Origin of the sequence: Stenotrophomonas sp. SAM-B (assembly GCF_013387485.1) — a bacterium.
Taxonomy (GTDB): domain Bacteria; phylum Pseudomonadota; class Gammaproteobacteria; order Xanthomonadales; family Xanthomonadaceae; genus Stenotrophomonas; species Stenotrophomonas maltophilia_AA.
Genome location: NZ_JABBXB010000002.1, coordinates 613,091 through 727,468, shown reverse-complemented (window position 1 = coordinate 727,468; position 114,378 = coordinate 613,091). Strand labels below are relative to the sequence as shown.

Annotated in this window: 107 protein-coding genes and 2 pseudogenes (2 of these 109 only partly in view); 25 read left to right on the top strand and 84 right to left on the bottom strand. The window is 67.3% G+C overall.

From position 1 onward, the window contains the following. Positions 1-1,365, top strand: partial view of a bifunctional aconitate hydratase 2/2-methylisocitrate dehydratase gene (gene acnB, locus HH110_RS07455; protein ID WP_176989066.1) — the 3' portion only. 1,221 nt of this gene lie to the left of the window's left edge; the window shows 1,365 of its 2,586 coding nt (coding positions 1,222-2,586); its start codon lies beyond the left edge, outside the window; its stop codon occupies positions 1,363-1,365. A gap of 163 nt (positions 1,366-1,528) precedes the next feature. On the opposite strand, the gene HH110_RS07450 is transcribed toward acnB, so the two are convergent. Further along, a complete protein-coding gene (locus HH110_RS07450) occupies positions 1,529-2,785 on the bottom strand; it encodes a LysR substrate-binding domain-containing protein (protein ID WP_176989065.1) in 1,257 nt (418 codons plus the stop codon). 101 nt (positions 2,786-2,886) lie between these two features. On the opposite strand from HH110_RS07450, the gene HH110_RS07445 reads away from it, so the two are divergent. The 6 genes from HH110_RS07445 (at position 2,887) to HH110_RS07420 (ending at position 9,273) form a co-directional block, all read left to right on the top strand. Next, positions 2,887-3,558, top strand: coding sequence for a 4-carboxy-4-hydroxy-2-oxoadipate aldolase/oxaloacetate decarboxylase (locus HH110_RS07445; protein ID WP_176989064.1), 672 nt, complete (start codon positions 2,887-2,889; stop codon positions 3,556-3,558). Then, positions 3,551-4,606 carry a 4-oxalomesaconate tautomerase gene (locus tag HH110_RS07440; RefSeq protein WP_176989063.1) on the top strand — a complete coding sequence of 352 codons (1,056 nt, stop codon included), beginning with the start codon at positions 3,551-3,553 and terminating at the stop codon, positions 4,604-4,606. Before HH110_RS07445 ends, HH110_RS07440 begins: the two co-directional genes overlap by 8 nt. A gap of 42 nt (positions 4,607-4,648) precedes the next feature. Continuing rightward, the gene (gene dctA, locus HH110_RS07435) at positions 4,649-5,962 is read left to right on the top strand and encodes a C4-dicarboxylate transporter DctA (protein WP_176989062.1); all 1,314 of its coding nucleotides are present in this window, start codon (positions 4,649-4,651) and stop codon (positions 5,960-5,962) included. A 77-nt stretch (positions 5,963-6,039) separates the two neighbouring features. Continuing rightward, positions 6,040-7,335 carry a carbohydrate porin gene (locus HH110_RS07430; RefSeq protein ID WP_176989061.1) on the top strand — a complete coding sequence of 432 codons (1,296 nt, stop codon included), beginning with the start codon at positions 6,040-6,042 and terminating at the stop codon, positions 7,333-7,335. 23 nt (positions 7,336-7,358) lie between these two features. Beyond that, positions 7,359-8,381 (top strand): amidohydrolase family protein, encoded by a 1,023-nt coding sequence (locus HH110_RS07425; RefSeq protein WP_176989060.1) that lies wholly within the window; start codon positions 7,359-7,361, stop codon positions 8,379-8,381. Between the two features lies 1 nt (position 8,382). Beyond that, positions 8,383-9,273, top strand: a complete 891-nt coding sequence (locus tag HH110_RS07420) for an amidohydrolase family protein (protein WP_176989059.1) — start codon at positions 8,383-8,385, stop codon at positions 9,271-9,273. Positions 9,274-9,324: 51 nt separating this feature from the next. On the opposite strand, the gene HH110_RS07415 is transcribed toward HH110_RS07420, so the two are convergent. The 63 genes and pseudogenes from HH110_RS07415 to HH110_RS07105 all read right to left on the bottom strand — a co-directional run bounded on the left by HH110_RS07415 (position 9,325) and on the right by HH110_RS07105 (position 76,077). Continuing rightward, on the bottom strand, positions 9,325-10,395 hold the full coding sequence (locus tag HH110_RS07415; protein WP_176989058.1) for a chemotaxis response regulator protein-glutamate methylesterase: 1,071 nt from the start codon (positions 10,393-10,395) through the stop codon (positions 9,325-9,327). Further along, positions 10,392-10,988 (bottom strand): chemoreceptor glutamine deamidase CheD, encoded by a 597-nt coding sequence (cheD, locus tag HH110_RS07410; protein WP_121036713.1) that lies wholly within the window; start codon positions 10,986-10,988, stop codon positions 10,392-10,394. The genes HH110_RS07415 and cheD overlap by 4 nt, the downstream gene beginning before the upstream one ends. Beyond that, positions 10,985-11,845 (bottom strand): CheR family methyltransferase, encoded by an 861-nt coding sequence (locus HH110_RS07405; protein WP_176989057.1) that lies wholly within the window; start codon positions 11,843-11,845, stop codon positions 10,985-10,987. Before HH110_RS07405 ends, cheD begins: the two co-directional genes overlap by 4 nt. 52 nt (positions 11,846-11,897) lie before the next feature. Beyond that, complete coding sequence (locus HH110_RS07400) at positions 11,898-14,180, bottom strand: methyl-accepting chemotaxis protein (protein WP_176989056.1); 2,283 nt, start codon at positions 14,178-14,180, stop codon at positions 11,898-11,900. A 156-nt stretch (positions 14,181-14,336) separates the two neighbouring features. Next, positions 14,337-16,697, bottom strand: a complete 2,361-nt coding sequence (locus tag HH110_RS07395; RefSeq protein WP_176989055.1) for a methyl-accepting chemotaxis protein — start codon at positions 16,695-16,697, stop codon at positions 14,337-14,339. A 95-nt stretch (positions 16,698-16,792) separates the two neighbouring features. Then, positions 16,793-17,176: a hypothetical protein gene (locus tag HH110_RS07390; RefSeq protein WP_176989054.1), complete on the bottom strand. Its 384-nt coding sequence runs from the start codon at positions 17,174-17,176 to the stop codon at positions 16,793-16,795. A 173-nt stretch (positions 17,177-17,349) separates the two neighbouring features. Then, entirely contained in the window at positions 17,350-17,841 is a 492-nt protein-coding gene (locus tag HH110_RS07385) for a chemotaxis protein CheW (protein WP_176989053.1), read from the bottom strand. Positions 17,842-18,229: 388 nt separating this feature from the next. After that, positions 18,230-19,009 (bottom strand): flagellar brake protein, encoded by a 780-nt coding sequence (locus tag HH110_RS07380; protein WP_176989052.1) that lies wholly within the window; start codon positions 19,007-19,009, stop codon positions 18,230-18,232. Positions 19,010-19,226: 217 nt separating this feature from the next. Then, positions 19,227-21,482 (bottom strand): methyl-accepting chemotaxis protein, encoded by a 2,256-nt coding sequence (locus tag HH110_RS07375; RefSeq protein ID WP_176989051.1) that lies wholly within the window; start codon positions 21,480-21,482, stop codon positions 19,227-19,229. Between the two features lie 388 nt (positions 21,483-21,870). Next, a complete protein-coding gene (locus HH110_RS07370) occupies positions 21,871-23,844 on the bottom strand; it encodes a chemotaxis protein CheA (RefSeq protein ID WP_176989050.1) in 1,974 nt (657 codons plus the stop codon). A gap of 45 nt (positions 23,845-23,889) precedes the next feature. Next, the gene (locus HH110_RS07365; protein ID WP_088435039.1) at positions 23,890-24,255 is read right to left on the bottom strand and encodes a response regulator; all 366 of its coding nucleotides are present in this window, start codon (positions 24,253-24,255) and stop codon (positions 23,890-23,892) included. Further along, on the bottom strand, positions 24,252-24,560 hold the full coding sequence (locus HH110_RS07360; protein ID WP_019182915.1) for an STAS domain-containing protein: 309 nt from the start codon (positions 24,558-24,560) through the stop codon (positions 24,252-24,254). Before HH110_RS07360 ends, HH110_RS07365 begins: the two co-directional genes overlap by 4 nt. A gap of 186 nt (positions 24,561-24,746) precedes the next feature. Next, positions 24,747-25,880, bottom strand: coding sequence for a chemotaxis protein CheW (locus tag HH110_RS07355; protein ID WP_176989049.1), 1,134 nt, complete (start codon positions 25,878-25,880; stop codon positions 24,747-24,749). Next, the gene (locus HH110_RS07350; protein ID WP_176989048.1) at positions 25,877-26,659 is read right to left on the bottom strand and encodes a ParA family protein; all 783 of its coding nucleotides are present in this window, start codon (positions 26,657-26,659) and stop codon (positions 25,877-25,879) included. The genes HH110_RS07355 and HH110_RS07350 overlap by 4 nt, the downstream gene beginning before the upstream one ends. A 176-nt stretch (positions 26,660-26,835) precedes the next feature. Beyond that, positions 26,836-27,666 (bottom strand): annotated as a pseudogene (motD, locus tag HH110_RS07345) (flagellar motor protein MotD); the annotation flags it as partial. 1 nt (position 27,667) lies between these two features. After that, on the bottom strand, positions 27,668-28,408 hold the full coding sequence (locus HH110_RS07340) for a flagellar motor protein (RefSeq protein ID WP_176989046.1): 741 nt from the start codon (positions 28,406-28,408) through the stop codon (positions 27,668-27,670). Between the two features lie 79 nt (positions 28,409-28,487). Then, positions 28,488-30,317: a chemotaxis protein CheA gene (locus tag HH110_RS07335; RefSeq protein ID WP_176989045.1), complete on the bottom strand. Its 1,830-nt coding sequence runs from the start codon at positions 30,315-30,317 to the stop codon at positions 28,488-28,490. A 5-nt stretch (positions 30,318-30,322) separates the two neighbouring features. Beyond that, on the bottom strand, positions 30,323-30,937 hold the full coding sequence (locus HH110_RS07330; RefSeq protein WP_176989044.1) for a protein phosphatase CheZ: 615 nt from the start codon (positions 30,935-30,937) through the stop codon (positions 30,323-30,325). Next, complete coding sequence (gene cheY, locus HH110_RS07325) at positions 30,937-31,329, bottom strand: chemotaxis response regulator CheY (RefSeq protein ID WP_019182908.1); 393 nt, start codon at positions 31,327-31,329, stop codon at positions 30,937-30,939. The genes HH110_RS07330 and cheY overlap by 1 nt, the downstream gene beginning before the upstream one ends. A 16-nt stretch (positions 31,330-31,345) precedes the next feature. Continuing rightward, complete coding sequence (locus HH110_RS07320) at positions 31,346-32,092, bottom strand: RNA polymerase sigma factor FliA (RefSeq protein ID WP_019182907.1); 747 nt, start codon at positions 32,090-32,092, stop codon at positions 31,346-31,348. After that, positions 32,089-32,976, bottom strand: a complete 888-nt coding sequence (locus HH110_RS07315) for a P-loop NTPase (protein WP_176989043.1) — start codon at positions 32,974-32,976, stop codon at positions 32,089-32,091. The genes HH110_RS07320 and HH110_RS07315 overlap by 4 nt, the downstream gene beginning before the upstream one ends. Further along, positions 32,963-34,606, bottom strand: coding sequence for an AAA family ATPase (locus tag HH110_RS07310; RefSeq protein WP_176989042.1), 1,644 nt, complete (start codon positions 34,604-34,606; stop codon positions 32,963-32,965). Before HH110_RS07310 ends, HH110_RS07315 begins: the two co-directional genes overlap by 14 nt. 149 nt (positions 34,607-34,755) lie before the next feature. Continuing rightward, positions 34,756-36,837 carry a flagellar biosynthesis protein FlhA gene (gene flhA / locus HH110_RS07305; RefSeq protein ID WP_176989154.1) on the bottom strand — a complete coding sequence of 694 codons (2,082 nt, stop codon included), beginning with the start codon at positions 36,835-36,837 and terminating at the stop codon, positions 34,756-34,758. 17 nt (positions 36,838-36,854) lie between these two features. Further along, positions 36,855-37,985, bottom strand: coding sequence for a flagellar biosynthesis protein FlhB (flhB, locus tag HH110_RS07300; RefSeq protein WP_176989041.1), 1,131 nt, complete (start codon positions 37,983-37,985; stop codon positions 36,855-36,857). Between the two features lie 63 nt (positions 37,986-38,048). Then, positions 38,049-40,193, bottom strand: a complete 2,145-nt coding sequence (locus tag HH110_RS07295) for a bifunctional diguanylate cyclase/phosphodiesterase (protein ID WP_176989040.1) — start codon at positions 40,191-40,193, stop codon at positions 38,049-38,051. Positions 40,194-40,371: 178 nt separating this feature from the next. Beyond that, positions 40,372-41,163, bottom strand: coding sequence for a flagellar biosynthetic protein FliR (gene fliR / locus HH110_RS07290; protein ID WP_176989039.1), 792 nt, complete (start codon positions 41,161-41,163; stop codon positions 40,372-40,374). 11 nt (positions 41,164-41,174) lie between these two features. Further along, the gene (locus tag HH110_RS07285; protein ID WP_019184809.1) at positions 41,175-41,444 is read right to left on the bottom strand and encodes a flagellar biosynthetic protein FliQ; all 270 of its coding nucleotides are present in this window, start codon (positions 41,442-41,444) and stop codon (positions 41,175-41,177) included. Between the two features lie 39 nt (positions 41,445-41,483). Beyond that, positions 41,484-42,266: a flagellar type III secretion system pore protein FliP gene (gene fliP / locus HH110_RS07280; RefSeq protein WP_019184808.1), complete on the bottom strand. Its 783-nt coding sequence runs from the start codon at positions 42,264-42,266 to the stop codon at positions 41,484-41,486. Between the two features lie 2 nt (positions 42,267-42,268). Beyond that, on the bottom strand, positions 42,269-42,670 hold the full coding sequence (gene fliO / locus HH110_RS07275; protein ID WP_176989038.1) for a flagellar biosynthetic protein FliO: 402 nt from the start codon (positions 42,668-42,670) through the stop codon (positions 42,269-42,271). Next, complete coding sequence (fliN, locus tag HH110_RS07270) at positions 42,667-43,020, bottom strand: flagellar motor switch protein FliN (protein WP_176989037.1); 354 nt, start codon at positions 43,018-43,020, stop codon at positions 42,667-42,669. The genes fliO and fliN overlap by 4 nt, the downstream gene beginning before the upstream one ends. Further along, the gene (fliM, locus tag HH110_RS07265; protein WP_176989036.1) at positions 43,017-44,024 is read right to left on the bottom strand and encodes a flagellar motor switch protein FliM; all 1,008 of its coding nucleotides are present in this window, start codon (positions 44,022-44,024) and stop codon (positions 43,017-43,019) included. Before fliM ends, fliN begins: the two co-directional genes overlap by 4 nt. A gap of 8 nt (positions 44,025-44,032) precedes the next feature. Next, positions 44,033-44,551 (bottom strand): flagellar basal body-associated FliL family protein, encoded by a 519-nt coding sequence (fliL, locus tag HH110_RS07260; RefSeq protein WP_176989035.1) that lies wholly within the window; start codon positions 44,549-44,551, stop codon positions 44,033-44,035. Positions 44,552-44,721: 170 nt separating this feature from the next. After that, positions 44,722-45,882, bottom strand: coding sequence for a flagellar hook-length control protein FliK (locus HH110_RS07255; RefSeq protein ID WP_176989153.1), 1,161 nt, complete (start codon positions 45,880-45,882; stop codon positions 44,722-44,724). Further along, positions 45,882-46,340 carry a flagellar export protein FliJ gene (fliJ, locus tag HH110_RS07250; protein WP_176989034.1) on the bottom strand — a complete coding sequence of 153 codons (459 nt, stop codon included), beginning with the start codon at positions 46,338-46,340 and terminating at the stop codon, positions 45,882-45,884. The genes HH110_RS07255 and fliJ overlap by 1 nt, the downstream gene beginning before the upstream one ends. A gap of 3 nt (positions 46,341-46,343) precedes the next feature. Then, positions 46,344-47,729: a FliI/YscN family ATPase gene (locus HH110_RS07245; protein ID WP_176989033.1), complete on the bottom strand. Its 1,386-nt coding sequence runs from the start codon at positions 47,727-47,729 to the stop codon at positions 46,344-46,346. Further along, the gene (locus tag HH110_RS07240) at positions 47,726-48,361 is read right to left on the bottom strand and encodes a FliH/SctL family protein (protein ID WP_176989032.1); all 636 of its coding nucleotides are present in this window, start codon (positions 48,359-48,361) and stop codon (positions 47,726-47,728) included. Before HH110_RS07240 ends, HH110_RS07245 begins: the two co-directional genes overlap by 4 nt. Then, the gene (gene fliG / locus HH110_RS07235) at positions 48,358-49,344 is read right to left on the bottom strand and encodes a flagellar motor switch protein FliG (protein WP_176989152.1); all 987 of its coding nucleotides are present in this window, start codon (positions 49,342-49,344) and stop codon (positions 48,358-48,360) included. The genes HH110_RS07240 and fliG overlap by 4 nt, the downstream gene beginning before the upstream one ends. A 13-nt stretch (positions 49,345-49,357) precedes the next feature. Further along, positions 49,358-50,998, bottom strand: coding sequence for a flagellar basal-body MS-ring/collar protein FliF (gene fliF / locus HH110_RS07230; RefSeq protein ID WP_176989031.1), 1,641 nt, complete (start codon positions 50,996-50,998; stop codon positions 49,358-49,360). Between the two features lie 12 nt (positions 50,999-51,010). Beyond that, positions 51,011-51,373: a flagellar hook-basal body complex protein FliE gene (gene fliE, locus HH110_RS07225; RefSeq protein ID WP_176989030.1), complete on the bottom strand. Its 363-nt coding sequence runs from the start codon at positions 51,371-51,373 to the stop codon at positions 51,011-51,013. A gap of 271 nt (positions 51,374-51,644) precedes the next feature. Then, complete coding sequence (locus tag HH110_RS07220) at positions 51,645-53,141, bottom strand: sigma-54 dependent transcriptional regulator (RefSeq protein WP_176989029.1); 1,497 nt, start codon at positions 53,139-53,141, stop codon at positions 51,645-51,647. Then, the gene (locus HH110_RS07215) at positions 53,138-53,515 is read right to left on the bottom strand and encodes a response regulator transcription factor (protein ID WP_026070040.1); all 378 of its coding nucleotides are present in this window, start codon (positions 53,513-53,515) and stop codon (positions 53,138-53,140) included. Before HH110_RS07215 ends, HH110_RS07220 begins: the two co-directional genes overlap by 4 nt. Positions 53,516-53,529: 14 nt before the next feature. After that, positions 53,530-54,942 (bottom strand): RNA polymerase factor sigma-54, encoded by a 1,413-nt coding sequence (rpoN, locus tag HH110_RS07210; protein WP_176989028.1) that lies wholly within the window; start codon positions 54,940-54,942, stop codon positions 53,530-53,532. A gap of 263 nt (positions 54,943-55,205) precedes the next feature. Then, positions 55,206-55,838 (bottom strand): response regulator transcription factor, encoded by a 633-nt coding sequence (locus HH110_RS07205; RefSeq protein WP_121036749.1) that lies wholly within the window; start codon positions 55,836-55,838, stop codon positions 55,206-55,208. A gap of 87 nt (positions 55,839-55,925) precedes the next feature. After that, positions 55,926-56,507 (bottom strand): PilZ domain-containing protein, encoded by a 582-nt coding sequence (locus tag HH110_RS07200; RefSeq protein ID WP_176989027.1) that lies wholly within the window; start codon positions 56,505-56,507, stop codon positions 55,926-55,928. Next, a complete protein-coding gene (locus tag HH110_RS07195; RefSeq protein WP_176989026.1) occupies positions 56,504-56,800 on the bottom strand; it encodes a hypothetical protein in 297 nt (98 codons plus the stop codon). The genes HH110_RS07200 and HH110_RS07195 overlap by 4 nt, the downstream gene beginning before the upstream one ends. After that, positions 56,797-57,213 carry a flagellar export chaperone FliS gene (gene fliS / locus HH110_RS07190; RefSeq protein WP_176989025.1) on the bottom strand — a complete coding sequence of 139 codons (417 nt, stop codon included), beginning with the start codon at positions 57,211-57,213 and terminating at the stop codon, positions 56,797-56,799. Before fliS ends, HH110_RS07195 begins: the two co-directional genes overlap by 4 nt. Positions 57,214-57,341: 128 nt before the next feature. Further along, on the bottom strand, positions 57,342-58,724 hold the full coding sequence (gene fliD / locus HH110_RS07185) for a flagellar filament capping protein FliD (RefSeq protein ID WP_176989024.1): 1,383 nt from the start codon (positions 58,722-58,724) through the stop codon (positions 57,342-57,344). Between the two features lie 454 nt (positions 58,725-59,178). After that, on the bottom strand, positions 59,179-60,336 hold the full coding sequence (locus tag HH110_RS07180; protein WP_176989023.1) for a flagellin: 1,158 nt from the start codon (positions 60,334-60,336) through the stop codon (positions 59,179-59,181). 79 nt (positions 60,337-60,415) lie between these two features. Beyond that, positions 60,416-61,594: a flagellin gene (locus HH110_RS07175; protein ID WP_176989022.1), complete on the bottom strand. Its 1,179-nt coding sequence runs from the start codon at positions 61,592-61,594 to the stop codon at positions 60,416-60,418. 81 nt (positions 61,595-61,675) lie between these two features. Then, a complete protein-coding gene (locus HH110_RS07170) occupies positions 61,676-62,869 on the bottom strand; it encodes a flagellin (protein ID WP_176989021.1) in 1,194 nt (397 codons plus the stop codon). A gap of 72 nt (positions 62,870-62,941) precedes the next feature. After that, a complete protein-coding gene (locus HH110_RS07165; RefSeq protein ID WP_176989020.1) occupies positions 62,942-64,108 on the bottom strand; it encodes a flagellin in 1,167 nt (388 codons plus the stop codon). Between the two features lie 242 nt (positions 64,109-64,350). Further along, entirely contained in the window at positions 64,351-65,553 is a 1,203-nt protein-coding gene (gene flgL / locus HH110_RS07160) for a flagellar hook-associated protein FlgL (RefSeq protein WP_176989019.1), read from the bottom strand. After that, positions 65,550-67,430 carry a flagellar hook-associated protein FlgK gene (flgK, locus tag HH110_RS07155; RefSeq protein WP_176989018.1) on the bottom strand — a complete coding sequence of 627 codons (1,881 nt, stop codon included), beginning with the start codon at positions 67,428-67,430 and terminating at the stop codon, positions 65,550-65,552. The genes flgL and flgK overlap by 4 nt, the downstream gene beginning before the upstream one ends. An 8-nt stretch (positions 67,431-67,438) precedes the next feature. Continuing rightward, the gene (flgJ, locus tag HH110_RS07150) at positions 67,439-68,653 is read right to left on the bottom strand and encodes a flagellar assembly peptidoglycan hydrolase FlgJ (protein ID WP_176989017.1); all 1,215 of its coding nucleotides are present in this window, start codon (positions 68,651-68,653) and stop codon (positions 67,439-67,441) included. A gap of 1 nt (position 68,654) precedes the next feature. Continuing rightward, positions 68,655-69,773 carry a flagellar basal body P-ring protein FlgI gene (locus tag HH110_RS07145; protein ID WP_176989151.1) on the bottom strand — a complete coding sequence of 373 codons (1,119 nt, stop codon included), beginning with the start codon at positions 69,771-69,773 and terminating at the stop codon, positions 68,655-68,657. A 43-nt stretch (positions 69,774-69,816) separates the two neighbouring features. Then, positions 69,817-70,509 carry a flagellar basal body L-ring protein FlgH gene (gene flgH, locus HH110_RS07140; RefSeq protein WP_176989016.1) on the bottom strand — a complete coding sequence of 231 codons (693 nt, stop codon included), beginning with the start codon at positions 70,507-70,509 and terminating at the stop codon, positions 69,817-69,819. Between the two features lie 22 nt (positions 70,510-70,531). Beyond that, entirely contained in the window at positions 70,532-71,317 is a 786-nt protein-coding gene (gene flgG, locus HH110_RS07135) for a flagellar basal-body rod protein FlgG (RefSeq protein ID WP_102788470.1), read from the bottom strand. 104 nt (positions 71,318-71,421) lie between these two features. Then, positions 71,422-72,177, bottom strand: coding sequence for a flagellar basal body rod protein FlgF (locus HH110_RS07130; protein WP_176989015.1), 756 nt, complete (start codon positions 72,175-72,177; stop codon positions 71,422-71,424). A 33-nt stretch (positions 72,178-72,210) separates the two neighbouring features. After that, the gene (gene flgE / locus HH110_RS07125) at positions 72,211-73,434 is read right to left on the bottom strand and encodes a flagellar hook protein FlgE (RefSeq protein WP_176989014.1); all 1,224 of its coding nucleotides are present in this window, start codon (positions 73,432-73,434) and stop codon (positions 72,211-72,213) included. A gap of 31 nt (positions 73,435-73,465) precedes the next feature. Continuing rightward, entirely contained in the window at positions 73,466-74,152 is a 687-nt protein-coding gene (locus HH110_RS07120) for a flagellar hook capping FlgD N-terminal domain-containing protein (protein ID WP_176989013.1), read from the bottom strand. A 26-nt stretch (positions 74,153-74,178) separates the two neighbouring features. Next, on the bottom strand, positions 74,179-74,586 hold the full coding sequence (flgC, locus tag HH110_RS07115; protein WP_176989012.1) for a flagellar basal body rod protein FlgC: 408 nt from the start codon (positions 74,584-74,586) through the stop codon (positions 74,179-74,181). 3 nt (positions 74,587-74,589) lie between these two features. Next, positions 74,590-74,985, bottom strand: coding sequence for a flagellar basal body rod protein FlgB (gene flgB, locus HH110_RS07110; protein ID WP_176989011.1), 396 nt, complete (start codon positions 74,983-74,985; stop codon positions 74,590-74,592). Between the two features lie 147 nt (positions 74,986-75,132). Beyond that, positions 75,133-76,077 (bottom strand): chemotaxis protein, encoded by a 945-nt coding sequence (locus HH110_RS07105; protein ID WP_176989010.1) that lies wholly within the window; start codon positions 76,075-76,077, stop codon positions 75,133-75,135. A gap of 105 nt (positions 76,078-76,182) precedes the next feature. On the opposite strand from HH110_RS07105, the gene flgA reads away from it, so the two are divergent. The 4 genes from flgA (at position 76,183) to HH110_RS07085 (ending at position 78,886) form a co-directional block, all read left to right on the top strand. Continuing rightward, complete coding sequence (gene flgA, locus HH110_RS07100; protein ID WP_176989009.1) at positions 76,183-76,830, top strand: flagellar basal body P-ring formation chaperone FlgA; 648 nt, start codon at positions 76,183-76,185, stop codon at positions 76,828-76,830. A 109-nt stretch (positions 76,831-76,939) separates the two neighbouring features. Beyond that, entirely contained in the window at positions 76,940-77,242 is a 303-nt protein-coding gene (gene flgM, locus HH110_RS07095) for a flagellar biosynthesis anti-sigma factor FlgM (protein ID WP_088435084.1), read from the top strand. A 2-nt stretch (positions 77,243-77,244) separates the two neighbouring features. Beyond that, on the top strand, positions 77,245-77,577 hold the full coding sequence (locus tag HH110_RS07090) for a flagellar protein FlgN (RefSeq protein WP_172407607.1): 333 nt from the start codon (positions 77,245-77,247) through the stop codon (positions 77,575-77,577). 85 nt (positions 77,578-77,662) lie between these two features. Continuing rightward, complete coding sequence (locus HH110_RS07085) at positions 77,663-78,886, top strand: ATP-binding protein (protein WP_176989008.1); 1,224 nt, start codon at positions 77,663-77,665, stop codon at positions 78,884-78,886. A 141-nt stretch (positions 78,887-79,027) separates the two neighbouring features. Here the strand turns inward: HH110_RS07085 and HH110_RS07080 are convergent, their stop codons facing one another. Beyond that, complete coding sequence (locus tag HH110_RS07080; RefSeq protein ID WP_176989007.1) at positions 79,028-80,779, bottom strand: EAL domain-containing protein; 1,752 nt, start codon at positions 80,777-80,779, stop codon at positions 79,028-79,030. A gap of 4 nt (positions 80,780-80,783) precedes the next feature. After that, positions 80,784-82,889, bottom strand: a complete 2,106-nt coding sequence (locus tag HH110_RS07075; RefSeq protein ID WP_176989006.1) for a PAS domain S-box protein — start codon at positions 82,887-82,889, stop codon at positions 80,784-80,786. Positions 82,890-83,039: 150 nt separating this feature from the next. On the opposite strand from HH110_RS07075, the gene HH110_RS07070 reads away from it, so the two are divergent. Together HH110_RS07070 and HH110_RS07065 are read left to right on the top strand one after the other, a co-directional pair. Continuing rightward, complete coding sequence (locus HH110_RS07070) at positions 83,040-85,823, top strand: EAL domain-containing protein (RefSeq protein WP_176989005.1); 2,784 nt, start codon at positions 83,040-83,042, stop codon at positions 85,821-85,823. Then, positions 85,820-86,347 (top strand): hypothetical protein, encoded by a 528-nt coding sequence (locus tag HH110_RS07065; protein WP_176989004.1) that lies wholly within the window; start codon positions 85,820-85,822, stop codon positions 86,345-86,347. The genes HH110_RS07070 and HH110_RS07065 overlap by 4 nt, the downstream gene beginning before the upstream one ends. A gap of 27 nt (positions 86,348-86,374) precedes the next feature. On the opposite strand, the gene HH110_RS07060 is transcribed toward HH110_RS07065, so the two are convergent. From HH110_RS07060 to HH110_RS07030, 7 genes are all read right to left on the bottom strand, one after another. Continuing rightward, positions 86,375-87,748 (bottom strand): hypothetical protein, encoded by a 1,374-nt coding sequence (locus HH110_RS07060; protein ID WP_176989003.1) that lies wholly within the window; start codon positions 87,746-87,748, stop codon positions 86,375-86,377. Positions 87,749-87,971: 223 nt separating this feature from the next. Then, a complete protein-coding gene (locus HH110_RS07055) occupies positions 87,972-88,286 on the bottom strand; it encodes a hypothetical protein (RefSeq protein ID WP_176989002.1) in 315 nt (104 codons plus the stop codon). A 98-nt stretch (positions 88,287-88,384) separates the two neighbouring features. Continuing rightward, positions 88,385-89,575 carry a methyl-accepting chemotaxis protein gene (locus HH110_RS07050; RefSeq protein WP_176989001.1) on the bottom strand — a complete coding sequence of 397 codons (1,191 nt, stop codon included), beginning with the start codon at positions 89,573-89,575 and terminating at the stop codon, positions 88,385-88,387. A gap of 133 nt (positions 89,576-89,708) precedes the next feature. Next, the gene (gene hflD / locus HH110_RS07045) at positions 89,709-90,323 is read right to left on the bottom strand and encodes a high frequency lysogenization protein HflD (RefSeq protein WP_176989000.1); all 615 of its coding nucleotides are present in this window, start codon (positions 90,321-90,323) and stop codon (positions 89,709-89,711) included. Continuing rightward, positions 90,320-91,459, bottom strand: coding sequence for a tRNA 2-thiouridine(34) synthase MnmA (gene mnmA, locus HH110_RS07040; RefSeq protein WP_176988999.1), 1,140 nt, complete (start codon positions 91,457-91,459; stop codon positions 90,320-90,322). Before mnmA ends, hflD begins: the two co-directional genes overlap by 4 nt. Further along, positions 91,456-91,917 (bottom strand): NUDIX domain-containing protein, encoded by a 462-nt coding sequence (locus HH110_RS07035; protein ID WP_176988998.1) that lies wholly within the window; start codon positions 91,915-91,917, stop codon positions 91,456-91,458. The genes mnmA and HH110_RS07035 overlap by 4 nt, the downstream gene beginning before the upstream one ends. Position 91,918: 1 nt before the next feature. Beyond that, on the bottom strand, positions 91,919-92,383 hold the full coding sequence (locus HH110_RS07030; protein ID WP_176988997.1) for a hypothetical protein: 465 nt from the start codon (positions 92,381-92,383) through the stop codon (positions 91,919-91,921). 94 nt (positions 92,384-92,477) lie between these two features. Here HH110_RS07030 and clpS point away from each other — a divergent pair, with 94 nt between their 5' ends. Beyond that, positions 92,478-92,810 carry an ATP-dependent Clp protease adapter ClpS gene (gene clpS, locus HH110_RS07025; protein ID WP_176988996.1) on the top strand — a complete coding sequence of 111 codons (333 nt, stop codon included), beginning with the start codon at positions 92,478-92,480 and terminating at the stop codon, positions 92,808-92,810. Between the two features lie 122 nt (positions 92,811-92,932). Here the strand turns inward: clpS and HH110_RS07020 are convergent, their stop codons facing one another. Beyond that, positions 92,933-93,196 (bottom strand): aminoglycoside phosphotransferase family protein, encoded by a 264-nt coding sequence (locus tag HH110_RS07020; RefSeq protein ID WP_194243625.1) that lies wholly within the window; start codon positions 93,194-93,196, stop codon positions 92,933-92,935. Positions 93,197-93,327: 131 nt separating this feature from the next. On the opposite strand from HH110_RS07020, the gene clpA reads away from it, so the two are divergent. Then, entirely contained in the window at positions 93,328-95,607 is a 2,280-nt protein-coding gene (gene clpA, locus HH110_RS07015) for an ATP-dependent Clp protease ATP-binding subunit ClpA (RefSeq protein ID WP_176988995.1), read from the top strand. Positions 95,608-95,684: 77 nt separating this feature from the next. On the opposite strand, the gene HH110_RS07010 is transcribed toward clpA, so the two are convergent. From HH110_RS07010 to HH110_RS06985, 6 genes and pseudogenes are all read right to left on the bottom strand, one after another. Then, a complete protein-coding gene (locus HH110_RS07010; RefSeq protein WP_176988994.1) occupies positions 95,685-96,065 on the bottom strand; it encodes a hypothetical protein in 381 nt (126 codons plus the stop codon). Between the two features lie 201 nt (positions 96,066-96,266). Then, on the bottom strand, positions 96,267-96,485 hold the full coding sequence (infA, locus tag HH110_RS07005; RefSeq protein ID WP_005409596.1) for a translation initiation factor IF-1: 219 nt from the start codon (positions 96,483-96,485) through the stop codon (positions 96,267-96,269). Between the two features lie 86 nt (positions 96,486-96,571). Beyond that, entirely contained in the window at positions 96,572-97,321 is a 750-nt protein-coding gene (gene aat, locus HH110_RS07000; protein ID WP_176988993.1) for a leucyl/phenylalanyl-tRNA--protein transferase, read from the bottom strand. Next, positions 97,318-98,454, bottom strand: a complete 1,137-nt coding sequence (locus HH110_RS06995; RefSeq protein WP_176988992.1) for a GNAT family N-acetyltransferase — start codon at positions 98,452-98,454, stop codon at positions 97,318-97,320. The genes aat and HH110_RS06995 overlap by 4 nt, the downstream gene beginning before the upstream one ends. 215 nt (positions 98,455-98,669) lie before the next feature. After that, on the bottom strand, positions 98,670-98,993 hold the full coding sequence (locus HH110_RS06990) for a hypothetical protein (protein ID WP_176988991.1): 324 nt from the start codon (positions 98,991-98,993) through the stop codon (positions 98,670-98,672). A gap of 119 nt (positions 98,994-99,112) precedes the next feature. Beyond that, a pseudogene (locus tag HH110_RS06985) lies at positions 99,113-99,462 on the bottom strand (peptidogalycan biosysnthesis protein); the annotation flags it as partial. Positions 99,463-99,651: 189 nt separating this feature from the next. Between HH110_RS06985 and HH110_RS19415 the strand changes: the two are divergent. Together HH110_RS19415 and HH110_RS19410 are read left to right on the top strand one after the other, a co-directional pair. Then, positions 99,652-100,290, top strand: a complete 639-nt coding sequence (locus tag HH110_RS19415; RefSeq protein ID WP_241696440.1) for a GerMN domain-containing protein — start codon at positions 99,652-99,654, stop codon at positions 100,288-100,290. A gap of 43 nt (positions 100,291-100,333) precedes the next feature. Continuing rightward, positions 100,334-101,194 (top strand): N-acetylmuramoyl-L-alanine amidase, encoded by an 861-nt coding sequence (locus HH110_RS19410; protein WP_241696439.1) that lies wholly within the window; start codon positions 100,334-100,336, stop codon positions 101,192-101,194. 112 nt (positions 101,195-101,306) lie between these two features. Here the strand turns inward: HH110_RS19410 and trxB are convergent, their stop codons facing one another. Beyond that, the gene (gene trxB / locus HH110_RS06975; RefSeq protein ID WP_176988990.1) at positions 101,307-102,269 is read right to left on the bottom strand and encodes a thioredoxin-disulfide reductase; all 963 of its coding nucleotides are present in this window, start codon (positions 102,267-102,269) and stop codon (positions 101,307-101,309) included. A 255-nt stretch (positions 102,270-102,524) separates the two neighbouring features. Here trxB and HH110_RS06970 point away from each other — a divergent pair, with 255 nt between their 5' ends. The 6 genes from HH110_RS06970 (at position 102,525) to HH110_RS06945 (ending at position 109,992) form a co-directional block, all read left to right on the top strand. Continuing rightward, on the top strand, positions 102,525-104,882 hold the full coding sequence (locus HH110_RS06970) for a DNA translocase FtsK (RefSeq protein ID WP_176988989.1): 2,358 nt from the start codon (positions 102,525-102,527) through the stop codon (positions 104,880-104,882). A gap of 69 nt (positions 104,883-104,951) precedes the next feature. Then, a complete protein-coding gene (locus HH110_RS06965; protein ID WP_176988988.1) occupies positions 104,952-106,925 on the top strand; it encodes a DUF3857 domain-containing protein in 1,974 nt (657 codons plus the stop codon). A gap of 108 nt (positions 106,926-107,033) precedes the next feature. Then, positions 107,034-107,672, top strand: coding sequence for an outer membrane lipoprotein chaperone LolA (gene lolA / locus HH110_RS06960; protein WP_176988987.1), 639 nt, complete (start codon positions 107,034-107,036; stop codon positions 107,670-107,672). Between the two features lie 251 nt (positions 107,673-107,923). After that, complete coding sequence (locus HH110_RS06955; protein ID WP_241696438.1) at positions 107,924-109,225, top strand: replication-associated recombination protein A; 1,302 nt, start codon at positions 107,924-107,926, stop codon at positions 109,223-109,225. Further along, on the top strand, positions 109,225-109,623 hold the full coding sequence (gene crcB, locus HH110_RS06950; protein WP_176988985.1) for a fluoride efflux transporter CrcB: 399 nt from the start codon (positions 109,225-109,227) through the stop codon (positions 109,621-109,623). The genes HH110_RS06955 and crcB overlap by 1 nt, the downstream gene beginning before the upstream one ends. Before the next feature lie 96 nt (positions 109,624-109,719). Next, entirely contained in the window at positions 109,720-109,992 is a 273-nt protein-coding gene (locus HH110_RS06945; RefSeq protein WP_019184750.1) for a hypothetical protein, read from the top strand. On the opposite strand, the gene HH110_RS06940 is transcribed toward HH110_RS06945, so the two are convergent. Both HH110_RS06940 and HH110_RS06935 read right to left on the bottom strand, forming a co-directional pair. Then, complete coding sequence (locus HH110_RS06940) at positions 109,985-110,878, bottom strand: LysR family transcriptional regulator (RefSeq protein ID WP_176988984.1); 894 nt, start codon at positions 110,876-110,878, stop codon at positions 109,985-109,987. The two genes, HH110_RS06945 and HH110_RS06940, sit on opposite strands and share 8 nt — an antisense overlap. Positions 110,879-110,972: 94 nt before the next feature. Continuing rightward, a complete protein-coding gene (locus HH110_RS06935) occupies positions 110,973-111,959 on the bottom strand; it encodes a YafY family protein (protein WP_176988983.1) in 987 nt (328 codons plus the stop codon). Between the two features lie 114 nt (positions 111,960-112,073). Here HH110_RS06935 and HH110_RS06930 point away from each other — a divergent pair, with 114 nt between their 5' ends. Beyond that, complete coding sequence (locus HH110_RS06930) at positions 112,074-112,679, top strand: glutathione S-transferase family protein (protein WP_176988982.1); 606 nt, start codon at positions 112,074-112,076, stop codon at positions 112,677-112,679. A gap of 112 nt (positions 112,680-112,791) precedes the next feature. After that, the gene (locus tag HH110_RS06925) at positions 112,792-114,243 is read left to right on the top strand and encodes an amidohydrolase family protein (RefSeq protein ID WP_176988981.1); all 1,452 of its coding nucleotides are present in this window, start codon (positions 112,792-112,794) and stop codon (positions 114,241-114,243) included. 22 nt (positions 114,244-114,265) lie between these two features. Here the strand turns inward: HH110_RS06925 and HH110_RS06920 are convergent, their stop codons facing one another. Next, positions 114,266-114,378: the 3' portion of an NAD(P)H-dependent oxidoreductase gene (locus tag HH110_RS06920; RefSeq protein WP_176988980.1), read on the bottom strand. Its footprint extends 493 nt past the window's final position; only the last 113 of its 606 coding nucleotides appear in the window; the start codon falls outside the window, past its right edge; it ends in the stop codon at positions 114,266-114,268.

Genomic DNA, 114,378 nt, shown 5'->3' with positions numbered 1-114,378 from the left:
AAGATGACCTCGGTGGGCTCGCAGGACACCACCGGTCCGATGACCCGTGACGAGTTGAAGGATCTGGCCTGCCTGGGCTTCTCGGCCGACCTGGTGATGCAGTCGTTCTGCCACACCGCGGCGTACCCGAAGCCGGTGGACGTCAAGACCCACCACACCCTGCCGGAGTTCATCTCCACCCGTGGCGGCATCTCGCTGCGCCCGGGCGACGGCGTGATCCACAGCTGGCTCAACCGCATGCTGCTGCCCGACACCGTCGGCACCGGCGGCGACTCGCACACCCGTTTCCCGGTGGGCATTTCGTTCCCGGCCGGCTCGGGCCTGGTGGCCTTCGCCGCTGCCACCGGCGTGATGCCGCTGGACATGCCGGAGTCGGTGCTGGTCCGCTTCAAGGGCAAGATGCAGCCGGGCGTGACCCTGCGTGACCTGGTCAACGCGATCCCGCTGTACGCGATCAAGTCCGGTCTGCTGACCGTGGCCAAGGCCGGCAAGAAGAACATCTTCTCCGGCCGCATCCTGGAAATCGAAGGTCTGCCGGAGCTGAAGGTCGAGCAGGCGTTCGAACTGTCCGACGCCTCGGCCGAACGTTCGGCCGCCGGTTGCTCGGTGCACCTGAACAAGGAGCCGATCATCGAGTACCTCACCAGCAACATCACGCTGCTGAAGTGGATGATCGCCGAGGGTTACCAGGACGCCCGTTCGCTGGCACGCCGCATCGAGAAGATGGAAGCCTGGCTGGCCAACCCGGAGCTGCTGGCCCCGGATGCCGACGCCGAGTACGCCGCCGTCATCGAGATCGACCTGGCCGACATCCACGAGCCGATCGTGGCGTGCCCGAACGACCCGGACGACGTCAAGACGCTGTCCGACGTGGCCGGTGCGGCCATCGACGAAGTGTTCATCGGTTCGTGCATGACCAACATCGGTCACTTCCGTGCGGCGGCCAAGCTGCTGGAAGGCAAGCGCGACATCCCGACCAAGCTGTGGGTGGCCCCGCCGACCAAGATGGATGCCTCGGAGCTGACCAAGGAAGGCCATTACGGCACCTTCGGCACCGCCGGCGCCCGCATGGAAATGCCGGGCTGCTCGCTGTGCATGGGCAACCAGGCGCAGGTGCGTGAGGGCGCGACGGTCTTCTCGACCTCGACCCGCAACTTCCCGAACCGTCTGGGCCGCAATTCCAACGTGTATCTGGGTTCGGCCGAACTGGCCGCGATCTGCTCGCGTCTGGGTCGCATTCCGACCAAGGAAGAGTACATGGCCGACATCGGCGTGCTGGATGCCAGCAGCAAGGACATCTACCGCTACATGAACTTCGACCAGATCGAGGACTACCAGGAAGTGGCCGGTACGGTTGCTGCCTGATCCGGGGCCGGGCGCTGCCCGGCGACCGGTAGCCGCCGACCGTTGGTCGGTGGGCTGAAAACAGAAACCCCCGGTGAAAGCCGGGGGTTTTTTGTTTGTGCGGTAGCGGGTGCGGTTCGCCAGGTGGCATGAAAGCACACCTACCCGGTGTTGCTGCGCGGGCTCAGCGGGCGGCCGGGTACCGGAACGGCCAATCGTCCTGCGCATCGCCACTGCGTTCGGCGCATACCTGCCGGAACGTGGCCACGAACGCCTGCTGCAGGCGGGTGGGGTGCCAGTCGGCGCGGGTGGTCAGGCCGATGCGGCGGCGCAGGTCGTCGCCGGCGCTGCCGATCTCGATAAGCAGTCCGGCGCGGCGCTCGATCACGAACTGGTCGCGCGACATCAGGGTGAGCCAGTCGTCTTCCAGCAGCAGGCCGCGGGTGATCAGCACCGAGCCGCATTCGATGCGCAGGCGGGGCGGCTCGTGCCCGTGCTGGCGGAACATGTGCTCCCAGCGTGCGCGTACGGGTGCACCGGTGGCGGCGATCACCCACGGGTAGTGGAGCAGCTGCGGGAAGGCGAAGCCGCCGGCACGCGCCAACGGATGCCCGCTGCGCGCGACGATGACCGGGTTGTCGTCGAAGAGGCCTTCCTGCGCGATATCGCGTACCGGCAGTCTGTCGCGCATGGCGCCGATCAGCAGGTCCAGGCTGCCTTCGCGCAGATCCCCCAGCAGCTCCGCGTACGGGCCCTCGATGACGTTCACCGACGCGCCCGGGTGTGCGCGTGCGAAGCGCGCCAGGACCTGCGGCAGCAGGATGGCCCGCGCCAGCGGCATCACCCCCAGCGTGACCCGACCGCCTTGTTCGGTGCGCAGCGAAGCCAGGTCATCCACGCCTGCGGCCAGCTCGGAGAGCGCCAGCCGCACCGGCCGCAGCATGCGTGTGGCCGCCGGGGTCGGTTGCACGGTCTTGCCGCGACGCACGGTGAGCGGGATTTCGATCGCGGCGGCCAGGTCGTGCACGGCGCGGTAGATCGCCGGCTGCGAGACCCCGGCGCGGCTGGCAGCCAGGGTGAAGCTGCCGGCGCTGTCCACCGCGGCCAACGCGCGCAGCTGCGGCAGGGTGACATAGCGCTCCACCGCGGGCATTGCCGGCAGTCGCTGGGTGCGCCGGGCCCCGCGCACGCCGTGGGCAATGTAGGCCAGTGCGCGCTCGATGCGGGGCACCAGCAGGCGGGCTGCTTCGGTAGGGGCCATGCCGCCGGGCTGGCGGTCGAACAGCGGTGCATCCAGCTGCGTCTCCAGTCGCGCGATCGCCTGGGTCAGCGCGGGCTGGGACAGATTCACGTGCGGCACGGCGGCGCTGATGCCGCCGTGGTGATGCACGGCCACCAGCGCATGCAGGTGTTTGAGGTTCAGGGCCAGGGTCACGCTCATGCACCAACTATAACTAAACCCAATGGCTGTTCCGAAAAACCATCTTGAGGTGTCCGGTTGCGGCGACACAGACTGCGCCATCGTCAACGAAGGATGGATGGATGTCCCGCGTAGTCACCCGTGTCGAACGTGCCGCTCCGGCGGTGATCCAGAGCCTGGCCCAGGCCGGGGTCGCCACCGCCCATGAAGCGCAGGGCCGCAGCGGCCTGCTGCATCCGCGGTTGCGCCCGATCTACCGCGGCGCACGCATCGCCGGCAGCGCGATCACCGTGTCGGTGCCGCCGGGCGACAACTGGATGATGCACGTGGCCATCGAGCAGTTGCGCGAGGGCGACATCCTGGTCGTCGCGCCGACCAGCGCGTGCACGGATGGCTATTTCGGCGACCTGCTGGCGACGTCGGCGCAGGTGCGCGGCTGCCGCGGGCTGGTGATCGATGCCGGGGTGCGCGATGTGCGCGACCTCACCGCGATGGGCTTCCCGGTCTGGAGCCGGGCCATCCATGCACAGGGCACGGTCAAGGAAACGCTGGGCTCGGTCAACGTGCCGGTAGTCTGCGGCGGCGCCCTGGTGCAGCCCGGTGACGTGGTGATCGCCGACGACGACGGCGTGTGCATCGTGGCGCGCGCCGATGCGGCGCGCGTGGCCAGCGAGGCGCAGGCGCGCGAGGCCCGCGAGACGGACAAGCGGGCACGGCTGGCCAACGGTGAGCTGGGCCTGGACATCTACGCCATGCGCGAGCGCCTGGCGGCCAAGGGGCTGCGTTATGAGTAAGGGCGTGCGCGCGATGTGGATGCGCGGTGGCACCTCCAAAGGCGGGTTTTTCCTTGCCGCGGAGCTGCCCGCCGACGTGGCCGAGCGCGATGCCTTCCTGCTGCGCGCCTACGGTTCGCCCGATGCACGCCAGATCGACGGCATGGGCGGGGCCGATCCACTGACCTCCAAGGTGGCCGTGGTATCGGCGTCCACACGTGAGGATGCCGACGTGGACTACCTGTTCCTGCAGGTGTTCGTGGACCAGGCGCTGGTCAGCGATGCGCAGAACTGCGGCAACATGCTGGCCGGCGTCGGGCCGTTCGCGATCGAGCGCGGCCTGGTCGCGGCGGGGCCGGAACAGACCGGCGTGCGGATCTTCATGGTCAACACCGGCCAGCTGGCGCAGGCGACGCTGCAGACCCCTGGCGGGCGTGTGCGCTATGACGGCGATGCGCGCATCGACGGCGTGCCGGGCACCGCCGCGCCGATTCCACTGGCCTTCGAAGACACCGCCGGGTCCAGCTGCGGCGCGTTGTTGCCGACCGGGCGCGCGCGGGACGTGATCGATGGCGTCGAGGCGACCCTGATCGACAACGGTATGCCGTGCGTGGTGCTGCGCGCGGGCGACCTGGGCATCAGCGGCTACGAAGACCGCCAGACACTGGACGCCGATGACGCGCTGAAGGCACGGCTGGAAGCGATCCGTCTGCAGGCGGGTCCCTTGATGAACCTCGGCGATGTCAGCGCGCAGTCGGTGCCGAAGATGATGCTGGTGGCCGCGCCCCGCAACGGCGGTGCGATCAGCGTGCGCTCGTTCATTCCGCACCGGTGCCATGCCTCGATCGGTGTGCTGGGCGCGGTGAGCGTGGCCACTGCGTGCCTGCTGCCGGGATCACCGGCACACGCGTTGGCGGTGCTGCCGGGCGGCAGCCAGCAGACCCTGGCGGTGGAACACCCCAGTGGCAGCACCGGCTGCGTGCTCGACCTGGATGAGGCGGGGCAGGTGACCCGCGCGGCGGTACTGCGGACCGCCAGAAAGCTGTTCGACGGCGTGCTGTTCGACTGAATACGCGCGACGTCCCTATTCTTGCAACCTGGGAGGGTTGATATGACTGTTGTGGAGAAGCGGCCGGGCCGCTTCGGCATTCTTGGCCAACTGTGGTTCCAGGTACTGGCCGGTACCGTGATCGGTGTGGTGCTGGGGTGGTTGCAGCCGGATATCGGCTCGGCCATGAAGCCGTTCGGCGATGCCTTCATCAAGCTGATCCGGATGATGATCGGGCCGATCATCTTCGTGACCGTGGTGCACGGCATCGCTGGCATGCGTGACATGCGCAGTGTCGGCCGGCTGGCGCTGAAGTCGCTGATCTACTTCGAGGTCATCACCATCCTGGCGCTGATCATCGGCCTGGTGGCGGTGGACCTGTGGAAGCCCGGCGCAGGCATGAACATTGACCCGGCCACCATCGATATGGCGAGCATCCAGGGCTACGTCCACAGCGCGCATGACCAGTCGATCGTGTCCTACATCATGGCCATCATCCCCAATACGCTGGTCAGTGCGTTCACCGAAGCGCATGTGCTGCAGGTGCTGTTCGTGGCGGTGCTGTTCGGCGTGGCGCTGGCCTCGGTGGGCGAGCGTGGCGAGCCGGTGATGAAGGTGATCGAGTCCACCTCCACCGCGCTGTTCAAGATCATCGGCTACATCATGTACTTCGCCCCGATCGGCGCGTTCGGCGCGATCGCCTTCACCGTGGGCCAGTTCGGCGCCGGGTCGCTGTTGTCGCTGGGTGAGCTGATCATCGAGTTCTTCGTGGTCTGCGGCGTGTTCACGGTGCTGGTGCTGGGCAGCGTGTGTTGGTGGACCGGCGCCAGCCTGTGGCGGTTGCTGGGCTACCTGCGCGATGAAATCGTGATCGTGGCCGCGACCACGTCCACTGAAACGGTGTTGCCGCGGCTGATCGAGAAGATGAAGAAGCTGGGCTGCGAGGAGGGTGTGGTCGGTTTCGTGATCCCGGCCGGCTACTCGTTCAACCTTGACGGCACCTGCCTGTACCTGACCACCGTGGCGTTGTTCCTGGCCCAGGCCACCAACACCGAGCTGACCGTGTGGCATCAGCTGGGGCTGATCGCGGTGCTGTTGCTGACCTCCAAGGGGGCCGCGGGCGTGGCCGGTGCGGCGTTCGTGGTGCTGGCGGCAACGCTGGGCACCACCGGCACGATCCCGGTGGCGAGCATCGCGCTGATCCTGGGCATCCACCGCATCCTCGCCGAAGGCCTGACCTTCGTGAACCTGATCGGCAACGCGATCGCGGTGCTGGTGATCGCCAAGTGGGAAGGCAAGCTCGACGAGAAGGTGATGGCCGAACAGATCGGCACGCGCCGACTGCGACGCCGCGTACTGGGCGTGCAGCCAGTCTGACCTGCGGCCGCAGCGTCGCTGCGGCCTTTCCCGATTCCACTTCGTCCCGGTGCCCCGGCCCCGGACAGGAGGCGCTTGTGTCGTTGATTTCCCGCCGCACGCTGTGCGTGCTTGTTGCCGCCAGCCTGGCCACCCCCGCGCTTGCTGCGGCTCCCGCGTCCCAGGGCAGCCTGCCCGAGGGCAGCGATCTCACCCTGGACCTGGTCGGCAACGTGGCCTCCAATCCGGTGGGCGGTGTCGAGCAGGGGACGGAAGGCTCGTACTGGGTCATGGCGCAGTCGAAGTTCGACCTCGATACCCTGTGGGGCGTGCACAACACCGATGTGGACGCGCAGTGGGCGTGGTTTGCCGGCCGCAACCTGGCACGCGAGAAGATCGGCAATTCGATCAGCGCCCAGCAGACCTGGCGGCCGGTGGCCGGCGGGCGCCTGACCCGGCTGACCGTGCGCCATCGCTTCGACAACGGCCTGAGCATCACCGTCGGACGCGCGCCGGTGAACAGCTACTTCAACAACTCCGCGCTCAACTGCGTGTTCATGAGCAACGCGATGTGCCTGACGCCGTACGGCGCGATCACCGACCTGGGCATCACCGCGTATCCGAATTCGTCCTGGGCGGGCATCGTGCGCTACGACGTGAACGACCGCTGGTACGCGCAGGCGGGTGCGTTCGACTACAACAACGACTTGAACAAGGCTGGCAAGAACGGCGTGGATTTTTCGGTGGGCGAGGGCAGCGGCACCCTCACCGCCTATGAAGTGGGCTACCAGACCAGCTTCGCCAACGACCCTTTGCCACGCACCTACCGACTGGGCATGTACCGCAACAGCGACGGCGGCAGGAGTTCTTACTTCGATGCCGACGGCACCTCGGCCGCGCTGAGCGGCAAGCCCACCGCCGTGCAGGACGGCGCGCGCGTCGGCTGGTATGCCATGGCCGACCAGACCGTGTGGCGTGGCGAAGGCCGGCGCAACCTGGCGCTGTTCGCGCGGGCCTATGTGAACACCGGCAACGAGGCGCCGGTCGACAGCTTCGCGTCGGCCGGCTTCGTCAAGACCGGCACCTTCGTGGGCCGCGACCAGGACACGCTGGCGATGTTTGTCTCCAACACGCATTTCAGCGATGAGCAGATCGGTTTCCTGCGTGATCGCCGCACCCGCAACGGCGGCAGCGGCGCACCGAACGCCGACGAGATCATCGCCGAGCTCAGTTATGGCTGGGCGGTGCACAAGGGCATCCGGCTGATGCCCAACCTGCAGTACGTCATCAACCCTGATCCCATCTACGCACCCACCCGCACCACCGACATCCCCGATGCACTGATTGTCGGGCTGCGCGTGGATGTGCACTTCGCCCAGCTGTTCGGCTGGTGATTCCTCCCCCACGAGGCCATGCCATGATCATCGACTGCCACGGTCACTACACGACCGCCCCCGCCAGCCACGACGCGTTCCGCACGCAGCAGATCGCGCACTTCAACGACCCGACGCTGCCGGCGCCGGTGTACCCGGTCATCAGCGACGAGGAGTTGCGCCAGAGCGTGGAGGCCAACCAGCTGCGCCTGCTGCGCGAGCGCGGTGCGGACATGACCATCTTCTCGCCGCGCGCCAGCACCATGGCCCACCACGTCGGCGATGAGCAGGTCAGCGCGGAATGGACGCGCCGCTGCAATGACCTGATTGCGCGCGTGGTCGGCCTGTACCCGGAGACCTTCATCGGCGTATGCCAACTGCCGCAGTCACCCGGCGTGCCGATCGCCCACTCCATCGCCGAGCTGGAGCGCTGCGTGAACGAGCTGGGCTTCGTCGGCTGCAACCTCAACCCGGATCCGTCCGGTGGGCACTGGAGCGGCCTGCCGCTCACCGACAAGGCCTGGTACCCGTTCTTCGAGAAGATGGTGGAGCTGGACGTGCCGGCAATGGTGCATGTGTCGGGCAGTTGCAATCCCAATTTCCATGCCACCGGCGCGCACTACCTCAATGCCGACACCACGGCGTTCATGCAGTTCCTGCAGGGCGACCTGTTCCATGATTTCCCGGACCTGCGCTTCATCATCCCGCATGGCGGTGGCGCGGTGCCGTATCACTGGGGCCGCTTCCGCGGGCTGGCGGACATGCTGGGCAAGCCGCCCCTGAACGAGCACGTGATGAAGAACGTGTACTTCGACACCTGCGTCTATCATCAGCCGGGCATCGATCTTCTGTTCAAGGTCATCGACATCGACAACATCCTGTTCGGCTCGGAGATGGTGGGCGCGGTGCGTGGCATCGACCCGGAGACCGGGCAGTACTTCGACGATACCCTGCGTTACGTGGAGGCCCTTGGGTTGTCGGAGGCCGACCGGCGCAAGGTGGTCGAAGGAAACGCGCGCAGGGTGTATCCGCGTCTGGATGCACAGTTGAAGGCGAGGGGGTTGTGAGATGACGACATTCGTGAAAGATGCGGACTGGCTGGACTTCTGCCCGGATCCGAGCGTGCCTGCGTTCGTGCCGCCGCCCGGGGCGGTGGATGCGCATTGCCATGTGTTCGGGCCCGGCGACCAGTTTCCGTATGCGCCCGAGCGCAAGTACACCCCGTGCGATGCGGGCAAGGACCAGCTCTTCGCGCTGCGTGACCGGCTGGGCTTCACCCGCAACGTGATCGTGCAGGCGACCTGCCATGGCGCTGACAACCGTGCCTTGGTTGATGCCCTGCAGGCGTCCGGTGGGATGGCGCGCGGCGTGGCCACGGTGCGCGACAGCGTCAGCGATGAGGAGCTGCAGGTGCTGCATGCCGCCGGGGTGCGTGGCGTGCGCTTCAACTTCGTCAAGCGGCTGGTGGACCCCAAGCCGGACGCCTACTACCGCGCCATCATCGAGCGTATTGCGCCGCTGGGCTGGCACGTGGTGGTGTATTTCGAGGCGGCGGACCTGGCCGAGCGTTGGGCGTTTTTTACGTCGTTGCCAACCACCGTGGTGGTGGATCACATGGGGCGGCCGGATGTGACCCAGCCGGTGGACGGTCCCGGTTTCCAGCGGTTCGTGCGGTTGATGGACAAGCACGCGAACGTGTGGAGCAAGGTCAGCTGCCCGGAGCGTCTGTCGGTGAGCGGTCCGCCCACCTATGACGATGTGGTGCCGTTCGCCCGCCATCTGGTGGAGCGGTTCCCGGTTCGTGTGCTGTGGGGAACGGATTGGCCGCACCCGAACCTGACATCGCACATGCCCGATGACGGAAAGCTGGTGGAGTTCATTCCACGAATCGCGCTGACCGCCGAGCTGCAGCGGAAGCTGCTCGTGGACAACCCGATGCGGTTGTACTGGGGCGGGTGAGGGACGTGGTGATCCGCGTGCTGCGGCCACACCATGCGTGGCTGGCGCGGCTTAACCCCGCGCCAACGCCATCAACCGCTCGGCAATCCGCTCCAGCGGCACCATTTCCTCCGCCGCGCCGAGCTTGAACGCTGCACCGGGCATGCCCCAGACCACGCTGGTCGCTTCGTCCTGCACCAGGGTCGGGGCGCCGGCGTTGCGCAGATCGAGCAGGCCGCGGGCACCGTCGTCGCCCATGCCGGTCAGGATCGCGCCGATCGCGTTCGCCCCGGCGCTTTCGGCCACCGAACGGAACAGCACGTCCACTGCCGGCTTGTGCCGGTTGACCGCCGGGCCGTCGTCGACCCGACAGCGCCAGCGGGCGCCGTCGCGGATGATCCGCAGGTGCTTGCCGCCCGGCGGCAGGTACGCGTGGCCGGGCAACACCGCTTCACCATCGCTGGCCTCGCGCACCGACATCGCCGAATGGCGGTCCAGGCGCTCGGCGAACGGGGTGCTGAAGGTGGCGGGCAGGTGCTGGGTCAACACGACGGCCGGGGCGTCGGCCGGCATGCCTTCGAGCACCACGCGCAGGGCCTCCGTGCCGCCCGCGGAGGCGCCGATGGCGATCAGGCGGTCGGTGGTGCGGAACTGGATGCTGCGCGGGGGCGCCTTCGGTGCTACCGCATCCAGGGTGATGCGCGGCGTGGGGGGACGGGCGAGCGTACGGACCCTCGAGCGGGCCGCCATCTTGACCTTCCCGATGATCTCTTCGGCGTAGACCTGCAGGCCACGGGCGACGTCGAACTTCGGCTTGGAGACGAAGTCCACAGCGCCCAGCGCCAGCGCCTGCAGGGTGGTATCGGCGCCGCGCTCGGTCAGTGAGGAGATCATCACCACCGGCAGCGGATGCAGGCGCATCAGGTTTTCCAGGAAGGCCAGCCCGTCCATGCGCGGCATTTCCACGTCCAGCGTGATCACGTCCGGGGCAAGGCGCTTGATCTTCTCGCGCGCCAGCAGCGGATCGGCGGCGGTGCCGACCACTTCGATGCCGGGATCGCTGGCGAGGATCTCGCTGAGCATCTGGCGCACGACCGCGGAGTCGTCGACGATCAGGACTTTGCAGGGGACACCGTGGGTCATTCGAACAGCTCCACGCCACCGGTGACCGGGGCCTTGGACAGGCGGGCACGCACGGCCGATTCGGTCGCGGCCACTTCGGCTTCATGGGCATGCGGCAGGCGCTGCACGACCACGCGGCCGGTATCGGCGAAGAACCACACCTTGCGCGGATGGATGCCGCAGAGGTCCTCGGCGATGATCGGGATGTGCTCGGCCTGCAGGTACTGGCGCACGAACTCGGCATTGCGGGTGCCGACCGGGTTGCTGGTGAAGCCCTTGAGTACGTTGGCACCGCCGAACACCTTGGCTTCCAGGCGCTTGCGGTGGGCGCCGCGCTTGAGCAGGTCGTTGATCAGCAGTTCCATCGCGTAGCTGCCGTAGCGCGCGGGCGCGCCATCGCCGACGTTGCCTTCGGGCAGCAGGAAGTGGTTCATGCCGCCGATCTTGAGCACCGGATCGCGCAGGCAGGCGGCCACGCAGGAGCCCAGCGTGGTGGTCAGCGCGGTGTTGTCGTCCACCGCCAGGTACTGGGTCGGCAGCAGCTTGGCGGCGGTGACCTGGAAGCGGCTGTCGAAATAGCGCATCACTTCGTCGTTGCGGATCGGCAGACTCATACCGGCGCTCCGGGCGCACGTTTGTACAGGGTCCGGCCGCAGGGCTGGATCAGGTCGGCGGCGTGCAGGTAGTTCTCCGAATGGCCGGTATAGAGCAGGCCGTCATCGCCCATGTGCTGGATCAGCCGCGACAGGATGCCGCGCTGGGTCGGTTTGTCGAAATAGATCATCACGTTGCGGCAGAACAGGGCATCGAACGGGCCGCCGACGTCGTAACGGTTGGCAAGCAGGTTGAGCGGGCGGTAGTCGATGAGGTCGCGCAGTGCGGGATTGACCCGGCAGTGGCCTTCATTCGGGCCGGTGCCGCGCTGGAAGTAGCGCTTCCGGATGGCGGGATCCAGCCCGGCGACGCGGTCGATCGCATAGACCCCACGACTGGCGGTGGCCAGCACCTGGGTGTCGACATCGGTGGCCAGGATGCGCACCGGCGGTTTGAGCGTGCCGAAGGTCTCGCAGGCGGTGATCGCCATCGAGTAGGGTTCCTCGCCGGTCGAGGCCGCGCACGACCACAGCTGCAGGGTGCCGTGGCCAGCGCGCAGGCGCAGTTCGTCGGCCAGCTTCTCGAAGTGGTGCGGCTCGCGGAAGAACGCGGTGAGGTTGGTGGTCAGGGCGTTGGTGAACGCCTGCCATTCGTCGCCGCCATGGGACTCGAGCTGGTCCAGGTAGTCGCTGAAGCTGCGCATGCCAAGCGCACGCAGCCGGCGCGACAGTCGGCCGTAGACCATGTCGCGCTTGGCCGGCGCCAGCGAGATGCCGACGCGCTGGTAGATCAGCTCGCAGACGCGGCGGAAATCACGATCGGCGAACTCGAATTCGCGAGCATTCGGTGAAGCGGCGTTGGCTGGGGGCGTGGACACGGGCGGACTCGCAGGGAAAGGGGGTGCGGCGATCAGGGATCGCCGCGGGGACTCAGAACTCTTGCCAGTTGCCGTCATCGGCCGGCGTGCTGCGCGGTGTGCGCACCTGGGCGGCGGCACGCAGGGCAGGGGATGCTGGCGGCACCGGGCGGCTGGCCGGGCGTACCGGCCCCATCGCGGCGACCGCGCGCGCGGTGACCGCGCTGACAGCCTGGGCGACCTGGTTGTCGAGGCGGAAGATCGCCACGGCGTCGGCCAGCTGGGTGGCCTGTTCCTCCATCGCGCGCGCGGCGGCGGTGGCTTCTTCCACCAGCGCAGCGTTCTGCTGGGTCGTCTCGTCCATCTGCACCACGGTCTGGTTGACCTGGTCGATGCCGGCGGACTGCTCCTGCGAGGCCGCGGAAATCTCGGCCATGATGTCGGTCACGCGCTGCACCGAGGCGACGATCTCGCCCATGGTGGCGCCGGCCTGGTTGACCAGCTGCGAGCCCTCGGCGACCTTGCCGACCGAGTCATCGATCAGCCCCTTGATCTCCTTGGCTGCACCGGCCGAGCGTTGGGCCAGCGTGCGCACTTCGGAGGCCACGACCGCGAAGCCGCGACCCTGCTCACCGGCGCGTGCGGCTTCCACCGCAGCGTTCAATGCCAGGATGTTGGTCTGGAACGCGATGCCGTCGATGACCGAGATGATCTCGGCGATCTTCTTCGAGGAGGTCTGGATCGCTGCCATGGTGGTGACCACTTCGCCGACCACGTTGCCGCCCTGCGAGGCGACGGAGTGCGCGCCGATCGCGAGCTGGTTGGCCTGGCGTGCGTGCTCGGCGTTCTGGCGCACGGTGGAGGTCAGTTCCTCCATCGAGGCGGCGGTTTCTTCCAGGTTGGCGGCCTGCTGCTCGGTACGGCGCGACAGGTCGCTGTTGCCGGTGGCGATTTCGCCGGCGACCAGGTTGATGCTGCCGGCGGCTTCCTGGATCTGGCCGACGATCTGGGTCAGCTGGGCCACGGTGGCATTGGCATCGTCACGCATGGTGGCGAACACGCCCTGGAAGTCGCCCTGCATGCGCGCGGTCAGATCGCCCTCGGCGATGGCCGACAGCAACTGCGAGAGCTTGCCCAGGTTCTCGTCGCTGATCTGCATCATCGCGTTGAGGTGGCCGATCATCCGGCGGAAATCGTGGTCGAAGCGGGTCGTGTCGCCGCGCTGGCTGAAATCGCCGGCGGCGGCGGCCGCGGCCAGGCGCTGGATTTCGCCGTTGATGCTGCCCAGGTTCTGCTTGACCGCATCGACCGTGCGGGTGATCTCGGCCTTCTCGCCCGGGTAGCGCGCGATGTCCGCGCCGAGGTCGCCCTGGGCATAGCGCTGCACCACGGCCAGCACATCGTCCATGGTCTGCACGTGCGCGCCGACCAGGGCATTGGTTTCATGCACCATCAGGCCGTACTCGCCGGGGAAGGCGGTCTCGTCCATTCGGTAGCCGGTATTGCCTGCGTCATGGCGGCTGGCCATCTCGCGCTGGCCACTGATCACGGCGTGCAGCTGTTCCTGCATGCGGGCCATGCTTTCCAGCAGGCGCCCGGGCTCATCGTGGGCCTGCTCGCCGATGCGGCTGTCCAGCTTGCCGCGGGCGATGCTCTCGGCCACGTGGGTGGCTTGGCGCAGCGGGAGGGTGATGCGGTTGCCGATCAGCCAGCTCAGCGCCAGCACGATGAGGACCACGCCGCCGCCGGTGGCTGCCATGATCGCCGTGAACACCAGCGCCTGCTGCTGCACATCGTCCATGTAGACGCCGCTGCTGATCACCCAGTTCCACGGCGCATACATCCCGGCATAGGCGACTTTCTCGACCACCTTGTCGGTACCCGGCTTGGCCCACTGGTAGGAGACGAAGCCGCCGCCGAGGCGGGCCATGCCGATCTGGTCGTAGTACACGCGCACCCCGTCATCGGTGCGGAATTCCTTCATGTCCTGCCCGATCAACTCCTTGCGGAACGGATGCATGAGCATGCGGTAGTTCGTGTCGTACACGTTGAAGTAGTAGGTGTCGCCGTCGGCACGCATGCTCTCCAGCGCCATCAGCGCAGCCTGCTTGGCCGCGTCCTCGGTCAGTTCACCGCTGTCCGCCAGCCGGTGGTAGTGCTCCAGGATGCCGTAGGTGAGTTCGACCTGGGTCTTCAGGCTGTCCTTGCGGGTGTCGGTCAAATCCAAGTATTGCATGCGCGCGGCGACCACCGACAGGGCGATGACGCCCAAGGCGATCAGCAGGGTCAGCAGGTTGAGCTTGCGCCTGACGGACAGGTTGGAGAAGGACTGGTTCCAGCGGCTGAGTAGATTCATGGGCAGGGGTCTTTGATCGACAAACATGTCGCGGCAATGCTGTTATCGGCCGCAGGTCGCCACGATTGAGCCCGGGCGGCTGAGTTTTGGTGGGCACAAACAAAAAGGCCCCGATGCAGGCGCATCGGGGCCTTTGAGCGAAACGCCCGGCAGGGCTTAGAACTCCTGCCAGTCGCCGTCGGCCAGTTCGGTGGCCACCGGGCGCGAAGCCGGGCGACGCACGGCAGCCTGCGCCAGCGGCGCGCGCGCGGCGCGCGGCGGGGCGGCCACGATCGGAGCCGGTGCGAGCTCATGCTCGTCCAGCTTGAAGATCGACACGGCATCGGTCAGCTGGCCGGCCTGTTCTTCCATCGCACGGGCGGCGGCGGTGGCTTCTTCCACCAGCGCAGCGTTCTGCTGCGTGGTTTCATCCATCTGCACGACGGTCTGGTTGACCTGCTCGATGCCGGCCGACTGTTCCTGCGAGGCCGCGGAAATCTCGGCCATGATGTCGGTCACGCGCTGCACCGAGGCGACGATCTCGCCCATGGTGGCGCCGGCCTTCTGCACCAGTGCCGAGCCGTCGTTGACCTTGCCGACGGAGTCGTCGATCAGGCCCTTGATCTCCTTGGCTGCACCGGCCGACCGCTGGGCCAGGGTACGCACTTCGGAGGCGACGACCGCGAAGCCGCGACCCTGCTCGCCGGCACGTGCCGCTTCGACCGCGGCATTCAGCGCCAGGATGTTGGTCTGGAACGCGATGCCGTCGATCACCGAGATGATCTCGGCGATCTTTTTCGACGAGGTCTGGATCGCGCTCATGGTCGTGACCACCTGGCCGACCACGTCACCGCCCTGCGAGGCGACGGTGTGTGCGCCGATCGCGAGCTGGTTGGCCTGGCGGGCATGCTCGGCGTTCTGGCGCACGGTGGAGGTCAGTTCCTCCATCGACGCGGCGGTTTCTTCCAGGTTGGCAGCCTGCTGCTCGGTACGGCGCGACAGGTCGCTGTTGCCGGTGGCGATCTCGCTGGCGGCCGAGTTGATCTGCTGGCTGGAGTGCTTGATCCGGGTGACGATGCCGCTGAGCTGCTCGGCGGTGGCGTTGGCGTCGTCGCGCATCCGGGCGAACACGCCCTGGAAGTCGCCGTGCATGCGCACCGTCAGGTCGCCCTGCGACAGTGCGGCAAGCAGGTTGGAGACCTGTTCGATGCTGGCCGAGTTGGCGTCCAGCAGGCCGTTGAGCTGCTGGGCCAGCTGCAGGAAGAAGCCGTCCTTCCCTTCGCTGTCGATGCGGCCGGACAGATCGCCAGCGGCGGCCTGGGCGATCACGCGGGCTACTTCGGCTTCCACCAGCGCTTCGGGGGTGCGGTCGCGCCATTCGATGACGTGGCCGACGGTCTCACCCTGCTCGTTGGCGATCGAGGAGACGACCTGTGCGAACTGCGCTTCGCCGAACTGCATCGGACGACGGCTGACGCCGTGCTGCTGCAGCTGGGCGAGGGTCTTGGCATCCATCTCGCTGCCGTGTTCGAGCGTGGCGGCCGACTTGCCGATCAGCGAGGCGGCGGCATCGAAGTCCGGCAGGTCCTTGCGGATGTCGGCTTCGTACTGGCTCAGGGTCTGCTGCAGCGCGCGGTTGCTGTAGACGATCGTGTGCTGGGCATCGGTCAGGTAGACGCCGGTCGAACTGTAGTCCAGTGCGGTCCGGATGCGCAGGTTCTCGCGGGCGATGGCCTGGTCGGTTTCGGTGCGTTCGCGCAGGTCGCGCTGCATGCGCTGCATGGCCTGCAGCAGGTCGCCGACTTCATCCTTGCGGCTGACGTCGATGTGGCCATCCAGCTTGCCGCTGGCGACATCATTGGCGACCGATACGGCGCCGCGCATGCTGCCCACCAGCGAGCGGGCGAACAGGTACACCAGCACCAGGCCCAGGGCGGCGCCGCCGAGCAGGGTAATGACGGTCAGCGTGGCCGAGGCGGCATAGGTGGATTCGGCTTCTTCGCGCGAGGCGCGCGAGAGGCGGTTGTCTTCGGCGATCAGCGCCTCGAGGGCGGAGGATGCCTTGAGATGCTTGGCACGGGTTTCACCGACGAAGGTATCCACGGCGTCGTCGGGCAGGTCCAGCTCGAGCATTTCGGTGACGGCGTCGTAGGACGCCAGCGAGTCGGTCCAATCCTTGGCGAAGGTGTCGAACAGCTTCTTCTGCTGGGGATTGTCGATCAGCGCGGGGTACTTCTTGATCGAGGCGTCGATCTGGGTGCGCAGCTGCGCGGCGCGGGACTTGGCTTCGGCCTTCACGTCATCGCTGGCGCGGATGAGGCTCTGGTAGGCGGAGTTGCGGTACTCGCCGACCATGCCACGCAGTTCGCCGGCCAGGCGGATGCTGTCCATCCGGGGCCCGGACAGTTCGGTGGTGACGTTGTTGAGTGAGTGCAGGCCACGATAGGCCACGATGCCCTGCAGCAGCATTACCAGCAGGAGGACGCCGAAAGTCAGCATCAACTTGGGCATCAGTTTGAGGTTGTTGATCCACGGCATGGCAGGTGCGGTCTCCAGTGGCAAACGCGTCCGGCCGTCGGGGCCGGTTGCAGCGACCACGCCGGCCAACGCCGGCGTGGCAGGGCGTACGGGGATTACTTGATGTTGGCGAGCTTGAGGCCGGCCGGCGAGCTGACTTCGATTTCAGCGCGCGAGGCATCGCGGGCGATCTTGCCGATCACGCAGACGGTCTTGCCTTCCAGCGACTCCAGCGGGAAGCTGAACTTGTCGCGGTTGGCGCCGGCGATCCGGGCCGAGAAGGTGTGGCGCGGGAACGCGCCACCCATGTACAGGAAGGTCGGCTGACCTTCGGAGCCTTCGGCGTAGCGGGCCTTCTCGACCTTGCCGCAGACCATGCCGTCCTTGCCGACCGAGCGCGGGGCCATTTCCGGCGGAATCATTTCACCGGACTGGGCGAATGCGGTGGAAGCGGAGGCGGCGATCACGGCGACCGAGAACAGGGCAAGCAGGGACTTCATCGGGAACATTCTCCGGGGATAAGGGCAGTTGGCCCGGCCATGGGCGATCCAGTGCAGCCGGGTTCTGAAACCAGCTATCGGCCGGACCGGGCGGAACTGAAGCGTGTTTTTTCTTCAGTGGCTGTCACGGTATGTACCGGGCGCAGTCCGCTGTTTGTTCTGTGACGGATGTCTCAGGCTGCGACGTCGTCGATGACCGGGGCCTGGCCCATGTCGGCGCTGTCGAGGAGGGTTTCGATATCGAGCAGGATGAGCATGCGATCGTCCTGGGTGCCGATGCCGGAGATGAAGCGGGTATCGACGGCGGCGCCGAATTCAGGCGTCGGGCGGATCTGGTCGGCGGCCAGCGGGATGACGTCGGAGACGCTGTCGACGACGATGCCGACGACGCGGTCTTCGACGTTGAGGACGATCATGACGGTGAAGGCGTCATAGGTGGCATTTTCCAGGCGCAGTTTGAGGCGCAGGTCGATGACGGGGACGATGGTGCCGCGCAGGTTGATGACGCCCTTGATGTAGTCGGGGGCATCGGGGACGCGGGTGACGGAGTCGTAGCCGCGGATTTCCTGGACTTTGAGGATGTCCACGCCGTAGTGCTCGGCGCCGAGGGTGAAGCTGAGGTATTCGCCGCCGTCGCTGGTGGCGTTGCTGTTCTTGTCGTTCATCGAGGGGTCCTGGATCGGGCGTGGCGGTCGAATAACCGGGGGTCACGCTGGATATCGGCCTGGCCGGGGGCGACTTTAGGGGTGCTGGACTCTGGAGACTCGGCGTTGCGTTCAACTGCAGCTGCAAAAGCAACGGCGTGGGGGGTGTGGCATTCGGCGGCTGGGCTGGGCTGGTGTGGGTGGGTAGGCGGGACACGCCGTGAATCCGTCCATGGAGGCTCATGTCGCGCCATCCATGGCGCTCATGGTCCCGCCAACCCACCCACACCAGCCCTTCGACAGTGCGTCGGTGTGTCAGTAACAGCAATGGCAACATCGACAGCGGCAGCAAGGCCAACAGCCGCTGCCCCGATCACGCATCACCAGCGCCACGCAGTTGAAGCAGCCATCAGCTTTCCCCATTCTTCCTCGCACTCCGCTGCCGGTCGATGCGGAAGATGTAGCGCTGGATCGCGCTGTCGCCACCGCGCGGGAGGTCGTCGAAGCGCATGCCGATGCGTTTCATTTCGACCCCGTTGGGCAGCTTGACCGCCAACTGGTTGCAGACGACCAGCGAGACATGCAGCGGGCTGCCATCGGGCAGGTCCAGCTGGGCCGCGTAGCGTTTCTGCAGCGAGAACACGTTGCAGTCCACCGGCACCGTGACGGCCAGGCCGCCGCCGCTGATGTCCACCACGCGCAGCTGCAGGATCTCGCTGCGGTCTTCGTTGACCGGGAACTGCAGGTGCGGTGAATCGGTGATCGGCGTTTCCAGCCGATACAGCTCGCGGCGCTGCAGGTGCACCAGCTCCTCGGGGAAGGGCGCGCGGAAGGCGACGTGGCCTTCATTGCGCACGCGCTCCAGGCCGTCCAGGCGGAAGCGCACCATCACCCGGTCCAGCTGCGCGAAGCAGAGCAGATGGCCGGCCTCTTCGGCAGCGCGGTTGGAGGTCTCGGAGGGGCTGCCGTCCAGCAGCAGCGAATCCTCGTCGTCGTCCAGTTCCAGCACCGCGGTGGGGAAGGACTGGTCGCGGCCGCCCAGGTGGGCGTTGATCAACGAACGCTGGTCGATCAGCGCCTGCAGCAACTGCCGGATCTGGCGGGGGTTGCGGACCAGGTACCGGTCATCCGTGCCATCGTCGTGGGTGGCATGGGGTCGGTCGTGTGCGTCGTGGCTGCCTTCGGACATGGAATCTGCTGGGTTGGGCGGGTGCCGGCACGCGTACATACCGGGGCTCTGTCCGTTTATCGGCAGTAGTTCACATTTATGTAGGGGGAATTGTGTCGCCCCGCGAAGAAGACGGGCCGCGGTTCCGGCGTGCGGTGCCGGCGGCGGGCCGGTGAAACGACGACACCCCGCCGGGGCGGGGTGTCGTCAGGCGCAATGGATCACGTCGCGGGCGTGATCAGAACTCCTGCCACTCGGCGTCGTTGGCCAGTGCCGGTTCCCGGGCCATGGCCCGGCGCGGTGCGGCGACGACACTGCGCGGCTTGGCCGGGGCGGCGGCTCGCGCTGCGGCAGGCGAACGCACCCCGGCGGCCGGTGCGGCCGCCGGGGCAGCGTAGGCTTGCCCGTCCAGCTTGAACAGCGAGACGGCGTCGGTCAGGTGGCCGGCCTGCTCTTCCATGGCGCGGGCGGCGGCAGTGGCTTCTTCCACCAGCGCGGCATTCTGCTGGGTGGTTTCGTCCATCTGCACCACGGTGGTGTTGACCTGCTCGATGCCGGCCGACTGTTCCTGCGAGGCGGCGGAAATCTCGGCCATGATGTCGGTCACGCGCTGCACCGAGGCGACGATCTCGCCCATCGTGGCACCGGCCTGGTTGACCAGTTGCGAGCCCTCGGCGACCTTGCCGACGGACTCATCGATGAGCCCCTTGATCTCCTTGGCGGCGCCCGCCGAGCGCTGGGCCAGGGTGCGCACTTCGGAGGCCACGACCGCAAAGCCGCGCCCCTGTTCGCCAGCACGTGCCGCCTCGACCGCAGCGTTCAGCGCCAGGATGTTGGTCTGGAACGCGATGCCGTCGATGACCGTGATGATGTCGGCGATGCGGCGCGAGGAGGCGTCGATCTCGTGCATGGTGCTGACCACGCGGCCGACCACTTCGCCGCCCTGCGAGGCCACCGAGTGCGCGCCGATGGCGAGCTGGTTGGCCTGGCGGGCATGCTCGGCGTTCTGGCGCACGGTGGAGGTCAGTTCCTCCATCGAGGCGGCGGTTTCTTCCAGGTTGGCGGCCTGCTGCTCGGTGCGGCGCGACAGGTCGTTGTTGCCGGAGGCGATCTCGCCCGCCGCGGTGCTGATGCTGGAGGAGGCCTGCTGGATGCGGCCGACGATCTGGGTCAGCTGGGCGACGGTGGTGTTGGCATCGTCGCGCATCGCGGCGAACACGCCGTGGAACTCGCCCTGCATGCGCGCGGTCAGGTCGCCGGAGGCGATCGACTGCAGCAGGTGCGAGAGCTGGGACAGGTTGCCGTCGGCGACCTGCATCATGGTGTTGAGGTTCTCGATCATGACCCGGAAGTCGTGCTCGAACCGCAGCGCATCGCCGCGCTGGGTGAAGTCACCGGCCGCCGCCGCCTGGGCCAGCGACTGGATCTGGGTGTTGATCGCCAGCAGGCTGGCCTTGGCCGCATCCATCGATTCGTGCAGGATCGCGCGGGTGCCGGGCAGGCGGCGGGCGTTCGGCGAGAGGTCGCCGGCGGCGTACTGGTTCAGGACGTTGATCGCGTCCTTGATCGAATCCAGGTGCTCGAAGATCACCGTGTTGACGCCGACGGCCAGCTGGCCGTACACGCCCGGGAAATCTTCCGGGATGCGGTGGCTGATGTCCGGACCGGCATGCATCTCGACCATCTGCTGGGTCTGCTCGGAGAAGCGACGCAGCATCACCGTCATGTCGCGGGTCGCGGCCAGCATCTTGCCGGCTTCATCCTTGCTGGTGGCCTGGATGTTGACCGACAGATCGCCACGCGCCACCGACTGGATGGCGTGCACGGCCTGGCCCAGCGGGCGGGTGACGGCGCGCGAGATCACCACGCCCATCACCGCGGCCAGCAGCGAGAGCAGCACGATGCAGCCGATGATCGCGTAGATGCTGTTGCGGTGGGTGGCGTTGGCGCTTTCGATGCGGCTGGCGACGACGCCGTTGCTGAACTCGCCCAGTTCCTTGAGCGCGGCGAACAGCGCGCGGCGCGCCGGGCGCGACTGCTCGTCGGAGATCTGCTGGGCGGTGACGCCGTCGCCGGCGGCGATCGCGGCCTTGATCAGGCCGTTGGCCTTGAAGTAGTCGGCGGTACGGGCGGCGACCACCTCGTAGAGCTGGCGCTCCTTGTCGCCGGCCGGCAGCGCGGCGTAGGCGGCCAGCTCTGCATTCACGATCTTGCCGGTGTCGGCCATGCGCTTGTCGTAGTCGGCAACCGACTCCGGCTTGTCGAGCACCGTCAGCTGCGCCATCTCGTAGGTACGGAATTCGCCGAGCTGCGCGCGCACCTCGCCCAGGTGCTGGACCGAGGGAATGTCGTTGGTGCTCATCGCACGCAGCTGGTCATTGGCTTCGCCAAGACGGACCAGGACGAAGACGCCCAGGGCCAGCGTCATCAACGTGGTGAGGGTGAAGCCTACCGCCAGCTTGCGGGCGATGGGCAGGTCGTGGAACCACTTCATGATTGGAACTCCGGGCAGGGCAGTGGCGCACAGCCGTGGGGTGCTGGGCGGAATCAGCGGGATGGGGAGACGCGGGAGCGGAGGAGCGCGCGACGGTTGCCGTGGTCGCTACTTCGGATAGCGGCGTTGATCGGCCGCAACTTGATAGTGCGGCGTCACATTTTTTTCACGGCCGTGGCCAACGTTCAGCGGGCCGGGATGGTTGCTGTTGCAAGGGTTTGCCGGGCGTTGACCGTACGCAGGCGGAGGGTGGGGGCCGATGCTTTGCACGGTGGCCCTCGATGGAGTTCACAGTTCGGCGTGTGTCGCCTGCCGTCGTCCACCCGCGAACGAACGCCGCCGCTCCCGGGGGAGCGGCGGCGTCGGAGACAGCGTGAGGGCGGCGGCGTTACGCGGCCTGCGGCACCTTGAGCGAGCGCACCAGTCCGCCGATGTCGACGATCAGCGCGACCCGGCCATCGCCGAGGATGGTGGCGCCGGAGACACCGCTGATGCGGCGGTAGTTGTTCTCGATGTTCTTGACCACGACCTGCTGCTGGCCGACCAGTTCGTCCACTTCCAGCGCGATCTTCTGGCCATCGCCTTCAACGACCACCACCAGCGGATCATCCAGCGCACGCCCACCGTAGCCGTAGTACTCGCTGAGCGAAAGGATCGGCAGGTACTCGCCACGCACCCGCAGCACGCGGCCTTCGCCGGCCATGGTGCGAACGTCGTCGGCCTGCGGCTGCAGCGCCTCCAGCACGTAGGCCAGCGGCAGGATCAGGGTTTCGCCGGCGACCGAGACGGTCATGCCGTCCAGGATCGCCAGGGTCAGCGGCAGGCGGATCAGCACGCGGGTGCCGTTACCGGCCTGGCTCTCCAGCTGAACTTCGCCCCCCAGTGCCTGGATGTTGCGGCGGACCACGTCCATGCCGACGCCACGCCCCGACAGATCCGTGACGGCATCGGCGGTGGAGAAGCCCGGCTGGAAGATCAGGTCCCACACCTGCGAATCGGTGGGGTTGTCCGGCACGCTCAGGCCACGCTCGAGCGCCTTGGACAGGATCTTGTCGCGGTTCAGGCCGCGGCCGTCGTCGCTGACTTCGATCACGATGTGGCCGCCCTGGTGCGAGGCGGCGAGCGTGATCGTGCCGGTTTCGTCCTTGCCCGCCTCGCGACGCACGTCCGGCATTTCCAGGCCGTGGTCGATCGAATTGCGGACCAGGTGCACGAGCGGATCGGCGATCTTCTCGATCAGGCCCTTGTCCAGCTCGGTACCTTCGCCGATGGTGCGCAGGCGCACGTGCTTGCCCAGGCGCGAGGACAGATCGCGGACCAGGCGCGGGAAGCGGCGGAACACGGCGTCCACCGGCAGCATGCGCACGCCGATGACCGCTTCCTGCAGATCGCGGGTGTTGCGTTCCAGCAGGTCCAGGCCGGTCAGCAGCTGCTCGGCCTGCGCCGGGTCCAGTGCGTGCGAGACCTGCTTGAGCATGGCCTGGGTGATGACCAGTTCGCCGACCAGGTTGATCAGAGCGTCGACCTTGTCGACGCTGACGCGGATCGAGGTCTCGGCTTCATGTGCAGCGGCGGCCGGTGCGGCAGCGGCCGGTGCAGCGGCGACGGCGGCGGCCGGCTTGGCCTCGACCGGCGTGCTGGTGGCCAGGCTCGGCGGTGCGGCCGGACGGATGTCCAGTTCGCAGTCGTCCACGACCCAGGCGAAGGTGTCTTCGATCTTGCTGCGCGGCACCTTGCCGACCAGGCCAAGATCCCACGCCAGGTGAGCCTCGAGCGGATCGAGCTGATCGAAGCCGGGCAGGCGGTCCAGGCGGGCGGCGACCTGCAGCGAACCCAGGTGCTCGAGCTCGCGGATGATGCGCAGCGGGTCGTTGCCGCTCATGAACAGCGACGGTGCCGGCACGAAGCCGATCTGCCACGCCTCGGGGGTGTCATCGACCTTGGCGGCGACGACCGGCGTCGCGGCGGCGGCCTGGCCGGACAGCACTGCTTCCAGCCGCGCCTTGACCTCGGCGACCGCCTGCGGATCGGCGGCCTGGCCGTGTTCGGCTTCACGCAGCAGGGCACGCAGCACGTCCACCGACGCCAGCATCGCGTCGACCGCGGCCGGCTCCAGCGCCCGCTTGCCGGCGCGCAGTTCGTCCAGCAGCGTTTCCAGCACGTGGGTCAGGGCGGCGATCGCGTCGAAGCCGAACGTGCCGGCGCCGCCCTTGATCGAGTGCGCGGCGCGGAACACCGAGTTGATGATTTCCGGGTCCTGCTGGCCCGATTCGAGCGCCAGCAGGCCAGCTTCCATCGCATCCAGCCCCTCGCGGCTTTCTTCGAAGAAGGTGGCGTGGAAACGTTGCAGATCCATGCTCATGGTGCGGGGTGTCCAGTTGCGAGGGGAGGGAAGGGTGAAGCGGGATCAGCCCAGGACTTTCTGGACGGTGGCGACCAGCTGTTCCGGATTGAACGGCTTGACCAGCCAGCCGGTCGCACCGGCGGCCTTGCCTTCGGACTTCTTGTCGGCGGCCGATTCGGTGGTCAGCATCAGCATCGGCGTGAACTTGTAGTCCGGCAGCTGGCGCAGCTCACGGATCAGCGCGATGCCATCCATGTTGGGCATGTTGACGTCGGTGACCACCGCGTTGAAGCGTTGGCCCTTGGCACGACCGAGGGCGACCGCGCCGTCTTCGGCTTCCTCGACGGAAAAGCCGGCCGAGGTGAGGGCGAAAGAGACCATCTGGCGCATCGACGCCGAATCGTCCACCACCAAGATACGTGCGCTCATGCAGCGTTCTCCACAGATTTCAGGTTGTCATGGGGTGCATCCAGGCCAAGGGCCTGGGTGACGCCGAGCAGACGCGCGGCATCACGGAAGGTTGCGGTGCAACCGTGGAATCCGGTGGGATGCCCGGCCTTGCGGCGGGCCTCGACGAATGCGCACAGCACCTGCACCGAGGCGGTATGGATACGGCCGATCTGGCTGGCATCCAGCGTCAGATCGCCGGCCTGATCCACCAAGGGGGCCAAACGGGTTTTCAGCTCGGTGCTGGTCTCGATTCCGAGATCATCACCCAAGGCCACAGTGCTCATCATTGCTCCGGACAAACGGTTCCGAGGTCTATAACGGCCCAAACCATCAAAGCTTTAGCGGAAGGGGGGGGGATCGTCAGCGTTCCATCCAACGATCCGGTAGAGCCACCCCATGGGGGGCTGCCGTGTCCCGTGCCGGTGCAGATCGCGCATCCACGCATGGCGGCAAGGGTCTCCGCCACTACGTCAGTTCAGCAGCTGGGTGGCGTCCAGCAGGATCATCGGTTGCGCGCCGCCACGGGCCACGCCGCGGAACAGATCATTGGAGATCTGGCAGATGCGGGCGGTGTCCGGCGGCTCGATCTGGGAGTCGGTGAGGTTGGCGACATCTTCCACCGCCGACACGCGCAGGCCCATGGTCTCGCCATTCTCTTCCAGCACCACGATGCGGGTATTGGCATCGTTGCCGGCCGCGCTGCTGCCCAGGTGGATGCCGAGGTCCATCACCGGCACTACCTGGCCACGCAGGTTCATGATGCCCAGCATCGCCGGCGAGGTGCCGCGCAGCGGCAGCAGCGGTACCGGCAGGACCACTTCCTGGACCTTGAGCAGCTCCAGCGCGTAGGCTTGGGCGCCACACCGCAGGCGCAGCCAGCGCGAGGTCCGTTCGGCGGCGCGGCGGTTCTCGCGTGGGCTGGAGGCCGGGTCGCGTGCCTGCCGCTGCAGCTCCTCCCAGCTGCCGGGTCGGCTCTGTGCCAGCGAGGGAGCGTTGGCACGGGCGCTTGTGGCGGCCAGCATGGGCGCCATGGCCGGCATCGAGCGCACTGCTGGTGCACGAGCGGCGGGCGCGACGGGGACGGCTGCAGGGGCTGGGGCAGGTGCCGGAGCAGGTGTGGGCGCGACGACCGGTGCGGGGGCCGCAACGGGTGGGGCGATGGCAGCCACGGGGCCGGTCTCGTGGACGACCTCGGGTGGCAGGTCGTCCCAGCTCGGGCGGGCCTCGTCCGCGGGCGCGGGCATGGCGCCGCTGAGGAGCGGGTCGTTGCGCAGTTCGTCGAGCAGGTCATCGAAGCCAGGCGCTGCGACGGGTAGCGCCGCGATCGCAGCATCCGTTTCAGCCGCCGCCTCGACCACCGCAGGAGCGGCGGACAAGGTCATCGCACCGCTCAGCAGCGGATCGTTGCGCAGTTCATCCAGCAGATCATCGAAGCCCGGGGGGATGACCTCTTCAGTCGCGGGGGCCGCTGCAGTGACGGTGACTTCGACGGGGTCCGCCGCTGCAACGGGCAGCGGTGCCTGCGCCTCCACCTCCGCCGGCGCCGGCATCGCGTCGCCCAGCAGCTGCTCCAGGTAGTCGTCGAGTACACCGGCGGTGTTCATGCCGCGCGCTCCATCTGCTGCGCGTCGTCGGCCAGGATCCATTCCAGTGCGCGACGATAGGCCGCCAGGCCGCGGCCGGGGTAATCCCCGGACTGCGCCGGCACGGTCAGGCTGGCGGCGTTGCAGATGCGGGTATCGACCGGGATCGCATCTTCCCAGACGCGGTGGCCGTGCTTGTCCTGCATCTGCTTGACGGTTTCGTTGCCGGCGCGCGTGCGGCGGTCGAACAAGGTGGGCAGGATCGACATCGGCAGGGGGCGGCGGCGCGAGCGCTCCACCATCTCGCCGGTACGGACCATGCCGTCCAGTCCGTGCAGTGCCAGCGGCTCGGCCTGGGTCGGGATGATCAGGCGGTCGGCCGCGGCCAGTGCGTTGATCATCAACAGGCCCAGGGTCGGCGCGCAGTCGAGCAGGATGTAGTCATGCTGGCCCTGGTGGCGGCCGAGCGCATTCTGCAGGGCCAGGCCGAGGCCCGGCTGGTTGGCGCTGCGGCGTTCCAGGGTGGCCAGGGCCGCCTGTGCGCACACGTAGTCCAGGCCCGGAATGTCGCTGGGGTGGGCGAGGGTGGAGAGCTCGGCCGGCGGCGCGCCGAACAGTTCCAGTACGCCCTGCGGCGGGGGATCCAGCGCGACGCCGAAGGCGCGGGTGAGCGACGAATGCGGATCCAGATCGATCAACAGCACGCGGTGGCCCTGCGCGGCCAGGCCACGGCCGAGCGCGAGCGTCGTGGTGGTCTTGCCCACGCCGCCTTTCTGATTGGCAACAGCCCAGATACGCATGCGGTTCACTCCTTCATTGCGGGCGGAACGGCGGCGCCAACGCGGCTGCCGGCCGGCACCGGTGGCAATTGCACCGGTGCGATGGGGGTAACAGGGGCGCCAGCGGCAGGTGCCTTGGCGGCATCGGCGGCGTCGGCATCGGCACTGAGCCGGTCGGTGATCGGGTCGATGCCCTGCGCGGTATCGGCCAGGATGATCACCATCACCCGCCGGTTGCGGTTGCGGCCTTCGGCGCTGGCGTTGTCTTCGCGGGGGCGGAACTGGCCATAGCCGACCATCGCCAGCCGTGCCGGCTGCAGGCCCTGGTCGGCGAACAGATGCACCACGCTGGCCGCGCGCCCGGCCGAGAGTTCCCAGTTGGACGGGAACAGCGAGGTGGCGATCGGGATGTTGTCGGTGTGGCCTTCCACGCGCACGCCATTGGGCGCATCGCGCAGCACTTCGGCCAGTTTGGAGAGGGTGTCGCGTGCATGCACGTCCAGCGTGGCCGAACCGGTCGGGAACAGGATGTCGCTGTTGATCTCGACCTCGATCCACAGCTCGGTGCGGCGCACGGTGATCATCCCGCGTTCGATCAGCGGGGCCAGCGTGGCGGTGAGCTTGTCGGCGATGCCGTTGAGCTGGCGCTCGGCACGCTGCAGCTGCTCCTGGTTGCGGATCGAGACCGGCATGCGCATCTGCGAGGCCATCGCCGGCAACAGGGTCGGGTCGTTGGTCGGCGCCGGTGCGGAGGGGCCGATCTTGGTGCCGGCCCTGATCACCGAGGGGCTGTCCCAGCCGCCGCCCTGGACCTGCTGGTTGCCGACCTGGACCGGATTGATCGTGCGCGGCGCGCCGCCGAACGCGGTGGTCAGCGCATCGGCCATGATCCGGTACTTGCCTTCGTTGAGCGAGGAGATGGCGTACATCACCACGAAGAAGGCGAGCAGCAGCGTCATGAGGTCGGCATAGGGGATCGCCCAGGCCTCATGGTTGGCATGTTCTTCGTGGTGCTTGCGACGGGCCATGTCAGTGCAGGAACCCGGACAGGTTGGTTTCGATGTTGCGCGGGTTCTCACCCTGGGCGATCGAGATCAGGCCTTCGATGATCATCTCGCGGTCGCGGCTGTTGTGGTGGATCACGCTCTTGAGCTTGGCCGACACCGGCAGGAACAGCAGGTTGGCCGAGGCGATGCCGTAGATGGTGGCGGTGAAGGCCGCGGCGATGCCGTGGCCGAGCTTGCTCGGGTCGGCGAGGTTCTTCATCACCGCGATCAGGCCGAGCACGGCGCCGATGATGCCCAGGGTCGGCGCATAGATGCCCATGCCCTCGAACACCTTGGAGGCGGCCAGATCCTGGCTCTCCTGGCTGCTCAGCTCGATTTCCATCATGTGCCGGATGGTCTCCGGCTCCACGCCGTCGACCAGCAGCTGCAGGCCTTTGCGCAGGAACGGATCGTCCTGGGCGTCGACCTGGGCTTCCAGGCCGAGCAGGCCCTGGCGGCGGGCGATGTTGCTCCACTCCACGATCTGCTGGATCAGCTCGCGGCGGTCGCTGCTCGGCGGCAGGATCACCCAGCGCACGATCTTGAAGGCGTGCTTGAACACGGCCGGCGAGGTATGCAGCAGGATCGAGGCGATGGTGCCGACGATGACGATCACGAAGGCGGCCGGCGACCACAGCGACGCCAGACCGGCCCCCTTGAGGATGCTGCCGCCGACCAGTGAGGCCAAGGCGAGGAAAAGTCCAATGAGGCTGAGTCTGTCCATGGGTCCGTTATCGGCTTGTGTGAATGGGACTTGAGACGCCGAAGGAATCCAGTGATGCGGCGGTCACACTTTCACAGGGTCAATCGTGGTGGGTGCGCAGCCCGTCCACGTCCAGGATCAGTGCCATCCGACCGTCGCCGATCAGGGTGGCGCCGGCATAGCCGCGCAGCCCGCGCAGGGCCTTGGGCAGTGGCTTGATCACCACTTCCTCGCGGCCACGCACCTGATCGACCACCAGGCCGAAGCGGGCTTCACCGGCCTGCAGCACCACGATGGTCAGCAGCGAGGACGGCATCGGCTCCACATCGAGCCAATGGCGCAGGTCGACCAGGGCCAGCGTGTGCGACTTGCGGTCCAGCACGGCACGGCCATCGAACCAGCCCAGCGAGGTGTTGGGGGCATGCAGCACCTCCATCACGCGGGCCAGGGGCAGGGCGTAGACGTCCTCGCCGGCCTGCACCAGCAGGGTCGGCAGGATCGCCAGGGTGAGCGGCACGCGGATCATGAAGCGGCTGCCACGGCCGAGCTCGGACTGGATCTGGATCTGGCCGCTCAGCTCGCGGATGCGCGACTGGACCACGTCCATGCCCACGCCGCGGCCGGAGATGTCGGTGACCTGCTGCTTGGTCGAGAAGCCGGGCAGGAACACCAGGTGCAGGCACTCCTCGCTGCTGAGGCGGGCGGCGGCTTCGGGGTCGATCAAGCCCTTCTCGCGCGCCTTCTGGCGCAGGCGTTCGGGATCGATGCCGGCGCCGTCGTCCTGCACTTCGATGCTGACGTAGTCGCCTTCCTGCTGGGCCGAGAGCCGCACATGGCCGCTGCGCGGCTTGCCCTGTGCCTCGCGCAGGTCCGGCATCTCCACGCCGTGGTCGATCGCGTTGCGGACCAGGTGCACCAGCGGATCGGCCAGCGCCTCGACCAGGTTGCGGTCGAGTTCGGTTTCCGCGCCGATCAGCTCCAGCTCGACTTCCTTCTTGAGCGAACGCGCGACATCGCGGGCCACCTTGGGGAAGCGCGAGAACACCTTGCCGACCGGCTGCATGCGGGTGCGCATGACTGCCGACTGCAGGCGCGCGGTGGCGATGTCCAGGGTGGACACGGCGCGGTCGAGTTCTTCATCGTGCAGGCGCGCGCGCAGGGTCTTGAGCCGGTTGCGCGACAGCACGAGTTCGCCGATCAGGTTGACGATGGCATCCAGGCGCTTGGTATCCACGCGCACGGTGTGTTCGGCTTCGGCAACCGGTTTGGCCGGCGCTGGCTTGGCCATCGGCGCTGCCGGGGCGGCCACGGCACGCGGAGCGGGTGCGGCGGCGACGGCCTTGGCACCGGGAACGGCGCCACCGTGCAGCTGGTCGAGCAGGGCTTCAAACTCGTCCTCGCCGATCAGGCCGTCATCTTTCTTCGGGGCCGCGATGGCGGTCGGTGCGGCACCGCCATGCAACTGGTCGAGCAACGCTTCGAACTCATCATCGGTGATCATCTCGCCGCCGCTGCTCGCCGTGTTGGCGGCCGCAGGCGCCGGCGTGGCCGGCCCATTGACGTCGAACTGGGCGATCAGCTCCGGCGGGGCATAGCCCGGCTCGGTGCCGGCCGAGACCGAATCAAGCATCGACTGCAGGTAATCCAGCGACTGCTGGGCCGCATCGAAGTGGTGGGCCTGCAGCGTGGCCTGGCCGGAGCGTGCCATGCCGAGGGTTTCCTCGGCAGCGTGGCACAGCTCGACCATCGCCTGGATGCCGAGGAAGCCGGCACCGCCCTTGAGCGTGTGGAAGCCGCGGAACACGGCGTTGAGCTGGTCGGTGTCCTGGGGCGCCTGCTCCAGCGACACCAGCTGTTCGCCGAGGCGGTCCAGGATTTCCTGGGCCTCGAGGATGAAGTCGGCGGCGATATCGTCTGGAACAGCACTCATGAGCGTTACAGTCCCAGGTCCGATAGCAGGTCGTCGGCGTCGTTCTGTGACACCGCGTGGCGATCCAGGCCGTTCACGGCCGGGCCGGCCAGGCCGTTGTTGTCGCGCTTCTTTTCGTCGTCCTGCGGCGGCAGGCCGAGCGCACTGAAGCCCTCGTGCACGCGACGCACGATCCCGACCACGCGGCGGATGATCTGCCCGGTGAGGTCCTGATAGCTCTGCGTCAGCGCGATTTCGGTGAGGTTGTGGCGGATCCGGTCCAGCTGCTGGCCCTGGTCGGCCGTCAACCCGTTGGCGCGCAGCTGCTCGGTGAGCGAGCGGCATTCCTCGGCCAGGTCCAGGGTGCGGTGGGTGGCCTGTTCGGTCATCGCCACCACGTGGTCCAGGCGCGCGCAGGCGTCATCCAGCTCGCCGGCTTCGCTGGGCAGGCTGGGCAGCTCGCCCAGGGCTTGGCCGAGCTCGCGGGCCAGGCGGTTCAGGCCGGCCATCATCGGCTGCGTGCGCAGCGCGGCGAGGGCGTCGATTTCCCGGCGCCAACCGGCTTCGTCGCCACTTTCCAGCGCGGCCAGGGCGTCCTGCAGGCGCTGCACCAGCGCGGATTTGTCGCTCAGGGTCTCCATCAGGCGCTCGCCGCCAGGCGTTCGAAGATCTTGCCGAGCTTTTCTTCCAGGGTCTGGGCGGTGAACGGCTTGATGATGTAGCCGTTGACGCCGGCCTGTGCCGCTTCGATGATCTGCTCGCGCTTGGCTTCAGCGGTCACCATCAGCACCGGCAGGGTCTTGAGCTTGGCGTCGGCACGCACGGCCTTGAGCAGGTCGATGCCGGTCATCACCGGCATGTTCCAGTCGGTGACCACGAAATCGAACGGCTGGCTCTGCAACATCGCCAGCGCGGCATGCCCGTCCTCGGCTTCGGCCGTATTGGTGAAGCCCAGGTCGCCCAGCAGGTTCTTGACGATACGACGCATGGTCGAGAAGTCGTCGACGATCAGGATACGCATGTTCTTGTTCAAAGCACTTTCCTCGATTTCAATGGTTCTCGAGGCCGGCGTCTGCCGCCTCGAAGATCTTCAGCCGGCCCCGCAGGCGCAGCACGGCCTGGCCATGGATCTGGCACACGCGCGATTCGCTGACACCCAACACGGCACCGATCTCTTTCAGGTTCAGTTCCTGCTCGTAGTACAGCGAGAGCACCAGCTGTTCGCGCTCGGGCAGCAGGCCGATCGCGTTGCCCAGCTCGCGCCCGAACTCACCGCGCTCCAGTACCTGCTGCGGGGTCGGGCCGCCCTGGGCGACGGTATCCAGCTCGCCCTGGTCTTCGATCCGCGATTCCAGGCTCAGCACCTGACCGCGCGAGGCGTCCTCCATCAGGCGCAGGTAGTCGGGCAACGGCATGTCCATCGCGGCCGCTACTTCGGTGGCGCTGGCGGCGCGGCCGGTGCTCTGCTCCAGCCGGCGGATGGTCGCGGCGGCATCGCGGGCACGGCGGTGTACCGAGCGCGGTACCCAGTCGCCGCGGCGGATCTCGTCGATCATCGAGCCGCGGATGCGGATCGAGGCATAGGTTTCGAACGAGGCGCCCTGGTCGGCGTCGTAGCTGCGCGAGGCCTCGATCAGGCCCATCATGCCGGCCTGGATCAGGTCATCGACCTCCACGCTGGCCGGCAGGCGTGCCGCCAGATGGTGGGCGATGCGGCGGACCAGGTCGGAGTGCTGGGCAATGCACTCGTTGGCCGCGGTCCGCTGGACTTCTTTGTATTGTGCTGCGCCCTTCATACCGTCACCCCGCGTTGCTTGAGGATGCGTTCGAGGAAGAACTCGACCCCGCCACGCGGCTCGGTCGGGGCCTGCCAGCGCGCGGTACGGCGCGCGATTTCGGTCAATGCCAGCGCCGACGGGCTGGACGGATAGGCTTTCACCACCGGCTGCTGGCGCTGCACCGACAGGCGCAGCCAGTCGTCCTGCGGCACGCAGCCCAGGTAGTTCAGCGAGACATCGGCGAGGAACTTGTCGCAGACGCGGGTCAGTTTTTCGTACAGCACGCGACCTTCGTTCGGGTCGCGGACCATGTTGGCCACGACCTGGATGCGATCCACGCCGCGTTCGCGTGAGAGCACCTTGATCAGCGCGTAGGCATCGGTGATCGAGGCCGGCTCATCGCAGACCACCACCACGGTGTCCTGCGCGGCCTGGCAGAAGGTCAGCACGCCATCGGTGATGCCGGCGGCGGTGTCCACGATCATGATGTCCAGCTCGCGTTCGAGCTCGGAGAACACATTGACCAGGCCGACGTGCTCGGCCGGCTGCAGTTCGGCCATGTGGCGGCGGCCGGACGCGGCCGGGACCACCAGCACGCCACCGGGGCCTTCCATGATCACTTCTTCCAGGGTGCAGCGCCCGGCGACGAGGTCGGCCAGGGTCACCCTCGGCTGCAGGCCCAGGATCACGTCGATGTTGGCCAGGCCGAGGTCGGCGTCCAGCAGCAGCGTGCGTTTGCCCATGTCGGCCAGCGCCACGGCCAGATTGGCCGAAACGTTCGTTTTGCCCACGCCGCCCTTGCCGCCGGTGACGGCGATGGTGCGGACCGGGCCCAGCGGCTGGCTTCGGGTAGCCGACAACGGGAAGGTCTTGGTCAGCTTGGCGTACTCACGCGACGGCATGGTTCAACTCCGGGTTGCAGGGCATATCGGCCGCGCGGCGCAAATCTTCAAGGCGAAGTACAAGATTGGCCGCACTGGCACGGTGCAGGTCTTCGGGAACGTCTTGGCCATCGGTGACCCAGGTGATCGGCAGGCGGTGATCCACGGCCACCGACAGGGCGGTGCCGAAGCGGCCGGTCTCGTCCAGCTTGCTCAGCACCACGCCCTGCGGGTTGGCGGCGCTGAAGCGACGGACCACCTCGTCCATGTCACCGAAGCTGGTGTTGGCCGGCAGCACCAGCAGGGTGCGGATCTGCTCGGCGGCGCGCAGCCACTGCAGCTGGGCGGCCAGGGCGCGGTCGCGCGGGCCCAGCCCGGCGGTGTCGATCAGGACCAGCTTGTAGTCCTTCAGGCGCTCCAGCAGCTGGTTCAGATCGCTGCCGCTGCTGGCCTCATGGACCGCGATGCCGAGCTGGCGGCCGAAGCCGTACAGCTGTTCGCGGGCGCCGATGCGGCCGGTGTCGGTGGTGACCAGGGCGACGTCGCGGGCGGCATGCGCTTCGGCGAAGCGCGAGGCCAGCTTGGCGATGGTGGTGGTCTTGCCGGCGCCGGTGGGGCCGACCAGGGCGATCACGCCGCCGGCTTCGAGCGGGTCGACCGGGGCGATCGGCAGCTTCTTGGAGAGCAGGCCCAGCATCAGGCCGCGGCCGCGGTGGGCTTCGGTATCCAGCGGAATCTGCATGGCCACGTCGCGGCTGATCCCGGCGTCGAAGCCGTACTCGTCCATCAGGTCCAGCGCGGCGGCGCGGACCGGCGAGCCGCGCAGGCGTTCGTCGGTGAAGCGGTGCATCTCGCGCTCGATGACGTGGCGCATGCCGGCCACTTCGTGGCGCAGCTGGCGGATCTCTTCGTCGTCGCGCGGAACCACGATCAGTTCCGGCACGCTGGCCACGACCGGTGCCGCTTCATTGGCGGCGGTGGCGACGGTCGCGGCGATCGGCAGCGCCGGCGGCAGGGCCGCGGCCACGACCGGCAGCGGCGCGAGGGCGGCGGCCGGCACGGCGGTCTCGTCCATCTCCTCCAGCGGCGGATCGATGACGAAGCGGGCGCGGTTGATCGGGGCCGGTGCGGCGACCTCGTGCGGCAGGGCCGGCGAAGCGGCGGCGGCCTGTTCGACATTGAACGGCGCGAAGATCTGCTCCGGCAGCGACGGTTCGTTGACGGCAGGGCTGACACCGGCGCGGGCCAGGGTGGCGGCGAAGCCATCGCTGCCGCGCTGCGGGACGCTTTCGTTGGCGGAATCGAGCGTACGGCCGGTCGCGCCGACGGCGGCGCGCGCCAGCGCAGCGACGGCCGAGGTGGTGGCGGCCACCGGTTCCGGCGTGGCGACCGGGGCCTTGCGGCGGGTCACGGCGGCGATCACGGCATCGGCGGCGCTGCGGGGGCGCGGTGCCGGCGCCGGGGCGACGTCCTTGCGGGCCGCTTCCAGTGCGCGCTGCACGGCGCTCTCGTCGTAGTTGGCCGCCGCCACGATCTCGACGCCTTCCTCGATCCGGCGGTTGGACAGGATCACTGCGTCCGGACCGTGTTCCTTGCGCACCAGGTTCATGGCCGAGCGCATATCGGAGGCGACGAAGCGTTTGATTTTCATGCTGTGGTACCGGGACTGGGGCGGCGGAGTGGTGGAAGGGAAACGCTGGTTGTCGGTGGTCTGCACGGTCAGGGAGTCCCTTTATTTCCTGCTGCGGTGAAATCGAATGAGGTGTCTGTTTTCTGTCGCGGTGCCGTCGGAGGTCCGGCTCAACTGATCGTGCCGACCAGCTTCAACCGTTTGTCCTCGGGCACCTCGCTGTAGGCGAGTACGGACAGCGAGGGGACGCTGTGGCGTACCAGCCGTGCCAGCGCGGCACGTACCGGGCCGGGCACCAGCACGACCGCGGGCTCGTTCTTCGCTTCCTGCTTGCCGACACATTCGGCCAGGCTTTGATGCAGTCGCTCGGCGAGTCCGGGTTCCAGCGCGGCGCCGTTGCCCTGTGTGGACTCCTGCAAGACGCGTTCCAGTTGCGGGTTGAGGGTGAAGACCGGCAGCTCGGGCGACATCCCGGCGATCTCCTGCACGATGAAACGGCCCAGCGCGTTACGTACGGCGGCGGTAAGCACGGCCGGGTCCTGGCTGGTCGGCGCGCTTTCCACCAGCGATTCGACGATCTTGCGCAGCTGGCGGATCGGAATGCGCTCGATCAGCAGGTTCTGCAGCACCCGCACCACCGCCGACAGCGGCAGCGACTTCGGCGTCAGATCTTCGACCAGCTTCGGTGCGCTCTTGGCCAGGTTGGCCAGCAGCTGCTGCACTTCTTCGTGACCGAGCAGTTCCGGGGCGTGCTCGCGGATCAGGTGCGACAGATGGGTGGCGACCACGGTGGCCGGGTCGACCACGGTGTAGCCCATCGATTCGGCATTGGCGCGCTGGTGCGGCTGGATCCAGGTGGCATCCAGGCCGAAGGCGGGATCCTTGCCGGCGATGCCTTCCAGCGTGCCCAGGGCACTGCCCGGGTCCAGCGCGAGTTCGCGGTCCGGATGGATCTCGGCGGTCGCCACCGGCACGCCGTGGATCAGCAGGCGATACGCGCTCGCCGGCAGTTCCAGGTTGTCGCGGATGTGGACGGAGGGAATCAGGAAGCCGATGTCGTGGGTGAGCTTGCGGCGCACGCCCTTGATCCGGGCCATCAGTTCGCCGCCCTGGTTCTTGTCGACCAGCGGGATCAACCGGTAGCCGACTTCCAGGCCCAGCGGATCGACCGGGCGCAGTTCGTCCCAGGTCAGTTCGGCGGTCGGCGAGGGCGCGGCACCGGGCAGGCCGAGGGTGTCGGGGCGGTTGGTGGCCGGGGATTCGGCGGCGCGGGCTTCGGCCGTGCTCTTCTTCCAGGCCTTCCAGGCGATGAAGCCGAGGATGGCGGCCAGCGTCAAGAAGGCGACGTTGGGCATCCCCGGCACCAGGCCGACCACCGCCAGAATCGCGGCGGCGATGGTCAGCGCGCGGTACTGGCCGAAGACCTGGCCCATCATGGCCTGGGCCATGTCCTGCGAGCGCGAGGCGCGGGTGACCAGCATGGCCACCGCCGAGGAGACCAGCAGCGCCGGCAGCTGGGCGACCAGGCCGTCACCGATGGAGAGCAGGGTGTAGGTCGCCGCGGCATCGCCGAACGGCATGCCGTGCTGGAGCACGCCGACCGCCAGGCCGCCGACCAGGTTGATGAACAGGATCAGGATGCCGGCGATCGCATCGCCACGGATGAACTTGCTGGCGCCGTCCATCGCGCCGTAGAAGTCGGCTTCCTCGCGGACCTCCTCGCGGCGCGCCTTGGCCTCTTCACGCGTCAGCAAACCGGCGTTGAGATCGGCGTCGATCGCCATCTGCTTGCCGGGCATGGCGTCCAGGATGAAGCGGGCGGTCACTTCGGAGACACGGCCGGCACCCTTGGTGATCACCACGAAGTTGATGATGGTCAGGATCGCGAAGACCACGATGCCGACCGCGTAGTTGCCGCCGATCACGAACTCGCCGAACGAGGCGATCACCTTGCCGGCCGCCTCGTGGCCGTTCTGGCCGTTGAGCAGGATCACGCGGGTGGAGGCCACGTTCAGCGCCAGCCGCAGCATCGTGGTGATCAGCAGCACGATGGGGAAGATGGTGAAGTCCAGCGGGCGCTTCACGTACACCACCGCCAGCAGCACCATCAGCGAGATGGCGATGTTGAAGGTGAAAAGTGCATCGAGCACCGCCGGCGCCAGCGGCACCACCACCATCGCCAGCAGCGCCAGCACGATCAGCGGGGCACCGAGCCCGTGGCGGATCATGTCCAGTGCGCGGCGCACGTTCATTCCGGCAGGCTGGGCGCTCATGGGCGGCCTCCCTTGCCGAACTCATCGATATCGATGCTGGGCGAGGCCGGCATCGGGCCGGTCCGCCAGCTGCGCAGCTGGTAGACGTAGGAGAGCACCTGGGCCACGGCCGAATACAGTCTCACGGGAATTTCCTTTCCAAGTTGACCTTCCCGATACAAGGCGCGTGCCAAAGGCGGGGCGGAGACGATGGCGACCTTGTTGCCGTCGGCCACTTCACGGATGCGCAGGGCGGTTTCATCCACGCCCAGGGCGACCACGGTGGGCGCGCCCATCTTTCCGCCCTCGTACTTCAGGGCGACCGCGTAGTGGGTCGGGTTGACCACCACGACGTCGGCGGTGGGCACCGCTTCCATCATCCGGCGGTTGGACATCTGCTGCTGCAGCTGGCGGATGCGGCCCTTGACCTCGGGGCTGCCCTCGCTTTCCTTCATCTCCCGGCGCAGTTCTTCACGGGTCATCTTCAGCTTGCGCATCCAGTTCCAGCGCTGGTACGGCGCATCGATGGCGGCGAGCAGCATCATCGCGCCGCCGGTGGCCAGCATCAGCTTCAGGGTGAAGCCCAGGCCGTGGACCATGGCGGCCTCCAGCGGCTGGTTGAGCAGGTCGCGCAGCGGGCGGATGCCGTGCCAGACCACCAGCCCGGCCGCGGTGCCGACGAAGGCGATGCGCAGCAGGGATTTGGTGAACTCGGCGATGGCTTCGGGGCCGTACAGCCTTTTCATGCCCGCCATCGGGCTCATGCGCTTGAAGTCCGGCATCATCGCCTTGCCCGACCAGCGCAGCCCGCCCATCACCACCGGCGACAGAAAGCTGGCCAGCAGGCAGATCACGATCAGGGGCCACATGCCCAGCAGCAGGCGCAGCAGCAGCTCGCCGAAGTGGCCGAACAGCGCCTGTGGATGCAGCCGCAGGCCCGGCTCCGGGCTCAGCGCGAACTGCATCCAGGTCTTGGCGTTGCGCGCGATGGTGCCGGAGAACGCCATCAGCGCCAGCACACCGGCACCGAACACGGCCGCCGTCGCCAGCTCCCGTGAGCGCGGGATGTTGCCCTGTTCCCGGGCATCGCGCAGGCGTTTTTCGGTGGGTAATTCGGTTTTTTCGCCGGCTTGTTCGTTCTCGGACATCGGGGCGCGATACGGGAGGAGATACCCGGGGCCGTGCAAGAACCATTCCGCCGGCGGCGGACATCACCCCGACGAGGCGCCGGGCCGCGCCTGCGGTGTCCATCCCGCTGCCACCTCCACCCGGGGCCGGGGCAGGTCATGCAGCTGCATGAAGCGTTGGGCATCCACCGGACGTCCCAGCAGATACCCCTGCAGGTAATCGCAGCCCAGTCGCTCCAGGTAGGCCCGCTGGCCGACCGTCTCCACGCCCTCGGCGACGATGTCCATGTCCAGTGCATGCCCCAGCGCCACGATCGCCGAGACGATCACCACGTCCTCGGAGCTGTTTTCCAGATCGCGCACGAAGGCGTGGTCGATCTTGATCTCGGTGGCCGGCAGGCGCTTGAGGTACAACAGGCTGGAGTAGCCGGTGCCAAAGTCGTCGATGGAGATGCCCACGCCCAGCGCGGCCATGGCCTGCAGCAGGGTAAGGCTGGCCTCGGTATCACGCATCACCGTGTTTTCCGTGATCTCCAGGATCAGCCGGCGTGGTTCGATGCGGTGGGTCTGCAGCGCCTCGCGGACCTCCTGCAGCAGGTTGGGCGAAGCGAACTGGATCGGCGAGAGATTCACCGAGACCGTCCACCCGTCATGCCCGGCGTCGTGCCAGACACGCAGCTGGCGGCAGGCCTCATCCAGCGCCCAGCGCCCGATCTCGTTGATCACGCCGCTGCGCTCGGCCAGGCGGATGAAGCGGTCCGGTGGAATCAGCCCCTGCTGCGGATGCCGCCAACGGATCAGCGCCTCGGCGCCGCTGACCGACTGCCCGGCCACACGGGTCTTGGGTTGGTAGTGCAGGAACAGCTGTTCGGTCCCGATCGCGCGCCGCAGGTCGGCCAGCAGCTGGAACTGCTGCTCGGCGCTGTCATTCATCCAGTCCGCAAACAGCACGTAGGCGTTGCGGCCGGCTTCTTTGGCTTGATACATCGCCGCATCGGCGAAGGCCATCAGCTGGCGTTCGCTGGCGGCATGGTCCGGGCAGATCGCGATGCCGATGCTCGCGGTCACCTGCAGATCGTGGCGCGGCAGCAGCGGCTCGCAGCCGACGGTCTGGATGATGCGGCTGGCCAGTGTCGCCACGTCTTCGTCGTTCTCGATCGGGACCACCAGTACGAACTCGTCGCCACCCAGCCGCGCCATCATGTCCGCCGGCCGCAGCAGTTTGCGGGTGCGGTCGGCGACGGCCACCAGCAGGGCGTCGCCGGTCTGATGGCCGTAAGCGTCGTTGACCTGCTTGAAGCCGTCCAGATCCATGAACATCACCGCGAAGCGGCTGCCACGCTGTTCGGCCTCGGCCAGCGATTGCTCGATGCGCTGCTGCAGCAGCCGGCGATTGGGCAGGCGGGTCAGCGGATCGTGCAGTGCCGCCTGGGTCAGCTCGGCGTGGGCATCGTCCAGCGAACTGCTCAGGTCGGTGTTGCGCAGCCGCAGCAGCTGCGCCTCCATGCGCTGGTCGAGCCAGGAAACGATCAGCACCACCGCCAGGATCGCGATGGTCAGCACCAGTACCACCAGTGCCAACCATTGCGCCTGCAGGCCGTCACCGGCCGCTGCGCCGCAGATGCTGCCGGCCGGGAAGCGCGCCGCGGCCATGCCGGTGTAGTGCATGCCCACGATCGCGGTGCCCAGAACCAGCGCCGGTGCGGCGCGGTCGCGCAGCCGACGGTGCGTGCTGCGCAGGCGGAAGGCGATGAACAGCGCAGTCCATGAAGCGACCACCGCGATCACCAGCGACAGCGCCACCCAGCCGGCGTGGTAGTCGATCCCGGGCTGCATGTGCAGCGCGGCCATGCCCAGGTAATGCATCGAGGCGATGCCGCTGCCCATGAGCACGGCACCGAGCGCGAGGCGGCCGTGCGGCAGGGTGGGTTGCGATACCAGCCACAGGGCGAAGATCGAAGACGCCATGGCGGCCAGCAGCGAGACCGTGGTCAGGCCGAGCGCGTAGCCGAGCGGGATCGGCAGCCGGAAGGCGAGCATCCCGATGAAGTGCATGGACCAGATGCCCAGCCCCATCGCGCAGCCGCCGCCCACCAGCCACAGCCAGGTGGTGCGGGGCGTGGCCGCGGTGGTGACCCGGCTGGCCATGTCCAGCGCAGTGAACGAGGCCAGCACGGCGACCAGGAACGAAACGACCACCAACCACGGGGTGTAACTGCCGATCAGCATGGATGACGCTCTCCCTGGTCAACATCTGAGCGATACGACAGAACGCGGTGCCATCACCGCAGAGTACCGGTGAAGGCCTCGTCTTCAGCCAAGACTAACGCCACGCCCGGGGGGCATCGCAAGGGGCAGGTGCGCGGCGCCGCGGAGCGCTGGCGTGGTTGTCCCGGCGTGTCCCGGGTCAGCGGCTGACGCTGTCGGCGGCATCGAACGCCGCGTCGAACAGGCGCTGCACCGGTGGGCCCATTTCGCCGGCCAGTACCGTGAGCAGGAACAGCCCCAGCAGCAACGCCACCGGCAGGCCCAGCTGGATCGGATTCAAGGCCGGCGCCGCGCGGGCCAGCACGCCGAAGGCCAGGTTGATCGCCAGCATCGCCACGGTCAGCGGCAGCGCCAGAGTGAGCGCGCCACGGAAGACCTGCAGCAGGAAGGTCGGGGCAATGCTCAGGAACGCCTGTGGATCGGGCAGCGAGGTGCCGATCGGCAAGGCCTTGTAGCTGTCCATCAGCAGCGAGATCAGCGCCAGGTGCCCGTTGACGGTGAAGAACAGCAGGCCGAACAGCAGGTAGAACCACTGTCCGATCACGCCGGAGCTGCCACCGCGCAGCGGATCGCTCATCTGCGCGAACGCCAGGCCGGTGCCCTGGGCCACCAGCTCGCCGGCCATCGCGCCGGCTTCGAATACCAGCCGCAGCACGAATCCGATCGAGACGCCGATCGCCAGCTCGCGGGCGACGGTCAATACCGTGGCCGCATCGAAGCCGGTCCATTCCGGCACCGGCGGCAGCATCGGCGACAGCGCGATCGCCAGCGCACCGGCCAGCAGCACGCGGATCCGCGACGGCACCGCGCGGGTGCCGATCAGCGGCATGGCCATCAGCATCGCGCCGATGCGCAGCATGGTCCACAGGATCGTGCCGATCATGCCGAAGGCCTGCAGGCCATCGGCTGCCATCTGGGTCGCGGAATCCACGGCGGCGGGCCTCAGCCGATCAGGTGGGGAATGCGCTGGAACAGCAGCGTGGTGTATTCGACCAGGTGGCCGATCAACAGGCTGCCCAGCGCGAACAGCACCACGGTCAGGGCGGCCGCCTTGGCCACGAAGGCAATGGTGGGTTCGTTGAGCTGGGTCGCGGCCTGGACCACGCCGACCACCACGCCGACGATCAGCACAGTGAGCAGCAGCGGGCCGGCGACCCACAGCACGGTGATCAGGCCACCACGCAGTTCGGTCAGGGCAAGTTCGGGCGTCATGTCAGTCTCGGGTCCGTATCGATCAACAGGGCGGGGCGGTCAGACCGCATTGAAGCTGGCGGCCAAGGTGCCCACCACCAGGACCCAGCCATCCACCAACACGAACAGCAGGATCTTGAAGGGTGCGGAGACCAGCATCGGCGAGAGCATCATCATGCCCATCGACATCAGCACGCTGGCCACGACCAGATCGATGATCACGAATGGAATGAAGATCAGGAAGCCGATTTCGAAGGCGGTCTTCAGCTCGCTGGTGACGAACGAGGCGACCAGGATCGGGAACGGGATGGCATCCGGGCTGGAGTAGGTGCCATGCCCGGCCATGCCGGCGAAGGTCATCAGGTCCGTCTCGCGGATCTGGGCCAGCATGAAGGCGCGCAGCGGCTGGGTGGTCAGCGTCCAGGCGGTCTGGAAATCGATCTCGCCGTTGAGGTAGGGCGCCATGCCGCTGCCCCACGCCTTCTGCCAGACCGGCAGCATCACCATCGCGGTCAGGAACAGGGCCAGGCCGAGCAGCACCTGGTTGGACGGTGTCTGGCCGGTGCCCAGCGCCTGGCGCAGCAGGCCGAGCACGATGATGATGCGGGTGAAGGCGGTCAGCACCAGCAGCATCGACGGGATCAGGGTGATCGCCGTCATCAGCAGCAGTGTCTGCAGCGGCAGGCTGACCGGCTGGCCGCCGATCTTGCCGACATTCACGTCCGGCAGCGCCGGTACGCCCGGCACGCCGGGCGCAGCCCAGGCCAGGGCCGGCAGCGCGCACAGCAGGGCGGTCAGCAACAGCGGCAGGTAACGGGTCCAGGAGGTACGGGGGCCACGCATGATCAGGATTCCTTGCGCAGCCGCTGTTGCAGCAGCTGGGCGAAATTCGGGAGGTGTTTGAAATCGGGAAGGCGCGCCGGCGGCGGGGTCGGCAGCGGTTCGGGCAGCTGATGCAGCGTGTTGATGCCGCCGGCGGTGACACCCAGCAGCAGTTGGGTGCCATTGACCTCGACCACCACCACGCGCTCCTTGGCACCGACGGTCAGGCTGGCGACCACGCGCAGGCCTTCGGCCGGGCGGAAGCCGCTGCCGGGCATGCGCTTGAGCAGCCAGCCGAGGCCGACGATCAGTGCCAGCACGCCCAGCAACGCCAGCACCGCACCGAACATGCCCGGTGCGGCGGCGGCATGCTGGCCGACCTTGACCGTCGAGGCGCCGGCCGCGATCAGCAGCCCGGCACTCAACGCAGTCTCCGGATCCGTTCGCTCGGGCTGACCACGTCGGTCAGGCGCACGCCGAAGCGGTCGTTGATCACCACCACCTCGCCATGGGCGATCAGGGTGCCGTTGACGAACACGTCCAGCGATTCGCCGGCACCGCGTTCCAGTTCCACCACCGAACCCTGGTTGAGCTGCAGCAGGTTGCGGATCGGCAGGCGGGCGCGGCCGACTTCCAGCGACAGGGTCACCGGTACATCCAGGATCACATCCAGGTTCAGCTCGGGACCGAGGTTCTCATCGGACTGCAGCGTGGTGAACTGCGCTGGCGTCGGTTCCACCGGGGACAGCGGTTCGTTGGATTCGATATCGTTCATTTCGAGACTTCCTGGAGTACGGGAACGCGTGGGCGGGTGCCCGGGGGATGGGTGGCGGTGATCTTGACGGCGTTGCACCCGTTGGCGATGCCGAACTCGCCGGTGAACACCGGGATGTTCTCCACGCACAACGGGACCTGCGCCGGCATGTCGATCGACAGGATGTCGCCGACCTTGAGGCCGGTCAGTTCACGCAGGGTCATGCGCTTGCTGGCCAGTACGCTGGAGAGCGTGACTTCGGCGATGTTGAGCTGTTCGCGCAGCATCACGCCCCAGCTCGCGTCGCGGTCGTTGCGATCGCTCTGGATGCCGGCATCGAGCAGCTCGCGGATCGGCTCGAGCATCGAGTAGGGCAGGGTGACGTGGATGTCGCCGCCACCGCCGTCGAGTTCGACGTGCAGGCGGCAGACCACCACGTACTCGCGCGGCGTCACGATGTTGGCGAAGTGCGGGTTGATCTCGGAGTTGATGTACTCCAGCTCCACGTCCATCACCGGCGCCCAGGCTTCCTGCAGGTCGGCGAAGGTCTGCTTGAGCAGCAGGTGGATGACGCGCATTTCGGTGGCGGTGAACTCGCGGCCTTCGATGCGGGTCGGGTAGCGCCCATCACCGCCGAAGAAGTTGTCCACGATCGCGAACACCAGCGTCGGCTCGAACACGATCAGCCCGGTGCCGCGCAGCGGCTTGAAGCGGATCAGGTTGAGATTGGTCGGCACGTACAGCGAATGCATGTAGTCGTTGAACTTGATCAGCTCGATGCCACGCACGGAGAGTTCGGCCGAGCGCCGGATCAGGTTGAACAGGCCGATGCGCCACAGGCGCGCGAAGCGCTCGTTGACCATTTCCAGGGTCGGCATGCGACCGCGGATGATGCGGTCCTGGCTGGCGAAATCGTACGAGCGCGCCTCGCCGGGCGTGGGCGCATCGATGTCGGTCTCGACCGCACCGGAGTCCACGCCATGCAGCAGGGCATCGATCTCGTCCTGGGAAAGCAGGTCATTCATGGTCGCCCTTACTGGGTCACGAAACTGGTGAACAGCAATTCGTCGGCACCGGGCTTGCCGGTCTCGGCCTTGAGCAGCTTCTGTACTTCGGCCAGGGAACTGGCCTGCAGGCGCTCTTTGCCGGCGCGGTCGGCGATGTCGGTCGGTTCGACCTGCGAGAACAGCATCAGCAGCTTGGCGCGGATGGCCGGCGCATGCAGCTTGATCGCTTCCATCGCGGCCGGGTCTCGGCTCATCAGCTGCACTTCGACCTGCAGGTAGCGCGGGCCGTCGAAGCTGCTGTTGAGGTTGACCACGAACGGTGGTTCCAGGCCGAAGTACTGCGCCGGGGCAGGCACGGCGGATTTGCTGGTGGCCGGCTTGGCGGCCTTGTCGTCGTGCTTGGACTGGGTGAAGTACCAGACGCCGCCACCGGCGGCGCCGGCGGCGAGCACCGCGACCAGGGCGGTGACCAGGAGCGGACTGCGCGGCTTGGCGGTCTTGTCCTTGTCGGCGGATTTCTTGGTTTTATCGGCGGCTGCGGCCACGGGGGAAGCTCCAGAGGATTGCTTCCTGCCTACATGCAAAGCGCGTGCCTGAATGCTGGAGATGGCGTGCGTCGGGTTTCTGGCGGCGGTGGGCACGCAACACAGGGGTGGACGTTTGCCTCGCCGGAACCAAGGGCAGCCACGCCATGCGTGGCTGCACCGCTACGCGATCACGCGTAGGCGTCGACCAGGCCGCGCTGGCGGATCAACTGGGACGGGGACAGGGTGGTGTCGGCCAGCGCCGGTTCTCCGTCGTCGCCGGTCAGGCCGCCGCTGCCATCGCCACGTCCGCCGTCGGGTGAGGTCTGCTGCTGGCCCACGTCGGCATTGCCGAGCTGGAAGCCCTGTTCGCCGAGCAGCTCACGCAGGCGCGGCAGGCTGCTTTCCAGCGCGTGACGCACATCGGCGTGGGCGCTGGTGAAGGTGGCATGTACCTTGTCGCCGTCCAGCTGCAGCCGCACTTCGATGGGCCCCAGGTCGTTCGGGGTGATCTTGATATGCGCGTGGCCGATCTTCTGGTCCGCCAGCCAACCGACGCGTGCCCCGACGGCATCGTCAAAGTCTTCACCGCCCAGATGCGGGGTGGCGGTTGGGGAGCCGGTGAACAGGCTGGCGACCACCGGCTTGGCCTCGGTCATGCCCTGCAGCGCATGAAGCAACGGACTGGCGGGGGCATCGGGCCCGTCGTTGGTGGCCGCGTTCAAGGCGTCCGTGAAGGTCTTCAGCAGCAGGGCATCGTCGGCCGGCGCGGCCTCGGCGGCCAAGCCGGGCAGTGCGATGCTGCCGTCGGTGGACGGCGCGGCGGCCAGCGCTGGCGGGGTGGCGTTCGCATCCGGGGCGGCAGTCGCCAGGGCCGGCAGCGCCGCATTGGCGCCGGCGGCGGTACCGGCCGCCACAGGCGTGACCGGCGTGGGCGCCGGCACCGGCACCGGCAGCCCGTTCAATGCCAGCCCGGCCAGTCCCAGCGGCGGCCAGGCGGCTTCGGTGTCGTCGGCCGGTTCGGCGGCCGGCTTCTCCGGCGTGGCCGGTGTTTTGCCCGTGGCATCCGTGGCGGCGACCAGATCGTCCGCCTTCTTGGCGCCGGGCTTGGCGGGGCGCGTGGTTGCGTCCTTGTCCTGGCCGGGCGGAGTGGTGGTGTTGGTGCTCTTGGCCGCATCGCGGCTGCTGCCCGACCTGCGTGGCGTGTCGTTGCGCGGTGCCTCATTGCCCGGCTTGAGCAGCGCGTCAAAGTCCCGACGGTCGGTGCCGCTGGCGCTGTCCGCGCGGGGGCTGGCCGAGGTGCCGCCCGTATTCTGTGCGGATGCGGCGCCGCCGAGCAGGGCGGGGGGCATCACGGGGTGCCTCCGTTCTCGCTGTCTTCGCGCTGCGCCTGGCGCGAGCGCCGGGCCCCGAGGTCGTCCATCTCGCGCTGGTCGCGGCGGTCGGTGACCACCTTTTCCTGCGCGCGGTAACTGGCGGCCAGCTGTTCCAGCACCTGCTTGTCGCGGCTGGCCAGCAACAGGCGGGCGCGCTCCGCATCGACCTTCTCGCGGTTGTTGTCCACGGTCTGCCGCTGCTGGGCGACCGCGCTGTCCAGGCGATCCAGGAACGCGCGGCGGTTCATCAGCTGAGCCGGGCTGGTGGCCGACATCTGTGCGCCGGCGTACTCCTCGGCGTAGCGGTGCAGCTCATCCAGGCGCGACACATGCGTGTCGAGCGCGCGCTGGCGCTCGGCCAGGTCGCGGGCGACCTCGTCTTCGTGGTCCTGGGCTCGTTTCAGCAAGGGGTCGAAGCGCTTGGATTGGATCATGGCTTAAGTCTCTGGTTCCACCAGCCGCTTGAGGGCGGCTTGACTGTGCGGCAGGTCGGCGGCTTTGCCGACGTCCTGGCCGAGGAATTCAACAATGTCCGACCAGCGCTCCAGCGCCTCGTCGGTCGCCGGGTCGTTGCCGCGCTGGTAGGCACCGATCGCGATCAGGTCGCGGTTGGACGAGTACGCCGAGACCAGCCGTTTGAGCTTGCGGATGCGCAGGCGCCACGGTTCGTCGGCGATTTCCGTGACCACGCGGCTGACCGAGGATTCCACGTCGATGGCCGGGTACAGGCCGCTGTCGGCGACGCGGCGCGAGAGCAGGATGTGGCCGTCGAGAATGGCGCGTGCGGCATCGGCGATCGGATCCTGCGGATCGTCGCCTTCGGTCAGCACGGTGTAGAAGGCGGTGATCGAGCCGCGGCCCTTCGCGCCATTGCCGGCGCGTTCGACCAGCGCAGGCAGCTTGGCGAACACCGACGGCGGATAGCCGCGGGTGGTCGGCGGCTCGCCGACCGACAGACCGATTTCACGCTGGGCCTGCGCGAAGCGGGTCAACGAGTCCATCAGCAGCAGGACGTTCAAGCCCTGGTCGCGGAACCACTCGGCGATCGCGGTGGCGCGGTAGGCGCCGTGCAGGCGGGCCAGCGGCGGGCGGTCGGCCGGGCTGGCCACCACCACCGCGCGGCGCAGGCCTTCTTCACCGAGGGTGCTTTCCACGAAATCACGCACTTCGCGGCCACGTTCACCGATCAGGCCGACCACGATGACGTCGGCGGCGGTGTAGCGGGTCATCATGCCCAGCAGCGTCGATTTACCCACGCCGGAGCCGGCGAACAGACCGACACGCTGGCCACGACCGATCGGAAGCAGTGCGTTGATCGCGCGCACGCCGACGTCCAGCGGCTGGGTGATCGGCTCGCGCGCCAGCGGATTGATCGATACGCCGGCCATGCCGACTGTGCCTTCGGCGCGGATCGGGCCCTTGCCATCCAGCGGCACGCCGTCGCTGTCGATCACGCGGCCGAGCAGGCCTTCACCGACCTCCACGCCACCGCGGCCCAGCGAAGGCACAACCCGCGCATTGGGCAGCAGGCCATGCAGTTCCGCGCTGGGCATCAGGTAAGTACGTTCACCGGCGAAGCCGACCACTTCGGCATCGACCCAGCCCCCATCGGCCACTTCGACCTTGCAGCTGGCGCCCATCGGGGCTTCGCAGCCGACCGCTTCCAGCGTCAGGCCGACCGCACGGCGCAGCACGCCTTCGCGGATCAGGCCACGGCCATGGGCGGTGTCTGGACGGATATTGTCCAGCCGCGAGGCCAGCCGCAGGTTGCGTGCGGCGGTCCAGTCGGCGGGCGGGGGCAGGGGCAGGGGCTCGGTATTCATGGGGTGGTTCCGGCTTTGCGGATGACCGCATCCAGGGCGCCGCGCAGGCGTGCATCCAGCGTGCCGTCGATGCGCACGGCTTCGGCGTGCACGCGCAGGTCGCCGCGGCTCAGGCTCAGATCCGGCGTCAGGCGCTGGTTCGGGGCCAGGTTGAGCACCGGGGCCAGTGCGGCGATGTCGTCGGGGTGCAGACGGACTTCCACGTCGCGGCTTGCACCGCCCACGGCGTCCAGGGCCTCGTTGACCAGCTGTGCCAGCAGCTCCGGTTCGGCTTCGTAGGCACGGCCGACCAGGTTGCCGGCCACGCGCACCGCCAGCTCGCCGAGCGCGGCGACCACTTCATTCTCCAGCCGCACCAGCGGCCGGCTGAAGTTGTCGAGGATGCCTTCGATCTGCGCGATCAGGCGGCGCACTTCGGCCTGGCCCTGGGCCAGCCCCTCGGCGTGGCCCTGGTCGAAGCCGTCTTTCTCGGCGTTGTCCTGGATCGCCTGGATTTCCTCCAGGGTCGGCAGCTGCAGCAACGGCTCCGGCTCGAACTCCAGATCCGGTTCGGTGAGTTCGAACTGTTCTTCCGGTGGCGGCTCGGGCACCGCCAGCAGGTCCGGGGCAAGCCAGCGCACGGCGTTGTTCACAGCATCGCCTCCGCGTTGCCACCAATGGTGACGGTGCCTTCATCGGCCATGCGCTTGACGATCGCCAGGATCTCGCGCTGCGCCACTTCCACGTCGGACAGGCGCACCGGGCCACGGGCTTCCATGTCTTCCAGCAGGATTTCAGCTGCACGCTGGGACATGTTGCGGGTGATCTTGTCGCGCACCTTGATGTCGGCACCGCGCAGGGCCAGGCCGAGGCGTTCGCCGCTGACTTCGCGCAGCACCAGCTGCAGTTCGCGATCGTCCAGGTCGACCAGATCGTCGAACACGAACATCAGGTCCTGGATGCGGCCACTGAGCGGGGCGTCGATGCGCGCGATCTCGCCCAGGATCGCCTGGTCCTGGCCGCTGTCCATGAAGTTCAGGATGTTGGCCGCGCACTGCACGCCACCGATATTGGACGACTTCAGGTTCTGGTTGCCGGCGAACTGGCGCTCCATGATCTCGTTGAGTTCATTGAGTGCGTTCGGCGGGATGCCATCCAGGGTCGCGATGCGCAGCAGCACGTCCACCCGGGTGCGCTCGGGCAGCAGCTTGAGCGCATCGGCGGCCTGGTCGGTTTCCAGGTGGGCCATCACGATGGCGATGATCTGCGGGTGCTCGTTGCGGACGAGATCGGCGACGGCGCGCGGATCCATCCACTTCAGTGCATCCAGGCCGGTGGTGTTGCGGCCGAGCAGGATGCGGTCGATCAGGCTGCCGGCCTTTTCGGTACCTAAGGCCTGCACCAGCATGTTGCGGATGTAATCGTCCGAACCGACGCCCAGCGAGGTCTTGGAGCCCAGCTCGCTGCCGAACTGGTCCATGACCCGCTCGACCTGCTCGCGGGTGATGTCGGTCATGGTCGCCATGGCGATGCCGATCTTCTGCACCTCCTTGGGTTCCATGTGGCGCAGCACTTCGGCCGCGTCCAGTTCGCCCAGCGAAAGCAGCAGCACGGCGGCGCGCTGCACGCCGGTCAGCGGGGGAGGTGCATCAATCATTGGCCACCCAGCCCTTGACCACCTGGGCCACGCGCTTGGAATCGGTCTTTACAGCTTCACGCGCCATGCGCAGTCGTTCCTCGTAAGAGTCCACCGGCAACGCCAGGGGTTCATGTCCCGCCGCGTGCAGGCGTTCGCTGCCGATCGCAGGCAGGCCCTCGCCATCGTCGACCAGCTGCACATCGGCACTGTGGGGTTCAAGTTCGTCGTCTTTCGGCTTGGTCTGGCCGGTGATCGAGCGCAGCGCCGGGCGCAGCACGCCGAACACCAGGGCCAGCACCACGATCGCGCCAAGCAGCAGACGCAGTGCGTCCTGTACCTGCGGCAGCTCCCACCACTTCGGCCCTTCGACCGGGGTGACCTCACGCACGAACGGGGCATTCATCACCGAGACCGTATCGCCACGCTCGGCATCGAAACCAACCGCCTGCTTGACCAGCGCCTCGACGCGGGTCAGCTCAGCAGCCGAGAGCGCCTGGTCGGCCATCTTGCCGTTGGCCCCGGCGCGCGGCACGTTGTCCACCAGCACCGCCACGGAGACGCGCTTGATGCGGCCGGCCGGCTGGCGGGTGTGCTGCAGGGTGCGGTCCAGCTCGTAGTTGCGGGTGGCGTTCTTCGAGGTTTCGGTCGGTGCCTGGGCGGTGGCCGGGGCGGCCGCTGGGCCGGGCGGGGTATTGCTGGCCGCACCGGGCACGCCCTGTGGGCCGGGCACGTTGCTGCTGTTCTCGCTCATCTGCTCGCTGCGCAGTTTCTGCGGCTCGCCGTTGTAGAGCTCACGGGCTTCTTCGATCACCGAGAAGTCCATGTCCACGCTGACTTCCGGATTGACGCGGCCGGGGCCGGTCATCGGTTCGAGCAGCTCGCGGATGCGCTGGTTGAACGAGGTTTCCTGGCGGCGGACCTGCTCGAACTGCGCGGCATTCATGGCCGCATCGCTGTTCGGGTCGGAGACGCTGAGCATGCGCCCGCTCTGGTCGACCACGGTCACCCGCTCGGGGGCAAGGTCCGGAATGCTGGCCGCGACCATGTGCACGATCGCATCGATCTGGCCGCGCTCGAGCTGCTGCCCGCCGCGCAGTTCCAGTACCACCGAGGCACTGGCCACGTCACGCTGGCGGGTGAAGGCGCTGGGCTTGGGGATGGCCAGGTGCACGCGCGAATCGCGGACCGGGCGCAGCGTGTTGATGGTGCGCGACAGCTCGGTTTCCAGCGAATGCTGGTAGCGGGCGTTCTCCATGAACTGGCTGACGCCGAAGCCCGGATCGCGCTCCATCAGTTCAAAGCCGAGGCGGCCGCTGTCGGTCAGCCCGGAGCCGGCCAGCTTGAGGCGGGCATCGTGCAGGTTCTTCTCCGGCACGGTGATGCCGCCGGTGGCGGGGTCGAGCTGGAACGGAATCTGCGCCGCGCGCAACAGGTCGGTGGCCTCGGCCGTGGCCTTCTGGTCCAGCCCGGTGTACAGCGGCACCATGCCCGGCTTCTGCGACCAGAAGAACACGAACAGCCCTGCCGCCACGGCCACGGCGATCATCGCCATCAGGCCGAGCCGACGGGTGATCTGCAGGCTTTGCAGCCGGTCGAACCACTGTCCAGCCTTTTCGGTGTTCAGCGATTCTTTGGAGAGCGACAGGGCCATGCGTTTCTATCCTTACAGCGGCATGTTCATCACGTCCTGGTAAGCCTGGACGAGACGGTTACGGACTTCCACGGTGGCGCGGAAGGCGATCTGGGACTGCTGCGAGGCGACCATCACTTTGGCCAGGTCCGCACCGGGTTCACCCAGTTCGAAGGACTTGGCCAGCGCGCCGGATTTCTGTTGCGCATCGTTGACGCCGGCGATGGCGCCACGCAGGGTTTCGGTGAAGCTGGGGCCCTGGATCTCCTGGGGGGCCACCAGGCCCTGGATGGCATTGCTGCGCGGCAGCTCCGTCAGCGGACTGACGGCGGGCTGCCCCATCTGGGTCTGGAAGGTGCGGATCTGAGAAAGGATCGAGGTGACGGAGTGCGACATCTGGAACGTTCCGAAGCAGGGGTGGGTTACGGGTGAATACGTTGCAAGTGCCGTGCCGAAACCGATGAGCGATTCAGTTTCGTAAGGGGGGCGGGGGTTTGCGTATTCAGCCGTCCCTGTGCATAGGGCGGGCGCGGTGCGACGGCATGCGCCAGCGGCAGTGTGTTGCGCTGGCGTGCCGGAGAGTCGACGCCGGAAAACCGGCGGAGGGTGGGGTCAAAAAAAAAGCCCGGGACGTGCCCGGGCTTCTGCTTTCCAGCTGCCAATCCGCTCAGCCGGCCAGTTCGGTCTGGTCGCGCTCGATGCCGTACTTGCGCAGCTTTTCCACCAGCGTGGTGCGGCGCAGGCCGAGCAGCTGGGCGGCGTGGGCGACGACGCCCTGGGTGCGTTCCAGCGCTTCGTTGATCAGGTTCAATTCGATGCTGGCCATGTGGTTGCGCAGGTCCATGCCGTCGTCCGGCAGCGCCGGCGCGCGGGCAGCCGGGCCGCTGCCGTTGTCAGCTGCCGTGGTGCCCTGGGCACCCGGGGTGTGGAACGAAAAGCTGCGCAGGTCCAGGCGCTCGTCGGCCGCCGCCGCCGGTACGGCCGCCACGACCGGGGCCGGGACGGCGAAATCGCCGCGGTAGCGCGCCGGCAGATCCTGCACCCGCACGTTGCCGCTGGGGTGCAGCACGGCCAGGCGCTCGACCAGGTTGGTCAGCTCGCGCACATTGCCCGGCCATTCGTAGGTGGCCAGCGCCTGCAGCGCTTCGCCGGTGAAGCGCACTTCGCCGCGCCCGGTACGGGCCAGCTGGCCGGCAATGGTGGTGACCAGCGCGGGCAGGTCTTCGCTGCGCTCGCGCAGGGCCGGCACGTCGATCGGGAACACGTTGAGCCGGTAGAACAGATCTTCGCGGAACTTGCCGTCGGCGATGCGCGATTCCAGATCGCGATGGGTGGCGGCGATCACGCGTACGTTGCAGCGGATGGTCTGGTTGCCGCCGACCCGCTCGAAGCTGCGCTCCTGGAGCACGCGCAGCAGCTTGACCTGCATCGGCAGGCTCATGTCGCCGATTTCGTCCAGCAGCAGGGTGCCGCCTTCCGCCATTTCGAAACGGCCCTTACGGGCGCTCAGCGCGCCGGTGAAGGCGCCCTTTTCGTGGCCGAACAGTTCGCTTTCCAGCAGGTCGGCCGGGATCGCGCCGCAGTTGATCGCCACGAACGGACCGTCGCGGCGCGGCGAACGCTGGTGGATCGAGCGCGAGACCACTTCCTTGCCGGTCCCCGATTCGCCCAGCACCAGCACGGTGGTGTCGAACGCGGCGACCTGCTCGATCATGCGGCGCAGCTGGGTGACGGCCGGGCCCTCGCCGGTCGGCCCCTGGTCCTGCACGGCGCCGGCCTGGTGCTCGGCATCCAGGCGCTTGAGGCTGGCGCGGCGCAGCAGGCCTTCCATCTGCGCGTGGCGCAGCGGGGCTTCCAGCGGCCACACATTGGCTTCGTGCAGCCCGTACTGCCGGGCGAAAGCGGTGGTGTCGCCATCGATCAGCATCACCGGCGGCGGCAGTGCGCCTTTGCCCAGCCAGGCGAACAGCGCGTCGCTGCGCTCGGAGCCGTCCAGGCCGCCGATGATCGCGGCCATCCAGTCGTTCGGGCGATGGCGGGTGATGTCGAAATCGTTCGCGTCGGCCACCCAGCGCGGGTTGAAGTCCATGAACTCCAGCAGGGCGACGGTGCGCTCGGCGCGGACCGCGTCGTTGTCCACGACCAGGATGCGTGATTCGCTCATGATCCGTTCCCCTTCAGGCCTTCCAGGATCGGCATCACTTCCTGGATGTAGGACAGCTTGCTGACGAAGTTGTCGGCCCCGGCGCGCAGGGCGTGCTCGCGGTGTTCGGCGTCATCGAAGTGGCTGGCGATGACGATGTAGGGTGCGTCGTCCTGCGATTTGATCAGGCGGGTCGCCTGCAGGCCGCCCATCTCCGGCATGGCGAGGTCCATCAGCACCACCTTCGGGCGCAGCGACTCGGAGCGTTCGATCGCTTCCAGGCCATTGGCGGCGCTGCCGATCACATCGAGCCAGTCGACCTTGCGGAAGTGGCGCATGGCGGCGTTGATGAAACCTTCGTGGTCGTCGACCAGCAGGACGGTGAGCTTGTTCATGTCTTCCATTTCCTTCAGCCCACCCGGGCCAGGAGGTGCGGGGTGCTGGCATGGCTGCGGCGGCGTTCGCGCGCCGGGGCGATGTCCAGTTGTTCGCGGTATTTTGCAACGGTACGGCGGGCGATGTTCACCCCTTGGCGCGAGAGCAGGCCGGCGATGGCTTCATCGGCCAGCGGGCGCGCGGCCGGCTCGGACTCGATCAGGCGACGCACCATGGCCTTGACGGCCTGGCCGGAGACGCTGGCGCCTTCCAGACGGACCGCGAAGAAATGCTTCAGTTCCAGCGTCCCGCGCGGGGTCTGCAGGTACTTGCCGGTGGTGATGCGCGAGACGGTGGACTCGTGCATGCCGATTTCGTCGGCCACTTCCTTCAGCGTGAGCGGCGCCATGGCTTCTTCGCCACGGGTCAGGAAGCCGGACTGGCGCTCGATGATCACCCGCGCGGTGCGCAGCAGGGTGTCATAGCGCATCGACAGGCCACGGGTCAGCCAGCGCGCTTCCTGCAGCATGTCGCGCAGCGGCTGGGCCGCTTCGGTGGTCTCGGCCAGGGCCTGTTCGTAGTGCGGGTTGATGCTGAGGCGGCGGCTGGTGGCCGGATTGAGCGCCACGCGCCACTGGCCATCGGCGTGCCAGGCCACCACGTCCGGGATGACCACGCCGTTGCTGTCCGGCAGCAGGCTTTCGCCCGGGCGCGGCTGCAGCGACAGGATCAGGCGGACCGCTTCATGGATATCGGCGACTTCGGCATCCAGTTGCCGGGCCAGGGCCGGGTAATCGTGTGCGGCCAGTGCGGCCAGGCCGTGATCGAGCACGCGCTGGGCCAGATGGCGGGCGGGGACCCGGCCGGGCAGGGCGCGCAGCTGGACGCTCAGGCATTCATGCAGGTCCTGCGCGGCCAGGCCGACCGGGTCGCCGTGCAGGATCTGCTGGCGGACCGCTTCCACGCCCGCGGCATCGACATCGCAGCGGGCGCTGGCCAGCAGGGTCAGCTGGGCGAGCGGGGCATCCAGATAGCCGGCGTCATCGCAGTGCTCCAGCCAGAAACCGGCCACGGCCAGTTCGCGGGCATCCAGCTCCATCGCCAGGCGCTGCAGGGCGCGCAGCTGCGGGTCGGAGGATTCGCCCGCTGCCACGCGCTGCATGCGGTCATCGTCGCCATCCTGCCAGCCGGCGCCGGCGACGTCCCACATGGTGCTCTCGGGCAGTTCGTCGAAGGCGGCCACGTCCTGGCCGGTCGTGGCTTCGGCGGTCTCGGCCGCTACCGGCTCCGGCGCTTCCTCGAGCTCGAGCAGCGGGTTGCTGTCCAGTGCACGGCGGATTTCCAGTTCCAGCTGCATCCCGTCAAGCTGCAACAGGCGGATGGACTGCAGAAGCTGCGGCGTGAGGTGAAGCTGCTGACCCATCTGGGTCGACATGGAGGCTTTCAAGGTGGTTCCCCGTTCGCACCGACTCCCCGGTGCGTTATGGAACACATCTTGCTTCTGTTCCCGTACGCCGGGAATCAGGGGGTTCCTGAGTCGGGTCGTCAAATGCCTGACAGTGTGTGGGGAAAACCCCTACACCAGCGCGGTATTTTGACGTTGCTGGACGGCCGGGCCTTGCACTGTGGTCGCCGGCACCGCCGGCCGGGCTTCAATAATCCGTCACCGATCGGCCGGCTGCCCGCTGTGTGCCGGAGAACCGGCGCACTTCACTCCAGCTCGTGCTGGTGGCGGGCGGCGAGCAGCACCAGATCATTGGCGCGGCGGCAGCCCAGCGATTCCATCATGCGGGCGCGGTGGGTCTCCACCGTCTTGACGCTGATGCCGAGGTCGGCGGCGATTTCCTTGTTGCTTTCGCCCTTGCCGATCTGGCGCAGGATCTCGCGCTGGCGCGGCGACAGGGCCGCCACGCCGACCGGTTTTTCCCTGCCCAGCATGGGCGCCAGCATCTTGGCCGAGATCTGCGGGCTCAGGAACACCTGCCCGGCATGGGCGGCACGCAGCGCCAGTTCCAGCTCCTGCGGGGCAGCATCCTTGACCACGAAGCCGACCGCACCCCGGTCGAGCGCATCGCGGACGTGCACGGCATCGTCGTGCATCGTCATCATCACCACGCGCGAGCCGGGCGTACGCAGCAGGATGTCGCTCAGGGCTTCCAGGCCGGTGCGGCCGGGCAGGGACAGGTCCATCAGCACCACGTCCGGGGAATGCTGCACGCTCAGTTGCAGCGCCTGCTCGGCGTTGCTGGCCTCGGCGATGACCTCGACGTCGGCAAAGCCCTGCAGCAGGCGGCTGAGGCCGGCACGGACCAGGGTGTGATCATCGACGATGAGAACGCGCACAGGCTGCTAGGGAAGCGGGGAGGTCGTCACCTTAACGGAGTGAAGGCCTACCGCCAAGCCGATTGGGTCACAGTCGGGAGCGTATGGTCAGCGCAGACGACGTGCTTCGGCGATCTGGCGGCGGTGCAGGCGGAACAGATGACGTTCCAGCGCCATCTCCAGCGCGTCGCTGAGCCCTTCGAAGCGCAGCCAGAGATAGTGGGCGCCCGAGCCGTTGGCGGCTTCGGCGACGATGACCACCGGCAGGTCGATATGGTCGGGCAGCCAGTCGCAGGGCTGCAGGCGGATCACGCCCATGCTCCCCGGGGTGGCGCCGCTGCGCGTGCCCTGTTCCAGGCGGATGCCGCGGCGCGACCAGCGCAGCGGACGCAGGGGCAGGTCCTGGGTTGTCTGGCGCACCAGCCGGCCCAGCAGCACCATGACCAGATCCAGCTTGGCCTCCAGGCGCTGTACCTGCAGCGTCGCATCGCTGCGGTCGTCATGGCCGTCGTCGCCGCGCGCGTCTTCGACCAGGGCCACGCTGCGCAGCAGGGTCTCGGCGGTCCCGGGGCGGATCACCGCGCTGCCGATGCGGAACTCGGCCGGCAGCGCCAGTTCGCAGCTCAGCGTCTCATCGAACAGCTCGCTTTCGGCCGGGTGATGGATGGCGCTGGTGCGAAGGTCGGTCATGACAGGGATTCTGCGGTCAGGTACGCCTGGGCGGCGCGAAGGGACTGGTGGCCGTTGTGGATGTGGCGGCTGGCGTCTTCGCGCTGACGCATCATGAACAGCATGATGCGCTGCTGGCGCGCCTGCAGCGAGGACAGGCCCGGCACATCGAACAGGGCCGACGGGCCGGCCAGGTAGTCCTGTTGGGCAGCATCGAGGGCATCCAGCTGCAACCCGGCCTCGTCGAAATTCTCGTCGTGCAGCGCGGTTTCCAGTGCATCGAGCCGGGCGTTCAGCGCGCCGAGCGAACTCACGGGGCGGCCTGCGCAGTCTGGCGCTGCTGCTGGGGGATGGCATTCCACGCGGCGTCGATCTCGCCGAGCAGCTCGAGGGCTTCGGTCAACGCGGCCGGATCGTTGTGCAGGTTGGCTTCGGTCAGCCGGTGCATCACGTAGTCGTACAGCGAGGACAGATTGCCCGCGATTTCGCCGCCGGCCTCATGGTCCAGCGAGCCGTTGAGATGGCCGACGATCGCACAGACCTCGCCGATCGCCTTGCCTTTGCGCGCCTGGTCGCCACGTTCCATGCAGGCCAGCGCGAGACGAAGGCGTTCGCAGGCACCGGCCAGCAGCAGCGCCACCAGCTTGTGCGGGTCGGCATCGGTAACCGAACTCTGCACGCCGACCTTGCGGTACTGCTCGGTGAATTGACGGTTGGAACCGTACATCAATCATGTCTCCTTCATGCGGGGCCGCGAGGTTCGCGACATCGTCGGCACCGGGTGGAGCCTGCGGGGTGTCCTGCCAGTGATATCGGCAGCGGGCCAGTTCAACTTGAGTCCGCTGCCGCGATCGATCAGCCGCTGAGCTGCGAGAGCTGCGAGGTGAGGCTGGTCATGGTCTGGCTCATCTTGCTCATCAGCGCGTCGAGCGCGAGGAACTGCTTTTTGTAACGCTCGGACACGCCTTCCATGCGCACATCCAGCGCCTTGCGGCGCTTGTCGATGTCGGTCAGCGTGGTGTTGAGGCTCGTGGTGCGCGAGACGAACGCGCCTTCCTTGCCCACGGTGGTGCTGACATAGCCGTCGACCATGGCAAACAGCTTGGCCGCTGCACCGTCATCGCCGGTGAAGGCTTCGCGTACCGCGCCACCCTGATTGACCAGGGCCGCGTCGAACTTGGCGGTATCCAGCACCAGGCTGCCATCGGCGTTGGGATAGGCGCGGGTCTGCAGGCCGATCTTCTTGGGGTCCAGGCCGGCGGCCGAGAGATCCTTGAGGATGCCGCCCATCATGCTGCGCAGCTGGCTGGAAGCGCCGCGCATCTGGGCATCGCCGGTCAGCGAGGACGGTTCCTTGTTCTCGATGTCGTACTTGGTCGCGGTGTTGATCGCCGCGATGGCGCCGTTGTAGGCGGTGACGAAGTCCTGCATCACCTTGCGCGCGGCGGCGACGTCGGTACTGATGGTGACGGTGCTTTCGCCTTCCTTCTTCAGGTTCAGGGTGAGGCCGGGCACCACGTCAGTGACGGTGTTTTCGCTGCTGGTGATTGCCACGCCGTCGATGGTCAGCTTGGCGTCTGCGGCCGGCGTACGCTCCTTCAGACTGGCAGCGAGGTCGGCCAGCTTGGTATTGCCTGGTGCGGCAGTCAGCGTGATGGCGTTGGCGGCGCCCGACTTCTCCTGCGAGAGGGACAGAATCTGGTTATCGCCAGACGCGATGAGCGTGGCCTGTACGCCCGAGGCGCGGCCGGCTTTCTCGATCTTCGTCCGGATCGAGCTGAGCGTGTCGTCGGCTTCGACGTTGATGTTCAGCGTCTTCTGCTTATCGCCGACGCCAACGGTGAGCGTCAGGGTTCCGGCGCCGAACGTGTCTGTTTTCGGTATCTCGGTGTTTGAGATCAGCTTGTGTGCGGTAGCCAGCTTTTCCACGTTGACAAGGTGGGTGCCCGCCGCCGCAGAATTCGTCCCGCTGACCGTCAAGATCTCGTCGGTGCCGGGCTTGCTGGCCGTGAACGTGCGGGCATCGAAGGCCGTATTCGCCTTCAGCGCCTTCAGCGCCGTGTTCAGGGTGTCGAACGCGGATTTGACCGTGCCGATCGCCGAGAGCTGCATCTTGGCCTTGGACTGCTGCAGGTTCAGTGCGTTGTCCGCCGGCTTGCGATCGGCTGCCACCAGGCTGCTGACCATGCCGGAAATATCCAGTCCTGAACCGATGCCGCCGTAACCGAAGTCCGCCACGTTGTATCTCCTGTTTGTTGCCACTGCAGTGAAGTCGCAGGGCGATGCCATCAACGAAAGTAGCGGCCGTAGCCGCCGGGTCTTTAGAACCACGTTGATGCACGAGTTGTGCCAGCCAGGGCGGGGGCGGGTTTGGCACGCCGGTTGCAGGAGCCCTGGGGCAGGGGCGGCGATGCGCGCCCTTGATAGGTGGTCTGTAAAAAACCCTCCTCCAATGCAGAGGAGGGGTCAGGCTACTGAAAAGCGGGGGGAGACGAAGCCACCCGGGGTGTTCAGTCAAACAAACAGCGCTGATAACAGTTCTGCCGCAGGGGCGGGCCATGGCCACGATGATGTGGCGACCGGGAGAGAGTCCGGTCCCATGGCCATGGCCCGTTCCTGCGCGTGCTTTGCGATGCCTCGGGTTGCCCGCGCCGCCGGCCGAAGCCGGCGGCGGGGACGATGCAGCCGTGGATCAGCGCAGCAGGCTGAGCACGTTCTGCGGCACCTGGTTGGCCTGGGCCAGCATGGCCGTACCGGCCTGCTGCAGGATCTGGGTGCGGGTCAGCTCTGCGGTTTCCTTGGCGAAATCGGTATCGCGGATGCGGCTGCGCGAGGCCGACAGGTTCTCCGTGGAGGTCTGCAGGTTGGCCACAACCGAGGTGAAGCGGTTCTGGACAGCGCCGAGGTCGGCGCGCGTGTTGTTGATCGAGCTCAGGGCGTTGTCGACCAGCGACAGGGCCTTCTGCGCACCCGTCACCGTCGAGACATCCAGATTCGCGACGTTGGCGGTGGTCACAGCAGCGTCGGCCGTGTGATCGAAGCCTGCCGGGCCGGTGATGGTGATGTCGGCATCGGTCATTGCAATGCCATCCTTCACCTGGGTGACCACGATCTCGCCGGCGTCATTCAACTCCGCAAGCACACCGGTCTCGCCGAGCTTGGAGTTGATGGCAGTAACCGCGGCCTTGTTCTGATCGGCGACGGTCGCACCGCTCTTCAGTTCGATCTTGTCGAGGTTGACGGTGGTCGAGCCGACCTTGATGGTGCCGGACAACGTCGCATCGGCGGTCAGATCAGCATCCGCGGTGGCGACCTTGCCGGTAGCGAACGTGGAGGTGCCGAGCTTGGCAGTCGTGGCATCCACGATCTTGTCGATGGCGATCGCCTGGCCGGCGTTGGCGCCCACCTGGAACAGCTGGCTGGAGAACGAACCGTCCAGCAGCTTGGTGCCGTTGAAGTCGGACTGCTTGGCGACGCGGTCGATTTCGCTGACCAGCTGGGTCACTTCGGCCTGCAGGGCCTTGCGGTCGCTGGCGGAGTTGGTCGCGTTGGACGACTGCACGGCCAGTTCACGGACGCGCTGCAGGTTGTTGCCGATTTCGGTCAGCGAACCTTCGGCGACCTGGGCCAGCGAGATGCCGTCGTTGGCATTGCGGATGGCCACGTCGGTGCCGCGGATCTGGGTGCCGAAGCGCTCGGAGATCGCCAGGCCAGCCGCGTCGTCCTTGGCGCTGTTGATGCGCGAACCGGACGACAGGCGCTGGATGGTGGTGGCCAGCGAGCTGCCGGAGGTGCTCAGGTTGCGCTGAGCATTCAACGACATCGTGTTGGTGTTGATGACTTGTGCCATGGGGTTTCCTTCAGGCGTACGTGGAGCGTGTTGCGGTGGAAGCGGCGCCGGTTGCCCGGCGCCTTCGGATCAAACGGGATCAGCGCAGCAGGCTGAGCACGTTCTGCGGCACCTGGTTGGCCTGGGCCAGCATGGCCGTACCGGCCTGCTGCAGGATCTGGGTGCGGGTCAGCTCTGCGGTTTCCTTGGCGAAGTCGGTATCGCGGATGCGGCTGCGCGATGCGGACAGGTTCTCCGTGGAGGTCTGCAGGTTGGCCACAACCGAGGTGAAGCGGTTCTGGATGGCGCCGAGGTCGGCGCGGGTGTTGTTGATCGAACCCAGCGCCTTGTCGACGATCTCCAGCGCCTGCTGTGCGCCCAGCACCGAGCTGACATCCAGCTTCTGTGCGTTGGCATCGGTGGCGGTACCGGCGGTGTACGCGCTGGTGGCCGCAGCGGCGCTCCAGTCGGTGGTCGCCGCCTGGTAGTTGCTGCGGGTCAGGGCGATGTCTGCGGCAACGACAGCCTTGCCTTCCTTGACCGACGACAGCTTCAGCGTGCCGTCGGTGTTGGCTTCGGCGTAGATGCCGGCTTCGCCGATCTTGCCGTTGATCGCGGTGGCGATCGCCTTGGCGGCGTCACCGACGGTGGCGCCATTCTTGACCTCGACCGTGCCGATATCCACGCCCATCACCTTGCCGCCGAAGCGCACGTCGGTGGCGACCGCGGCAACGGCAGCCGTGGCGCCGGTGGCGAAGGTGCTGGTGCCCAGGGACTCGACGCGGGCATCCACGACCTTGTCGATGGCGATCGCCTGGCCGGCGTTCGCGCCGACCTGGAACAGCTGGCTGGAGAACGAACCGTCCAGCAGCTTGGTGCCGTTGAAGTCAGACTGCTTGGCGACGCGGTCGATTTCGCTGACCAGCTGAGTGACTTCGGCCTGCAGGGCCTTGCGGTCGCTGGCGGAGTTGGTCGCGTTGGACGCCTGCACGGCCAGTTCACGGACGCGCTGCAGGTTGTTGCCGATTTCGGTCAGCGAACCTTCGGCGACCTGGGCCAGCGAGATGCCGTCGTTGGCATTGCGGATGGCCACGTCGGTACCGCGGATCTGGGTGCCGAAGCGCTCGGAGATCGCCAGGCCAGCCGCGTCGTCCTTGGCGCTGTTGATGCGCGAACCGGACGACAGGCGCTGGATGGTGGTGGCCAACGAACTGCCGGAGGTGCTCAGGTTGCGCTGAGCATTCAACGACATCGTGTTGGTGTTGATGACTTGTGCCATGGGAGTTCCTTCAGGCGTGGGTGGAACACGGGACGTCGGGGTCGACGCCGGTCAGACCGGCGCCGACGCGGCAGGCGTGGATCAGCGCAGCAGGCTGAGCACGTTCTGCGGCACCTGGTTGGCCTGGGCCAGCATGGCCGTACCGGCCTGCTGCAGGATCTGGGTGCGGGTCAGTTCTGCGGTTTCCTTGGCGAAGTCGGTATCGCGGATGCGGCTGCGCGATGCGGACAGGTTCTCCGTGGAGGTCTGCAGGTTGGCCACGACCGAGGTGAAGCGGTTCTGGATGGCACCGAGGTCGGCGCGGGTGTTGTTGATCGAACCCAGCGCCTTGTCGACGATTTCCAGTGCCTGCTGTGCACCCTTGACGGTGCTGACATCCAGGTCGCTGGCATACTCGTTGGCCGGTGCGGCGGTGGCCAGGGTGGCGGTGAAGGTCGGCGCTGCCGCACCACCGGTCCAGGTGCCCGGGGTCGCGGTGATCGCCTTGAAGGTGCCGTCGGTGTTGACGCTGTCCTTGACCGAGGTCAGGGTGACGCCGGCGGTGCCGTTGACTTCGGCGTAGACGCCGGTTTCACCGATCTTGGCGTTGATCGCGCTGACCAGCGCTTCACGCGAGGCCTTGCCGGTAGCGGCGGCATCAGCGCCCTGCTTGACGTCGACATTGGCGATGTCTACGCCGTTGATCTTCATGCCGCTGGTCTTGAAGTCGGCATTCGTGCCCGGATCGAGCAGCGCCAGCGAGTTGCTGTCGAACTTCGCGCCGCCCAGCGCGTTGGCCTTGGCATCCACGACCTTGTCGATGGCGATCGCCTGGCCGGCGTTGGCACCGACCTGGAACAGCTGGCTGGAGAACGAACCGTCCAGCAGCTTGGTGCCGTTGAAGTCGGACTGCTTGGCCACGCGGTCGATTTCGCTGACCAGCTGCGTCACTTCGGCCTGCAGGGCCTTGCGGTCGCTGGCCGAGTTGGTGGCGTTGGACGCCTGCACGGCCAGTTCACGGACGCGCTGCAGGTTGTTGCCGATTTCGGTCAGCGAACCTTCGGCGACCTGGGCCAGCGAGATGCCGTCGTTGGCATTGCGGATGGCCACGTCGGTGCCGCGGATCTGGGTGCCGAAGCGCTCGGAGATCGCCAGGCCAGCCGCGTCGTCCTTGGCGCTGTTGATGCGCGAACCGGACGACAGGCGCTGGATGGTGGTGGCCAGGGAGCTGCCGCTGGTGCTCAGGTTACGCTGAGCATTCAACGACATCGTATTGGTGTTGATGACTTGTGCCATGGGAAGAGGTCCTTGAGCGGTTGCACGTGAGTTGGGTTAGACGCTCATGACGTGCTTCAGGAGCGGCTCATGTCAGCGCTGCAACAGGCTGAGCACGTTCTGCGGCACCTGGTTGGCCTGGGCCAGCATGGCCGTACCGGCCTGCTGCAGGATCTGGGTGCGGGTCAGCTCTGCGGTTTCCTTGGCGAAGTCGGTGTCGCGGATGCGGCTGCGCGAAGCGGACAGGTTTTCCGAGGAGGTCTGCAGATTGGCGACGACGGAGGTGAAGCGGTTCTGGATGGCGCCGAGGTCGGCGCGCACGCTGTTGACCGATTCCAGTGCCTTGTCGACGATTTCCAGGGCCTTCTGTGCGCCGACGTAGGACGAGACGTCCAGGTCCTGCACGAAGCTGGAGGTCGCGGTGGCGGCAACCGAGCTGGGCGCGGCGGCGGTGGAATCGGCCAGGCCGAGCTGGGCGGCGCCGTCGATGACCAGGTCGCGGTCGGCCTGGACCGAGGTCAGCTTCAGGCGGTGGGTGTCCGGGGTGCCGGCGGTGGTGACCACTTCGGCATAGACACCGGCTTCGCCGATCTTGCTGTTGATCTGGGCGGCGGCGGAGGCGGCAAACTCGGCGGTGGTCTTGCCGGTGATGGTGCCGATGGCCGCGCCGTTGATGGTCACCCCGGCCAGGTCGGTGATGGTGCCGACGTCGGCGGTGCTGTCGACCGGTGCGGCAAACTTGGCGTTGCCCAGCGAGCTGGCCTTGGCATCGACGACATTGTTGATGGCGATGGCCTGGCCGGCATTGGCGCCGACCTGGAACAGCTGGCTGGTGAAGCTGCCGTCCAGCAGCTTGGTGCCGTTGAAGTCGGACTGCTTGGCGACGCGGTCGATTTCGCTGACCAGCTGGGTGACTTCGGCCTGCAGGGCCTTGCGGTCGCTGGCGGAGTTGGTCGCGTTGGACGCCTGCACGGCCAGTTCGCGGACGCGCTGCAGGTTGTTGCCGATTTCGCTCAGGGAGCCTTCGGCGACCTGGGCCAGCGAGATGCCGTCGTTGGCATTGCGGATCGCGACATCGGTGCCGCGGATCTGGGTGCCGAAGCGCTCGCTGATGGCCAGGCCGGCGGCGTCGTCTTTCGCGCTGTTGATGCGCAGGCCCGACGACAGGCGCTGGATGGTGGTAGCGAGCGAGTTGCCGCTGGTGCTCAGGTTGCGCTGAGCGTTGAGCGACATCGTATTGGTGTTGATTACCTGTGCCATGGGTCGTCTCCCTTAATGGAATCCCGGTGGTGAATGGAACGAAGCGCCGCCGTTTTTTTGTTTTTGGCTGTGTGCTTCGCTGTTGCCAAATCAATAACGGCGCTTTGTCAACAACCTTTAGGCAGAGATTCAAGCGGATTTGCGGGGAAGGCGGAGGCGGGCCGATTTCACGCCCCAGAACGAAAAAGGCCGCGATGCTCAATGCATCGCGGCCTTCAGGCCAACCCAGGGTGTAGGAGCGGTCAGCGGATCATGTTGAACAGCGACATGGACTGCATCTGCGAGAACAGGGTCTGCGCCGCCTGCAGGGCGGTCTTCTCCAGCTGGTACTGGCTCAGTGCGTCCGCGTAGTCCAGGTCGCGCATCTGCGAGAGCGTGGTCTTGAGCGTGACGACGTTCGATTCGCGCATGTCGGACGCGTTGTCCAGCGCCTTGAGCTGGGCACCGCCGGCGGCGCGTGAGTCGATCATGCGCTCCGAGGCACGGGCCACGTCGCGCAGGCCGCTCTGCAGCAGGTTCTGCTGGGCCGCCTGCTGGGCGGGGGTGCCGGTATCCATCTTCAGTGCGCCGATCAGTGAATCCAGCGTGCCGAAGATGTCGCGGCTGGCGGCCGGGCTGACCTCGAAGGTGTCACCCGCCGCCGGCGCACCGTCGATATGCAGGCGCACGCCGTTGACCACCACGTCGTCGCCGGCCTTCAGAGTGCCGCTGGACACCACGTTGCCGCCGGCATCCAGCAAATCGTAGGCATCGGCGGCGGTGAAGCGCACGCTGAAGCCTTCGCCGTTCCAGCTGCCATCGCCGTCGCGGGTGACGTTGGTCAGCACGCCCTTGCCGGTATTGCCGACGCCCGCCTTGCCGTCCACATGCCCGTCGCCGGTGACGATGCGCATGAAAATCTCGCTGCCGGGCAGGGCATCCTGCACGTAGGTGTCCGGGCCGACTTCGACCTGGCGCTGGTTCTGGTCGCCGTTGTAGACGACGCGACCATCGACCTGGCTGAACGGCGGGCTGCCATCATCCGTACCACCGAACAGATAGCGGCCGGTGCCGTCGGTACTGTTGGCGACCGCGAGCAGATTGCCGCGGATCGCCTCGATTTCCGTGACCAGGGACTGCTTGTCGGCCGCGGCCAGCCCGGGGTTGTTGGCGTAGATGGTCAGCTCGGTGATGCGGCCCATCATGTCGCCGACCTGGGCCAGCGCGTTTTCCTGCAGGCCGAGCCGGTTCTGCACGTTGCCGGCATTGAGCTGCATGCGGTCCAGCGAGGCCAGGGTACGGTCCAAGCCGACCGCGCTGCCGGCCGAGACCGGATCGTCCTTGGCCGACACGATCTTGCTGCCGGTGGCGATCTGGCGCTCGAGGTGGCTCATCTTCGCCTGCGAGGCAAGCATCAGGGACACCGACTGATTGAACATCATGCCGGTGGAAATGCGGTTGTTCATCGCGAGACGGCTCCGAGGATGGTCTGGAACATGTTGTCGGCCGTGGAGATCAGCTGCGAGGCGGCCTGGTAGGCCTGCTGCAGGCGGAGCATGTCCGAGGCCTCTTCATCCAGGTTCACGCCGGAGATCGAGTCGCGTGCGGCCTGGGCCTGGTCGGTGATCACCTGCTGTGCCTGCAGGGAATACTCCGCGGAACGGGCGGCCGCACCGACCTGGGTGGTCAGGCCGCCCAGCGCGCCACTGAGTGTGACCGTGCCGTCATTGAAAGTCTTGGCCTGCTCGACCTTGGCCAGCAGCAGGGCGTTGCTGTTGTCCGAGGAGCCGGCCGGGGTCGGCCCGATGTTGAAGGTGTCGCCCAGCTTGGGCGCGCCATCGAGGACGAAGCTCCAGCCGTTCGCGGTGATGGTCTGGCCGGCGGTGTAGGTGTTCGGGCCGACCCCGTTGATGGTGTATTCGGTGGCGCTGGTGAACACGATCGCCGCCGGATTGCGCAGCGCGGCGTTGTCGGGATCGGTCACCTTGACGCCGGTCAGCTTGCCGCTGCCGGTGTTGGCCATCGCGGCGGTGCCCTTGATCGGTGCGGCGGCGGCGATGCGGGAGGTGTCGGTGATCGCCACCTCCATGCCGCCGGCCACGCCTGCGGTGGGCTGCAGCAGGAAGCGGTCATCCTTGGCCGGCGTGCCGCTCATGACGAGCGAGACGCCATTGAGGACCAGCGGGTCGGCCGCGGTGCCGCTGCCGGTCATCGGAATGCTGGCGCCGGTGTCGGCGCGCGTGGCCTGCCACTGGGTGCCATCGAACTTCATCACGATGTTCTGGCCGTCCAGCTTGGACAGATCACCGAAGCTGGCGCTCATGCTGGCCGTGCCGGTGTTGGCGCTGTTGGCGGTGATGCGCGGGTTGCCGATGGTGAAGAAGTCACCGCCCATGTTGCCGTACAGATCCGCGCCCTGGCGGTGGACATCGTTGAAGCTGCTGGCCATGCCGATCGCCAGCTTGCCCAGCTCGGCCTGGGCCGGGGTCAGCACCGTGTCGCGGAACTCCAGCAGGCCGCCGATCTGGCCGCCGAGCGTCTTGCCCTCGATGGTGATCTTCTGGCCCTGGCTTTCCAGCGCCAGCTGCAGCCGCTCGGGCTGGTAGGGGTCGGTCACGGTGGTGACCTTGGAGGCCGTCGTGCCGACCACCAGCGCCTGCCCACCGGCGGTGTAGACGTTCATCAGCCCGCCGTCCTGCATCACCGCGGTGCCGCCGGTGTAGCCGACGAGATTGGCGATCAGCTGGTCGCGGCGGTCGAGCAGGTCCGGTGCGGCGGTCGCCGCATTGCCCCCGATCGCGCCGTTGAGCTGGGCGATTTCCTGGGCCAGCCGGTTGATCTCGGTGGCACCGGCGATCAGGCCGTTGTTGACCTCGCCGTTGAGGTTGTTGAGCTGGGTATTGAGCTGCTGGAAGCGGTTGGCCAGGGTCTTGCCGCTGTCCAGCATGTTCTGCCGGTCGGCGCTGCCGGAGGCATTGGAGGAGAGCCCGCTGACCGAATCGAAGAAGTTCGACCAGACGCCGGCGACGTTGGTGGCTTTGTCCGAGAACATCGCATCGACACGGTCGGCCATGGTGGAGAGCTGCTTCAGGCGCGCCAGTTCGCCGCTGCCATCGAGCAGCCGCGAGATCGCCAGCTGATCGGCGACGCGGCGGACATCGGTGATGCGGGTGCCATTGCCCACGTCGCCGTACCCGTAGTTCTGCGGGTCGGCCGTGGCGAAGTCCACCTTCTGCCGGCTGTAGCCCGGCGTTTTGATGTTGGCGACGTTATGGCTGGTGGTCGCCAGCGCCCGCTGGAAGGCGAGCAGGGCGCTGGTGCCGGTGGAGAGTACGCTGGACATGGATTACCTCAACGACGGATGACACCCAGCCCGGTCGGGCTGGCGGTGCTGGCAAAAGTGCGGCCCAGGCGCTGGCCGGCATCGCTCACCGCGGCGACGGCGCGCTCGATGGTCGGGCCGCCGGCGATCGCGGCGATCTTGGCTGCGTAGGTCGGGTCAGTGGCATAGCCGGCGCGCTGCAGCCCTTGGGCGAAGCTGCGCACGTCGCTGCCGGCCTGCAGGGCGTTCTGGTAACGCGGGCTGGTTTTCAGCAGGCGCACGTAGTCGGCGAAGCTCTCGCCCACCGAGTTGTAGGCGCGGAAACTCGCGGTTTCGTTGCGGCGCACGCCGTTGACGTATTCGTGGGTGCCGCTGGTGGCGCGCTCGCCCTGCCAGCCATTGGCCTTGATCCCGAACAGGTTGTGCGAACTGTCGCCACCACTGCGGCGGACCAGCTTGCGGCCCCAGCCGGTTTCCAGTGCGGCCTGGGCGACCAGTGCCTTGGCATCCACGCCCAGTTCGCGCGCGGCCTGCTGGGCGTGACCCCAGATGCTGGCGACGAAGCCGGCCGGGGTATGCGGACCGAGTTCAGCGGCGGCGGTGGAGGCGGCCAGGCTGTCGACCGCACTGGGGCCGGCCGTCGCGGTGCGGTTGACGCCGCTCCAGCGGTCATCGGCCATCGCCCAGTCGGCCGCGGCCGGATCGGTTTCCGCGACCGCCGCGTACGGATCATTGCGGCCGATGGCCTCATGCATCTGGCTGCTCTCCCGGCCGGCAATCAGGTCCAGGGCGCGTTCCATCGGCTGCAGCACGGCGGAAGGCTCACCGCCACCCAGTTGCTGCAGCAGATCGACCTCGCGCGGCACCGACGGCGCGGCGCTGGCCGGCAGCGGCATGGCCGCGGCGGGTGCGTTGAGGCGGTAGGCGCGCAGGGCGGCGGCCGGGTTGAGCGTGGTGTCGACCGGCTTGGCCGCGTCGCCTTCGGCGCCGCCCAACTGGCGCGCGATCATGCTCGACAGGCCCAATCCACGGCCGCGGGTCATCGCGTCGGCGATCTTCTGGTCGTACATCTCGCGGAACATGGTGTTTTCGCCGGGGAACAGCGAATCGCCGAAGCTCGCCTCGCGCATGCTCTTGATCAGCATCTGCGCGAACTGGCCCTCCAGCTGGCGGGCGACCTTGTCGACCTTGGCCGGGCTGTTGGGCTGGGCGGGATTGAGTTCCAGGGCCGGTTGGATGCGCATGTCAGATCACCTCGAGTTCGGCGCTGAGCGCGCCGGCCTGCTTGAGGGCTTCCAGGATGGCGATCAGATCGCCCGGGGCGGCGCCCACGGCATTCACCGCGTGCACGATTTCATCCAGGGTGGTGCCGCCGTTGAACTTGAACATGCGGCTGCCATCGTTGGTCGCGGTGATGGTCGACTGTGGCGTGACCGCCGTCTGGCCGCCGCTGAACGCCCCCGGCTGGCTGACGTTGAGGTTCTCGTTGATGGTCACCGTCAGCGAGCCATGCGAGATCGCGGCCGCGCCGACGCGCACCTGCGAACCGATGACCACCGTGCCGGTCCGCGAATTGACCACCACCTTGGCCGGCGCGCTGCCTGGCGTGAGTTCCAGGTTTTCGATACGGGCCAGCAGACCGATGCGGGCGCCCGGATCGGACGGCGACTGCACCGACACGGTGACGCCATCGATGGCGCGCGCAGCGCCGTCGCCAAAGGCGTTGTTCAACGCCGCCACCATCCGCGAGACCGTGGTGAAGTCGTTCTTGTGCAGGTTCAGGGTGATGTCGCCGCCGCCGCTGAACACGTCCGGCAGGGCGCGCTCCACGGTGGCGCCGTTGGGAATGCGGCCGACGCTGGGCACGTTGACCGAGACCCGCGAGCCATCCTTGCCCTGCACCCCGAAGCCGCCGACGATCAGGTTGCCCTGGGCGATCGCATAGACCTGCCCATCGGCACCGCGCAGCGGTGCCATCAGCAGCGAGCCACCGCGCAGCGAGACCGCGTTGCCCACCGATGAGACGGTGATGTCGATCGGCTGGCCCGGCTTGGCGAAGGGCGGCAGTTCGGCGTGGATGGCCACGGCCGCCACGTTCTTCAGCTGTGGATTGACATTGGCCGGCACGTTGACGCCCAGTTCGCCGAGCAGGTTCTTCAGACTCTGCACGGTGAAGGGCGCCTGGCTGGTGCGGTCGCCGCTGCCATCCAGACCGACCACCAGGCCATAGCCGACCAGCGCGTTGCCGCGCACGCCGCCGACCTGGGCCAGGTCCTTGATGCGCTCGGCGGAAGCAGGCGCAGCCAGGGCGAACACGGCCAGCAGCGCCAGCACCGCCCGCGCCGTGTTGTAGCGCGACGCCATGCGTCGCTGCCCAAACAGGGAGAGAAAGAAAGTCATGTCAGGCTCAGTACGGCGACAAGGCCGAGTTGAAGAAGCGGCTCAACCAGCCCATCGCATTGGATTGGGCGATCGCGCCGCGGCCGCCGTAGACGATGCGGGCATCGGCAACACGGCTGGAGGGAATGGTGTTGTCCGGGAAGATGTCCGCCGCGCGAACGATGCCCTGCACCTGCACCAGCTCATCGCCACGGTTCAGGCGCAGGTTCTTGGCGCCCTGCACGACGAGGTTGCCGTTGGGCAGGCGCTGGATCACGGTAACGGTCACGCTGCCCTGCAGGCGGTTGCTCTGCGCGCTGGTGCCCTTGCCGGTGAAATCGCGCGAACCGGCGGCACTGGCGCTGAGAATGTCCTTGCCGCCCAGCGTCACCGGTGCACCGAAGATCGTCGGCGTGCCGATGCTCAGCTCCGACTCTTTCGAGGTGGAGGTGTTGGCGGTGGTCTGCGCGGTGGTGTTCTCGGTCAGGGTGATCGTGAGCAGGTCACCGACATCGCGTGCGCGACGGTCCGAGTACAGCTGCAGGCCCGGGCCGGCGGCGTAGATCGCCCCGGCCGTGGCCTGGGCCGACGGCGGCATGACCGGTTCGACCGGGGCCATGGCCGGGTAGGGACGCACATCGCCGGCGATCACGCAGCCACTCAAGGTGGCGACGATGACGGCGGCGGCGAGCAGGCGGAGGGTAGGGGCAAGACGCGACATGGCAGGTTCCCGGGGCGACCGATCAGACGTTCTGGTTGAGATAGCCGAGCATCGCGTCGGTGGTGGAGATCGCCTTGGCGTTCATTTCGTAGGCGCGCTGGGTTTCGATCATCGAGACCAGCTCTTCCACCACGTTGACGTTGCTGCCTTCCAGCGCGCCCTGCACCACTGTGCCCAGGCCGTTGAGGCCGGGATTGCCGTTCTGCGCGGGGCCGGAGGCGGTGGTTTCCAGGAACAGGTTTTCACCACGGGCCTGCAGGCCCGCGGGATTGACGAAATCGGTCAGGGTCAGCGCGCCGATTTCCACCGAGGCGGCGTCATCGGCCATCTTCACGCTGATGGTGCCGTCGGTACCGATGGTCAGCGACTGCGCGCCTTCCGGAATCTGGATGCCCGGCTGCACCGGGTAGCCGCTGTTGGTGACCAGCTCGCCATCCTGGTTGCGCTGGAACGAGCCGTCACGGGTGTAGGCCGAGGAACCGTCCGGCATCTGCACTTCAAAGAAGCCGCGGCCATTGACCATCACATCCAGCGCGCGGCCGGTCTGCTGCTGGCTGCCCTGCTCGAAATTCTTGGAGGTGGCCACCACGCGCACGCCGGTACCCAACTGCAGGCCCGAGGGAAGCTGGGTCTGCGCCGACGAGGCACCGCCCGGCTGACGGACCTGCTGGTACAGCAGGTCTTCGAAGCTGGCACGGTCCTGCTTGAAACCGGTGGTGTTGGTGTTGGCGAGGTTGTTGGAAACCACCGACATGCGCGTCTGCTGCGCATCCAGTCCGGTCTTGGCGATCCACAATGCCTGGTTCATGGCGTCATTCCTGTGTTGTAGCGGATGGCCGCATGGTGCGGCCCTTGCGAAGGGCAATGCATGGCGCGTGCCACAACTGCGCCGGGATTACGTCACCGGGGCGATCAGCTGCCGAGGCGCAGCAGGCTGTTGGCGCTGCGGGCGTTGTCGTCGCCGTGCTTGATCACCTTCACCTGCATTTCGTACTGGCGCTGCAGCTGGATCATCTGCACCAGCGCACCGGCCGCATCGACGTTGCTGCCTTCCAGCTGGCCGCTTTCCAGCGACTTGCCCTGGGCCTGCACGAACGCCTGCTGCGGGTCGGTGTTGCGCATCAGCCCGTCCAGGCCGCGCTCCAGTCGCGCATCCTCGGCCTGCACCACGCGGATGCGGCCGATGTTGGCCATCGTCTGCGGGCCTTCGCCCAGCGGAATGATCGAGATCGTGCCGTCGTTGCCGATGTCCATCGCCTGGTGGGGCGGGATCGCGATCGGGTTGCTGTTCTCATCCAGGACCGGATGGCCGCCGGCGGTCACCAACTGGCCATTGGGCGTGATCGAGAGGGCCGCACCGCGGGTATACGCTTCGCCGCCATTGGCGCCGGGCGCCTGCACGGCCAGCCAGTTGCCGGCCTGCAGGGACAGATCCAGCGGGTTGCCGGTGATCTGCTGTGCGCCCATGCGCCGGTTGAAGCCGGCGTCCACGTGCAGGGCATCCACGCGCGAGGCGTAGCCGGTCCCCTTGATCGGGAAGGCTTCGGTGTTGGCGAGCGCCTCCTTGAAGCCGGGGGTGTCGGTGTTGGCCAGGTTGTGCGACAGCGTGCCCTGCGCCTGCAGGGACGCACGTGCACCGGTCATCGCGACGTAGAGTGCCTTGTCCATCGGTGTTTTTCCCGTGTTGCGGTCAGTGGCTCATCAACGCAGGTTGATGATGGTCTGGGTGATCTGGTCCTGCGTGGAGACCATCTGCGAGTTGGCCTGGAAGTTGCGCTGGGCGGTGATCATGTTGACCAGCTGCTCGGTCAGGTCGACCGTCGAGGCTTCCAGCGAACCGGCCTGGATCTTGCCCAGGTTGGAGCTGTCCGGCGAACCGGTGCGCGGCGTGCCGGAGGCGAAGCTCTCCGTCCACAGGTTGTTGCCCTTGGCTTCCAGGCCCTGCGCGTTGTTGAAGGTGGTCAGTGCGACCTGGCCCAGCGGCTTGTCGTCGCCGTTGGAATAGCGCGCGTAGACGATGCCTTCCTCGGAGACGGTGATCTCGTTGAGCTTGCCTGCCGCGTAGCCGTCCTGCTGGGTGTTGCGCAGCGCGAACTTCTCGCCGTACTGGGTCGAACCACTCAGGTTCAGCGACATCGACAGCACGCCGGCGCCGGTGGTCGGGGTGAACGGATCCATCACGATCTGGCCGTTGGCCGGGCTGGTCAGTGCGCCGCCGTCGGAGAACTGCAGCGTGGTCGGGGTACCGGCCGCCTTGCCGTCCACATAGTTGTAGACCTGCCACTCGTTCGGGTTTCCGGTCTTCACGAAGTAGGAGGTCTGGGTGTGGCTCACGCCCAGCGAGTCATACACGGTGATGCCGCCGGTGGAGTGGTTGTAGCTGTTGGAATCGGTCGGGTCGAAGGTGTCGACCGTCGGTTCCTTGGCGTTGGCCGGCAGGGTGAAGCTGACATCGACCTTGCCGGTCTGCTTGGGCGGGCTGTCGGTGGTCAGCAGCTGCAGGTCGGTCAGGCGGCCGGCATCGAAGTTGGTGCCGTCGGCGTTCGGGGCGAACACCTGCAGGCGCGCACCCTGCGGGTTGGTCACATAACCGGCCTGGTCGGTCTGGAAGTTGCCGGCACGCGAATACACGCGCGCACCGTTCATGTTCAGGGTGAAGAAGCCCTCACCGGAAATGGCCATGTCCAGGCTGCGCCCGGTCTGTTCGTTGTTGCCCTGCGAGAACTGCTGGGCGACGTTGGTCAGGCGCACGCCCGAGCCGACCGCATTCTTGGAGAGGCCGTAGCTGGTGGCCGAGAACAGATCGGCGAACTCGGCGCGCGACTGCTTGAAGCCGGTGGTGTTGACGTTGGCGATGTTGTTCGCGGTGACGTTCAGATCGGCATTGGCTGCGTTGATGCCGGACAACGAGACGTTGAAGCCCATGGGATGCTCCTGTGGATGCGGGTGGGGCGGCTCAGCTGATGCGGAGCACGTAGTCGATCGGGGCCGTGCCCAGACCCTTGAGGTTGAGGTACAGGCCGTCCGTACCGACCGTGACGCTCTCCACCGGGGCCTGCACGTAGGTGTTGAGCTTGGTCTTGGTGCCGGCGGTATCGGTGTGCGAGGCCGCGATGGTGTAGGTGCCTTCGGCCATGCGGTTGCCGTTGGCATCCTTGCCGTCCCAGTCGAAGGTGACTTCGCCGGAGGCCTTGGCTTCCACGCTGATCTGGTTGACCTTGACGCCGTTGGCGTCAGTGATGTCCACCGTCACGAAGCCGGCGCCGGGCGCGGCGACCATGCCGGTGACATCGCCTTCCTTCTCCAGCGCGAGCTTCTCCGACGGCACCAGCACTTCGTGGCCGACCAGGGCCGCGCCGCGCAGGATCTGGTCGCTGGACATCGAATCCTGGAAGCCCTTGACCGTGTTGTTGAGGTCGGTGATGCCCTGGACCTGCGACAGCTGCGCCATCTGCGCGACCATCTGGGTGTTGTCCATCGGCTTGAGCGGATCCTGGTGGCGCAGCTGCTCGGTCATCAGGCGCATGAAATCGGCCTGGTCCAGGGTGCTCTTCTTCTTGCTGGTATCGCTGTTGGGTGCGTTCAGGCCCAGCGCGGTGTAGATGTCGCTGCTGTTCTGGCCAACGCCGTTGGTGCTGCTCATGGGAGTGGATTCCTGCGGTAAGAGGGTCAGCGACCCATGGTCAGCGTGGCCAGCGCCAGTTCCTTGGCGGTGGTCAGCATTTCCACGCCCGCCTGGTAATTGCGCGAGGTCGAGATCAGGTTGACCATCTGCGCGACCGGGTCCACGTCGGGCTGGTAGATGTAGCCGTCGGCATCGGCCATCGGGTGGCCGGGCTCGTAGCGCTGGATCGGCGCGGCGTTGCTCTGGCTGATCTCCTTGACCTGCACCGTGGTGATGTTCGGGTCGGTGCGGCTGGTCACCGACTGGAAGATCGGCTCCAGCGGCTTGTAGACCGCATCGGCCGAGCCGGCGACGGTGTCGGCGTTGGAGAGGTTGGAGGCGATGGTGCTCATGCGCACGGACTGCGCCTGCAGCGCGGAGCCGGCGATATCGAAGATGGGCAGGTTGCTCATGGCTTATTGCCCCGTGATCGCGGTGAGCATGGAGCGCACCTTGGATTCGACGAAGCTCAGCGAAGCACGGTATTCCAGCGCGGCGCGGCCGTAGGCGGCACGTTCGGCATCCGGGTCGACGGTGTTGCCGTCGATGCTCGGCTGCACGCCGTCCTTGGCGATCTGGAACGGGTTCAACCCGCCGCCGATCTCATAGTGCTTCTCGCTGGTGGTCTTCATCAGACCATTGGCATCCAGTCCCTGGGCGTTGCGCAGGGCGGCATCGAAGTCCAGGTCCTGGGCCTTGTACCCGGGGGTGTCGGCGTTGCTCAGGTTGCTGGCGATCAGCTTCATCCGCTGCTCGCGCAACGGCATGGCCTGGGCATGGACACCCAGATAGTTCGAAATCAGATTGGGCATGACGCACTCCCACGGGACGATGCCTGGGGCAGTGCAAGCGGCGTGCCAGAGGGGCGCCAGAGGGGAGGGGCCGGGTAGATCCACGCCTTGCGTGGATGTGACCCAAGCCAACCGGGGACGACGGACCGACGGCCAGTCGACCGCCGGTTACGCCGCCATCGCCACCTTGCGCAGGCGGTCCAGCAGGAAGTCGGCCAGTTCATGCGGGGAGTACTTGGCCACGAAGGCGTTCGCCCCGACCCGCTCGACCATCGCGTTGTTGAACACGCCCGACAGGGAGGTATGCAGCAGCACGTACAGGCCGGCCAGGCCCGGGTGACGCCGGATTTCCGTCGTCAGGGTGTAGCCGTCCATCGCCGGCATCTCGATATCGGAGATGACCATGGCGTAGCGCTCGGCGGGGTTTTCGCCCGACGCGTGGATCTGCAGCAGGTGGTCCAGCGCCTGCTTGCCGTCCGAGAGCAGGGTCGCCCCGACCCCCAGCTGGTCGAGCACGCTGCGGATCTGCTGGCGGGCCACGCGCGAATCGTCCACCACCAGCACCTGCATCGGCGGGGCATCGGCGGGCAGGGCCATGGAGGGGTCCAGCACTGCCTCGCCGCGGATCTCGGCAATGTCGGCCAGCACGCTTTCGACGTCGATCACCTGGATCAGTTCGCCCTGGAAGCGGGTGACCGCGGTCAGGTAGCTCGATTCAGCGCCCAGCTCCGGCGGCGGATGGATGTCCTCCACCGCGATGTTGACGATGCGTTCCACACCGCTGACCAGGAATCCCTGGATCGAACGGTTGAACTCGGTCACCACCAGATAGCCCGGCGCCTTGTCGGCATCGGGCTCACGCTCGGGGTGGCCGATCGCCAGGCCCAGGTCCAGCACCGGCACCGAACGGCCACGTACATCGGCCACACCGGCGAACTGGCTGGGCAGCCCGGGTACCTGGAACAGGCCCGGACGGCGCAGGACTTCCTGCACCTTGAAGACATTCACGCCAAAAAGCTGACGTCCACCCAGCCGGAACAGCAGCAGGGCCAGACGATTGTGGCCGGCCAGTCGCGTACGCTGGTCGATGCGGTTGAGCAGGTCATGGGACATGGGCTTGGTATCGGCGGCGGTGGCGATGACTTGAGCGCGGCGTACGCGCCGGTTCGGCATGCGGCTTGCATCGTGCTGCGCATGTTCCTTGCCCTTGGAGTGCCCATGCGTTCTCTTGTCTTTGCCGCGCTGCTGCTGGCGGCACCCGCCTGGGCGGCCGGTGCCTGGCAGCCGGTGGACAGCATCCGCCAGGCGGCGCTGGGCACCTTGCCGGCCGGCAGTGAAGGCGACACCACGCTGGACTCGGCCTTGCGCCTGCCCGCCTGTGGCCAGCCGCTGGCAGCCCAGCCGACCGGCACCAGCACCGTGGAGGTCAGCTGCCCCGATGCGGGCGGCTGGCGCCTCTTCGTGCCGGTAAAGGTGCGCCGCAACCAGACCGTACTCATTCTCAACCGGGGCGTGGCCGCTGGAGAAACCCTGTCGGCGGCCGATATCACTACCGGCCAGCGTGATGCGGCCCGGATCGCCGGTGCTGCGTTGGCCGATCCGGCCGCCGCCGTCGGCCGCGTGGCGCGCAGGACCCTCAGCGCCGGCAGCCTGCTCTCGGCCAATGATCTGGTCGCGCAGCGGCTGGTGCGCCGGGGCGACAGTGTCGCGCTGGTGTCGCGGCGGGGCGGGGTGGAGGTCCGGGTAGCCGGACGCGCCATGGCCGATGCCGGCGAGAACGAGCGGGTCTCGGTCGAGAACCTTTCCTCGCGCAAGATCGTGCAGGGCACCGTCGCGGCCAGCGGTGACGTTTTAGTGACGCGCTGAACACGATTGTGAATACGGGCCACATTTCCCGTAAAACCTGCAATATTCCCCTAAAGATGGCGCCCGACCGGCCGTTATCCCTTGTGAACCGCATTCCCAGGACAACTCCATGAGCCAGAAAATCGACGGCAACCTGCAGGCCACCGCCCATCTGCGCAGCGTCGCTCCGGGCAACAAGCCGAGCGTCAGCACCGATGCACCGGCCCGCCCGGTGGAAGCCGCTGACAGCCTGCGCCTGACCGGCGAAGCCACCAGCCTGCAGGCGATGCAGCGCGAACTGTCCACGGCCCCGGCGATCGACGCGGCCCGTGTCCAGGCCGTGCGCGATTCGCTGCAGAACGGCACCTACAAGATCAACCCCGACGCGATCGCGTCGCGCATGCTTGAGCTGGACCAGCAGCTGCAGGGATGAAGCTGGCGATGAGCGAGCCGCTGCAGCGCCTCAGCGATGCCCTGGACGTCGAACGCCAGGCATTGGTCGAGCATGACGTGCAGGCCCTGATCCGCGCGACGGGCGCCAAGCTGGAGGCCCTGCGGGCCCTCGAGGCGGCCCTGCCGCTCGGCCAGGCCGAGCGCGTGCAGGAGCTGGCCGAGCGCAACCGCGCCAACGGCGTGCTGCTCTCGCGGCGCCGCCGTGAGGTCAACTGGGCGCTGCGCCAGCTCGGCCGCAGCGAAGATGCGGCGGCGTACGATGCCAAGGGCCAGTCGCACACGCTCAACACCCGGCGGCCGCTCGCGGTCGCCTGATCTCCCCCGTCTGGCGGCCCCGTGCTGCCGATGTGAACGTCACCGCGTATATTGAGCGCCTGTTTCCTGCTGCCTCGATGTGACCGTGACCGTAACTTCCGCCCTTGTCACCGCGCCGTTGCCTCCGCACCCGGTCCTGCTTGCCCTGTTTGAACGGATCAAGGAGGGCGTGCTGCTGTTCCGCGAAGACGGCAGCGTGGCCCTGGCCAATGCCGCGGTCAGCGAAATTCTCGGCCAGGCCGAGCGCGACGCCGAGCTGACCCCGGCGCAATGGCTGCGCCAGCTGCTGCCGCCCGACGCGCTGGAACAGGCGCGCCTCAACGGCCACTGGAACGGCAGCCTGCCGGTCGGCGAGCGGATGGTCATCGCCCACGTCTACCATCACGACGATGGCGGCCAGCGGCATTACCTGGCGCTGTTCCGGCGCATCGAAGGCCAGGAAGACTACGAGCGCGAGCTGCAGCAGCGCCATGCCGAGCTGCGCCAGGCTTACCTGCGCCTCAACGGCACCCAGGAAAAGCTGCTGCAGTCGGAGAAGATGGCCTCGATCGGCCAGCTCGCCGCCGGCGTGGCGCACGAGATCAACAACCCGATCGGTTACGTGCACTCCAACCTGGGCAGCCTGCAGGAGTACCTGCGCAGCCTGTTCACCGTGATCGAAGCCTACGAGCGGGCCCTGCGTGCGCCGGACCCGAAGGCGCTGATCCCGGAAATCGACGACATCCGCCAACGCTTCGACATCGACTTCATCAGCCGCGACCTGCCGCAGCTGATGGCCGAATCGCGCGAGGGCATCGAGCGGGTGACGCGCATCGTGCGCGACCTGAAGGACTTCTCGTATTCCGGCCGCGATGAGTCGTGGAAGCTGGTCGACCTGCATGCGGGCCTGGAATCCACGATCAACATCATCTGGAACGAGCTCAAGTACAAGGTGACCCTGCACCGCGAGTTCGGCCAACTCCCGCTGGTGGAGTGCCTGCCGTCCGAGTTGAACCAGGTCTACATGAACCTGCTGCTCAACGCCGGCCACGCCATCGCGGACCGCGGCACGATCAACGTGCGCACCGGGGTGGACGGCGATACGGTCTGGGTGGAGTTCGAAGATACCGGCGGCGGCATCTCGCCGGACCTGCGCCAGCGCATCTTCGATCCGTTCTTCACCACCAAGCCGGTCGGCAGCGGCACCGGCCTGGGCCTGTCGATCTCCTACAGCATCATCAACAAGCACCACGGCCGCATCGACCTGGACAGCACGCCGGGCGTGGGCTCCCGGTTCCGGCTGGTGCTGCCGATCAAGCAGCCGCGCTGATAAGACACGGGTAGTGCCGGCCGCTGGCCGGCTCCTCGCAGCGATCGGACATGGGTAGTGCCGGCCGCTGGCCGGCTCCTCGCAGACATCAGCTATCCCTTGGAGCCGGCCAGCGGCCGGCACTACCGGGCCGCGCGCCTTTCAGTCGGCGGTCGGCGCGGCAGCCACCGGGGCGGTGTTGGCACGCCGCTGTTCTTCATGCGTGCGGAACGCCTGGTGGATGTGCTTGCGCAGTTCGTCGTCGTTCCACGGCTTGGTCAGGAAGCGATAGATCGCGCCGCGGTTGATCGCGTCGGTCACCGTGTTGAGGTCGGTGTAGCCGGACAGCACCAGCCGGATCGTATCCGGATAGAGCATCTTCACCCGGCCCAGGAACTCGGTGCCGCTCATGTCGCTCATGCGCTGGTCGGACAGGATCACCTGCACGTCGTTGATCGCCAGCAGGTCGAACGCATCGCGCACGTTGCCCGCGGCCAGGATCCGGTAGCCATCGCGACGGAACAGGCGCACCAGTGAGCGCAGCACGTTCTCTTCGTCGTCCAGCAGCAGCAGCGTCCGGTCGGGACGCGTCTCGGCGAAGGCCTCCGGGCGCAGGTAGCGCCGGCGCAGGGTCATGCCGGCCGCATCGGCCGACATCGGTTCACCGAACAGGTAGCCCTGGAACACATCGCAGTCGTTGCGGCGCAGGAAGCCGAGCTGTGCCTGCGATTCCACCCCGTTGGCGATCACCGTCATGCCCAGCTGGTGGCCCATGGCGATGATCGCGCGCGCGATGGCCGCTTCGCGGTTGCCGGCGGGCGCGCTCTTGATGAAGCTGCGGTCGATCTTGAGCTTGTCCACCGGATAGCGGACCAGCGCGCTGAGGCTGGAGTCGCCGGTGCCGAAGTTGTCCAGGCTCAGGCTGATGCCTTCATTGCGCAGGTTGACCAGGGTTTCGTGGACGAAGTTGACGTTGTTGGTCAGTGCGCTTTCGTTGATCTCCAGCGTCAGCATCTGTGCCGGGACGCCGGCGGCCTGCATCAGCGACATCACCTCGGCGAAGAAGTTGGGCCGCAGCAGCTGCAGGGTGGAGACGTTGACCGCGATGGTGAAGTCATCGAAGCCCTGGTCGCGCCACAGCTTGGCCTGCTTGAGCGCGCCTTCCAGCACCCAGGTGCCGATCTGCACGATGATGCCCAGGCGTTCGGCGGTGCGCATGAAGCGCTCCGGCACCAGCATGCCGAGGGTCGGGGACTGCCAGCGCAGCAGCGCCTCCATGCCGACCACGTGGCCGTCGCGGGCACTGACCAGCGGCTGGTAGCGCAGCTTGAGCTCGCCATTGGGGATCGCGTCGACAATCTGGCGCGCGATGATGCTCTCGCTGTGCGCGCTGGAGGGCGTGTCCACCGCATGGATGCGCACCGCGTTGCCGCCTTCGCGGGCCGCCTGGTACAGCGCGTCCTCGGCATGGTCGAGCAGGCGCGACACCCCGGTGGCATGCTCCGGGCACAGGCTCACGCCCAGCTTGCCGGTCATGAACAGCGTGTACGGCAACACCGACAGGGGCAGCTCCAGCTGCTGGCGGATCTCCTCGGCCAGGTCCTCCGGCAGCGGCATGTCCGCCGTGCGCGGCACCGCCAGCAGGAACTCGTCGCTGCCATGCCGCCACAGCTTGCCGCGGCCGCGCAGGTGGTGCTGCAGCCGCTGGGCGACCAGCACAAGCGCCTGGTCACCGACCTCGGCGCTCATGTTCTCGTTGACCGAGGCGAAGTGGTCGATATCCACGTGCATCAGCATCAGCGGCGTGCCGCCCGAGGCGGCTTCGGTCACCATCGCCTGCAGTTCGGGATTGCCGGCCCCCAGGCGGGGCGGGGCATCTTCGATGCTGACCAGGGGCAGAGAAGGGTTCCACATGAGCTCAGTGTTCCAGTGCGTCGTGAGCCGTCGCGCCGGTGGCGCGGTACGGCAGGTAAAGGTCGATCAGGGTACCGGCACCATGCGCCGATTCGATGCGCAGCGTGCCACCCACGCTCTGCGCGCGTTCGCGCATCACGATCAGGCCCAGCCCGCGCGGGCCGTCCGGGTCGAAGCCCTCGCCGTCGTCGCGCACCTGCAGGTGCAGGCCATGGTCGTCGACATCGCGCAGGTGCAGGTTGACCTGGCTGGCGCGTGCGTGGCGCAGTACGTTGGTGAGGCTTTCCTGGGCGATGCGGAAGCAGGCCTGTTCGATGTCGCCGGCCGGCCGCCGCGGGAGCGACTGGATATCCGGCAGCAGCTCGATCGCCGCCGAGCGGAACAGCACGCCGGCCTGCCAGCGCAGGGCCGCTTCCAGGCCCAGCGCGTCCAGTTGCGGTGGGCGCAGCAGGGTGGAGATGTCGCGCAGCTTGCCGACGGTCGCGTCGGCCAACTGGATGATCTGGGCCAGGTCCTCGTCGCGGCGGGCGGCATCCTGCTCGTCCTGCGCGGCATACGCGGACAGTTTCATCGCGGTGATCGCCTGGCCGATGTCGTCGTGCAGATCGCGCGAGATGGCCCGGCGCTCGTCTTCCTGCAGCGAGAACAGGCGCCCGGCCATGGCCTGCAGCTCGCGGTTGCTGGTTTCCAGCGCCTCGCGGATGCGCTCGGGCTCGCTGAGGTCGCGCACGATCAGCAGCTTGCAGTCGCGCCCGCCGTAGCGCACGTCGCCGACCGCCAGGCCGGCCTGGAAGGCGTGGCCGTTGAAGCGCCGCATGCCGATCACCTCGCCAGCCCCCGCGCTCTGCGGCGGCAACTGCGCGAACAGCTGGGCGCGCACGCGGGGCAGATCATCGGCGGTGACCAGTGCGGCCAGTGGCTCGCCCAGCAATGTGTTGTGGCCATAGCCGAACTGGGTGGCCGCGCACGCGTTGGCATACAGCACGTGCTCTTCGGACAGGATCACCACGCCGTCGGGCAGCACCCGTACCAGCTCGCGGAACTGTTCTTCGCGCTCGCGCAGCAGGCGCCGCGACTGCTCGCGCTCGGTGACGTCCTGCAGCGTGCCGAGCACCCGCGGGCGCCCGGCATCATCCTGGCCGCTTTCCGCGCGCAGGTGCACCATCAGGGCGCGCCCGTCCATCGCCAGCAGCGGCAGCAGCACATCGATCTGCACCGGCTCGCCGGAGCTCATCTCCTGCAGCAGCTGTTCGCTGAGCGCCGCCGTGGCCGGATCGGCCGGGACCAGCAGCTCGTCGAAGCGGTGCCAGCGCCGGGCCTCGGGCGGGCGCCGGCCGAGCAGGCGATAGACCTGGTTGGCGTAGCGGCCCAGGCCCGTGGCCGGGTCGATCTCCCAGGCACCGATGCGCGCCATTTCGTGCGCTTCCTCGACCCGGGCCAGGGCCTGGTCGCGGCGCAGCAGGGCCTGGTCTTCGCGGGTGCGGTCGATCGCGATCAGCAGGCGCGCGCGGCGGCCACCGTAATCGATGAAGTTGCTGCGCATCTCCATGCGCCGTGTGCTGCCATCGCTCAGGCGCAGATCGGCGGTGATCACGCACAGCTGCTCGGGATGGGCGCGGATATGCTCCAGCTTGGCTTCGAGCATCGCCTCGTGGCCGGGCGGCCACAACGCGGTGATCGGCATCGCGGTGAAGGCCTCGCGGCTGAAACCGAAGAACCCTGCGGCAGCCGGATTGACGTCCAGGATCGCCAGCGATTCCAGGTCATAGACCAGGATCGGGCCGGGGTTGCCCTCGAACATCTGCCGGTGGCGCGTTTCCGAATGCTCCAGCCGCGCGTGGGTATGCAGCACGTGCTGGGCCAGCGGGCGCAGCAGCAGATAGATCAGTGCGGCGCTGGCGACCACGAAGAACGTGCCCTTGATGGTCTGCCACTGCGCGGCCGTCTGCAGATCACCGGCCACCACCTTGACCGCCGCGTCGCTGCACAGGATCCAGACCAGGGCCAGGACCAGGTAGGCCACGACCACGCGCCACCGGTCGCGGCGCAGATCGCGGGCGAGAGGGGGTTCGGCAGCGCGTTCGGAAGGGCCTGGCAAAGGGGTGGACATGGGGCAGGGCGGGGCCAATCGGACAAGGCAAGCGTCATCTTACCTGCCCCGGGTGAGGATGCAGGGCGCGAGGGAACTCAATAATCCGCAGCGCCCGCCGTTAACGATTGCGTTCCCCGGTTGTCGGGTGCGTTATCGGAGTTACAGGGCGTGGACCAAGGGATTATCGCGAGTCTGCTGCAGCACCCATTGGCCTCGGCGCTGGTGATCCTCGACCGTGCCGGTCGTCCGATCGCCGCCAACCCGGCCGCGCGCGAGCATGGCCTGCCGGCCACGATCGCTGCATACGGCGAGGTACTGGAAGACCTGCGCCTGCTCGCCGCCGACGGCGGCCTGGTGCCCTGCCAGCTTCCCGGTGGGCCCGGCGGCCGGTTCGATGGGTGGATGCGCGCCGTGCACGATCCGGATGGGCACCTGCTGGCCTTCACCCTGAGCGTGCCCGAGCCGGTCGCCGCCTATGCGGGCAGCCGCTGGGAAGTGGCGCTGGACCATGCCGGGCATGGCCTGTGGGACTGGGACCTGCCCAGCGACAGCGTGCGCCGCTCACGACGCTGGGACGGCCAGCCCGTGGAAGACTCCCATGTCCGCGCCGAGGGCGTCAGCGCGCTGCTGGAGAACGTTCACCCGGATGATCAGCCGACGGTGCGCATGGCGATGGACGCGCACCTGCGCGGCGAGAGCGACGCCTATACCGCCCAGTTCCGCGCGCGCCATCCGGACGGCGGGTGGCGCTGGGTGCTGGACCGCGGCCGGGTGGTGACCCGCACCGCCGACGGGCAGCCGCTGCGCATGGTCGGCACCCATACCGACATCCAGGCCCAGAAGCAGATGGAAGCCCAGCTGCGCGAGCAGCAGGTGCACCTGCGCGAAGCCCAGCGCATCGCCAGCATGGGCAGCTGGTCGTGGGATCCGGAAGCACGCCGGTTCTGGTGGTCGCCCGAGTTCCGGGCGCTGCTGGAGATGGGCGAAGATTCCATGCACGGCCGACGTCACTGGCTGCGGCAGCTGGAGCCGCAATCGCGTGGACGGCTGCGCGGCGCCTGGCGCCGGATGTGGCGCGATGGCGCGGCGACCACGCTGGAGCTTGAGCTGGTCCGTGGCACGGGCGCGCTGCACCTGCGCGTGTGGATGCAGCCGCTGATCGGCCCCGACGGACGCATCCAGCGGCTGCTGGGCCAGGTCCAGAACATCACCGAACAACACCAGACCGACGCACTGATCCGCTGGCGCACCGAGCTGCTCAACCGGGTCTCCGCGCTGGGCCGCATCGGCGGCTGCGAGATCGAGGTCGGCACCCGCCACATGCAGTGGACCGAGGAGTGCTATCGCATCCATGGGCTGCGCAAGGAGCCGATCAGTCTGGACCAGGCGCTGGGCCTTTACACCCAGGACTCGCGCGACGCCTTCGAGGCGGCCCTGCTGCGCATCGCCGACGGCGGGCTGCCCGAGCAGCTGGATCTGTGCTTCTACCGCCAGTCCGGGCTGCGCATCTGGGTCCAGGTGCTGATCGAACTGGACAGGCGCGACGGCCTGCCGACCCGCTTCGTCGTGTTGTTCCGTGACATCACCCGCGAGCGCGAGGCCAACGAGCGCATCGAGCTGTTGGCCCATTACGATCTGCTCACCGGCCTGCCCAACCGGATGCTGCTGCGCGAGCAGACCGCCGACGCCATCGAGGAAGCCCGCGATCGCGGCAGCCCGCTGGCGATGCTGTTCATCGATCTGGACGGCTTCAAGACCATCAACGACACCTTCGGCCACGCCACCGGCGATGCGCTGCTGAAGGCGGCCGCCTCGCGGCTGCACCAGAGCCTGCGCAACAACGATCTGTTCGGCCGCTTCAGTGGCGACGAGTTCATCGTCGTGCTGCGTGACCTCGCGGCGCCGGAAGATGCCGGCCACGTGGCACGCAAACTGATCGCCTCGCTGGCCGAGCCGCTGCACCGCGGGGAAAGCACGCTGAAGGTCGGTGCCAGCGTCGGCATCGCGATGCTCGACGACAGCCGCCAGGATTTCGAATCACTGCTGCGCGCCGCCGATGCGGCGATGTACGCGGCCAAGGAAGCCGGGCGTAATACCTACCAGTATTACAGCCAGGACGCGCTGGCCAAGATCCAGCGCAAGCTGGAGATCGAGCACGCGCTGCTGGGCGCGATCGAACGCGAAGAGTTCACCCTGGCCTACCAGCCGTTGCTGCATGCCGAGAACGACCAGCCCCCGGCGATCGAGGCGCTGCTGCGCTGGCATCGTCCCGGCATCGGCTACTGCAGCCCGGCCGAGTTCATTCCGATTGCCGAGAAGTGCGGCGAGATCGTGCGGATCGGCGACTGGGTGCTGGCCGAAGCCTGCCGCCAGGCCGCCGCGTGGGACGCCGCCGGCCTGAAGTTCGACCGCGTGGCGGTCAATGTCTCGGCCGTGCAGTTGCGCGACCGCGGCTTCGCCGAGCGCGTGATCGATATCTGCCACGCCCACGGCTGGCCACCCCAGCGCCTCGAGCTGGAGCTGACCGAGTCCGCCCTGATCCGCGACACCGAAGTGCTGCGGCATTGCTTCGATGTCCTTGAGCGCCACGGCGTGCCGCTGGCGGTGGACGACTTCGGCACCGGGTTCTCGAACCTGCACTACCTCAACCGCTTCCCGGTCGGCCGCCTGAAGATCGACCGCAGCTTCGTCCAGGGCATGCTGCACGACGCCGGCACCGCCGAAGTCACTCAGGCGATCGTGCACCTGGGCCACGCGCTCGGCATGAAAGTCGTCGCCGAAGGCGTGGAGACCGAGCAGGAAGAGGCGATGCTGCGCCGCCAGGGCTGCGACGAGATCCAGGGCTACCTGTACTCCCGTCCGCTGGCGCCGCGCGATCTGGCGCAGTGGTTGAAGCTGGGGGTGTCATCGCTGCGTGCCGGTGAGCCGCCGGCCCTGGTGCATGTCGTTTGAGTGACCCCGCGCCGCCTGAGCCGACACTGCCACCGCGGCTATGGAACTGGCTGAACGAGTGGCTCAGCCACGCCAGCAACCGCAAGGAGCTCGCGATTGTTCAGTGGGCGATGACGGTCTCACTGATCGCATGCGGCATATGGGTTGAGCTTGATCGAAAGCTCCCTCCTGTGGCCTTTCTGGTCGTGGATGAATTGATCTACTTCGGCATCTTCTCGTTCATAACGAACGTGGCGATGCTGATCCTGCTGTACCGGCGGCGCGGTCGTCATAGCGACCGTTACAAGGCGACGACTGGGGTGCTTCTAATCGCGTCCGCATCTCTTGTCTACACAGGCTTGGAGGGGGTCTATGAGCGCAGCAGCTATCTGCTGGCCTCACCCTCGATTCCGTATTCGCTCAAAACACTGATTACTTTCATTGTTCCGGTGAAGCACCTCTTCGCCTTTGGCTTCGCGGCGATCGGCGCCGGAATCTTCTCCGGAATCGTCTCGCGCGAGCGCAGTGGCACGCCTCCGGCTTAGCAAGTGGCTCGCATGATCGACGCACGGTCAATCCGGCGTGATCGGCTCCATCCGTTCGATCAACGAGGCGAACCCCCCCAGATTTCGGATGCAATCGTGACTGCCAACCAGCACCTCGCCGGTCGGCGTGACCTTGATCCATTCCGCACCCGCGCCTCCCAAGCTTCCGCGCGGCATGCGGCGCCAAAGGTTGCGTTGTGGATTCCAGAACCGGAGCACCCCGGTGGTACCAGTGACACGGCCGGCATCGGTCAATCCCAACCATCCTGATGGGCAGGGATGCAGTGCGGCACCGTCCAGCAGTCCAGGTACAGCCACGTGCGTTGTGTCTCCCGTCGAGACATCGATGCACACAATGCGCTTCCGCCAGGGTTGCACCCAGCCATACCGGTCGCCGCCGAGCGGAACCCACGGAATCACCCCGAGACCCTCCGATGGAAAGCCCATGGGCATTGGCTCCAGACAGCCCGGATGCCAGGTGTGGAATCGGCCACCCAGTGCGATCAGTCCACCGCCGGAATCAAGCTGAATCACCGCGTTGCCTCCCAGCTCCCGAACGCCGGGCGTAACGTCTTCGCAGCGTAGGGGTGACGGGCAGCCGAATCCGGTTATCCGCCACGTTCTGCGTATACCGAGCAGGAACAGGTCCTCGCCGACGAAACCGTGTACGCAGATGCGCTCAGGCCGGCCTTTCTTGGAGCGCGGCACCGGCAGCAGTCGCCACTGGAAATCCAGGCGGGGTGATCGGAAGGCGTAGCGCAGACCACTATCCGTCATCCCGGGAAGCGTGACGTCTGCGACGCAGATCTCCCCGCTGGCAGACCACTGCGCGTTTTCGCAGGTCGGACCCGGTGGCCCGATCCGCGGCGGCCAGGCGGCAAGGTCCAGCCACCGCCCGGTCGCGTCCGAGGCATGCCGTCCGCTGACCAGTGTGGTTGTGGCGGACAGCGCGTCTGCAGAGACGGCGATGTCCAGGGTGTCAGCCTCAAGGGCCGGGCCAGCAGGGACCGTCGGTGTGGTCTGGCCGAACCGGAAGCCGGGTTCCATCAAGCAGGACATCGTCAAGCCCTGACCTGTCACCAACGCCGCGATGGCGTCCAGATCGTCGGGCCGGATCAGCAGCAGGCGGTACTGATCGTCACCACGCTCAAGCAGGTACAGCCACAGTCCGAGGACGGTGCATGTCTGACCCAGCCGGCCGGCCCAGATATCACCGCTGGCGTCGCCCAGATCGGCTGCCACGCTGTCCAGCAGTGGGTCCGCGACGACGGGATACCAGGTTGCCCAGCCAGCGCGCAGCGCCTGGAGCGCTTCCGCGGCGGTTGCCGTCCAGTCGACGCGGGGCTCATCTTCGTGCGCCAGCAGTTCCTGCCAGCAGCCAGGTGTCATCGAAGCACGCATGCGCTCGGTCCGGGGGAAGCGATCGCGGCGCATCGGCGGAGCGGGGCGGTGCCCATCATCAGGCTTCCGTCAGTGCTGAGGAGGCCCGCAGTGTGGTGGTGGCCAGTGCTGATGTCGATGCAACTTTTCGTAAACGATCAACCGCCCGTCCATGGGTGGAGCCCTCCCACAGACGCGGGTAGCGCCGGTGGTCGCAGTCGCGGCAGATGCGACCCGCTGGCGCTCAGCCGCGAGGACCTACCGCTTCTTCGAGCACATCACCGCTCAAACCCAGGTCCCACGCCAAGCCAGCGATGGCGGGATCGATGGCGGAGGGCAGGGCGGCAACAGCGTGCGCGGGATGCCTGGCCAGCTGCGCCAGTTCCTGCCGGGCGAGTTGCTCCAGCCGTTCAATCAGGTCGCGCCCCTGCAGCGGGGTGGCAGGCACCGCGGGGGCGTCAGGCAGGGCGACGGGAATTGCGCCGTCACTGCTCTGCACCGCCGGGTCCAGCTCGGCGGGGACAACGGATGCAACGGACAACACGGACGCATTCAACATCGGACCATCATCTGCAGCCAGGGCGGGGAGTGCAAGCGCAACGGCCCCGGGGGTACCGGGGCCGCAGGGTGTGCCGCGTGCGGCACGTTACCGCTGGATCAGAACAGTTCGACCGCGCCTGCGGCCATGCTCTGCTGGGCGACCGCCTTGTGCGGCGGTCGCTCCCATTCGGTGCGCATGTCGCGCAGGCGGGCGCCGGTGCGCTGGAGGGCGGTCACGACCTCTTCGTCGAACACGCCACCACTGCGGTGCAGCAGTTCCTGCAGGGCCACGGCCTCGCGGTTGATCGCGGTCAGGCGATCCAGGTGGGTGTGCACGCCGCCCAGGGCCTGGGTCGCGATGTCCTCGAACTGCAGGGCGCGGACCGCTTCGGCGACGCTGCTGTCGATGGCACGGCCGCACTCGGAAATCTCGCGCATCCCGTCGCCCAGCGAGGCGTTGATCTGGGCCACGTTGTCCAGCATCTGCGCGGCTTCGTGGCGCGCTTCGCGGGAACGGTCCATATCGCGGGAGGCCATGTGCGAAACCGTCTCGCGGACCTTGGCGATGGCGTCCTTGGAGCTGTGCGCCAGCTTGCGGATCTGCTCGTTGAAGGTGGTCGAGCGCTCGGACAGATTGCGGACCTCGTCGGCGACCACCGCGAAACCGCGACCTGCTTCATCGGCACGCGCTGCTTCGATGGCGGCATTCAACGCCAGCAGGTTGGTCTGGTCGGCGATCGACTTGACGTCTTCCAGCAGCGCGAAGATGCCATCCAGGTGCTGCGCCATCTGGTCGATGTGCTGCACGGTGTTGCTGCTCTGGCCGCTGACCTGCTCCAGCGCTTCGACCAGCTGCTCCATGCGCTGGCTGGCATGCTGGGCGAAACGGGCCACGTCCACGCCGGCACCGCCGTCTTCACCGGCACGGTCGACGATGCGGGCCAATGCCTGGCTCTGCTGGCGCGACTTGCGGTTCATGGCATCGAAGCTGCTGCCCAGGCCGCTGACCGCGTGGCGGATCAGGTCGCGGGCACGTTCGACTTCGCCACGCGAGCCGTCGATTTCGTTGCCGACGAACGAGCGCAGCTCGGTCAGCAGCTGGTCCTGCTCGCGCAGGATGCGGGCCTGTTCAGGCGAACGCTGGGTCTGGGCGCGGGCCGACCACCAGGCAAACCCGAGCCAGCTGAGCGTCATCGTGGTCAGGATCGCCCAACGCAGGGCGGCTGGCCACTCGAAGCCGATGGCAAAGGGAAGCAGAAGGGTCAGGACCAGGGGGGCGGCCAGGCGGATGAAGAGGCGTGAGTACATGGACGTTCTCGGGGAGGTGCACGGATGCTGTATCGGCCGTACCCCGGTTTGCTTTAGTCCTGCACCGCACATTCGATCAAAAACCCGACGTTCCGGCCCCCATGTAGAGCCACCCCATGGGTGGCTGCCAAGGTCAGCGCAGCTGGCGGGCGATCGCCTCCAGCATGGTCTTGCGGGAGAACAGGAAATCCCAGTACTGGCCGCCGGTCTGGCGCCAGAGCACCGCCGAACGGACCGCGGCGAGCAGCAGCGCACGGATCTCGGCGACCACGCCGGCCTGGCCCAGGTAGTGCGGGTTGCCCTGGACCATCACGCGCGGCTTGAGGTTGCTGATGGTGTCGGCGTACAGGCCGCCCAGCGCGGCGAGCACGTCGGGATGGGCGCTGTCGCCCAGCTCGCTGGCCTGCGCCTGGGCACGCTCGATGCCGGTGCTGACCTTGGCCACGATCTCGTGCTCACGCACGAAGCGGCGCTCCAGCTGCAGGACCGAGAGCGCCAGCCGCGGCACGTGCTCGTCCTGGCCCTGGCTGCTCAGGTAGTTGTGCAGCAGGCGCAGGCCCGGGGCGACATTGCTGGCGCTGCCGTAGATCTCCTGCGGGCTGGCCGCGTCGATGCGGAACACACTGTCCACCGCGGTACGGACCACGGCGGCTTCGGAGTGGCCGGTTTCGGCGATGCGGCGCACCTGCTGCAGGGCCTGGGCGATGCCGGCCAGAGCAAGAACGCGGTCGTCGACGGAAAAACTCATGCAGCAGATACCTCGAAAGGAGAAGGGGTGGCGCGCAGGCGCTGTTCCAGTGGCGCATCGGTGGCGGCGATGACGGCGCCGCCGAGGCAGACCTCATCGTCATACAACACCAGCGATTGACCAGGGGTGACGGCACGCTGTGGCCGGGCGAAGCGCACCTCCAGGGTGCCATCGTCGCGCACGGTGACCGTGCACGGTTCATCCGGCTGGCGGTAGCGGGTCTGGGCGGTGCAGTCGAACCGGCGCGCAGGCGGAGCGCCGGCGATCCAGTGGGCGACTTCGGAATGCAGCCGGGTCGACTGCAGCCAAGGGCTCTCGCGGTCCTGGTCGACATACAGCACGTTGCTGGCGACATCCTTGCCCACCACGTACCACGGCGCGGCCGGCCGGCCACGCACGCCGCCGATGTTCAGACCCTCGCGCTGGCCCAGCGTGAAGTAGAACACGCCGGGATGTTCGGCGATCAGGGCGCCATCAGGATCGCGGATCTCGCCCGTCTTCGCCGGCAGGTAACGGCCGAGGAACTCGCGGAAGTCGCGTTCGCCGATGAAGCAGATCCCGGTCGAATCCTTTTTCGCGTAGGTCGGCAGCCGCGCGTCGCGGGCGATCCGGCGCAGGTCGTTCTTCTGCAGGTCGCCGATCGGGAACAGCGTGGCGGCCAGCTGTTCCTGGCCCAGCTGGTGCAGGAAGTAGCTCTGGTCCTTGCTGCGGTCGGCACCGCGCAGCAGCGCCCAGCGCCCGCCGACCTGCGCGATGCGGGCGTAATGCCCGGTCGCGATGCGCTCGGCGCCGAGCTCACGCGCGGCGTCGAGGAAATGCTTGAATTTCACTTCGCGGTTGCACAGCACGTCCGGGTTGGGCGTGCGCCCGGCCGCGTATTCGGCCAGGAAGTGCTCGAACACGCCCTGCCAGTACTCGCCGGAGAAATCGCGGAAGTGGAACGGGATGCCGAGCAGCCCACAGACCGCCACGGCGTCGCGACGGTCATCTTCGGCGCGGCAGTCGCCGCTGCCGTCGTCGGCCCAGTTCTGCATGAACAGGCCGGCCACCGGCTCGCCCTGCTGGACCAGCCGCCAGGCCGCGACCGAGGAGTCCACGCCGCCCGAGACCCCGACCATGATCCGTGGGGTGCTCATGCGACCTCCTTCACCAGCGACAGCGGATGGCGCTGGCCGGCGAGGTAGTCGGCGACCACCTGCCATACCAGCGGGCTGCGCAGGCGGGTCGGATCGGCCTTCAGCTCGGCCGGGGTCAGCCAGAGCGCGCGCAGGATCCCGGTGTCGAGGGGACGCGCGGGATCGTGCGAGAGCGCTTCGGCCGCGTAGGCAAAGCGCAGGAACGGCGTGCCGTCCGGGGCGGTCCACTGGTAGGTGCCGATGAAGGCGCTCAGGCGCACCGTCCAGCCGGTTTCCTCCAGCGTTTCGCGGACCGCGGCAGCGGCCAGGCTTTCGTCCGGCTCCAGGTGCCCAGCAGGCTGGTTCAGCACCTGGCGACCGTCGATCGCCTCCTCGACCAGCAACAGACGCCCGTCACGGACCACCACGGTGGCCACGGTGACATGGGGCGTCCAGCGCGGTTCCTGCACGGCGCTCACCTCAGTACTCGTCCTGCTCGGTCAGCTCGAGCTCCATCGCATCGGCGGTGCGGACCGCGGCATCGATCGCGTCGCTGAGCGCCTCCGGCGTGGCGTTGGCGTCGACCTTGACCACGAACATCGCCAGCTGGTCCTGCTTCACCCAGGCCCCCATCTTGGCGTCCTGGGAATCCTCGAGCAGGCGGTTGGCCACCGCGGCCGGGAACTGCTTGCCCGGCGCGTTGTAGGCCGGCGACCAGATCTCACGGATCGTGTGCTTGCCGAACTCCTCGACGGTGGAGCGCACGAAGGCCAGCTGGCTGCGGCCATCGTCCATGTCGAAGACCATCTTGTAGTCGCCGTCCTCGTCCACCTCGTAGGTGTAGTCGAGCGTGTCCAGTGCACGCCCGACGGCCTTGTCCGGCTCGGCCGCGTGGGCGCCGGTGGCAGTCACGGCCAGCAGCAGTGCGGCAGCAATCCTTTTCATGAAATCCCTGTGAACGTCGGTTGGAGAGTGCAGATTGTGAAGGGCCGCAGGGGGCGACGTCCAATCCGGGGGAGCGGGGCCCTATAATGTGGGTATGCCCCGCGAGACTTCCCACGAAACTCATCACGACCACGGCGTGCTGCTTGAGCCTGCACGTCCCGAGGTCGCGCCGCCGCCGCTGTACCAGGTGATGCTGTTGAACGACGACTACACCCCGATGGATTTCGTGGTGACCGTCCTGCAGCACTTCTTCTCCATGGACCTGGACAAGGCCACCCAGGTGATGCTCCACGTGCATACCCGCGGCCGCGGCGTGTGCGGGGTGTTCACCCGCGAGGTCGCCGAATCCAAGGTTGCCCAGGTCAACGAGTTCTCGCGCATGAACCAGCATCCGCTGCTGTGCACGATGGAAAAGGCCAGCGGCTGAGGGCGGAAGCCCTTCTCACGTGCGGCTCCAGCGCCGTCCGCGCCTTGGCCAGAGATGCACCCGCGCTCGCGCGGGTCGGCCAGCAGCCGCTGCACTCGCGATCTGCACTGTTCCAGCAGCGGTCATAGCGCCCGCCAACATCCACCGCGCCCCAGACGGGGCAGCAGATCGCTGAGCCCCTGAAACGGGGGCACCGCCCGCGCGGCGCCGTCGCCGTCCCACCAGTCCAGCAGCAGGTGGCCGTTGGGTTCTTCGGCATGCGTGCTCATCTTCAACATCGCCGGGGTGCCGTCGGGCAGGCGTACCGGCCAGAGCCGGCCCCGCGGGGTCTCGATGACATCGCCGTCACGGTGAAGCTGCCATTTCGTGGCCGGAAGTTCGTGCATGATGGAGGCTCGTCGAATGGAGGGGCGCGATCGGCGGAGTGCTAACGCCGTATGAACGCACTGATCCGCTAGGGTGATGGAAATCGTGATGGTTGGCCGCATATTGTTCCCAACAGCCGCCGGAGTTAATCATGTTCAGTAAAGACCTCGAACACACCATCGGACAGTGCTACAAGCGCGCCCGTGAGGCCCGGCATGAATTCATGACGGTGGAACACCTGCTGCTGGCCCTGCTCGACAACCCGTCCGCCCAGGCTGTCCTGAAGGCCTGCGGCGCGGATGCCGAGCGCCTGCGCCAGGAACTGGAACAGGCCATCGAGGCCTCGGTCTCCCGCCTGGCCGAAGATGACGGGCGTGATACCCAGCCGGCCCTGGGCTTCCAGCGTGTGCTGCAGCGCGCCGTGTACCACGTGCAGTCCTCGGGCAAGAAGGAGGTCACCGGCGCCAATGTGCTGGTGGCGATCTTCGGCGAGAAGGACTCGCATGCGGTGTATTACCTCAACCAGCAGGACGTGACCCGGCTGGATATCGTCAACTACCTCTCCCATGGCATCGCCAAGCTGGGCGAGGAGGGCGAAGTGCCGCCTGCCGCCGATGGTGAGGGCCGCGCCGAGGGCGCCGAAGGCGAGGGCAAGGGCGATGCGCTGGCCGAGTTCGCCAGCAACCTCAACGACCAGGCCCGCAACGGCAAGATCGACCCGCTGGTGGGCCGCGCCGATGAGATCGAGCGCACCATCCAGGTCCTGTGCCGCCGCCGCAAGAACAACCCGCTGTACGTGGGCGAGGCCGGCGTGGGCAAGACCGCGATCGCCGAAGGCCTGGCCAAGCGCATCGTGGAAGGCTCGGTACCGGACGTGCTCGCCGATGCGGTGATCTACTCGCTGGACCTGGGCGCCCTGGTCGCCGGGACCAAGTACCGCGGCGACTTCGAAAAGCGCCTGAAGGGCGTGTTGACCGCGATGAAGAAGCTGCCGAACGCGGTGCTGTTCATCGATGAGATCCACACCATCATCGGCGCCGGCTCGGCCTCGGGCGGCACCATGGATGCCTCCAACCTGATCAAGCCGGCCCTGGCCTCCGGCGAGCTGCGCTGCATCGGCTCGACCACCTTCCAGGAGTACCGCGGCATCTTCGAGAAGGATCGGGCGCTGGCCCGGCGCTTCCAGAAGATCGACATCGTGGAACCCACCGTGGGCGAAACCTACGAAATCCTGCAGGGCCTCAAGCCCAAGTATGAAGCGCACCATGGCGTGACCTACGCAGATGACGCGCTGCAGGCCGCGGTGGACCTGTCGGTCAAGCACATCAACGACCGCCTGTTGCCGGACAAGGCGATCGATGTGATCGACGAAGCCGGTGCCCGCCAGCGCCTGCTGCCGGACGGCGAGCGCAAGGAACTGATCGACATCGAGGAGATCGAGACCATCGTCGCCAAGATGGCGCGGATTCCGGCCAAGCAGGTCAGCGCGACCGACAAGGACGTGCTCCAGCACCTGGAGCGCAACCTGAAGATGGTGATCTTCGGCCAGGACCCGGCCATCGAGACGCTGTCCTCGGCGATCAAGCTCGCCCGCTCGGGGCTGGCCAATCCGGAAAAGCCGATCGGCAACTTCCTGTTCTCCGGCCCGACCGGCGTCGGCAAGACCGAGGTCACCAAGCAGCTCGCGCTGCATCTGGGCATCGAGCTGGTCCGCTTCGACATGAGCGAGTACATGGAATCGCATTCGATCAGTCGCCTGATCGGTGCGCCTCCGGGCTATGTCGGCTTCGACCAGGGTGGCCTGCTGACCGAGAAGATCGTCAAGACCCCGCACTGCGTGCTGCTGCTGGACGAGGTGGAGAAAGCCCACCCGGACATCTTCAACATCCTGCTGCAGGTCATGGACCGCGGTGTGCTGACCGACACCAATGGCCGTGAGGCGAACTTCAAGAACGTGGTGCTGGTGATGACGACCAATGCCGGCGCGGCGCAGGCCTCGCGGCGGTCGATCGGCTTCACCCGCCAGGACCATGCCACCGACGCGATGGAAGTGATCCGCAAGAGCTTCACGCCGGAGTTCCGCAACCGTCTGGACGCAATCGTGCAGTTCCAGGCGCTGGGCTTCGAGCACATCCTGCGCGTGGTGGACAAGTTCCTGATCGAGCTGGAAATGCTGCTGCAGGAAAAGCACGTCAGCCTGTCGGCCACGCCGACCGCGCGCGACTGGCTGGCCCACCATGGCTTCGACCCGCTGATGGGTGCCCGCCCGATGGCCCGTGTGATCCAGGACAAGATCAAGCGTCCGCTGGCTGACGAGCTGCTGTTCGGCAAGCTGGTCAACGGCGGTCGGGTCAGCATCGACGTCCGCGACGACCAGTTGTTCGTCGAGACCGAGGCCGAGCCGGAGCGCCTGTTGCCGGCCACCGTGTGATCGCGCGGCCGGCGCTGTCGAGATGAATCGAAAAGCCCCCGCAAGGGGGCTTTTCTGTGCGCGGGCCGGGCGCCTGCTCAGCGGCGGGCGCGGGCCTTGCGGTTGAACTGCTCTGCGGTGAGAGGCTCCACCGCGGCCACGTCACAGCTCTGGCTGTTGGTGTGCAGCTTGCTCACGCCGCCACCGCACAGCTGGCCGTCCTGGCCCGGCGTGGCGAAGTCGAGTTTGGACGACATGGCGGCGCTGCTGCAGGAGCGGTCAAAACGGACGAGATAGTGCTGGTCGCCGTTGCGCAGCAGCACATCGCGGTCGGCACGGTTGCGCACCACCTGCTTGTCCGGGGACAGGGTGATGCAGTCGGCGGGCGCGGCCGGTTCGGCGGCCTGAACGGACGCGGCGGCCGCGAGGCAGGTGGCGAGCAGGAACAGGGAGGTCGGGCGCTTCATGGCGGGGGCCATCGGGTCGGGATCCGGATTGGATCGAGAGCCAGAGTGGACCGTTGCGTGCCAGGGCGAATCTGCATCAAGGCATCCTGACCGACGTCAGGGTGCACTGGGTCAGGGTGCCGCATGGCAGGGTGGGGGCTGTCTCCTGAATGCCGCCCACGCGAAAAGGCCAGCACCTGGCTGGCCTTCTGGCGGGAACAACCCCCGGACCGCTTACTTCATGCGGTAGGTGATGCGACCCTTGGTCAGGTCGTACGGGGTCATTTCGACCTTGACGCGGTCGCCCGTCAGGATGCGGATGTAGTTCTTGCGCATGCGGCCGGAGATGTGGGCGATGATTTCATGCCCATTTTCCAGTCGTACGCGGAAAGTGGTGTTCGGCAGCGTCTCGCTGACGGTGCCCTCGAACTCGATGGAGTCGTCTTTCGACATGTAGTCCTGTGCAGTTCTGTAACCGGCCGAGCTGGCCTGAAGAGCGGGCATTTTACGCGGGTCGGGCGTTTGATGCAAAGTTTTGGTTAAGGCGCGCCAGGATCGGCCAGGGCGGCGGCGGCCAGCGTACCGAACAGATCGCTCCAATCGCCTGCGGCAGCTGGCTGTTGGACCTGTTCACGCACCAACGCGAGGAAGCGCTGCCGCGGCCAGTGTTCGGCGCCCATGCGCAGCAGGTGGTCGTTTTCCACCTGCGCATCGATCAGCGGCCAGCCCCAGCCGGCCAGCCGATGGGCCAGGCCGGCCAAGGCGACCTTGGAGCCGCCGGATGCTGCGCTGAACATGCTCTCGCCGAAAAATATCCGCCCGATCGCCACCCCGTAGATGCCGCCGACCAGCCGTGCGTCGTCGAACACCTCCACCGAGTGCGCGAAGCCGAGCCGGTGCAGGTGGACATAGGCATCGCGCATGTCCCGCGTGATCCAGGTGCCGTCCTGGCCCGGGCGCGGGCTGGCCGCGCAGGCATCGATCACCTGCTCGAAACAGGTATCGGCCCGCAGCGTCCACGTGCTCTGCCGCAACGAGCGGCGGAAGCGGCTGGACAGGTGCACGGCGTCGGTGCGGAACACCATGCGCGGGTCCGGCGACCACCACAGCAGCGGCTGGCCCTCGGAGAACCACGGGAAGATGCCGCCCGCATACGCATTGAGCAGCCGCACCGGGGAGAGGTCGCCGCCGAGCGCGAGCAGGCCGTCGGGATCGCGGAGAGCGGTCTCCGCGGGCGGGAAGGGGGCCTCGGATGCATCGTCCAGGCGCCAGGGCAAGCGGCGGCTCATGCCGGGTCGACCTTGTCAGCCTTGAACGGGCTGTGCGCCGCCAGCACCCGCGCATAGTGGGCGACCTCGGCGCGTTCCTGTGCGCACCACGCCACCAAGGCTTCGGCAAAGGCCGGTTCTGCAATCCAGTGGCGGCTGCGCACCGTGTGGGGCAGGAACCCGCGGGCCAGCTTGTGCTCGCCCTGCGCGCCCGGTTCAAAGCGGGCCAGACCCTCGCGCAGGCAGTAAGCGATGCCCTGGTAATAACAGGTCTCGAAGTGCAGCCCGGGCAGGGTGGCGCCGCCCCAGTAGCGGCCGTACAACGTATCCGCGCCACGCAGGCACAGCGCACCGGCGACCGGCTCGCCGTCGAGCAGAGCCAGGAAGATCACCAGCGCGCGCGGCATCGTGCGGGCGAGGTGCTCCAGGAACGGGAGCGTCAGTGCGGGCGAGTTGCCGTACTCGGCGAAAGTCTGCAGGTAGAAGCCGTGCATGGCACGCAGGTCGGCTTCGGTGGCCTCATCCCCCTGCACGATGCGATACGTGACGCCGCTGCGCGCGAGCTTGGCGCGCTCCTGGCGGATGTTCTTGCGGTGTTTGTGATCCATCGCGCCGAGGAAGTCGTCGAAGGTCTGCCAGCCACCGGGGTTGTGCCACTGGAACTGGATGTCCTCGCGCAGCAGCCAGTCCGGGCTGAAGGCCGGGTCTTCGTCGGCAGGATGGAAATTGACGTGGGCGGAGGACCAGCCCAGGCGCGCCACTTCGCCCGCCAGCAGTGCCAGCAGGGCGCCCCTGTCTTCAGTCGTGCGCGCAAGCACGCGGGGGCCGGTCACCGGCGAGTACGGCACCGCGCCCAGCCACTTGGGGAAGTAGTCCAGCCCATGCTGGGCATAGGCGTGGGCCCAGGCGTGATCGAACACGAACTCGCCGTGCGAGTTGTCCTTGAGGTAGCCGGGGATTGCCGCCACCAGGGCGTCGCCCTCCCATAGGGCGAAGTGGCGCGGCCGCCAGCCCCACTCCGGGCGCAGGCAACCGTGTTCTTCAAGGCCGGCGAGGAAGGCGTGCGACAGGAACGGGTTGCGTCCGTCGTGCAGGGCGTCCCAATCGTCGGGAGGGATTTCCTGCAGATTGTGAAGGAAGCGGCTCGTTGGCATGTTGCAAGGATAGGTCAGGATCGCTGGCGCGTGTGCGTTCCAGACCCCGTCTATCGCGGGTCAAAGTGCGATCGGAACTACGTCTTGGGTTCAATGGCGCACTGAGACGTGATGCTTGGAACGATGTCCCGCGGGTGAGGAAGCTTGGTGGTGTCGCCAACGTGGCGGCAGAAGCACCAACCTGAGGGGAAGGCATGAAGTGCATAAGCAAAGCACTAGTGGGCGGCTTTTGCGCTCTGTTTCTTTTTGTACCCGCTGCGTCGGATGCGCGCGGACTGCCCTCGCGAGCGTCTGTCGATATCGAAGCGGAGATGGCCTTTGATGCTCTGTTGTCCAGCGTTGCTCAGAAAACGCTCGACCAGTACAGGATGAAGGCGGGCTCTCAGGCGCCAGATCAGGCCGTCGCCCGGTTTGATGTATCGACTGGTAGCGTAACGGTCGAACTCAGAGGGTGGTTGCCGGAAACGGGAGGGGCAGAGCTGGAAGACCTTCAGGGCCAGTTGATGAATGAAGTCCTTGATCAGGCTCGCCTCATCCATCCCGCTTCCGGCATTGAGTTCCGTTACAACGGGAAAAGTTTCGAAGAACACTATCCCGAAGAGGCGGCTGCCGACGGGGTGAGATCTCCCCTCCGCTGGACCTCGCCGGTAAGGGCGCGCAGCAGCGTGGCGCGCGCGCCCTCGCTGCAGGCCAGCAGGCGCGGTCCGGTCACCGGCGAATACGGCACCGCGCCCAGCCACTTCGGAAATGCTCCAGCCCGTGCCGCGCATACACGAATTCCCCATGCGAGTTGTCCTTCAGGTAACCGGAGAGGGCCGCCAACAGAGAGCCGCCGTCCCACAGGGTGAAGTGCCGCGGCCGCCAACCCCATTCCGGTCGCAGGCAGCCGTGTTCTTCAAGACCGGACAGAAAGGCATGGCTTACGAAGGGGTTGCTGCCATCGTGCAGGGCATCCCACGCGGCGGACGGCACATCGGAGAGACGGTGCAGGAAGCGCGCATCGGGCATGGGGAAGGACAGGGCACGGTGATGGGAAGTCGGGCGCCAGAGGGATCATCAATGCAGTTTCCAGGTTCGATCAAATCGCAGGCCCAGTGCTGCCCGCAATTGTGCGTCAGTGCAGCCCCGCCAACGGGTGCCGGAAGCAAACTTGCGTGACGCGCCTCGTAGCGTTCCCTCCATCATCAGGTAAGGGTCATGAAGATAGACCGTTTTGGGCGAAGTGCTTTTTTTGCTCTACTTGCATTCTGCGGTTTTGCCTCCGAATGGGTGGCCGCCAAAGAGGTGGCACTACCGGCCCTGGCGGAGACCGATGCGTCGCTGGATTCTCTGCTGACCCGTGAAGCGCAGCGGCTGCTTGATGCGGACCGCCTCAGGTCCTCAAAGACGCCAAGCGTCACCGTGCGAGTAAAGGCGGACATCGCAGAGAATCTTCTGGTTATTGATTTTGGTGCTGGATTTCTGCCTGCCGAGCAGGATCACTCCACGGAAGAGATTGTGCAGTACATCAGTAATACCTTGGCTGCCTATGCTGGGCAGGCAGGCCTTCACGAGGTGCAGGTGCAGGTTTTGTACGAAGGCAAGCCGTTCGAGTTTTACTTTCCATGGCCATATGATCCAGACCACCGCGCAGAGACAGCGCGTGTGCTGAATGGGATCGTCCTGGTCTCGGCGGGCCATGGGTTGGTCCGGGTCCACCCGGGTGGGGAATGGGAGTACCAGCGCCGCGTGTATCACGGAGTACGGGAAGATCTGATAACGCCTGGATATGCGGATGAGCTCCAACAGTTGATGCAGGACCGCAGTCAAGTGGGTGGTGCATCGAGCCCGGCGTGACGGCGTCGAGCCTCATCCGGAAGCACTCCAGCCGTGGGAACAGATGTCCTCGCGCTATCACCTGAAGGCACTGCTGCCTGAGCGGGTCGACATCTGGAACCACTTTGCAGGCAGCACTGCGCGAGATCGGGAGGTGCTCGACGATATCAGGGCAAGGCCCTACTTTGCGAACCATCTTGGTGCCGAGGGCATGATCAGCATTCACACGAATGGGGACGACAGTGGGGTGGCGCGCGGCAGCCGGGTGTATTTCCATCGAGGAAAGCCGCAAGATCGTGAGCTGGCAGCAATGTTGCTCTGCTATATGAAAGAGCTGATCACCGCGGAGGACGGTTACTCGGAGTTCCCTGTTTCGACGTCGCCCTCCAGCGGCAACCACGGTGAAAATGGGTTCGCCACCATGCCTGCGGCCGTGGTTGAAGTCGCCTTTCACACGAATGCAGCTGACGCTATGGCGCTGCAGGATCCACTTTTTCGTACAGCAGCCATGAAAGGAGTGGAGAAGGGCTATCGCCTCCATCGCGAGGGCAGGGACTGCGCACCTCTCAAAGCGGGCCCGATAAGGGGCCTCCAGTTATCTCAAGGTATGTCCGAAGAGGTGGATGTCCCGTTCGAGGGCTATCCGCAATACCCGATCGAGCTGGTTACCACCAACATCGCGTGCCCGCCAACCTGGACGTGCCGGGACGGTCTGGTCCGCATCCATGCACCGGGCGACCAGCCGTACAGGATCACGATTCGGTGCGAGAACGTCGGCACCGCCCCCGTCCTCTGGCACACCTCGGTGGTGGATGCCGACGGGGTGAAATCTCCCCCCGTTCGGCACTCTGTTGTGTGCATCCGCAATACCGGACGGGCCGATCTGGAAGTATCTGTCGCGGCGGGGGCCGCTGTCGCTGGCTAGGCTGCCCACGGAGCTGCCTGCGCATCCTGCGGATGGGCTCCACGCGAACGCACGACGAAAGGGCCAGCGAAACCTCGCCGGCCCTTTCTTCTCTACCCAGGCCCGGCCTGCCTTAGTCCAGCTTGCCCTTCGCATCCAGGTAGCGCTCGGCATCCAGCGCGGCCATACAGCCGAAGCCGGCCGAGGTGATCGCCTGGCGGTAATGCTGGTCAGCCACGTCGCCGGCGGCGAACACGCCTTCCACCGAGGTCTGGGTGGCGTTGCCGCCCAGGCCCGAACGGATGTCCAGGTAGCCGTTGTTCATGGTCAGCTGGCCATCGAACAGGCTGGTGTTGGGGTGGTGGCCGATCGCCACGAAGAAGCCATGGGCCTCGATGTCGCGGGTGCTGCCGTCCAGGGTGGACTTCACGCGCACGCCGGTCACGCCAGCGTCGTTGCCCAGCACTTCCTCGACCTGGTGGTGCCACACGGTCTCGATCTTGCCGGCCTCGACCTTGGCGAACAGCTTGTCCTGCATGATCTTTTCCGCCTTGAGGGTGTCGCGGCGGTGGACCAGGTAGACCTTGCGGGCGATGTTGGACAGGTACAGGGCCTCTTCCACGGCGGTGTTGCCGCCGCCGACCACGACCACGTCCTGGTCCCGGTAGAAGAAGCCATCGCAGGTGGCGCAGGCCGACACGCCGCGGCCCTTGAAGGCCTCTTCGCTGGGGATGCCCAGGTACTTGGCGGTGGCGCCGGTGGCGATGATCAGGGCGTCGCAGGTGTATTCGGCGCTGTCACCGATCAGCTTGAACGGGCGCTGGGAGACATCGGCGGTGTGGATGTGATCGAAGATGACCTCGGTCTCGAAGCGCTCGGCGTGCGCCTGCATGCGGGTCATCAGGTCCGGGCCCATCAGGCCGTGCGCATCTCCAGGCCAGTTGTCCACCTCGGTGGTGGTCATCAGCTGGCCGCCCTGCTGCAGGCCGGTGATCACGACGGGCTTGAGGTTGGCGCGCGCGGCGTAGACGGCGGCGGTCCAGCCGGCCGGGCCGGAACCAAGGATCAACAGGCGGGAGTGCTTGGAGTTGCTCATGTAAGCTCGCAATAGAAGGTAGGACGGGGTGCCTGCACAGTGATTGCGCGGCATCCGAGCGAAGTCATAGAGTGGCGGCAGGGGCGGGGCGATTCAAGGCGCGCAGTGGAACGCGGCGACCCGCCGAGCGCGACTGACCTCCCTGCGCCGGTGTTTTGACGCGGGCCGTGCCGGCCGGCGGCCGACACCTACCGGGGTAGGGTCCAGTCGTTTATTATCAAGCACTAACAGTGCATTCCCAAGGTGTGGTCTAAGGTGGCGAAACAGGTCCCGGAACGAGCCAAGGCGTCCGACAGCAAGGCAGCGCCGCGCAAACCGGCCAGCGTGGACAATCCGCGCCGGCAGCGCCTGTGGCGCGATCTGGGGTTGATCGCGGTCGCCCCGGCATTGCTGTATCTGGTGGCCAGCCTGTTCACCTACTCGGCCACCGATCCGGGCTGGTCGCATACCGGCAGCGTGGTCGCGCCGGTCCACAACATGGGCGGCCGCGCCGGCGCCTGGATCGCCGACGTGCTGCTGCAGCTGTTCGGCTACATGGCCTTCGTGCTGCCGATCGTGCTGGGCGCACTGGCCTGGATCGCGATGTTCGGCCTCAAGCGCGAGGCCAAGGGCGAGCATGATCTCGATCCCGCGCTGCGCCTGGTTGGCCTGGTCGGCTTCCTGATCGCCGGCACCGGCTTCCTGCACCTGCGCCTGTTCGTCGCCGATGTGGCCCATGCCGGCGGCATCCTCGGCAAACTGGTGGGCAGCTCGCTCAGTGTCGGTTTCGGCGCCTTGGGCGCCAATCTGTTCGTGCTGGTGCTGCTGCTGGCCTCGATCACCCTGGCGACCGGTATTTCCTGGTTCGTGGTGATGGAAAAGATCGGCAACTGGGTGCTGGCATTGCCGCCGCTGTTCAACAAAAAGAGAGAGCAGGCCACCGAGTGGCAGCAGACCCGCGCGATGCGCGAGGAACGCCAGGAAGTGCGCAAGGTCGACGCCGAGGTCCGCGCCAAGCGCGAGCCGGTCAAGATCGAGCCGCGCCCGGAGCCGGTGCTGGAGAAGAGCGACCGCGCCAAGCGCGAGACCCAGATTCCGATGTTCCGCGGGGTCAACGGCGATGGCTCGGACGTGCCGCCGCTGGCGCTGCTGGACGATCCCAAGCCGCAGCCCAAGGGCTATGACGAGGGCACGCTGGAGACGCTCTCGCGCCAGATCGAGTTCAAGCTCAAGGATTTCCGCATCGACGCCCGGGTGGTGGGTGCGTATCCGGGCCCGGTGATCACCCGCTTCGAGATCGAGCCGGCCCCGGGCATCAAGGTCAGCCAGATCAGTTCGCTGGACAAGGACATCGCCCGCGGGCTGTCGGTGAAGTCGGTGCGCGTGGTCGATGTGATCCCCGGCAAGTCGGTGGTGGGTCTGGAGATTCCCAACGTCACCCGCGAGATGATCTATCTCTCCGAGCTGCTGCGCTCCAAGGAATACGACAAGTCGGCCAGCGTGCTGACGCTCGCGCTCGGCAAGGACATCGCCGGCCGCCCGACCGTGGCCGATCTGGCGCGCATGCCGCACCTGCTGGTCGCCGGCACCACCGGCTCGGGCAAGTCCGTGGCGGTCAATGCGATGGTGCTGAGCCTGCTGTACAAGGCCTCGCCGAAAGACCTGCGGATGCTGATGATCGACCCGAAGATGCTCGAGCTGAGCGTCTACCAGGGCATCCCGCACCTGCTGGCGCCGGTGGTCACCGACATGAAGGAGGCTGCCAACGGCCTGCGCTGGTGCGTGGCCGAGATGGAGCGCCGCTACAAGCTGATGAGCGCGGTGGGCGTGCGCAACCTGGCCGGCTTCAACAAGAAGGTCAAGGACGCCCAAGACGCCGGGCAGCCGATGATGGACCCGCTGTTCAAGCCGAACCCGGAGCTCGGCGAGGCTCCGCGTCCGCTGGAGACGCTGCCGTTCATCGTGATCTTCATCGACGAATTCGCCGACATGATGATGATCGTCGGCAAGAAGGTCGAGGAACTGATCGCGCGCCTGGCGCAGAAGGCGCGTGCGGCCGGCATCCACCTGATCCTGGCTACCCAGCGTCCCTCGGTGGACGTGATCACCGGTCTGATCAAGGCCAACATCCCGACCCGCATCGGCTTCCAGGTCAGTTCCAAGATCGATTCGCGCACCATCCTCGACCAGTCCGGCGCGGAAACCCTGCTCGGCCACGGCGACATGCTGTACCTGCCGCCGGGCACGGCGCTGCCGGACCGCGTGCACGGTGCGTTCGTCTCCGATGAGGAAGTGCATCGGGTGGTGGAACACCTCAAGGCCAGTGGCCCGACCGATTACATCACCGGCGTGCTGGACGAAGTGCAGATGATGGGCGATGGCGTCGTGGTCGGCCCCGGCGGCCTGCCGGAGGCGGGCGGCGGTGGCGGCGATGAGTCCGATCCGCTGTATGACGAGGCCCTGCGCATCGTCACTGAAACCCGTCGCGCGTCGATCTCCGGCGTGCAGCGCCGCCTGAAGATCGGCTACAACCGCGCCGCGCGCCTGATCGAAGCGATGGAAGCGGCGGGCGTGGTCAGCCCGCCCGAGCACAACGGCGACCGCAGCGTGCTGGCGCCGCCGCCGCCCAAGTAACGCCGGCCTCGGACTGGCTGCATGGCACCCGGGCGCCGCCCGGGTGTTGCCGAGCACAAGGAACCTGCAATGAAGCCGATGATCTGGACGATGCTGGGCGCCATGACGCTCGCGCCGGGAGTGGCGTGGGCCGATGCGCAGCCCGTGCCGCCACCCGCGACACCCGTGGCCCCGAGCACCCCGGGCGGGCAGGGCGGCCCGGCTGCGGGCGCTGACGCGCAGGCCAGCAACAATTTCAGTTTCGTCCGCTATCGCGCCGACTACGTGGTGCGCCCCGATGCAGGCAACACGCAGACCGAAGAGTACGAAATCCTGCTCAAGACCAAATCGGCGGTCGAGCAGTTCAGCCAGGTGCGGCTGAGCTACAGCGAGAAGATGGAAACGCTGGAGGTGCTGCAGGCCTACACCCTGACCGCCGATGGCCAGCGCCGGGACGTGCCGGCCGACCGCATCTACACCCAGGAAAGCTACTCCAGCGCGGCCGCGGCGATGTATGCCGACCGCAAGGTGCGCGTGGTCGTGTTCCCGAATCTGGCGCCCGGCACGCGGGTGGTCTACCAGACCCGCCGGACCCAGAACACGCCGTACTTTCCGGGTTACTTCGGCCTGTGGGAGACCTTCAGCGTGTTCACGCCGTACGACGACGCGCGGGTGACGCTGACCGCGCCGGCCAACCTGCCGATGCAGGTGGAGCAGCGCGGCGTCCAGGGCAGCACCACACCGCGCATCCGCGACGGGCTGGCGCGGTGGGAGTGGCAGTACCGGCGCAGCGAACCGCTGAGCGCGCAGAACTGGTCGGCCGCGCCATGGGAGTACAGCCCGGGGATCATGGCCAGCACGTATCGGGATTGGGCCCAGGTGGCGCAGGCCTATCAACGCAAGGGCGGCGAGGCGGCTGCGGTGACCCCGCAGATCCAGGCACTGGCCGACGATCTTACCCGGGGCATCACCGACCGCCGCGAGCAGGCCGCCGTGCTCTACCGCTGGGTGTCGCAGAACATCCGCTACGTCGCCGTCTACCTCGGCAACGGTGGGCTGGAACCCAATCCCGCGCAGAGCATCCTCGACAACCACTACGGCGACTGCAAGGACCACGTGGTGATCCTGGAGGCGCTGCTGGCGGCGCGCGGCATCGAGAGCACGCCGGTGCTGATCGGCGCCGGGGGCGGGCCGACCCTGCCGACGATTCCGCTGCTGGGCCGCTTCAACCACGCGATCACCTACCTGCCCGAGTTCGACCTGTACCTGGATTCGACCACCGCCTATGCGCGCTTCGGCCAGTTGCCCGATGGCGACCTGGGTGCGCCGGTGCTGCACACCCGGCAGGCGAAGGTCGCGCGGACGCCTGCCAACGACGCCACCCGCAACGGCACCGGCCTGGAGGTGGATTTCCGCTTCGACGCCGCCGGCAACCTGGTCGGGCAGACCGTGCAGCAGCCGAGCAGCGTGGCCGAGATCGGCATGCGGGCGGCGTTCGCACGGCTCAACGCGCAGAACCGCGCGCGGGCCGAGGAGTCGATGATGGCCGCCTCCGGCTTCGATGGCAGTGGCGCGCTGACGCTGCTCGGCGATCCGCAGGACCTGACCCGGCCGTTCAATTTCCGCTACGACTTCCGGGCCAGCGACTACGTCGATTTCGGCGTGGTCGGCGGCATGGTGCTGCCCGACGCACCGGGTGGCGACTCGTTCCGTGACCTGTATGCCAGCACCTCGGCACCGGACAACGCCACGCCGTTCTACTGCAACGACAGCCTGCGCGATGAGCGCTACCAGCTCACGTTCCCGGCCAACGTGCCGATCGTCGCGATCCCGCGCAGCCAGCGCTTCGACAATGCCGCCGGCGAGTACCGGGTGGACTGGTCGCGCGAAGGGCAGGTGGTCACCGTGCAGCACCGCCTGCACCAGCGCGCCGTGCGCGGGGCGGATGCGCTGTGCCAGCCGCAGGATTACGCCGCCTTCCGCGCGCTGTACCAGCAGGTCCGGCGCGGCTTCCGCGGGCAGGTGGTGTATGGCGATCTGAAGTCGGTCCAGGCGGGGCCGTGACGGGCGTTCGGACCCGCTGGTTCCAGCGCATAATGTGCCCCTGATCGCCCATTCAGGATTGAATGGGCACACTCCCTTCCATCCTTCCCATTCGCCTGGATACCTCGCATGCACACCACCTTCCGCCGCTCCCTGCTTGCCGCCACCCTGGTCGTGGCAAGTGTTGGTTCGGCTTCGGCCTGGGCGGGCGCCCGTGATGAGCTCAACCGTTTCACCCAGGGCCTGAAGGGCCTGGACGGACAGTTCAGCCAGCAGGTGTTCGACAGCAAGGGCAAGGTCAAGGAAACCACCAGCGGCCGTGTCGCGCTCTCCGCGCCGCGCCTGTTCCGCTGGGAGTACATCAAGCCGCACGAACAGCTGATCGTGGCCGATGGCAAGAAAGTCTGGGTCTACGAGCCGGACCTGGAGCAGGCCAGCGTGCGCCCGCAGGGCCAGGAAGAGCAGAACAGCCCGCTGACCGCCCTGATCAATCCGGCGCTGCTGGACAAGCAGTACGACGTCAGCGAAGAAGCCGCGGTGCGCGATGGCCTGCAGTGGCTGGCGCTGAGCCCGAAGCGCGATACCGATACCGCCTTCCAGTATGCCGCGCTGGGCTTCAACGGCCAGGGCCTGGCCCGCATGGAAGTGGTCGATGCCGTGGGTCAGCGCACGGTGATCAACTTCACCGGCTGGAAGCGCAACCCGAGCTTCGCCTCGGGCACTTTCAGCTTCACCCCGGCCAAGGGCGTGGACGTCATCGGCGAGTAAGCGGGGCGGATCATCGGCGCGCCCTGGTCGCTGCACGGGGTGGAGCCAGGCCATGCCTGGCTGGGCCTTCCCGCTATCGCGCCCGCCGCCCGGAAAGCAGCCAGGCATGGCCTGGCTCTACCGTGGCGATCAGGCGGTCGCCGCTCGCGGCCCCGCATTCCCTGCTCGCGCACCCGCGATAGAATAAAGACGTGGCCAGAAACCGAACGACTTTCAATGGGCCTGATCTGCTGACCGTGGATCGGGACAACATGCGTCCGCTCGCCGAGCGGATGCGCCCGCAGACGCTGGATGAGATGGTGGGCCAGAAGCGCCTGCTCGCACCGGGTAGCGCGCTGCGCCGCGCGGTCGAGTCCGGCCATGTGCACTCGATGATCCTGTGGGGCCCGCCGGGTTGCGGCAAGACCACGCTGTCGCTGCTGCTCGCGCATTACGCCGATGCCGAGTTCCGCGCGATCTCGGCGGTGCTGTCGGGCCTGCCCGAGGTGCGCCAGGTGTTGGCTGAAGCCGCCCAGCGTTTCGCCGAGGGGCGACGCACGGTGCTGTTCGTCGACGAGGTGCACCGCTTCAACAAGGCCCAGCAGGATGCGTTCCTGCCGCACATCGAGCGCGGCACGATCGTGTTCGTCGGCGCCACCACTGAGAATCCATCCTTCGAACTGAACTCGGCGCTGCTGTCGCGCTGCCGTGTGCATGTGCTCGAGTCGGTGTCGCCGGCGGACATCGTCGAGGCGCTGGAGCGTGCGCTGCAGGACACCGAGCGCGGTCTGGGCGGCGAGCATCTGCAGGTCGCGCCGGAGGCATTGCTCGAGATCGCCACCGCCGCCGATGGCGATGTGCGCCGTGGACTGACCCTGCTGGAGATCGCCGCCGAACTGGCGACAGGCGACGGCGGGCGGATCAGCCCGGAGATGCTGGTGCAGGTGCTGGCTGACCGCAGCCGTCGTTTCGACAAGGGCGGCGAGCAGTTCTACGACCAGATCTCGGCCCTGCACAAGTCGGTGCGCAGCTCCAATCCGGATGCCGCGCTGTACTGGCTCACCCGCATGCTCGATGGCGGCTGCGACCCGTCCTATCTGGCGCGGCGCCTGACCCGGATGGCGATCGAGGATATCGGCCTGGCCGATCCGCGCGCGCAGTCGATGGCGCTGGAGGCCTGGGACATCTACGAGCGGCTGGGCAGCCCCGAAGGCGAGCTCGCGTTCGCGCAGCTGGTGCTGTACCTGGCCAGTACCGCAAAATCGAACGCCGGCTATGCCGCGTTCAACAAGGCCAAGCAGGAAGTGCGCGACACCGGTACCCAGGAGGTGCCGCTGCACCTGCGCAACGCGCCGACCAAGCTGATGAAGGAGCTGGGGTACGGCAAGACCTATCAATATGATCACGACGCCGACGGCGGGATCGCGCTGGACCAGACCGGCTTCCCCGATGCGATGGGCGAGCGGGTGTATTACGAGCCGGTGCCGCGCGGGTTGGAGATCAAGCTGAAAGAAAAGCTGGACCGCCTGCGTGCGGCGCGCGCACAGGCGCGCGCGGACAAGGGCGCGGAGTGATGGACGGCATCGGCGTCTGGTGGCAGCAGCTCGGCCTGGTGATGGCCGGCGGCGCGTTGGGCGCGGCGCTGCGTTTCATGATCGGCGATGCGATGCTGCGCCAGTTCGGCCAGGGCTTCCCGTGGGGCACGCTGACGGTGAACCTGATCGGCGCCTTCGTCGCCGGATACGTGATGATCTGGCTGCAGAGTCGCGGCAACGCGGCGGTGTACTGGCGCGCGTTCCTGATCGTCGGCATCGTCGGTGGCCTCACCACGTTCTCGTCGATGATGCTCGAATCGCTGGTGTTCACCCGCACGGATCGGAGCCTGATGGTGCCGCTGTACCTCGGCGTCAGCCTGGTGGGTGGCATGCTGCTGGTGTGGGCGGGAGCACGCGCGGCGGAGGCGCTGCGCTGAGTCCACGCTGCGCAAACGCAGAAATCCGCTGAAAACGCTGGATTAAAGTGATGTCTCACGATATCGTGCGCGCCCCCGTTTGCATCCTCGTCCGTCATGCGCGATGAACAAGACCCCGGAACACTGGAACTGACGCTGCCGCGCAAGCGCGGCCGTCCGCCCACGTTCGGCTACGCGATGACCGATGCACAGCGTGCTGCCCGCTACCGTGCGCGCCGCGCCGGCCAGGCCGGCCATGCGGATGTGCGCAACTGCAGCGACATGGTGCTGCTGGACAAGATCCGCGCGTCGATCACCAGCAAGGACCCGGAGCTGACCGGATTCCTGGTGCACGTGCTGTGGCAGCGCTACCCGCTGCAGCTCAAGTAATCGCGCCCGCACGTTCCTGGTCGATCAGGCCGGACAGCCGCGACGCCAGCGTTTTCACCAGCGGGTCGGCCGTGGCGCGGTGAAGCAGGGCGATCTCGAAGCTGTCGATCGGCTGCAGTCCCTGCTCGACACCCAGCACGGTGTGCTCACGGCTCAGCGCCCGCGCGGGCAGGAGGCTGATGCCCATGCCATCGGCTACCGCGCCCTGGATGCCACTCAGGCTTGAACTGGTGAAGCTGATCCGCCAGCGGCGGCCCATGCCCTCGACGGCATCGATGATGTCATCGCGGTAAAGCCCGCGGGGAGGGAAGGTCACCAGCGGCACCGGATCCAGGTCGATGCTCGGGTGGCGCGCACTGTCGATCCAGGCCATGGTTTCCGGCCAGCACCTCACTGCGGCACGGCTGCTGCGCCGCTGCTTGACCAGCACCAGATCCAGCTCGCCATGATCGTAGGCATTGGCCAGGTCACGGCTCAGTCCGCTGGTGACTTCCAGCTTCACCTGCGGGTGGTCACGGTTGAAGGCGCCCAGCAGTTGGCTGGTGGCCTCGCTGACGAAGTCTTCCGGAACGCCCAGCCGTACCGTCACCGCGACGGTGGTGCCGGCCAGCGCTTCCAGCAGCTGGTCGTTCAGCGCGAGCAGCTGGCGGGCATGGCCGAGCACCAGCTGCCCCGCGTCGGTCGGGTGCACGTCGCGGTTGCCGCGGACCAGCAGCGGATGGCCGGCCATCTCTTCCAGCCGGCGGATTTTCTGGCTGATGGTGGATTGGGTGGAGTGCAGGCGCGCCGCGGCGGTGGTGAAGCTGGCGCAGTCGGCCACCATCACCATCGCGCGCAACAGGTCCAGGTCGAACAGGGTGCGATTCGGTTTTTCACTCGCAGTCATGCTCCCATTGTGAAGCGCGATGGCGAGGTCCGCCATGGGACGCCGGGCGGCTAAGCGCTCCCGGGCATCGGCGCGGCCTCGGCAGCATGCTGTGTCAGGCTGCGGGCCACCCGTTCGCCGGTCTCGCGGTCAGGCTGCGGGCCACCCGTTCGCCGGTCTCGCGAAGCCGCTCGATCAGTGCCGGCGGGCCCACTACCTCGAACTCCAGGTCCATGGCCAGCAGCCAATAGATCACCGAGCCCATCGGATTGGCGCCGCAACGCAGCAGGCAGCGCTGGCCATCGACCACTTCCAGCACGCCGGCCGACGCGGGAATGCGCTGGCGCAGCGCGGCCAGCGGTGCATGCAGGATGATCCGCGCCTCATCGGGGTACTGCCCGAGCGACAGCGAGCGGGCGACCCACCGACGCAGATCGCCATCGCCAGGGCCCGCCCGGGGCGCGAAGTGCGCGCCCACTACCGGTGCGCTGGCGATGCGGTCGATGCGGAAGGTGCGCCAGTCCGCCCGCAGGCAATCCCAGGCCACCAGATACCAGCGTCGATCGGTGTGCACCACGCCCTGCGGCTCGACCTGGCGGGAACTGGGCTGGCCTTCGCGATCGGTGTAGTCGAAGGCGAGCTGCACCTGGTCGCGGCAGGCAGCGGCCAGTGTGGTCAGCCGGCCGGCATCCACCAGCGGGCCGATCTGGTCCGTCGGCAGGATCGCCGAACGCAGTGCCTCCAGCCGTGGTCGCAGGCGTGGCGGCATGGCCTGTTCGATCTTGACCAGCGCGGTGATCGCGGTCTGCTCGATACCGCTGATGGTGCCGGTCACCGCCGTGCGCAGGGCGATCGCCGCCGCCAGGGCTTCCTCGTCATCGAGCAGCAGGGGCGGCAGGGCACGCCCCGCGCGGAACGCGTAGCCGCCGGCCACGCCGGTGCTGGCGTGGATCGGATAGCCGAGCTGGCGCAGCCGGTCGATGTCGCGGCGCAGGGTGCGCGGGTGGATCTGCATGCGCTCGGCCAGCGTGGCGCCGCTCCAGTGGGGGCGCGACTGCAGCAGGGACAGCAGACTCAGCAGGCGGGCGGAGGCGGTCAGCATGGGCAAAGCGTAGCAGCCATTGCGGGCGGGTTCTGTCCGCAAGGGTGGCTAGCCTTGAGGCGACGGTGCAGGACCGCTCCGGTCGCACCCCTCACCACCCTCAAGGAGTTTCCGATGTCCCTCGTCTTCTATTGGCACCCGATGTCCAGCGCCACCCCGATCGCCTGCGCCCTGGCCGAACTGGCGGTCCCCCACGAGCGCGTCAAGATCGACATCCGCGCCGGCGAGCAGCGCACCCCCGAGTACCTGGCGATCAACCCCAACGGCAAGGTGCCGTGCCTGGTGGTGGATGGCACGCCGCTGTTCGAAGGCCTGGCGATCCACCTGTGGTTGGGCGAGCACTACGGCGTGGCCAAGGGCCTGTGGCCGCAGGACGGAACACCGGCGCGGCTGGAGGCGATGTCCTGGTGCACCTGGGCGTATGTCACCTATGGTGCCGTGATCGGGCGGGTGTGGTTGGCCACCATGGACGACGGGCTGCGCAGTGCCGACCATGCGGCGGCCGGCATCCGCGCCGCCAACGCATTGTTGGACCTGCTGGAGGCGCGCCTGTCGCAGCAGTCCTGGATGCTTGGTGACGCTTACTCGCTGGTGGATCTGGTCGTGGGCCAGGTAGTGGGTTACGGCACCTACCTGGGTGCGGCGGTGGACGCGCATCCGGCCGTGGCGGCCTGGTTGCAGCAGGTGCAGGCACGGCCCGCGATGCAGGGCGAGGTCTGACGCATCGCCTTGGATCGGGAATGTGCATGACGCGCATTCCAAAATTTAACTGGTGAATGCACCGGGCCCGACCGTAAGGTGGCCCGGTTCTTCATTTTCCGGTGCACTGCCCATGTCCCTGCGTCTTGCCATTCCGGTGCTGCTTGCACTGGCCCCCGCCGCGTTCGCGGCCGAGCAGGCCGATCTGATGATCCGCCATGCCACCGTCGTCGACGTGGAGCACGCCACCACGCGGGCCGACCAGACTGTCGTCGTGCGGGGCCAGGACATCGTCGCGGTGGGCAGCGACCGGGCCATGCGCAAGGCATGGCAGGCCAGGCAGCAGGTGGACGGCAAGGGGCGCTACCTGATCCCCGGGCTGTGGGACATGCATGTGCACTTCGGCGGTGGGCCGGAGCTCATCGAAGAGAACAAGGCGCTGCTGCCGCTGTACATCGCCCATGGCATCACCACCATCCGTGACGCCTCGGGCGATCTGCCCGAGCAGGTGCTGCAGTGGCGTGGCGAGATCGCCAGCGGCCAGTTGGCCGGCCCGCAACTGTTCACCTCGGGCGCCAAGATCGAAGGCATCAAGCCGGTCTGGAAGGGGACGATCGAGGTCGGCAGCCAGGCCGATCTGGATGCGGCCTTCCTGCGGTTGAAGCGAGACAAGGTCGACTTCGTCAAGATCACCGACAGCACGCTGACGCCGGAGCTGTTCCTGGCCGCGGTACGCGGAGCGCGTGCCAACGGGCTGCGGGCGTCCGGGCATATTCCGATGGCGCTGACCGTGCAGCAGGCCGTCGATGCCGGCATCAGTTCCATCGAGCACCTGGACTATGCCTACAAGGCCGGGGTCAAGGATGAAGCCGGTATCGCGGCGGACTTCGCGGCCAAGCGCATCGACCGCGCCCAAGCCACCGCGCGCCTCGATGCCGGCTTCGATCCCGATACCGCCATGGCCGCCTACCGTGGCTTCGCGGCCAAGGGGGTGTTCGTGACCCCGACCCTCAATGGCGGCCGCATCCTGGACTTCCTCGACCAGGACGATCATCGCGACGATCCGTACCTGGCCTACATCGGACCGAAACTGCAGGCGACCTATGCCTGGCGCGTCGAGCGCGCGGCCAAGGCGACGCCCGCGCAGATCCAGGCCCGCCACCAGGAATACCACCAGGTCGCTGCCGTGCTGCCGATGCTGCAGCAGGCCGGCGTCACGATCATGGCCGGTACCGATGCCGGCTTCCTCAATTCGTTCAACTATCCGGGTATCGGCCTGCATGACGAGCTGTCGCTGTTCGTCAAGGAAGGGCTGACCCCGGCGCAGGCCCTGTCAGCGGCCACGCGCGCTGGCCCGGCCTGGTTCGGTACGCTGGATCGCTACGGCGCGGTCGCGCCCGGCAAAGCGGCCGACCTCGTGTTGCTGGAGCGCAATCCGCTGGAGGACATCGAGGCCACGCGCGGCATCCAGTACGTGGTGCTGCGGGGCCAGGGTTATGACCGCAAGGCACTCGATGCGTTGCTGGAGCAGACCAGGGCGAAGATCTCGGCGTGGAAGGCAGAAGGCGCCAAACCGACGCCCTGATGCCTGCCGGTGGGCCCGGGCTTCAGTGCCCGGGCACGTCGGCGTTGCCGGCAATGCGTTGGCCGAGAGAGCGCGCGGTCTGCAGGTGCGCGCGTGCGTCGCCCGTGTCCGTCTCCAGCAACAGCGTGGACGACC

Coding starts and splice junctions, on each gene's coding strand:
- HH110_RS07330 (WP_176989044.1), bottom strand. CDS start 30,937: ATGGAGACCCTGAGCGACAAATCCGCGCTGGTGCAGCGCCTGCAGGAC.
- flhB (WP_176989041.1), bottom strand. CDS start 37,985: ATGTCCGAGAACGAACAAGCCGGCGAAAAAACCGAATTACCCACCGAA.
- HH110_RS07030 (WP_176988997.1), bottom strand. CDS start 92,383: ATGAAAAGGATTGCTGCCGCACTGCTGCTGGCCGTGACTGCCACCGGC.
- HH110_RS07440 (WP_176989063.1), top strand. CDS start 3,551: ATGAGTAAGGGCGTGCGCGCGATGTGGATGCGCGGTGGCACCTCCAAA.
- HH110_RS07350 (WP_176989048.1), bottom strand. CDS start 26,659: ATGCGTATCTGGGCTGTTGCCAATCAGAAAGGCGGCGTGGGCAAGACC.
- HH110_RS07380 (WP_176989052.1), bottom strand. CDS start 19,009: ATGTCCGAAGGCAGCCACGACGCACACGACCGACCCCATGCCACCCAC.
- HH110_RS07395 (WP_176989055.1), bottom strand. CDS start 16,697: ATGCCGTGGATCAACAACCTCAAACTGATGCCCAAGTTGATGCTGACT.
- HH110_RS07105 (WP_176989010.1), bottom strand. CDS start 76,077: ATGTCCCATGACCTGCTCAACCGCATCGACCAGCGTACGCGACTGGCC.
- HH110_RS06990 (WP_176988991.1), bottom strand. CDS start 98,993: ATGGATGAGGCGAGCCTGATCAAGGACTTCATTCATCAACTGGCCCTG.
- dctA (WP_176989062.1), top strand. CDS start 4,649: ATGACTGTTGTGGAGAAGCGGCCGGGCCGCTTCGGCATTCTTGGCCAA.
- HH110_RS07400 (WP_176989056.1), bottom strand. CDS start 14,180: ATGAATCTACTCAGCCGCTGGAACCAGTCCTTCTCCAACCTGTCCGTC.
- HH110_RS07170 (WP_176989021.1), bottom strand. CDS start 62,869: ATGGCACAAGTCATCAACACCAATACGATGTCGTTGAATGCTCAGCGT.
- HH110_RS07145 (WP_176989151.1), bottom strand. CDS start 69,773: ATGGCGTCGCGCTACAACACGGCGCGGGCGGTGCTGGCGCTGCTGGCC.
- HH110_RS07320 (WP_019182907.1), bottom strand. CDS start 32,092: ATGAAGGGCGCAGCACAATACAAAGAAGTCCAGCGGACCGCGGCCAAC.
- HH110_RS07215 (WP_026070040.1), bottom strand. CDS start 53,515: ATGAACAAGCTCACCGTCCTGCTGGTCGACGACCACGAAGGTTTCATC.
- lolA (WP_176988987.1), top strand. CDS start 107,034: ATGCACACCACCTTCCGCCGCTCCCTGCTTGCCGCCACCCTGGTCGTG.
- HH110_RS07050 (WP_176989001.1), bottom strand. CDS start 89,575: ATGTACTCACGCCTCTTCATCCGCCTGGCCGCCCCCCTGGTCCTGACC.
- aat (WP_176988993.1), bottom strand. CDS start 97,321: ATGAGCCGCCGCTTGCCCTGGCGCCTGGACGATGCATCCGAGGCCCCC.
- HH110_RS07245 (WP_176989033.1), bottom strand. CDS start 47,729: ATGAATACCGAGCCCCTGCCCCTGCCCCCGCCCGCCGACTGGACCGCC.
- HH110_RS07335 (WP_176989045.1), bottom strand. CDS start 30,317: ATGAGTGCTGTTCCAGACGATATCGCCGCCGACTTCATCCTCGAGGCC.
- HH110_RS07450 (WP_176989065.1), bottom strand. CDS start 2,785: ATGAGCGTGACCCTGGCCCTGAACCTCAAACACCTGCATGCGCTGGTG.
- HH110_RS07365 (WP_088435039.1), bottom strand. CDS start 24,255: ATGAGCGCACGTATCTTGGTGGTGGACGATTCGGCGTCGATGCGCCAG.
- HH110_RS07315 (WP_176989043.1), bottom strand. CDS start 32,976: ATGCCGTCGCGTGAGTACGCCAAGCTGACCAAGACCTTCCCGTTGTCG.
- HH110_RS07355 (WP_176989049.1), bottom strand. CDS start 25,880: ATGAACACCGCCGGTGTACTCGACGACTACCTGGAGCAGCTGCTGGGC.
- HH110_RS07420 (WP_176989059.1), top strand. CDS start 8,383: ATGACGACATTCGTGAAAGATGCGGACTGGCTGGACTTCTGCCCGGAT.
- HH110_RS07120 (WP_176989013.1), bottom strand. CDS start 74,152: ATGAGCAGCACCAACGGCGTTGGCCAGAACAGCAGCGACATCTACACC.
- clpS (WP_176988996.1), top strand. CDS start 92,478: ATGCCCCGCGAGACTTCCCACGAAACTCATCACGACCACGGCGTGCTG.
- flhA (WP_176989154.1), bottom strand. CDS start 36,837: ATGAACGTGCGCCGCGCACTGGACATGATCCGCCACGGGCTCGGTGCC.
- HH110_RS07390 (WP_176989054.1), bottom strand. CDS start 17,176: ATGAAGTCCCTGCTTGCCCTGTTCTCGGTCGCCGTGATCGCCGCCTCC.
- flgH (WP_176989016.1), bottom strand. CDS start 70,509: ATGTCGCGTCTTGCCCCTACCCTCCGCCTGCTCGCCGCCGCCGTCATC.
- HH110_RS07220 (WP_176989029.1), bottom strand. CDS start 53,141: ATGAGCGAATCACGCATCCTGGTCGTGGACAACGACGCGGTCCGCGCC.
- fliN (WP_176989037.1), bottom strand. CDS start 43,020: ATGAACGATATCGAATCCAACGAACCGCTGTCCCCGGTGGAACCGACG.
- HH110_RS07180 (WP_176989023.1), bottom strand. CDS start 60,336: ATGGCACAAGTCATCAACACCAACACGATGTCGTTGAATGCTCAGCGC.
- HH110_RS07010 (WP_176988994.1), bottom strand. CDS start 96,065: ATGGCCCCCGCCATGAAGCGCCCGACCTCCCTGTTCCTGCTCGCCACC.
- HH110_RS06955 (WP_241696438.1), top strand. CDS start 107,924: ATGCGTCCGCTCGCCGAGCGGATGCGCCCGCAGACGCTGGATGAGATG.
- HH110_RS07285 (WP_019184809.1), bottom strand. CDS start 41,444: ATGACGCCCGAACTTGCCCTGACCGAACTGCGTGGTGGCCTGATCACC.
- fliP (WP_019184808.1), bottom strand. CDS start 42,266: ATGCGTGGCCCCCGTACCTCCTGGACCCGTTACCTGCCGCTGTTGCTG.
- flgK (WP_176989018.1), bottom strand. CDS start 67,430: ATGTCCAGCGTACTCTCCACCGGCACCAGCGCCCTGCTCGCCTTCCAG.
- hflD (WP_176989000.1), bottom strand. CDS start 90,323: ATGAGTTTTTCCGTCGACGACCGCGTTCTTGCTCTGGCCGGCATCGCC.
- fliJ (WP_176989034.1), bottom strand. CDS start 46,340: ATGATCCAATCCAAGCGCTTCGACCCCTTGCTGAAACGAGCCCAGGAC.
- fliF (WP_176989031.1), bottom strand. CDS start 50,998: ATGGCCCTGTCGCTCTCCAAAGAATCGCTGAACACCGAAAAGGCTGGA.
- HH110_RS07175 (WP_176989022.1), bottom strand. CDS start 61,594: ATGGCACAAGTCATCAACACCAACACGATGTCGTTGAATGCTCAGCGC.
- HH110_RS07075 (WP_176989006.1), bottom strand. CDS start 82,889: ATGTCCACCCCTTTGCCAGGCCCTTCCGAACGCGCTGCCGAACCCCCT.
- HH110_RS06925 (WP_176988981.1), top strand. CDS start 112,792: ATGTCCCTGCGTCTTGCCATTCCGGTGCTGCTTGCACTGGCCCCCGCC.
- cheD (WP_121036713.1), bottom strand. CDS start 10,988: ATGAGTCTGCCGATCCGCAACGACGAAGTGATGCGCTATTTCGACAGC.
- HH110_RS19415 (WP_241696440.1), top strand. CDS start 99,652: ATGAAGATAGACCGTTTTGGGCGAAGTGCTTTTTTTGCTCTACTTGCA.
- HH110_RS07080 (WP_176989007.1), bottom strand. CDS start 80,779: ATGTGGAACCCTTCTCTGCCCCTGGTCAGCATCGAAGATGCCCCGCCC.
- mnmA (WP_176988999.1), bottom strand. CDS start 91,459: ATGAGCACCCCACGGATCATGGTCGGGGTCTCGGGCGGCGTGGACTCC.
- HH110_RS07165 (WP_176989020.1), bottom strand. CDS start 64,108: ATGGCACAGGTAATCAACACCAATACGATGTCGCTCAACGCTCAGCGC.
- HH110_RS07340 (WP_176989046.1), bottom strand. CDS start 28,408: ATGGACAGACTCAGCCTCATTGGACTTTTCCTCGCCTTGGCCTCACTG.
- crcB (WP_176988985.1), top strand. CDS start 109,225: ATGGACGGCATCGGCGTCTGGTGGCAGCAGCTCGGCCTGGTGATGGCC.
- HH110_RS07255 (WP_176989153.1), bottom strand. CDS start 45,882: ATGCCCCCCGCCCTGCTCGGCGGCGCCGCATCCGCACAGAATACGGGC.
- flgE (WP_176989014.1), bottom strand. CDS start 73,434: ATGGGCTTCAACGTCTCGTTGTCCGGCATCAACGCAGCCAATGCCGAT.
- HH110_RS07295 (WP_176989040.1), bottom strand. CDS start 40,193: ATGCTGATCGGCAGTTACACCCCGTGGTTGGTGGTCGTTTCGTTCCTG.
- HH110_RS06945 (WP_019184750.1), top strand. CDS start 109,720: ATGCGCGATGAACAAGACCCCGGAACACTGGAACTGACGCTGCCGCGC.
- fliM (WP_176989036.1), bottom strand. CDS start 44,024: ATGAATGACCTGCTTTCCCAGGACGAGATCGATGCCCTGCTGCATGGC.
- infA (WP_005409596.1), bottom strand. CDS start 96,485: ATGTCGAAAGACGACTCCATCGAGTTCGAGGGCACCGTCAGCGAGACG.
- HH110_RS07425 (WP_176989060.1), top strand. CDS start 7,359: ATGATCATCGACTGCCACGGTCACTACACGACCGCCCCCGCCAGCCAC.
- clpA (WP_176988995.1), top strand. CDS start 93,328: ATGTTCAGTAAAGACCTCGAACACACCATCGGACAGTGCTACAAGCGC.
- flgB (WP_176989011.1), bottom strand. CDS start 74,985: ATGCCCAATCTGATTTCGAACTATCTGGGTGTCCATGCCCAGGCCATG.
- HH110_RS07415 (WP_176989058.1), bottom strand. CDS start 10,395: ATGACCCACGGTGTCCCCTGCAAAGTCCTGATCGTCGACGACTCCGCG.
- HH110_RS07130 (WP_176989015.1), bottom strand. CDS start 72,177: ATGGACAAGGCACTCTACGTCGCGATGACCGGTGCACGTGCGTCCCTG.
- flgG (WP_102788470.1), bottom strand. CDS start 71,317: ATGAACCAGGCATTGTGGATCGCCAAGACCGGACTGGATGCGCAGCAG.
- fliS (WP_176989025.1), bottom strand. CDS start 57,213: ATGTACGGTTCCAACCGTCAATTCACCGAGCAGTACCGCAAGGTCGGC.
- HH110_RS07370 (WP_176989050.1), bottom strand. CDS start 23,844: ATGAGCATGGATCTGCAACGTTTCCACGCCACCTTCTTCGAAGAAAGC.
- flgM (WP_088435084.1), top strand. CDS start 76,940: ATGAGCCAGAAAATCGACGGCAACCTGCAGGCCACCGCCCATCTGCGC.
- flgL (WP_176989019.1), bottom strand. CDS start 65,553: ATGAACAACCGCATTTCCACCGGCATGATGTTCAATCAGTCGGTGTCC.
- HH110_RS07200 (WP_176989027.1), bottom strand. CDS start 56,507: ATGACCGACCTTCGCACCAGCGCCATCCATCACCCGGCCGAAAGCGAG.
- trxB (WP_176988990.1), bottom strand. CDS start 102,269: ATGAGCAACTCCAAGCACTCCCGCCTGTTGATCCTTGGTTCCGGCCCG.
- flgJ (WP_176989017.1), bottom strand. CDS start 68,653: ATGCGCATCCAACCGGCCCTGGAACTCAATCCCGCCCAGCCCAACAGC.
- HH110_RS19410 (WP_241696439.1), top strand. CDS start 100,334: ATGTCCTCGCGCTATCACCTGAAGGCACTGCTGCCTGAGCGGGTCGAC.
- HH110_RS07375 (WP_176989051.1), bottom strand. CDS start 21,482: ATGAAGTGGTTCCACGACCTGCCCATCGCCCGCAAGCTGGCGGTAGGC.
- HH110_RS06965 (WP_176988988.1), top strand. CDS start 104,952: ATGAAGCCGATGATCTGGACGATGCTGGGCGCCATGACGCTCGCGCCG.
- fliE (WP_176989030.1), bottom strand. CDS start 51,373: ATGTCGCACTCCGTCACCTCGATCCTTTCTCAGATCCGCACCTTCCAG.
- flgA (WP_176989009.1), top strand. CDS start 76,183: ATGCGTTCTCTTGTCTTTGCCGCGCTGCTGCTGGCGGCACCCGCCTGG.
- HH110_RS07060 (WP_176989003.1), bottom strand. CDS start 87,748: ATGCGTGCTTCGATGACACCTGGCTGCTGGCAGGAACTGCTGGCGCAC.
- HH110_RS07020 (WP_194243625.1), bottom strand. CDS start 93,196: ATGCACGAACTTCCGGCCACGAAATGGCAGCTTCACCGTGACGGCGAT.
- HH110_RS07055 (WP_176989002.1), bottom strand. CDS start 88,286: ATGTTGAATGCGTCCGTGTTGTCCGTTGCATCCGTTGTCCCCGCCGAG.
- HH110_RS06930 (WP_176988982.1), top strand. CDS start 112,074: ATGTCCCTCGTCTTCTATTGGCACCCGATGTCCAGCGCCACCCCGATC.
- HH110_RS07310 (WP_176989042.1), bottom strand. CDS start 34,606: ATGAAAATCAAACGCTTCGTCGCCTCCGATATGCGCTCGGCCATGAAC.
- flgC (WP_176989012.1), bottom strand. CDS start 74,586: ATGAGCAACCTGCCCATCTTCGATATCGCCGGCTCCGCGCTGCAGGCG.
- HH110_RS06995 (WP_176988992.1), bottom strand. CDS start 98,454: ATGCCAACGAGCCGCTTCCTTCACAATCTGCAGGAAATCCCTCCCGAC.
- HH110_RS07385 (WP_176989053.1), bottom strand. CDS start 17,841: ATGAACGACAAGAACAGCAACGCCACCAGCGACGGCGGCGAATACCTC.
- HH110_RS07360 (WP_019182915.1), bottom strand. CDS start 24,560: ATGAGCACTGTGGCCTTGGGTGATGATCTCGGAATCGAGACCAGCACC.
- HH110_RS07445 (WP_176989064.1), top strand. CDS start 2,887: ATGTCCCGCGTAGTCACCCGTGTCGAACGTGCCGCTCCGGCGGTGATC.
- HH110_RS06935 (WP_176988983.1), bottom strand. CDS start 111,959: ATGCTGACCGCCTCCGCCCGCCTGCTGAGTCTGCTGTCCCTGCTGCAG.
- HH110_RS06940 (WP_176988984.1), bottom strand. CDS start 110,878: ATGACTGCGAGTGAAAAACCGAATCGCACCCTGTTCGACCTGGACCTG.